The following is a 115343-nucleotide window of genomic DNA, read 5'->3' on the forward strand; positions in this document are numbered from 1 at the left end:
CCCATCCCGAACAGGACAGTGAAACGCCTTCGCGCCGATGATAGTGGACGGACGTCTGTGAAAGTAGGTCATCGTCAAGCTCTTACCCCTCAAAGCCCCGCCGGCATCCGGCGGGGCTTTGTCTTTGGGCGATGACTGACTGATATCACCCGTAAATTGGGCCTTGATCCGGCTCGTCATGGGGCCCGTAATCGGACCTTTGCATGGCAGTCAATCAGCCTGCAAGCCGCGCCAATGCTGAATGTGCCCAAATAACAACGCCCGTGGGCGGGGGGGCTTTGTGCGGTAAGATTGACCGAGTCAATTCGTTGGAGCGTTATCGTGAGTGATACCCAGACCCCCGTGCCCGGTACGAAATTAGATCTGCGCACGTTGACCCACGTGGCTTACGGCCTGTTCGCCTTGGGCTTTTTGACGAGTGGAATTCTGGGCATCGCGACCTTGGCTGCCGTGGTGCTGATGTATTTGAAGCGCTCGGAGGCTGCGGGCACGGTATACGCCGCCCACTTCGACTGGATGCTGCGCACGTTCTGGTGGGCGATGCTGTGGCTGGCCATCAGCGGTATTGCCGTGTACATCTTTATTGGCTGGATCGGCCTGATCGCCACGGTTGTGTGGGTGCTGTATCGTTTGATCAAAGGCTGGCTGGCATTGCTGGAAGGTGCCGCGCCCACTACCTACACCTGATGTGATACCCCCAGGGCAAGAACGAAAGGCCGGCGAGTTCGCCGGCCTTTTTCATGCGTCGTTGCCGGGAACGCTAGGACAGGACGACATAGGCGGCGACGATAAGCATCGATACGCCGAAGACCGCGGCCTGGATGCGCGCTGCCCTGGGCGAAGTGAACCGTCCCAGGATAACCTGGCCGCCGTAGATCCACGGGAAATGGCAGAACAGGCCCAGGAACACGAAGGCGGCGCTTAGTTGCGCGACCTGCGCCGAGAGGCTCGCGCCCGGTGCAAGGAACTGCGCGAACATGACGACGATCATCGAGTGGATTTTTGGGTTTAACGCCACGCAAATGAAACCGTCCCAGAACCCCATCTTCTGCTGCGACCACACCGGCTTGTCCGGCGCCCTGGAGGCGCGAAAGAACCCCCACGCCAGATAGAGCAGATAGACAGCGCCGGCCCATTTGAGGAAGTCGTGTAGCTGTGGATGCTCATGGAGCGTGCCGCCTAGTCCCAAACCATAGAGCGCGCAGAGCGCGAGATTGGCAGTCTCGAAACCCATCCAGAATGGCATCGTGCCCCTGATGCCGTACCGGCCGCCAGCCGCCGCCAAAAGGGTATTTCCTGGCCCCGGGCTGACGATCATGGGGACCGCATAGCCCAGGAATATCACCCAACTCTCCCAGCCGGTCATTACTGTTCCTTTGATTGTGGTTGCCGCTGGTCTCTACGGTGGTCCCGAATGCGGCCGAAGCCGTCAGTAGATAGCGCTTCCGGCACCCGACAAAGCGATCTATTCTCATCCCTTCGATAAGCAGCACTAATTGAGAAAATGCGACGGTTACCACCACTGGGCGCACTGCGGGCTTTTGAGGCCGCAGCGCGACATATGAGTTTCACGCAGGCCGCGGCGGAGCTCTGCGTCACGCAGGCGGCGATCAGCCATCAGGTGCGGGAACTGGAACGCTGGCTCGGCCAGCCCATGTTCACGCGCAGGGGCCATGCGTTGAGCCTGACCCAAAAAGGCGCCGCCTATCTGGCGGAACTGTCGCAGGTTTTCGATCGGATGGCGGCGGCGACGGAGCGCGTGCGAGAGAGACGCGAGCGGCCTTTACGGATCTCGGTGCTGCCGTCATTTGCATCACGTTGGCTGCTGGCGCGCTTGCCGACGTTTCGAGCCAGATATCCTGAGGTGGATTTGCGGGTGACGAGTTCGTTGCAACTCTGGAGCGGCGATGACACGTTCGACATCGGGATTCGATCGGGCTTGGGGCGCTGGCCAGGCGTCAAGGCAGACCTGATTGCGCGGGAGTTCCTAAGCCCGGTCTGCAGCCCTGCGTTGGCGTCGGGGCCTCCCGTATTGAAACGGCCTGAAGACCTTAAACAGGTACCGCTATTGCACGACCAACCGCGCCTGGGATGGCAGCAGTGGTGCCAGCATGTGGATGTGGCGCTGGACCTGTCGCAGGGCGTGGTTTTCAATGATGCGGCACTGGTGCTGCAGGCAGCAGTCGACGGGCAGGGGGTTGCGTTGGGGCGCTTGATGCTGGCGGCGAACGATTTGCAGACCGGACGTTTGGTGCGGCTTTTCGAGCACGCATTACCTAACGATTACAGCTATTGGGTCGTGTATCCGCGATCGTCCGCACAGCGTCCGGAGGTTGCTGCATTTCGAAGCTGGTTGCTCGGAGAGGCGCGCCAATCCTAGCGATCAGCCAGATGGAATCGAACGGGACTATCAAGGGGAAAGGCCATGCCCACGGGATATGGAGCAGGCTGCCGCGCGTGAGATGGAGCGTGCGCGAGAGGGAGAGTGTGCTAGCCCGGCGGTGAGCCAGGGCGTCGCGACAATCGAAGAGGCAGGGACGTACGGGGTACGCCCTTTGCCTGCTTACTTCAGATGTGCGTTGACCAGTTTGGTCAGTTCGAACATCGTGACCTGATCTTTGCCAAAGATCGGACGCAGCTTGGCATCGGCGTTGATGTTGCGCTTGTTGCTGGCATCTTGCAGGTTGTGCTTCTTGATGTATTCCCAGATCTTCTTGGTGACCTCGGTACGCGGCACGGCTTCCGAGCCGATGACAGCGGCCAATTCGGCGCTGGGGGTCAGGGGCTTCATGAATGCAGCGTTCGGCTTGCGCGCGGTCGCGGGTTTGGAGGTTGTGGCCATAATGCGGCGCTCCTTCTCTGGCTGTTGGAAAAATTGTCCTGCGGCCGGAGCATAACGTGTCTCTCTCGTAAAGACAAAGGCATTTATCCTCTGTAGCAACTAAAATGCATAGACTGTCCCCCCTACCCCGTCATTCTGTAACCTCCTATGTACGCACGATCTCCTTTGGAATCAATTCGCCTATTTCACGACGAATTGACGGCGCTGCGGCGCGATTTGCATGCACATCCCGAGTTAGGCTTCGAGGAAGTCCGCACCTCTGGGATCGTGGCCGGTGCGCTTGAGGCGCTGGGCATCGAGGTGCATCGCGGCATCGGCAAGACCGGCGTGGTGGGCGTGATCCGGGGCAAGCGCTGCGACAGCGGGCGCATGATCGGCCTGCGCGCGGACATGGACGCCCTGCCCATGACGGAGGACAACGAGTTCGGCCACAAGTCCACCAAACCGGGCCTGATGCACGGCTGCGGCCATGACGGTCACACCGCGGTGTTGATCGGTGCGGCCAAATACCTGGCGCAGACGCGGAATTTCGACGGCACGGCGGTGCTGATTTTCCAGCCGGCGGAAGAGGGGCGCGGTGGCGCCCGCGCCATGCTTGAAGATGGCTTGTTTGACACGTTCCCGTGCGACGCGATCTACGCCTTGCATAACTGGCCTGGCCTGCGGCCCGGCACGATCGGCATCAACCCGGGGCCGATGATGGCCGCGGCCGACCGCTTCGAGATCCAGATCACGGGCCGCGGCGGGCACGGCGCGCACCCCTATCAGACGATTGATCCCGTGACGATCGCGGGGCAGATCATCACGGCCTTGCAGACTATCGTGTCGCGCAATGTGAACCCCTTGGATTCGGCGGTGGTGTCGATCGGGTCCATGCAGGCCGGGCACCCGGGCGCAATGAGCGTGATCCCGCGCGAAGCCAAGTTGGTAGGGACCGTGCGGACGTTTCGCAAGTCGGTCCAGGAAATGGTCGAGACCCGCATGCGCGAGCTGGTTACGGCGATCGCCGGGGCGTTCGGGGGTTCCGCCGAGTTGATTTACGAGCGCATCTATCCCGCGACCTTGAACACGCCGCAGCACGCGAATCTGGTGGCCGACATCGCGACCGAGATGATCGGCAAGGAGAACGTGGTGCGTGATCTGGTACCGTCGATGGGTTCCGAAGATTTTTCGTTCATGTTGCAAAGCAAGCCCGGCGCGTATTTCCGGCTGGGCCAAGGCGGCGCCGAGTCGGGCTGCGTGCTGCATAACTCGCATTTTGATTTCAACGATGCCGTCATTCCCCTGGGCAGCGCGATGTTCTGCGCGCTGGCAGAACGGGGCATGCCGCTGGCAGATTAAGAAGCTTCCATGTCTACTCCCAACACGAATCAACTCACCATTACCCGCCCCGACGATTGGCACCTGCACTTGCGCGATGGCGCGGCGCTGGAAGCCGTGGTGGCGGATACCGCGCGCCAGTTCGCGCGCGCCATCATCATGCCGAACCTGCGGCCGCCGGTAACGACGACCGAGCAGGCACTGGCCTATCGCGGCCGGATCCTGGAAGCGCTGCGTAAAGCCGGCGGCAACCCGGCAGCCTTCACGCCGCTGATGACGCTTTATCTGACCGACAACACCTCGGCGGAAGAGATTTTCCGCGCGCACGAGTCGGGCCAGGTCTATGCGGTGAAGCTGTATCCGGCGGGCGCGACGACCAATTCCGACGCGGGTGTCACCGATTTGCTCGGCAAATGCGCAAAAGCGCTGGAAGCCCTGGAAAAGTGCGGCATGCCGCTGCTGGTGCATGGCGAAGTGACCGACCCCGCGATTGACGTGTTCGATCGCGAGGCGGTTTTCGTGGAGCGGGTCATGAAGCCGCTGCGCCGCGCGTTTCCGGCTTTGAAGGTGGTGTTCGAACACATCACGACGAAGGAAGGCGCGGAGTACGTGCGCGACGCCGAAGGGCCGATCGCCGCGACGATCACGCCGCAGCACATGCTGTACAACCGCAACGCGATCTTCCAGGGCGGCGTGCGTCCGCATTTTTATTGCCTGCCGATCTTGAAGCGCGAGACGCATCGCTTGGCGCTGGTCGAGGCGGCCACCAGTGGCAGCCCGCGTTTCTTCCTGGGCACCGACAGTGCGCCGCATGCGCGTGGTTTGAAGGAGCACGCGTGCGGTTGCGCCGGTTGCTACACGGCGCTGCACGCGATGGAGCTGTACGCGACGGCGTTTGAAGCGGTGGGCAAGCTGGACAAGCTGGAGGGTTTTGCCAGCTTCCACGGACCGGATTTCTACGGCCTGCCGCGAAATACCGGCACGTTGACCTTGCTGCGCGAAACGTACCAGGTGCCGGACGAGCTGGAATTCGGCAACACGACGCTGGTGCCGCTGGCGGCCGGCGAAGCACTGGCCTGGCGCGCCAAGGTCTGAGCGGCGGGAGTGCGCCCGAAACGGCGCGCCTTGGCGAATAAGAAGCGGGGGAGCGGCTGTGCGCCGGTCCCCCGTTTTTTTTACCGTGTGATGAATGCGCGATATCTATATATATAGAGCGTGAGGTCGGCGCATGGCGTTAGAGCGTGCCGTCGCGGCGCGCTTCCAGCAATTCCCAACGGGCGAATCGTTCTTCGAGTTCGCTTTCCAATTTGGCAAGCTCGGTGTTGATGCGATCGACTTCGGCAGGGGCATCGCGGTAAAGGCTGCCGTCTGCCAGCTTCCCGGCCAGTTCAGCCTGTTGCGCCTCGAGAGCGGCGATGGCGTCGGGCAAGCCTTCGAGTTCGCGCAGGTCCCATGCGTTCATCTTGGTCGCCTTGGCCGGTTTGGGCTTGGCGACCTTCGCGCGGGCGGCGCTTTCGTCGACGGGCTTGACGTCGCCGTCTGCATCGGCGGCAGCGGCGGGGCGGGCGGCGGGACGCTGGGCGACCCATTCGTCGTAGCCACCGACGTAGTCGCGCCACCGGCCGTCGCCCTCGTAGGCGATGGTCTGCGTGACGACGTTGTTCAGGAACGCGCGGTCATGGCTGACGAGCAGCACGGTGCCGGCGTACTCCTGGAGCAACTCTTCCAGCAGTTCCAGCGTTTCGATGTCCAGGTCGTTGGTGGGTTCGTCCAGCACCAGCACGTTGGCGGGGCGGGCGAACAGGCGCGCCAGCAACAGACGGGCACGTTCGCCGCCGGACAAGCTGCGCACTGGAGAGCCGGCGCGGGCGGGCGAAAACAGGAAGTCACCCAGGTAGGTCATGACGTGCTTGCGGGTGCCGCCGATTTCGACCCATTCGCTGCCCGGGCTGATGATGTCGACGAGCGAGGCGTTTTCATCCAGTTGCGCGCGCATCTGGTCGAAGTAGGCGACGGCCACGTTCGTGCCCAGCCGCGTGGTGCCGGTGTCGGGCTGCATTTCGCCCAGGATGAGCTTTAGCAGGGTGGTCTTGCCGGCGCCATTGGGGCCGATGATGCCGATGCGGTCACCGCGCAGGATCGTGGTGGAGTAGTCGTCCACCACGATCTTGTCGCCGAAGGTCTTGCCGACATGTTCGAGTTCGGCGACGAGCTTGCCCGAGCGCTGGCCTTCCGCCAGCGCCAGCGAGACGTCACCGATGCGCTCACGGCGCTCGGCGCGCTGGACGCGCAGGCTTTCCAGGCGACGTACCCGACCTTCATTGCGGGTGCGGCGGGCTTCGACGCCTTTGCGGATCCAGACTTCTTCTTGCGCCAGGAGCTTGTCGAAACGGGCCTGTTCCAGGCGTTCGGATTCCAGCCACTGGGCCTTGCGCTCTTGCCACTGGGAGAAGTTGCCCGGGAAGCTGAGCAGGCGGCCGCGGTCGAGTTCGACGATGCGGGTGGTGACAGCGTCAAGGAAGCGGCGATCGTGGGTAATGATGACCGCGGCGCCGCGCCAGCTGCGCAGCATCTCTTCCAGCCACGCGATGCCGTCGAAGTCGAGGTGGTTGGTGGGTTCGTCCAGCAGCAGAAGATCGGGCTCTTCGACGAGGGCGCGCGCCAACGCGACGCGCTTGCGGGTGCCTCCGGACAGGCCGGCGATCTGCGCGTCGGCGGGCAGGCCCAGTTTTTCCAGCATGGCGCGCACGCGCGAGGGGCGTTGCCAGTCTTCGTGGTCGCCTTCTACGTTGCAGACGACGTCGAACACCGTGGCGTTTTCGTCCAGCTCCGGTTCTTGTTCGACCGTGGCGACGCGTAGGCCCGAATTGCGGGCGATGTCGCCGTCGTCCGGCAGCGTCCTGCCGTCCAGCAACCTCAGCAGCGACGACTTGCCCGCGCCGTTGCGGCCAATGAGGCCGATGCGCTCGCCGGCCTGGATGGCGAAGTCGGCGTGGTCCAGCAGCGGGTGGTGGCCATAGGCCAACTGGATGTCGGTAAGAGTGATGAGAGTAGCGAGGGCCATGTATCGAGCCGTTTTTGCGGCGTCTAAGCGGATCAACGCGTATTGTCGCAGGAACCCCGTAAGCTCGTTTGCGGCAAGTTGGCGCGCCCCCCTTGGCGCTAGCGTGGGGGACGGAGCGGCAACCTGTAATAGAATACGGACCGCAGGGCGGGTCGGGCGATCGCGGTGGATGCGAATCCATCGAGGAAGGTCCGGACTCCATAGGGCAGGGTAACGGCTAACGGCCGTCCGGCCGCGTCTTCGGGCGCGGTTGAGGAATAGGGCCACAGAGACGAGACTGCGGAGCGGGCGTGCTTGCACGCACAGATACGGCCATCTCCGTATCGCGCCATTCGGCAACGAAAGGCGGCGTCGCAGGGTGAAACGCGGCAACCTCTACCCGGAGCAACATCAAATAGGCATGCGTGCGGCCCTCGGGCCGCGAAGGGCGGCTCCGTCCAAGCATGCGGGTAGGTGGCTAGAGCGGCTCAGCAATGATCCGCGCAGAGGAATGATCGTCCGCCAGGGAAACCTGGTGTACAGAATCCGGCCTATAGACCCGTCTTGCATCGAATCCCCACCCGAGAGTCGGCCAGGCTTGAAGCCTGGCCGCGCTGGCCTGCGCCCGGCAGTGGCGGCCGCGGCATTTTTTTGACGGCCACGGGCGGTGCGTCGGGCGGGAAGCCTCGCCAGAACGGGCGATCCGGCCCTTCGTAAAACAATGCAAAGTCATCCTTAGGCGCTACTTCTGAAGAAGGACTTGTAGTGTGCGTCGCAACCTCCTGATTTATTAGGAGGTTTTTCTTTTTGCGGTTTTACATATTGGTCTAAGTCCTTGTTGTGATTGAAAAAATTGCAACCACGCGCTTGACCGCCCCTGTGCCATACCGTAGAGTGGGAAATAGTAGGAAATTGTGCAATTAAGTGGGGTAAAAGTGGTGTTTCAGGGAAGCAGCGCACTCACGCTGGATGCCAAGGGACGGATCTCGATTCCGACCCGGCATCGTGACGCGCTGATGTCGCAGGCAGATGGCCGGCTGACCCTGACCCGCCACCCCGACGGCTGCTTGCTGGTGTACCCGCGGCCGGAGTGGGAAAAGAAGCGCGAACAGATCGCCGCCTTTCCCATGACGGCTCGTGCGTTGCAGCGGCTGTTGCTCGGCAACGCTCAGGACGTGGAACTGGACGGCTCCGGCCGGGTCCTGATCGCGCCTGAACTGCGCAACGCTTCCGGTATGACGCGCGATGTGATGCTGCTCGGTCTGGGCGCGCACTTCGAGCTGTGGGACGCCGCTACCCTGGCCAGCCGCGAGGCTGAAGACTTGGCCAAGGGTATGCCGGATGTGTTGAATCAGTTTTCGTTCTGAAAAATCTATGGAATTCGAACATCGGCCCGTTCTGCTGGAGCCGACGGTGGACGCACTACTGCTGCCCGACTTTGGCGGCAAGGGTGCGACACGGTCGCTCACGCAGACCGAGCCGGATACGGCTACGCGGGCGGAACGCGGCGTGTTTGTCGACGGCACTTTTGGCCGGGGCGGGCACAGCCGCGAGCTGCTCGGGCGCTTGGGCAAGGAAGCGCGGCTGGTGGTGTTCGACAAGGACCCCGAGGCGATCGCTGTAGCCCGCGCGTTGGCGGCGGCGGACCCCCGGGTCACGGTTATCCATGGCGGCTTTGCCACCATGGCTGAAGAATTGGAGCAGCTCGGCATCGGCAAGGTCGATGGCGTGATGCTGGATCTGGGCGTGTCGTCGCCTCAGATCGATGATGCCGAGCGTGGTTTCTCGTTCATGCGAGACGGCCCGCTCGATATGCGGATGGACACCACTCGTGGTCCCACGGTGGCGGATTGGCTGGCGCAAGCCAGTGTGGATGAGATGCGGGAGGTCATAGCGGATTATGGCGAAGAACGGTTTGCTTTTCAGGTTGCAAAGGCGATTGCTGCTCGCCGCGCAACAAGGCCGCTGCGCACCACGCTCGAGCTTGCCGAGTGCGTCGCCAGCGCCGTCCGCACGCGCGAAAAGGGGCAGCATCCGGCCACACGCACCTTTCAAGCTTTACGGATTTACATCAATCGGGAACTCGAAGAGCTCGCGCGCACCCTCGCGGCAGCTCTAGACCTGCTTGCTCCGGGGGGGAGGTTGGCGGTGATCAGCTTTCATTCGCTTGAAGACCGCATGGTCAAGCAGTGCATCGTGGCGGCCGCTCGGCCGGCCGCCGCGCATGCACGCCTGCCGCTGCGTGAAAGCGAAATGCCCCAGCCGATCCTGCGTTCCCTTGGCCGTGTCCAGGCCGAAGACGACGAGGTCTCGGGCAATGCCCGCGCCCGCTCCGCCGTCCTGCGCGTTGCCGAACGCACCGAAACGCCGCTGCCCCCCGAGGGCGGTTTCGCGTTCGTGAAGATCGGCTCGCTGCCCGGCAGCGACCTGGCTCCGCCGCCTCGCCGCGGCGGCAAGGGAGGGCGGCGCTAATGGGTCGTGTCAACCTGATCATTGCGGCTTTACTGATGCTGTCGGCCATTTCCCTGGTCACCAGCCGGTATCAGTCGCGTCAGCTCTTTGTGGAGCTGGGACGTGATCAGGCCCAGGAACGCGACCTGGAAACCCACTGGCGCCGGTTGCAGCTTGACCGCGCCGAACTCGCCCGCAACGCGCGGGTCGATGTGATTGCGCGCGACGGCCTGAAGATGATTCCCATCGTTCCGGACCGCACGCTGTATCTGAATCAAGCGCCCGTCTCCACCGCTGGGGGCGCGCAATGAAACGCGTCCCCTTCTTCGACAACCCCGTGCTGCGTGGGCAACTGCCCACCTGGCGCGCGCGCCTGGTGCTGATTCTGCTGTTTGGCGGATTCACGGTGCTGGCTGGCCGCGCGCTCTTCCTGCAGGGGCTGTCGACGGAGTTCCTGCAGCAGCAGGGCGAACGCCGCTATGAACGCACCCTGACGCTTGCCGCCACGCGCGGCAAGATCATGGACCGCAACGGCGCAGTGCTGGCTTCCAGCGTGCCGGCGCGCGCCATTTGGGCGATTCCGGAAGACGCCAAGCAGGGTACGCCTGCGCAGATGGATGCGCTGGCCAAGCTGCTGGATATGCCGGTGGCCGATTTGCGTCACCGTCTGGTCGATGAAGACAAGAACTTCGTCTACCTGAAGCGCCAGGTCCCGATGGACGTGGCCGACAAGATCAAACAGTTGGGCATGGCTGGCGTGCACCAGCAACCCGAGACCCGCCGCTACTACCCGGACGGCGACGTGATGGCCCACGTGGTGGGCTTCAACAGCGTCGAAGATCAGGGCCAGGAAGGCGTCGAACTGACGTTCAACCAGCAGTTGTCTGGCCGCCCCGGCAGCCGCCGCGTCATCAAGGACCGGCTGGGCCGGGTCATTGAAGACGTGCAGGCCGTGACGTTGCCGGTAGACGGCCGCGACTTGCGCCTTTCCATCGATACGCGTTTGCAGTACCTGGTGTTCAAGGAACTGAAGGACGCCATGGACAAGCACCAGGCCAAGGGTGCTACCGCCGTGGTTGTGGACGTGCATACGGGCGAAATCCTGGCGCTGGCCAACGTGCCGACTTTCGATCCGAACAAGCGCGAGTCGTTCCACGGGTCCAAGCTGCGCAACCAGGCCATTACCGATACTTTCGAGCCGGGCTCGATCATGAAGCCGTTCACTGCCGCGCTGGCGCTGGACCTGGGCCGGATCACGACCTCGACGTTGTTCGAAACCGGCAATGGCCGCTTCAGCTATCAGGGCAGCACGATCAGCGACGTGAGCCGCAACGGCACGTTGGACGTGGCCGGCGTGCTGCGCAAGTCCAGCAACATCGGCATGACCATGATCTCCGAGAAGTTGGAATCCCGCGAAATGTGGGACCGCTTCACGGAATTGGGCCTGGGCCAGGCGCCTCAAGTGGGATTTCCCGGTGCGGCGCCCGGCCGCTTGCGCCCCTGGGACCGCTGGCGCCTGATCGAAAAAGCGACGATGGCTTATGGCTACGGCCTGTCCGTGTCGCTGCTGCAGGTGGCGCGCGCCTACACCGTCTTCGCCCGCAACGGCGACATGGTGTCGCTGACGCTGGTCAAGCGCGACAGCGACCCCACCAGCGTCAAGATCTATACGCCCAAGACGACCGCCATGGTGCGCGCGATGCTTGAAGCGGCCGCCGGCCCCGAGGGCACGAAGGCCGCGCAAGTGCAGGGTTACCGCGTGGCGGGCAAGAGCGGCACCGCCCGCAAGATCGTCGACGGCAAGTACAGCATGCAGCGTTATCGGAGCTCGTATGTGGGCTTCGCTCCGGTGTCGGACCCGAAGATCGTGGTGGCCGTGTCCATCGACGAGCCGACGGTTGGCGGTTATTACGGCGGCGCGATCGCCGCGCCCGTGTTCTCCCATATCGTGGGGGGGAGCCTGAGGCTGATGGGGGTGCGGCCGGACGCGCCATTTGAATCCACGATTGTTGCTGGTCTCAAGGAGCCAGGCAGATGAGCGCCAAAGGCTTCCTCTCCCACCCTGTCGCCACGGTTGCCGAAACCGTGGCGTGGTTGCATGCGCGCGTCTCGTTGACGGCGCACCTCAAGCTGGACTCGCGCGATATCGAGCCGGGCGACGTGTTCGTCGCCTGCCCGGGCCTGTCCAGCGACGGACGTCTCTATATAGATAAGGCATTGGCGCTGGGCGCCAGTGCAGTGTTGTTCGAAGCCCCGGCCAGCGAGGCCATCCAGGCCGCCGGCGTCGACGTGCCGATGTTGCCGGTGACCGGCCTGCGCGCCTTGCTGGGCGAGTTGGCCGACACGTGGTACGGCCGTCCGTCCGCCGCGCTGGCAGTGGTGGCGGTGACGGGCACCAATGGCAAGACCTCGTCGGTCCAATGGATCGCGCATGCGCTGAGCCGTAACGACAAGCCTTGCGGCACCATCGGCACCCTGGGTGCCGTGCTGCCCGACGGCCGCACGCTGGGCGGCGACTTGACGACGCCCGACGTCCTGACCGTGCACCGCACGCTGGCCGCAATGCGCGACGCCGGCGCGAAGGCGGTGGCCATGGAAGCGTCGTCGATCGGTATCGAGCAGGGGCGTCTGGACGGCGTGCGCATTGCGCTGGCCGCCTTCACGAACCTGACGCGCGACCACCTTGATTACCACGGCACGATGGAACACTACGAGGCCGCCAAGGCCCGCCTGTTCCGTTGGCCGGGCCTGACGGCCGCCATTGTGAATGCCGATGACGCGGCCGGACGCCGGCTGATCGCAAGCCTGCCCGCCGGTACCGGCGCGATGGGCTACAGCCTGAGCGACGCGCCCGAAATCCCGGCCGCGATGCGTGCGCGAGACCTTCAAGCGACGTCCCAAGGTCAGATCTTCACGCTGGTGTCGCCTCATGGCGAAGCCCAGATCGTGACGCGCCTGCTGGGGGCGCACAACGTGTCGAACCTGCTGCTGGTGGCGGGCGTGCTGTACAAGCTGGGCCTGCCGTTTGCGCAGATCGCGCGGGAATTGGCCGCGACGGACCCGGTCGACGGTCGGCTGCAGACCGTGGAAACGTTGCCGGTCACGACTCAAGCCCATGCGGGCCGCGGCCCGCTGGTGGTGGTCGACTACGCGCACACGCCGGATGCGTTGTCGCGCGCCTTGACGGCATTGCGCGCGGTGGCAGTTGCCCGCTCTGGCCGCCTGATCTGCCTGTTCGGCTGCGGCGGCGAGCGCGATCCGGGCAAGCGTCCGGAAATGGGCCGCATCGCGGCGGAACTGGCCGATCACGTAGTGGTGTCCAGCGACAATCCGCGCACGGAATCGCCGGAAGCGATCGTTGAACAGATTCTGGCCGGCATCCCGAAAGCGGCGCGGGCCGATGTGCAAGTCGACCGCGCACGCGCCATCATGCAGACGATCTGGGCGGCATTGCCCGAAGATGTGGTGCTCTTGGCGGGCAAGGGGCACGAAACCTATCAGGACATCGGGGGCGAAAAGCTGCCTTTCGATGACCGCGAATGGGCGCGTCTGGCATTGCTTCTGCCGCAGGTCAAAGGCGTGTCCACGGATACCCGCCGCATCGGCACGGGCGAATTGTTCGTGGCGCTGGTCGGCGAGAATTTCGACGCGCACAACTATCTGGATCAGGCCGAAGGCCGAGGCGCCTGCGCGGCTGTCGTGGCGCATGCCGTCGGCGACGCGAAACTGCCCCAATTGGTGCTGGGCGACACCCGCCTGGCGCTGATGCGGATTGGCGCGGCATGGCGTTCGCAGTTCTCGCTGCCGGTGGTGGCGGTGACGGGCAGCAACGGCAAGACGACCACCAAGGAAATGATCTCTGCCATGCTGGCCGAATGGCGGGGCGAGACAGGCCGGTTGGCCACCGCCGGTAATCTGAACAACGATATCGGCGTGCCGCTGACGCTGCTGCGCTTGCGTCCGGAGCATCGGGCAGCCGTTTTCGAACTGGGCATGAACCATCCGGGTGAAATCGCGCAACTGGCTGCGATAGCGGCGCCGACGGTGACGCTGGTGACGAACGCCCAACGCGAACACCAAGAGTTCATGCACACCGTTGAAGCGGTGGCGCACGAGAACGGCGCCGCGATCACGGCGCTGCCGGACGACGGCATTGCCGTGTACCCGGGAGACGAACCGTATTGCGCAATCTGGGACGCGCTGGCTGAACCGCGCCGCGTGCTGCGCTTTGGCCTGCAACCGGGCCTGGATGTGTACGCGGAAAACATTCTTGCCGACGTAAGCGCCACCCGCTGCCGCGTCGTGACGCCTGTCGGCACGGCGGATCTGTCCCTGCCGGTGCCCGGCTTGCATAACCTGCGCAATGCACTGGCCGCGATCGCCAGCGCCATCGCGGCGGGTGTGCCGCTGGACAGCGCCGTGCGCGCGCTGGCGGGTTTTGTCCCCGTCGCTGGCCGCATGCAGCACAAGCAAATGAGTGACGGAACGTTGCTTATTGATGACACCTACAATGCCAACCCCGATTCGGTTCGTGTCGCCATCGACGTGCTGGGCCGCATGGCCGGCAAGCGCGTCCTGGTGTTGGGCGACATGGGTGAAATCGGAGACGACGGTCCCGCCTTGCATGCAGAGGCGGGCGTCTACGCGCGCGAGCATGGGCTTGACGCGCTGGTCACGCTGGGCGAAGCCAGCCGGGCGGCCGCGGCCGCATTCGGCGCTGGGGCGCACGCCTGCGCATCGGTAGACGAAGTGGTTGCCGCCTTGCGCGGTTTGCGCGCGTCCTGCGTATTGGTAAAGGGATCGCGCTTTATGCGCATGGAGCGGGTAGTGAAGGCTTTTTCTTTGAATGACGGACAGGCGGCCAAGGGGCAGGGAGAACACCATGCTGCTTGAGATCGCCCGTCTGCTTTCCGATGATGTGCGCGCGCTGGGCGTGTTCGAATACATCACATTGCGCGCCGTGCTGGCGTGCGCGACGGCGTTGCTGATCGGCCTTGTTGCCGGTCCGCGCGTGATCCGCAAGCTGACCGAGATGAAGATCGGCCAGGCCGTGCGTTCGTACGGCCCGGAGACGCATCTGGTCAAGACTGGCACCCCCACGATGGGCGGTGTGCTGATCCTGATTTCCATCGCCATCAGCACGTTGTTGTGGGCGGACTGGACCAACCGCTTCGTGTGGGTGGTGCTGCTGGTGACGTTCGGCTTTGGCTGGATCGGTTGGCGCGACGATTACCGCAAGGTCGTCTATCGCGATCCCGAGGGCATGCCCGCTCGTCAGAAATTCTTCTGGCAAGCCACCATTGGCATGGTTGCCGCGGTGTACCTGGCATTCGCCGTATCGGCTCCCGCCAATACCGAACTGTGGCCGCTGTTCAAGGCCTGGGTCGGAAGCGGCTTCACGATGGCCTTGCCGACGCGCGCCGACTTGATCGTGCCGTTCTTCAAGTCGGTGAGCTATCCACTGGGCGTACTGGGCTTCGTGGCGCTGACGTGGGCCGTGATCGTGGGCACCAGCAATGCCGTCAACCTGACCGACGGCCTGGATGGCCTGGCGATCATGCCGACCGTGATGGTGGGCAGCGCGCTGGGCATCTTCGCCTACGTGGTCGGCCGTGTGGATTATTCCAAGTACCTGTTGTTCCCGTATATTCCCGGCGCCTCTGAATTGATGGTGCTGTGCGCGGCGATCGGGGGCGCGGGGCTGGCATTTTTATGGTTCAACGCGTATCCGGCGCAGGTGTTCATGGGTGACGTCGGCGCGCTGGCGCTGGGCGGCGCGTTGGGCACCATTGCTGTCATTGTGCGCCAGGAAATCGTGCTGTTCATCATGGGCGGCGTGTTCGTGGTGGAGACGCTGTCGGTAATGATCCAGGTGACCTGGTTCAAGTACACGAAGCGACGTTATGGAACAGGTAGACGCATATTCCGCATGGCGCCGTTGCATCATCACTTTGAAGTGGGCGGCTGGAAAGAAACCCAGGTGGTCGTGCGTTTCTGGATCATCAGCATGATGCTGGTGCTGATTGGCCTCTCTACCCTGAAGTTGCGATGAATACGATGGAAACCTCTCGCGCTGACGCGCCGCTTGTCCTGATCCTCGGATTGGGCGAGACGGGTGTCGCCGCCGCACGCTGGTGCGCCCGCTTGGGCGCCCGCTTGCGTGTGGCCGACACGCGCGTCGAGCCGGGCGGACTGGCCGCGCTGCGCGACGCGCTGGCGCAGAGCGATGTCGAATACCGGTTGGGTTGCGACGCGTCTTTTGATACCGCGCTGCTGGACGGCGTGGATCAGGTCGTGCTTAGCCCCGGCCTGGCGCCGGCCCAGGCGCCCGCTGCCGACCTGCTGCGCGAAGCCGAGGCCCGCGGCATTGAAGTCGTCGGCGAAATCGAATTGTTCGCACGCGCGCTGGCCGACTTGGCCGAAACGCGCGAATACCGTCCTCGCTTGCTGGCCGTGACAGGCACCAACGGCAAGACCACCGTGACCGCGCTGACGCGCGACCTGATCGACGCCAGCGGCCTGTCGGTTGTGGCGGCCGGCAATATCAGCCCCGCGGCATTGACGGCGTTGATCGACGCGCTGGACAACGACGCGCTGCCGCAGGTGTGGGTGCTGGAGCTGTCCAGCTTCCAATTGGAAACGACTCGTTCACTGATGGCCGATGCGGCCGTCGTGCTGAATGTCACGCAGGACCATCTGGACTGGCACGGCGGCATGGACGCGTATGCGGCCGCCAAGGCGCGCCTGCTGCAGATGGCGCGCATTGCCATCGTCAACCGCGATGACGCGCTGACCGTGCGCATGGTGCGCACCGTGAACGCGCTGAACGTGCGCACGTTCGGCCGCGACATGCCGGAACTGGTGGGCGACATGGGCCTGGAACTCGGGCAGGGCGTGTCCTGGCTGGTTGCGGCCGAACCCAGCGATTTCGACGAACCCGCGCCGCCCGTGCGCAAGAAGAAGGACGCGCCCGAACCGGTGCGCGCCAACGGCCGCATGAGCCGGCTGATGCCGGTGGACGCCTTGCGCATCCGCGGCATCCACAACGCCCTGAATGCGCTGGCCGCGTTGCAACTGGCGCGCTGTCTGGACCTGGGCTGGGGCGCGATGTTGCGCACGCTGCGTGAATACGCCGGCGAGCCGCACCGCGCGGCCTTCGTGCGCCAGATCGGCGGCGTCGACTATATCAACGACAGCAAGGGCACCAACGTGGGCGCTACCGTCGCCGCGCTGGAAGGCCTGGGGCAACCCGTGGTGCTGATCGCAGGCGGTCAGGGCAAAGGGCAGGATTTTTCCCCGCTGATCCCGGTGGTGTCGCGCCATGCGCGCGCCGTGATGCTGATCGGCGTGGACGGGCCCGAGATTGGCCGCGTGCTGGCCCCGACCGGCGTCAACTGCGTCACCGTCGATTCGCTGCATGACGCCGTGCGCGGCGCGGCCGAACTGGCGCAGCCTGGCGACGCCGTGCTGTTGTCGCCGGCCTGCGCCAGCCTGGATATGTTCCGCAACTATCCGCATCGCGGGCAGGTGTTCGTGGAAGAGGTCGAAGACCTGGCCCGCGACCGTGGAGAGGTGGCATGAGCCTGATCGCCGACCTCACCGCCAGCGTCAATGCCGTACGGCCTGGCCGTACCAAAATGCGCAACTTCGATCTGCCGCTGGTCATCGCGGCGTCGACGTTGCTGCTGCTTGGCTTGCTGATGGTGTATTCGGCGTCGATCGCGCTGGCCGACGGCCCGCGCTACGCATCCTACGGACGCTATTACTTCGTGATCCGCCATGGCCTGTTCGTCACCGCTGGGCTGCTGGCCGGCGCCGTGGTGCTGGCCATCCCGATCCGCGTGTGGCAACGCATGGCGGTGCCGCTGTTCGTGGTGGCGATAATCCTGCTGGTCGCGGTGCTGATTCCCGGCATCGGCCGCGAGGTCAACGGCGCCCACCGCTGGATTCCGCTGGGTCCGCTGAACTTCCAGCCGTCCGAATTGATGAAGCTGGCCGCGTTGCTCTATGCGGCCGACTACACCGTGCGCAAGCAGGAACACATGCAGGCGTTCGCGCGGGGCTTCCTGCCAATGGCTTTCGCGTTGGCCGGCGTGGGCATGCTGCTGCTGCTTGAGCCTGACTTGGGCGCCTTCATGGTGATCGTGGCCATCGCCATCGGCATCCTGTTTCTGGGCGGCATCAACGGCAAGTACTTCAGCAGCCTGTTGGGCGTGCTGGTCAGTACCTTCTTGATGCTGATCTGGCTGTCGCCGTGGCGCCGCGCGCGCCTGTTCGCCTACCTGGACCCCTGGAACGAAGACAACGCTTACGGCAGCGCCTATCAGCTGTCGCATTCGCTGATCGCGCTGGGCCGTGGCGAATGGCTGGGCGTCGGGCTGGGCGCCAGCGTGGAAAAACTGCATTACCTGCCTGAAGCGCACACCGACTTCCTGATGGCGGTCGTGGGCGAAGAGCTGGGGTTTGCCGGTGTCATGCTGGTGATCACGCTGTTCGCCCTCATCATCTACCGTGGTTTCGACATCGGCCGTCAGGCCATCGCCATGGAACGCACATTTGCGGGCCTGGTCGCGCATGGCGTGGCCATGTGGTTCGGCGTGCAGTCCTTCATCAACATGGGCGTGTGCCTGGGGCTGCTGCCCACCAAGGGCCTGACGCTGCCGCTGATGAGCTACGGCGGTTCGGGCGTGGTGATGAATCTTTGCGCGTTGGCCATGCTTATCCGGGTGGACGTCGAAAACCGGATCATGATGCGTGGGGGGCGGGTATGACCGCGGCCCGCACGATCCTGATCATGGCTGGCGGCACCGGCGGGCACATCATGCCCGGTCTGGCCGTGGCCGATGTGCTGCGCGAACGCGGCTGGCGCGTGCTGTGGCTGGGCAACCCTGACAAGATGGAAGGCAAGCTTGTGCCGCCGCGCGGTATCGAACTGGTGCCGCTGCGCTTTCAAGGCGTGCGCGGCAAGGGCGCATCGGCGCTGTTGAAGTTGCCGTTCCTGCTGTTGCGTGCCTTTGCGCAGGCCTGGTCGCGTTTGTCCGAAGTGCGGCCGGACGTGGTGCTGGGCATGGGCGGCTATGTCGCCTTCCCGGGGGGCGTGATCGCGGCGCTGCGTGGCACGCCGCTAGTCGTGCACGAACAGAATGCCGTGGCCGGCACCGCGAACAAGTGCCTGGCCAAGATGTCGCGCCGCGTGCTGAGCGGATTCCCCGGCGTGCTGCCCAAGGGCGAAGCCATGGGCAACCCCGTGCGCGCGGACTTGTGCGCGCTGCCGGACCCGGCCGTGCGCTATGCCGGCCGCACGGGCCCGCTGCGCGTTCTGATCGTGGGCGGCAGCCTGGGCGCGCAGGCGCTCAATACGACGGTGCCGCAGGCGCTGGCGCGCTTGTCGCAAGACCGCCGGCCGCAGGTCATCCACCAGGCCGGTGAGCAACATTTGCCTGCGCTGCAGCAAGCCTACGCCCAGGCGGGCGTGCAGGCTGACTGCCGCGCCTTCATCGATGATATGGCCGGCGCCATGGGCGACGCGGACCTGCTGATTTGCCGCGCGGGCGCCATGACGGTGTCCGAGGTGGCGGCGGCGGGTGTCGCGGCACTGTTCGTGCCGTTCCCGCATGCCATCGATGACCATCAGACCGCCAATGCGCGCTTTTTAAGCGATGCGAAGGCCGCTTGGCTGCAGCCGCAGACCGCCTTGACGCCCGAGTGGCTGGCGGACTGGCTTGCCCAGCGTTCCCGACAAGAACTGGAAGCCGTTGCCGTCCGGGCCCGCGCGCATGCGCGCCCGGAAGCGGCGGCTCATATCGCCGACGTCTGTGAACAAGCAGCGGGGCGTTCATCATGAAACACAGAATTCAACATATTCATTTCGTAGGCATCGGCGGCTCGGGCATGAGCGGTATCGCCGAAGTGCTGCTCAATCTGGGCTACACGATCAGCGGCTCCGACCTGAACGAGTCGGCCGTGACGCGCCGCCTGGCGGGTCTGGGCGTGAAGATCGCCATTGGCCATGTGGCCAGCAATGTCACGGGCGCAGGCGCCATCGTGACCTCCACCGCGGTGGCAGGCGACAACCCCGAAGTGATCGCGGCCCGTGCGTCGCGCATCCCGGTGGTGCCGCGCGCCATCATGCTGGCCGAACTGATGCGCCTGAAGCGCGGCATCGCCGTGGCCGGCACGCACGGCAAGACCACGACGACCAGCCTGGTGGCCAGCGTGCTTGCCGCCGGCGACCTGGACCCCACCTTCGTGATCGGCGGACGCCTGAATTCGGCCGGCGCCAATGCGCGGCTGGGGCAGGGCGACTACATCGTGGTCGAGGCCGACGAATCCGACGCGTCGTTCCTGAATCTGTTGCCGGTGATGGCCATCGTGACCAACATCGACGCCGACCACATGGACACCTACGGGCACGATGTGGCGCGCTTGAAAAGCGCGTTCATCGAATTTACGCAACGCCTGCCGTTCTACGGCAGCGCCGTGCTGTGCTCGGACGACGCCAACGTGCGCGAGATCATGCCTTTCGTGTCGCGTCCCATCACGACTTACGGTTTGAACGAAGAGGCGCAGGTGCGCGCTTATGAAGTGCAGCCCGAAGGCACGCGCATGCGTTTCAACGTGCAGCGCACGCACCTTGGGACATTGTTGCCGCCGTTGCAGGTCGTACTGAACCTGCCCGGTCTGCACAACGTGCGCAACGCGCTGGCGGCCATCGCCGTGGCGACCGAGCTGGGCGTGGCCGACGAGGCGATCTGCGACGCGCTGGCCGCGTTCAAGGGCGTGGGCCGCCGCTTTACGCAGACGGGCGAATTCTCCGTGCCGGCCAGTCATGGCGGCGGCACGTTCACGGTGATCGACGACTACGGCCATCACCCTGTTGAAATGGCGGCGACGCTGGCGGCGGCGCGCGGCGCGTGGCCGGACCGCCGCATCGTGCTGGCGTTCCAGCCGCATCGCTACACGCGGACGCGGGATTGCTTTGAAGATTTCGTGCGAGTGCTGGGCACGGCGGACGCCGTGCTTTTGACCGAAGTCTACGCCGCTGGCGAACCGCCCTTGGTGGCGGCGGATGGACGCGCCCTGTCGCGTGCTTTGCGCGTGGCTGGCAAGGTGGAGCCCGTTTTTGTCGAAGACGTGGCGGAACTGCCCCAGGCCGTGGTGGACTTCGTGCGCGACGGCGATGTGGTGATTGTGATGGGTGCGGGGTCGATCAGCAAAGTCCCCGCCCAAGTGGGAGAACTGGCATGAGCACGCAATTCGGCAAAGTGGGAGTCTTGTACGGCGGCCGATCCGCCGAACGCGACGTGTCGCTAATGTCCGGCAAGGGCGTGCAGCAGGCGTTGGCAAGCGCCGGCGTGGACGCGCACCTGTTCGACACGGGCGAGCGCAGCTTGGCCGAGCTGGCCGCCGAAGGGTTCGACCGTGTGTTCATCGCCCTGCACGGCCGCTATGGCGAGGACGGCACGATCCAGGGCGCGCTGGAACTGCTGGGCATTCCCTATACCGGCAGCGGCCCGATGGCCTCGGCGCTGGCCATGGACAAGACCATGACCAAGCGCGTGTGGTTGCAGCATGGCCTGCCCACGCCCGAATTCGAAGTGCTGGATGCCAACACGGAACTGCGCCTGGTGCCTGACCGCCTGAGCCTGCCGTTGATCCTTAAACCGCCGCACGAAGGCTCCACTGTCGGGATCACCAAGGTGGTGGGCTATTCGGACATGAAAGAGGCCTATGCCGCGGCCGCCCGCTACGACAGTGAAGTGCTGGCCGAGCAGTTCATCACCGGCCGCGAGCTGACCGTGGCGGTGGTGGGTTCCGGTAAGACCGCACGCGCGTTGCCTGTGATCGAGATCGCGGCGCCGGGCGGCAACTACGACTACGAACACAAATATTTCTCGGACGATACGCAGTACTTTTGCCCGGCCACCTTGCCGCCCGAAGTGGCCGAGGAAGTCTCTGCTATCGCCGTCAAAGCCTATCGCGCGCTGGGCTGCGAAGGTTGGGGCCGCGCCGACTTCATGCTGGACCGCGACAACCGCCCGTGGCTGCTTGAAATGAATACCTCGCCTGGCATGACCAGCCATTCTCTGGTGCCCATGGCCGCGAAGGCCGTTGGAATCAGCTACGCCGAATTGTGCGTGGCGATTTTGTCCGAGGCCTCGTGCAAAGTGCACAGCGCCTCCCGTAACGCTTGACCTGGATAATCCGTGTGGAACGACGCTCGCACTACCAACCTGATCGCCAACACGCTAGCCGTGCTGGCGGTTTGCGCCATGCTCCTGGCGGGCGTGGTGTGGGTAGCGCAGCGCCCGTTCTTCACGCTGTCGGCCATCGAACTGGAGTCCATGCCGGACACCGAGCTGCACTATGTGTCGCCGGGAGCCGTTCGGGCAGCGATCGCCGGTCGCTTCAAGGGCAACTTCTTCACGGTGGACCTGGACGACGCGCGCGAGATTTTCGAATCGGTGCCGTGGGTGCGCCATGCCACCGTGCGCCGGATCTGGCCCAATGTGCTGCGCGTCCGGATCGAAGAACAGCAGCCTTTGGCGCTGTGGAACGAGAACCAGATGATCAACACCTGGGGCGAAGCGTTCACGGCGAACACGGGCGAGGTGGACGACGAAACCGTGCTGCCGCAGTTCTCCGGGCCCGAGGGCACCGAGCCGCTGGTCGTGCAGCGCTACGCCGAATTGGCGCGCTGGTTCGCGCCGCTGGACATGCATGTGAAGCAGCTGGAACTGAGCCCGCGCTACGCGTGGCGAGTCGTGCTGTCCAACGGCATGTTGCTGGACCTGGGCCGCGATCCGGGCGCCGATGCGCCGGATCCGCACGGCTTGCCCGGGGCACTGCCGTTCGCGGCCCGTATTCAACGCTTTGTGCAGGCGTGGCCCGCCGTGTCGGGACGCCTGGAAGGGCGCACCATCACGCAAGCCGACCTGCGCTATCCGAATGGTTTCGCCCTGGCGCTGGCTCCGTTGCCCGCGTCGGAAACCAAATCCAAATCCACACCGAAACCTCCCAAGAAACGCTAACGCCATGACCCGTGACATCAAGGACCTTATCGTCGCCCTCGATATCGGCACCAGCAAGGTGGTGGCTGTGGTGGCTGAAATTTTGCCCGAAGGGCGATTCGAAGTGCTTGGCCTGGGCCAGCACGAATCGCGCGGCATGCGCAAGGGCGTGGTCGTCAATATCGAGACCACTGTGAATTCGATTCAGCGCGCGCTTGAAGAAGCCGAGCTGATGGCAGATTGCAAGATTCGCGACGTCTACACCGGCATTGCCGGCAGCCATATCCGCAGCTTCAACTCCAGCGGCATGGTCGCTGTGAAGGACAAGGAAGTCACCGCCACCGACGTTGCCCGCGTCATCGAGACCGCCAAGGCGGTGAACATCCCGACGGACCAGCAGGTGCTGCATGTGCTGACCCAGGAGTTCATCGTCGACGGCCAGGAAGACATTCGCGAGCCCATCGGCATGAGCGGCCTGCGGCTGGAAGTGCGCGTGCATATCGTGACGGGTGCGGTCAGCGCCGCGCAGAACATCGTCAAGTGCGTGCGCCGCTGCGGCCTGGAAGTGCAGGATCTGATCCTGCAACCGCTGGCCTCCAGCCTGGCCGTGCTGACCGCCGACGAAAAAGAGCTGGGTGTCGTTCTGGTCGACATCGGCGGCGGCACGACCGATGTCGCCATTTTCACCGGCGGCGCCATTCGCCACACCGCAGTCTTGCCGATCGCCGGCGACCAGATCACCAACGACATCGCGGCCATGTTGCGCACGCCGACACCGGACGCCGAAGAAATCAAGCTGCGCTACGGCGTGGCCAAACAGGTACTGGCCAGCCCGGACGAGTCCGTGGAAGTGCCGGGCCTGGGCGACCGCGGCCCGCGGCAGGTCAAGCGCCAGGCGCTGGGCGCCGTGATCGAGCCGCGCGTGGAAGAACTGTTCACGCTGGTGCAGCAGGTGGTGCGCGATTCCGGCTACGAAGATCTGCTGGCGTCGGGCGTGGTTCTGACCGGCGGGTCGGCGCAGTTGCCCGGCATGATCGAACTGGCCGAAGACGTGTTCCTGAAGCCGGTGCGCGTGGCGGTCCCCGAGTACGAAGGCAGCCTGGCCGACGTGATGCGCAATCCGCGCTTCTCGACGGTGATGGGCTTGCTGCAGGAAGCCCGCATGCAACGCGTGCGAGGCCGCAAGGTCGCGGCGCAGACCGGCAATTTCAAGAGCCTGCTGGCGCGCATGAAGGAATGGTTTATGAATTAAAGGGTGCAGGTTGGGGCCTGCTCCTTGGTGCGATCCGCGGCGGTATTGCGGGGAACACCAGAAAGAGGAGGCGTCTCAAACCCGTGGCGGACCTATGTAGTCGGCATCGGCTTTGAGGCGATTCACAAAAGATAGGCTGTTGGGGAATTTTTGTGATTTGCAAAATCGGACTTGTGAGGGAGTCATCATGATGAACTTTGAGATGCTTGAGAACAACACCAAAGGGACCGTAATCAAGGTCGTTGGTGTGGGCGGTGCGGGCGGCAATGCCGTCGCGCACATGATTCGCAACGGCGTGCACGGCGTGGATTTCATCTGCGCCAACACCGATGCGCAAGCGCTGGCGGCAACCAATGCCCCGGTGCAGATTCGTCTGGGCCGTACCGGCTTGGGCGCGGGCGCCAAGCCCGAGCAGGGACGTGCGTCGGCTGAAACCGCGCGCGAGGAGATCCGTGCCGCGCTGAACGGCGCGCACATGGTCTTCATCACCGCCGGCATGGGCGGTGGCACCGGCACCGGCGCAGGTCCGGTCGTGGCCGAAGTGGCAAAGGAACTGGGCATCCTGACCGTTGGTGTGGTCACCAAGCCTTTCACGTTTGAAGGCAACAAGCGCCTGAAGATGGCCGAGGACGGCATTGCCGAACTGGCCAAGCACGTGCATTCGCTCATCGTGGTGCTCAACGAGAACCTCTATGAACTGATGGACGAGGACGCGACGCAGGAAGACTGCTTCCGTTCGGCCGACGATATCCTGCACAACGCGTGCGCGGGCATCGCCGAAATCATCAACGTCGAAGGTAACGTCAACGTCGACTTCGAAGACGTCAAGACGATCATGGGCGAGCAAGGCCAAGCCATGATGGGCACGGCATCGGCTTCGGGCGCTGATCGCGCACGCGTCGCCGCCGAGCACGCCATTGCGTGCCCGCTGCTGGAAGGCGTGGACCTGAACGGCGCTCGCGGCGTGCTGGTCAACATCACCGCCAGCCGTTCGCTGAAGATGCGCGAAACGCGCGAAATCATGGAAACGATCCGCAGCTATGCTTCGGACGACGCGACCGTGATCTTCGGTACGGCCTACGACGAGACGATGGGTGAAAACCTGCGTGTGACCGTGGTGGCAACGGGCCTGGGCCGTGCGCAAGCGCGTCCGCAACTGGTTCAAAACACCGCTGAAGTGCTCCGCACCGGTACCGACAACATGCCCATGGGCACGATGCCGGCCGGCCAAGGTGGCGATTACCGCAATCTGGACATGCCGTCGGTCATGCGCAATCCGCGCAGCCAGGCATCCGCCCAGGTGCGCGCGTTGGAAAGCTCGGGCATGGATCATTTCGACATCCCGGCGTTCTTGCGTAAGCAGGCGGATTGAACCAAAGAGCCGACCACAGGCTCTAAACGCACTCCCTCATCTCCGGCTTGCCTGTCCCCGCGGGCAAGCCGGAGGCGGAGCGGTCCGTGTTTCCCTTGCACGGTTCTAATAAGGGACGGAGGTATCGGTCGATCCCGCGCGCCTGATGGCGTCAAGGGTCGGACAGCGTTACAATACGTCAGTTACGCCGGCAATCTGTTCTCTTCGTGCCGGCTTCCTGGCTCTAACATCCAAGTCTCATGTTCCGACAGCGCAGCATTCAGAATCTAGTCCGCACGACAGGCGTCGGCGTCCACTCCGGACGGCGGGTAGAACTCACCCTGCGCCCGGCGCAACCCAATACTGGCATCGTTTTCCACCGCGTTGACCTGCCGCAGGTCGTTGACCTGCCCGCGCAAGCCACCGGCGTGGGCGACACGCGCATGGCGTCCGTGCTGCAACAGGGCAATGTCCGCGTCTCGACGGTGGAACATCTCATGTCGGCGCTGGCCGGCCTGGGTATCGACAACCTGCATATCGACCTCACTGCCGAAGAAGTTCCCATCATGGACGGCAGTGCGGCAACGTTCGTTTATCTATTGCGCTCGGCCGGTATCGTCGAACAGAATGCGCCCAAGCAATTCATCCGCGTCAAAAAGACGGTGGAAGTGCGCGAAGGCGAAGGCCGCAGCGAAAAGTGGGCTCGCCTGGAACCCCACGAGGGCTACTCGCTGGCGTTCTCGATCGACTTCCGCCACCCCGCCATCGACTCCACGGCCAATTTCGCCGAGATCGATTTTGCGACGCACTCGTATGTGCGCGAGATCGCCCGCGCGCGCACCTTCGGGTTCGTGAACGAAGTGGAAGCCTTGCGTTCGATGGGCCTGGCCCGCGGCGGCAGCCTGGATAACGCCATCGTCATGGACGAGTACCGCGTGCTGAACAGCGACGGGCTGCGTTACGACGACGAATTCGTGAAGCACAAGATCCTGGACGCCATCGGCGATCTGTACCTGTTGGGCAAGCCTTTGGTGGCGCGCTATGTGGCGTGCAAATCGGGCCACGGCCTGAACAACCAATTGGCCCGCGCGCTGCTTGCTCAGCAAGACGCCTGGGAACTGGTCACCTATGAATCGCAGGCAGAGGCGCCCCAGGCGTTTCGCCACGAGTGGCAGCTGGCCTGACGCCAGGCCTCAATCGAACCTGAACACCGCGGCTTGCCCGCGATCCCGTTCAGATGCCTGCCAAAGGATGGTGGAGGTTGCCATCCTACGGAGCAAAAGTCGCCATCCGGTCACCAAGCTATCGGACTATCCATCCAAAAACTTGGTTTCGCTTCGTTTCCGGGTATCCCTGGCGCGGGACACATCAGATTGCTTCAGCTACTCTTGTGATGCCTCAAGAGCTTGGCGACCGCGTCGGCCAACGGGCCGGGGCTAAGGTTGTCGCGCAGTGTCTCGAAGGCGCCCAGGGCTTTGTCCCCCAACGGTTGCGCTTCTTTGGGAGGGCGTGGCTGGCGGGCGCCGGGCTTCGGTAACCCCGCTTGTACCTTGACGGCAATTTCGTTAAGGTTCCAGCCTTGGTCTGCCAAGGTACGCGCGATGCGCGGCGCCAATTGACGCATCTTGGCGGCATGGGCGGCACTGGGCACCACCAGATGCAGGCACTGGTTTTCCAGTTTGCCCACTTGGCAGACAGCACCCAGCGGGGCGGGCAGAACCGCCGCCACCGCATACTGAATTTGCAAGTGCTTGCGGGCAGTCGCCAATACCCCGGCGCCCCGCATGTCATGACCCAGCCATCCGAGCGCGGTATTTTCTTTCCGCCGGCTGGAACCGGAACGTTGACGGGTTGAAGCAGGTCTATTCATCCCGGCTCTAAAGAATTAGGAAGCAACCTTGAAAATCGTGATTATGCACGCCCGCGACGGGCGGGACGGGCATTTCACCCTGGGAGGCGCGCGACTGGCGTTGTTTCTCGGGGCCGCGCTCATGACGGCAGCCATCTTTGGCGCCGCGCTACAACGATACCTTACTCCGATACTGCCCACCGTACAGACCGTGGGTTGGCCCCTGGCGGGGCAACCGGGCCGAGACACCGACTTCCTGCGTGGAAACATGAACCTGCTGGCTGCCAAGGTGGGCGCGCTGCAGGCCAAGCTGGTCAGCATCGACGGGTTAGGGCAACGCGTGGCCAAGGTCGCCGGCGTGGCCTACACCGATCCGGAACTGGCCAAGCAGCTGGCTTCGGCGCAGCCCGAAGCGCTGACCCAGCCCGAAGCCACCCAGGTCATGGACGATCTGTTCACCGACCACCCGCCGCCCAGCGCGGCCTCGGCCGAAGCGCTGGGCCGCCAACTGGACGAAATCCAGGCGCGGCTGGCGCAGCAGTCCGACAACCTGAAACTGCTGGACGCGGCACTGACCAAGCGATCGGCGGATCAGGCGCGCATGCCCACTGCCATGCCGATCACCGACTATCCCTATCTGACTTCGTCTTATGGCTGGCGTCGCAACCCGGTGACGGGGCGCACGGCCATGCACGAAGGGCTGGATTTCGCGGCCCCGTCCGGCACGCCGATCCTGGCCGCCTCGGGCGGCGTCGTGCTGGAAGCCAAGTTCCAGCCGGGTTTCGGCAATATGGTCGAAATCGACCATGGCGACGGGCTGATCACCCGCTATGCGCATGCCTCGTCGCTGATGGTCAAGCAGGGGCAATTGGTTGACCGCGGCCAGCAAGTGGCGCGCGTGGGCAGTTCGGGCCGCTCTACCGGCCCGCACCTGCACTTTGAAGTCCGGCTCGCTGGCCAGCCGCTGGACCCGCGCCTGTTCCTGGGGGCGCAGCAGCATGCACCGCCCGCAGTGGCCCAGGCCGCCGCCACTGAACCCACGGCGCGCTGACCGGTCCAACAGGACAACAACAGCACCCTGGTCATAGATCCAGGCTATTACGCTCCAGGTGCGTTAAACTGGTTCGTTTCCCAGCGGACCCCCGCTCAACCAATAACATCAAAGTCACGGGTGACGCTGCCCTGGCCCTTTGCAGGCGCGGCGTGGCACGTGCGGCCGACATACGCATGGTTTCTCTGCTCAAAAAACTCATAGGTAGCCGCAACGACCGGCTGCTTAAGCAGTATCGCAAGCTGGTAACCCAGATCAATGGGCAGGAGCCCAAGATTTCCGCGCTTTCCGATGCGGAGCTGGCGGCCAAGACTGACGAATTCCGATCCCGATACGCCCAGGGCACTAGCCTGGACGACCTGCTGCCCGAAGCATTCGCCGTTGTGCGCGAAGCCGGCAAGCGGGTGTTCGGCATGCGCCACTTCGACTCCCAGTTGCTGGGCGGCATCGCGCTGCACAGCGGCAAGATCGCCGAAATGCGCACGGGGGAAGGCAAGACGCTGATGGCGACGTTGCCCGTCTACCTGAACGCGATCGCCGGCAAGGGCGTGCATGTCGTGACGGTGAACGACTACCTGGCCCGCCGCGATGCCGAATGGATGGGGCGTCTGTACCACTTCCTGGGCATGACCACCGGCGTGGTGGTGCCTCAGCAGCCCAACGATGAAAAGAAGGCCGCTTATGCTGCCGACATCACGTATGGCACCAACAACGAATTCGGCTTCGATTACCTGCGCGACAACATGGAATACCGTGTTGAGGACCGCCGCCAACGCGTGCTGTTCTACGCCATCGTCGACGAAGTGGACTCGATCCTGATCGATGAAGCCCGCACGCCGCTGATCATCTCCGGCCAGGCTGAAGACCACACCGAGCTCTACATCCGCATGAACGCGGTGCCGCCGTTGCTCAAGCGCATGGCCAGCGAGCCCAAGCCGCAGGAGCCGGAACCCGAAGGCGACTACTGGGTCGACGAGAAGAGCCAGCAGGTCTACCTGTCCGAAGCCGGGCACGAAAACGCCGAAGCCATCCTGGCCCGCCTGGGCATCCTGCCGGAAGGCGAGTCGCTATACGATCCCCGCCATATCGCGCTGATGCACCACCTGATGGTGGCCCTGCGCGCCAACAACCTGTTCTTCCGCGACCAGCAGTACGTCGTGCAGGACGGTGAAGTGGTGATCGTCGATGAATTCACCGGGCGCCTGATGGTGGGCCGCCGTTGGTCCGATGGCCTGCACCAGGCCGTCGAAGCCAAGGAAGGCGTGAAGATCCAGCACGAAAACCAGACGCTGGCTTCCATCACGTTCCAGAACTACTTCCGCATGTACGAAAAGCTGTCCGGCATGACCGGCACGGCCGATACGGAAGCATACGAATTCCAGGAAATCTACGGGCTTGAAACGGTCATCATCCCGACCAACAAGCCCATGATCCGCAAGGACCAGAACGATCAGGTCTTCAAGACCGATCCGGAAAAGTACAACGCGATCCTCGAAGACATCCGTGACTGCCACGAGCGTGGCCAGCCCGTGCTGGTGGGCACGACCAGCATCGAAAACTCCGAGCTGCTGTCGGGCCTCTTGAAAAAGGCCAAGCTGCCGCACGAAGTGCTGAACGCCAAGCAGCACGCCCGCGAGGCCGAAATCGTGGCCGAAGCCGGCAAGCCGGGTCACATCACCATCGCCACCAACATGGCGGGCCGCGGCACTGACATCGTGCTGGGTGGCAGCGTCGACAAGCAGGTCGACCTGATCCGCGCCGACGAATCGCTGTCGGAAGCTGAAAAGACCGCGCGCATCGAGAAGATCCGCGCCGAATGGAAGCCGCTGAACGAGCAGGTGAAGGCCGCCGGCGGCTTGCGCATCATTGGCACCGAGCGCCACGAATCGCGCCGTATCGACAACCAGCTGCGTGGCCGCGCCGGCCGCCAGGGTGATCCGGGCTCTTCCCGCTTCTACCTGTCGCTGGAAGATTCGCTGATGCGCATCTTCGCGGGCGACCGCGTGCGCGCCATCATGGAACGCCTGAAGCTGCCGGAAGGCGAGCCCATCGAGGCGGGCATGGTGACGCGTTCGATCGAAACCGCGCAACGCAAGGTGGAAGGCCGCAACTTCGACATCCGCAAGCAATTGCTGGAATACGATGACGTGGCCAACGACCAGCGCAAGGTGCTGTATTCGCAGCGTAACGACGTGCTGGAAGCCGCCAGCGTCAGCGCCACGGTGAACAACCTGCGCGACGCGGCCGTGGTTGAAATGTTCAACACGTATGTGCCGCCGGAATCGGTCGAAGACCAGTGGGATGTGCCGGGCCTGCAAAAAGCGCTGGAAGCCGATTGGCACCTGCACTTGCCGCTGACCGAAATGCTGGAGAAAGAACCCAACCTGAACGACGACGACCTGCGCGAACGGGTGGTGGCCGCGGCGCGCGATGCGTACCAGGCCAAGGTCGACCAGGTGGGCGTTGAGTCGTGGTCGCAGTTCGAGCGTTCGATCATGCTGCAATCCATCGACACGCACTGGCGCGAACACCTGTCGTCGCTGGATTACCTGCGTCAGGGCATCCATTTGCGCGGTTACGCGCAAAAGAACCCCAAGCAGGAATACAAGCGCGAAGCCTTCGAACTGTTCTCGGGCATGCTGGATCGCATTCGCGACGACGTCGTGCGCGTATTGATGACGGTGCGCGTGCAATCGTCCGAGCAGGTCGAACAGGCCGAAGCGGAAGCGGCGCAATCGCATGTGCAAAACGTGCAATACCACCACTCCGACTACGACGAAGCGCTTGCCCAGACGGAATCGGAAGACGGCGCGCAGCCCGTGCGCAACGCGCTGCCGAAGGTCGGCCGTAACGATCCGTGCCCGTGCGGCAGCGGCAAGAAGTACAAGCAATGCCACGGCAAGCTCGTCTGACCCGGGAATAACGCCATGCTGCATTCCGTCGGCCGTACCGAATTCGACCATGCCGTCGTCATGGTGCGTGACCGGCTGGATGCGCTGGCGCCGCATTTCGAACGCCAGGGTTTTCACCTGAGCGACAAGGCGGTGCATAACTTGGGGTCGTGCAATCGGCTGATCGTGCTGGAAGGCACGTATGTCGAGCTGCTGGGTTGGCCGCCGGGGGCGCCGCCCGCCCGCAAGGAAATCGCCGATTCGCCGTTTGGCCTGGAAGCGCTGGTGTTCCGCACCTATGACGCGGAAGCGACCTATGAACGGCTGAAGGCGGCGGGGTTTGCCGTGAACCCCGTGCAGGAACTGACGCGTCCGGCCATGCTGGACGGCCAGGAAGTGCAGGCCCGTTTCCATACCGTGCGTTTTGCCGAGCAGCCCTTGCCCGGCATCCGCATGTATTTTTGCCGCCATTTGACGCCCGAGTGCGTGTGGTCGCCCGATTTGATGGCGCACCCGAATGGCGCGCGCAGCCTGTTGCGTATCGGCGCCCGTTCGGCGGATGCGCGGGCGGTGGCTGAGCGCCTGGCGCTGGTGGCCGACGTCTCGGCCGAGGCCACGACCGGCGGCTGGGACGTGCCGTTGGCCAATCTGCGCATCCAGGTGCAGCAAGATGCCGTGGCCACGACGCCCACGCTGACCACGCTGACGCTGGAAAACCGTGACGGCGCGCACTACACGCTGGATACCGGTCTGTAGGATGGGTGGAGCGCGGAAGGCCGCGAAGCAGAACCAGGACCTTCAGCGCGCGTAACCCATCAAGCAGCGACGGATTCCCGGCGGCACCAGCCTCCAGGCAAATGCAGCGATCAATTCCCGGCGGCACCAGCCTCGACGCAAATGTAGCGATGGATTCTTGGCCATTGCAATCACAGTGCAACCGTTGCTTGATGGGTTGCGCGCGCTACGTAGCCGTGTCCTTACGCTAAATTCTCTCGCGCTTCACCCATCCTACGTGCTGTTGCGCTCAGGCTGATGCGCGCGCGATTGCCTGCGTGCGTCCGGGCAAACCCGGGTTGTCGGGTAAAGTGTATGCACTTTAGTATGCACTTTATCTTCCCTGGAAAACGCTCCGCGGCATGACGCAAACCTCTTCCGCTACCCGACCCGCCGCCCGCACCTCCGCTGGCCAGGCCGAGCTGTACGGCGCGGTCAAGGCGATGGCCGTGCGCTTTGAGTTCAAGCCGGGCGAACGCATCAATGAGGTCGAGCTGGCGCGGCGTCTGAATGTCAGCCGCACGCCGCTGCGAGAGGTGCTTAACCAGTTGATGGTGGAGGGATTCCTGACCCGGTCGGTCAACCGGGGTTTCATCGCCCGCCTGCTGGACGCCAAGCAGATCCATAGCCTGTACGAATACCGCGCCGTGCTGGAAACGGGCATTGTGCGCGCCGCTTGCGAGCGTGCAAGCGATGAGGAATTGGCCAGTCTGCGCCAATTTGTCGAACGGTCCCGCGATGTGCCCGAAGACAGCGACGCGACGCGTCTGCTGGAACTGGACGAAGCCTTCCACCTGCAGTTGGCCCGCTTGTCGCGCAACGAGGAGTTCGTGCGCGCGCTGGAAAGCGTCAACGCCCGCATCCATTTCGTGCGCTGGATCGACATGCAGCAGGGCCGGCGAAGCCACACCCAGGGCGAGCACCTGCGCCTGGTGCAGGCGCTGGAGCAGCGCGACATCGACGCTTTGCCCGGATTGATGGGCGCGCATATTGGCCGCCGGCTGGACCAGATCACCGACGTGATACGGACGGGTTTTTCAACGATTTACATGCGGGACCAGGCCGAACCCGCCACGGCAGCGCCGGCCAACACCATGACAACAGGGGAAAAACAATGACTCACACGATGAAGCGGGTACTGGCGGCGCTATGCGCGGCGGCGGCTGCGGGGGGCGCCATGAGCGCGGCGCCCGCTGCTGCCGAGGAACGGCCGTTGATCCTGGTGGTGCCGTATCCGCCCGGCGGCAGCACCGACATCCTGGCGCGCATTCTGCAGCCGCGCTTGTCCCAGCAATTGGGCGGCCGCGCGGTGGTGGTGGAAAACCGTCCCGGCGCGGCCAGCCAGATCGCGACGGCCTTCGTGGCCCGCGCCGAACCCGACGGCAATACGCTGCTGGTCAGCTTCGACAACCACGGCATCAATCCCGCCGTGAAACCCAAGCTGCCATACGACACGTTCAAGGACTTCGTGGCGATTTCGCAGACGGTGCGGTTTCCGTTGGTAATCGGCGCGAACCCCAGCGTGCCTGGGGATAACCTGAAGGCGTTCCTGGCGGCTGCCGCCAAAGAATCGCCGAACAAATTCAACTATGCGTCCACGGGCGTCGGTTCGCTGAATCACCTGGCGCCGGAAGAACTCAAGCGTCTGTCGAAAGTGGAGCTGCTGCACGTCCCGTATGGCGGCGGCGGGCCGGCCATCCAGGCCGTGGTGGGCGGGCAGGCCAACATGACGTGGCTAAGCTTCGCGGCGCTGCGCGGCCAGATCCAGGCCGGCAAGATCAAGCCGCTGGCGGTGGCGGGTGAAAAGCGCCTGCCGGAACTGCCCAATGTGCCGACGGTGGCCGAGTCCGGGTTTCCGGGTTTCGTCGCCTATTCCTGGAGCGGCATGTTCGCGCCGAAGGGCACGCCCGATGCAACGGTCAAGAAGCTGACCGCGGACTTCAAGGCCGTGCTGGCCGACCCCGAAATCAAGAAGAAGGTGACCGAGGCGGGCTTCGAAATCGTGGCGTCCGACGGCCCCGCACTGGATGCGTACGTGAAGTCGGAGTACGACCGCTGGAGCGCCTTCATCAAGAGCAGCAACATCAATCTGGATAACTGAGTGGCGGACGGCCGGGCGGTTCGCCACCCGGTCCCGTCCACGATACACGTGGAGATGATATGGAAAACTTGACCGGCGCCGAAGCCATGGTGCGGATGCTGCAGCACAACGGCGTCAAACATATTTTTGGCCTGTGCGGCGACACCAGCTTGCCGTTTTACGACGCGCTATACCGCCTGGACCACGGCATGCAGCACATTCTGACGCGCGACGAGCGCAGCGCGGGCTACATGGCTGATGCCTACGCCCGCGTGACCGGCAAGGTCGGCGTTTGCGAAGGCCCCAGTGGCGGCGGCGCCACCTATCTGCTGCCCGGCCTGGTCGAAGCCAACGAATCGTCGATTCCCGTGCTGGGCATCACGTCCGATGTGGCGGTGGGTTCGCGCGGCAAGTACCCCCTGACGGAGTTGGACCAGGAAGCGATGTACCGGCCCCTGACCAAGTGGAACCGCACGATCGACCGGGCCGATCAGATTCCGGGCATGGTGCGCGCGGCGTTCCGTGCCATGACCACCGGCAAGCCCGGCTCGGCGCACCTGTGCTTTCCGTATGACGTGATGAAACAGCAAGTGGACGCGTCGGATGTCTGGGCGCAGCCGGAGCACGGCCAGTTTCCGTCAATGCGATTCGCGCCCGACCCGGCGGATGTGGCCCGTGCCGCGCAGCGCCTGGTCGGCGCACGCGCGCCGGTCATCATCTGCGGCGGCGGCGTGGTCATTGCCGGTGCCAGCGGCGCCTTGCAGACCTTGGCGGAAACGCTGAAAGCGGCCGTTTGCGTGACGGTCAGCGGGCAGGGCAGCCTGGCGGACACGCACCCGCTGAATGCCGGCGTAGTGGGCTCCAACGGCGGCGTGATGGCCACGCGCGATGTGGTGGCCGCGGCCGACGTGGTGCTGTTCGTGGGTTGCCGCGCCGGCTCGACGTCAACCGAGCACTGGCGCTTCCCGAACCGCGACGTGCCCATTCTGCACATCGACATTGACCCGATGGTGATCGGCGCCAATTACCTGACCGAAGTGGGCCTGGTGGGCGACGCCAAGCTGGCGCTGGAAGCGCTGGGCGCCGAAGTGCAGGCCCGCCTTGCGCACCGGAACGCCGACGCGGTTGATGGCGCGGTGCTGGCCGGCCGCGCCAAAGCCGCGCGCCTGGCGCAGCTGGAGCCGCTGGCCAATAGCCTGGACGCGCCGATCCGTCCGGAACGTGTCGTGCAATCGCTTAACCGGCTGTTGCCTGACGACGCCATCGTGTGCGCGGATCCCGGCACGCCTTGCCCGTATTTCTCGGCCTATTACGACGTGTCGCGCCCTGGCCGCCATTTCATCACCAACCGCGCCCATGGCGCATTGGGTTTTTCGATGTCGGCCGCGCTTGGTGCGTGGGTCGGCCGGCCGCAATCCAAGTGCGTGTCGGTGATGGGCGATGGCAGCTTCGGCTTCACGGTGGGCGAACTGGAAACCATCGTCCGGCACAAGGCGCCGCTGTTGATGATCGTGTTTTCGAACTCGGTCTACGGCTGGATCAAAGCCAGCCAGAAGGCGGGCTACGACGAGCGCTACTACAGCGTGGACTTCAACCGCACCGACCATGCCCGCATCGCCGAAGCCTATGGCGTGAAGGCCTGGCGCGTGGAAGACCCGTCCAAGCTGGACGCCGCCATCAAGGCCGCCATGGAGCATGACGGCCCGGCGCTGATCGACGTGGTCGCGCAGCCCCTCCAGGATGCGGCGGCGCCGGTCAGCCAGTGGATGGGTTGATCGAAGACGCATGGCAAGGGGCCCTTCGGGGCCCTTTTTCATGGGGGTGGCGTGTTTCCGCCAGGACGACGTCTGCGCCATGGCGCCAGACGGGCGTGGCGGCGCCGAAGAATTCGATTCCGAAGGGCGGCTAGCGCTCCTATACTGGTGCGCTTCGGCGCAGCGGCGCATGCCGGCGGCGCGACACGCAACGGGAGCGATAGCATGGACCTGGGGATCAGCGGCAAAACGGCATTGGTCTTTGGCGGCAGCCGCGGCATGGGCCGGGCGTGCGCGTTGCAACTGGCGCGTGAAGGGGTGGCGGTCACGATCGCGGCCCGCAACCCGCAAACGCTGGAGCAGGCCGCCGCCGAAATCTCGCGGGAAACCGGAATCGGCGTGGGCTGGGTGTCCGCCGACCTGACCCTGGCGCAAGGCCGGGACGCGGCCATCGCCGCATGCCCCCACCCGGACATCTTGATCAACAACGCCGACGGCCCCTTGCCTGGGGACTTCCGGGATTGGACGCGAGAGGACTGGATCGCGTCGCTGGATGCCATGATGCTAGGGCCGATCGACATGATCCGGCGCGTGGTCGATGGCATGATCGAGCGCCGCTTCGGCCGCATCGTGAACATCGTGTCGCGCAGCGTGAAGGCGCCGCATGCCGAACTGGGCTTGTCCAACGGCGCGCGATCAGGCCTGATCGGCTTCGTGGGCGGATTGGCGCGTCAGACCGTGCGGCACAACGTCACCATCAACAACCTGCTGCCCGGCGCCTTTGCCACCGACGCGCAAGTCAGGCATATCCAGGGCATGGTGGAGCAGTCCGGCGGCAAGACGTTCGACCAACTGTGGGACGAGCGCGGGCGCGCGAATCCGGCGGGGCGCTACGGACAGCCCGAAGAGATCGGGGCCCTGTGCGCGTATCTCTGTTCCGCGCATTCCGGCTACATGACGGCGCAGAGCATCCTTATCGATGGCGGCGGTTACCCGGGCACGTACTAGACGGGGCTTGGCCGGCGACGGGGCGGCCCTCGGCTGGACGCCGGCAGGCGCAACAGGCAAGATTGCACCACTGCGTTGAGGACACCATGGACCAGACCGACATCAAGATATTGGCGCTGCTGCAGAAGGACGCCACCTGTTCGGTCGCTGAAATCGCCGAGCAGGTGAACCTGTCCGTGACGCCATGCTGGCGCCGCATCCAGAAGCTGAAGGATGACGGCGTCATCGCCCGCAACGCCATCCTGCTGGACCCCCGTGCGCTAGGTCTGAACCTGACGGTGTTCGTGTCCATCAAGACCAGCCAGCACAACGAGAAATGGACGCAGAGCCTGATCAACGCCGTCATGGCGCTGCCCAACGTCGTGGAATTCCACCGCATGGCAGGCGATATCGATTACCTGCTGAAAGTCGTGGTCGAGGATATGGCGGCTTATGACCGCTTCTATCGCCGGCTGATCGGCGCGGTGGACTTGCTGGACGTCAGTGCCAGCTTCTCGATGGAAGTCATCAAAAGCACCACGGAATTGCCGCTGGACGCGGTCTAGGCGCCAGCGCGCAAATTTTTTCCGCGCACGCGGGGTGTGGCGGATGCAAATTTCTTTCGGCGTGTTTCGAAGGCCCAATCGCGCAATTCTTTTGCGTGGCAGGCGGCGTAGGATATCGATCATTCCCGCTGGGGAATGAATCGGGATATCAGAGGACCCTATGTCGTTGGTTGTACCCGCCCGCTGTGCCGGTCTGGCAAAAACGCGGCAAGCGCTATCGGTGGACGACCTGCTGGCCGGATGGAACGGCGTGGACGATTTGTGGGTGTTCGCCTACGGATCCCTGATCTGGCATCCCGGGTTTTCTTGGCGCGAGCGCCGTCTGGCGACCGTGCGCGGTTATCACCGGTCGCTGTGCCTGTGGTCGCATGATCATCGCGGGTCGCCGGACAACCCGGGTTTGGTGTTCGGCCTGAACCGCGGCGGCTGCTGCCGTGGCGTGGCGTTCCTGATCGCGGCGTGCGACGTTCCGACGGTGTTCCAGGCGCTGTGGCGCCGCGAAATGGTGACCGGCGCCTATACCCCCCGTTGGCTGACCTGCCACACCGAGGCCGCGCCCGTGCAGGGACTGGTCTTCTTGCTGAACCGCACCTGCCAGGAGTACGCGGCCGACCTTAGCGACGACCGCCTGCTGGCGTCGGTGCGCAATGCCGTCGGCCAATCCGGCCCTTGCCTGGACTACGTGGTGGAAACCGAGCGCGCGTTGCGCGCGCATGGCATCGATGATTGGCGGCTGGGGGATCTGGTCCGCAAATTGGGCCAGGCGTTTTAGGCGCCGCCGCGCCCCTAGAACTGCCAGCGGCCGAAGACGAACAATACGTTGCCCGCGCCGGACGAGCCGGGGATGTAGGTCGCGTAGAGCATGGCATCCTTGTAGCCAGCGCCCACCAGGGGCAAGATCCCGGGGAACGGCACGTAGCTCATGATGTCGTGGCGCGCCGTCAGGAAGACGGTGTAGCCCGCGCCCAGGCGGAAATTCTGGCTGACCTGTCCGATCTTCAGGAAACCGTAGCCGGCGATGGGTTCGACCTTGCTGTGCGAATCCAGGAACGCCATGGCGTACAGGCCCTGCCAGTCCCCGTCTTCATCGTAGAGGCTGCGGCCGTAGCCGCCGCCCCAGGCAAGTTCGTTGAAGCTATCGATTTTCTCGCGGCTGTAGGTGGCGCGGTTATGCCACGCGTAGCCGGTCACGTAGAGGTCGTGGCCGCCTTCGCTCCAGATCTGGTCCAGGCGGTTGCAGGCCGAGTGGGCCCACGAGGGCAGGTCTTCACAAGCTTCGGCGGTGGCGGCGAAAGTCGAGAGCAGCACGAAAAAGAGTGCTGCCCGGAGTTTGGCGGTCATTGCGGGCACTAAGGAAAAGATGACAGTTCCATGACTTTACATGGAGTCAACGCATTTTCCCTGTCACTTGGCTGTCATGGGACAGTGTGAGCCCCGCCCGCCCACGAGACACGGCGGGCAGGCAAACAAGATAATGTGCGACTGTCGCGGCAAGGCTACAGCAGGAAGAACGTGGCCAGGCCCAGGAAGATGAAAAACCCCAGCGAGTCGGTGGCGAAGGTCAACAGCACCGATGAGCCCATCGCCGGATCCTTGCCGAAGCGGGCGCGCACCATCGGCACCAGCACGCCGACCGAAGCGCCGACCAGCATGTTGCAGACCATCGCCGCCATCATGACCAGCGCGATCGACATCGAATGGGAGATCACCCACGCGAACAGGGCAGCTACCAGGCTGCCGCACAACCCCACCAGCAAGGTCACGAAGAGTTCGCGCTTGACCAGTTGCCACAGGTTGCGCCCGGTGATCCGGCCCATGGCCAGCGCCCGGATAATGAGCGTCATGGTCTGGTTGCCCGAGTTGCCGCCGATGCCGGCGACGATGGACATCAGGAAGGCCAGGATCACGATCTGGCTGACGGTGCCTTCAAACTGGGATGCCACGAAAGAGGCCGTGGCGGCGGTACAGAGGTTAAGCAGCAGCCAGGGGGCGCGGTTGCGCAAGGCGGTGCTGACCGGCGCGAAGATGTCTTCTTCTTGCAGACCGGCGCGCGACAGCGCCTGTTCCTGCGAGTCTTCGCGCATCACGTCCACGACGTCCGCGATGGTGACGCGGCCGATCAGGCGGCCCTGGTCGTCCATCACGGGCGCGGACACCAGGTCGTAGCGTTCGAACGCGCCGGCGGCGTCGGCGTCGGAATCCAGCGGATTCAGCGCCAGGAAATCCGAATTCATGACGGCGCGCACTTCGGTTTCGGGTTCGCTGACCAGCAGGCGTGACAGCGGGAGGATGCCCTGCAGCTTGTCTTGGCGGTCTACGACGAAGATCTGGTCGGTGTGGTCGGGCAGTTCGTGCAGGCGACGCAAATAGCGCAGCACCACTTCCAGCGTGACGTCCTCGCGCACCCGGACCATTTCGAAGTCCATGATCGCGCCCACGCTGTCTTCCGGATAGCCCATGGCTTCCAGCAACTGCGCGCGTTCCTCTTCGGTCAGCCCTTTTTGAACTTCGGCCACCACGTCGGGCGGCAGGTCGGGCGCCAGGTCGGCCAGTTCGTCGGCGTCCATGTTGCCGGTGGCGGCGACCAGGTCCTGGCGGTCCATCGCTTCGATCAGCGATTCCCGCACCCAGTCTTCGACTTCCAGCAGCACGTCCGCGTCGTGTTCGGGGCTGACCAGCTTCCAGATGGCCTGGCGTTCGTCCTTGGGCAGCGATTCCAGGATGAAGGCGATGTCGGCCGGGTGCAGGCCGTCAAGCAGGGTCTTGAGTTCCGCCTCGTGCTGGCGGTGCACCAGGTCTTCGACCAGGGTGGCCTTGGCGTCGCCTTCTTCCTGGCGATGCACCAGATCGGCCACCAATTGCTGGCGGCGCAGGCGTTCCTGCACTTCGGCCAAGGCGGTCTGGGCGTCTTCCGGGTCCAGGCGGCGGGGCGTCGCGGGCGGTTTCTGCGCGGCGGCGGACTGCGTCATGCGTTACGGCTCAAAGAGTGGGAAGGGGGCGGCTGCGCCGCGCTTCGTCGGTGGCGACGTAGGTCAGCGTGGCCTCGGTGACCTTGACGACTTCGGCGTCCAGGCGCTGACGTTCGGCGTAGACCTCGACCGACACCGTGACCGACGTCGTGCCGGTCTTGGTGATGGATGCGTAGAAGCTGAGGAGGTCGCCCACGAACACGGGCTCTTTGAACTGGAAGGCATTGACCGCGACGGTGGCCACGCGGCCCGCGGCGCGGCGGGCGGCGGGTATCGACCCGGCGATGTCGACCTGGGCCATGATCCAGCCGCCAAAGACGTCCCCGTGGATGTTCGCATCCGCCGGCATCGGCATGACGCGCAATACCGGGTCGCGATGGGCGGGCAACGTCGTAAACGGGGTTTTGGTGCTGGAGGTCATGCGGCCGACTCCAAAGCAAGGGAACCAGCCGATTATGCAGGAAAAACGAGACAGCGGCGTGCGCGGCGGAGCCCGTCGCGGCGCATTGCCGCGACGGGCCGGCGATCAGGTCGCCAACTTCACGATACCGTAGCCGCCAACCAACAGCCAGGCGTACAGGATAAGGCCCAGGGCCATCACGCGGGGGCCGGCTTTCTTGATCTGGGCGAAGCGCGTTTCGATGCCCAGCGCCGTCATGGCCATGGTCAGGGCAAAGACGTCCAGGCGGCGGACGGCGGCGATGGCGTCGGGCGGGATGATGTTCAGCGAGTTGATGATGGCCAGCACCAGGAAGCCGACCGCGAACCACGGAATCGGCAGCTTGGCGCCCTTGGCCTGGCCGCCGGCCTGGCTGGCGGCGCTGCGCAGATACATGCCCAGAACCAGCAGGACCGGCACCAGCAACGCCACCCGGGTCATCTTGACGATGGTGGCCACTTCCGTGGTGGCCGGGTCGATGTTGCTGGCGGCGCCGACGACCTGCGCCACTTCATGGATCGTGCCGCCGATGTAGATGCCAAGCGCCTGGGTATCCAGATTGAGCCAGCCGGCATGGTAAAGAATGGGGTACAGGAACATGGACAGGGTGCCGAACAGCACCACGGTGGCGACCGCGACGGCGCTTTTGTGCGGGGCTGCCCGCAGCGTGGGTTCGAATGCCAGCACGGCGGCCGCGCCGCAGATCGCGCTACCCGCGGCGGTCAACATGGCGGTGTCGCGGTCCAGGCCCAGCATGCGCTGCCCCACGACGGTGCCAATCAGCAAGGTGCCCAGCACGACGGCCACCGACACGGCCAGCCCGGGCAGCCCGACGGCGGCGATCTGCTGGATGCTGATGTTCAATCCGTAGAACGCCACGGCGATGCGCAGCAGGCGGCGCGCGGTGAAATTCACGCCCGCGCCCCAATCGGCCGGCATCGTGCCGCGCAGGAAGTTGCCGTACAGCATCCCGCAGACGATGCCCACGACCAGCGGCGAAAATCCCAATTGGCGAATGGCGGGCAGGTCGGCCAGCTGCATCACCGCACCCGCCATCAGGCCGACGAATAGCACCCCGTTGAGTTTGTCACGCCAAGGCGTGGCCGAGGCTGATGGTGCGGCAGCCGGTGCTGCGGCAGCCCGTGCTGCGGCAGCTGGCCCTGTAGGGGCTACGGTGCTGACGGGGAGGGGGGCGGTGGTGCTGGAAGAGGTGCTCATGGCGGCCCTTTGGGCATATCTAAATAACTTCACGAAATATTAGATCTCGGCCTATTATTTGAAAAATCTTTATTTTCAATATGTACTATCAGAAAAACTGATACCTCCGTCATCATGACCCCAGACCAGCTACTAACCTTCGCCTGCGTGGCCGATACCGGCAACATCAGCCGTGCCGCGCAGGTGCTGCATTTGTCCCAACCCGCCGTATCGGGCCAGTTGCGCATGCTGCAGGAATGGTTCGGCGAACCGCTATACCGCCGCAGCGGCCACGGCATCGCGTTGACCGAGGCGGGAGAGCGCCTGGCGGAACAGGCGCGGCAACTGCGCCAGGTGTATCGCCAGGCGCAGGCGGTACGCGAAACCTGGCGCGGGCTGGAGACGGGTGCATTGCGCCTGGGCGCCAGCACCACGCCCGCTAGCTACCTGCTGCCACGCCTGGTGGCGGATTTCCGCCAGGGTTTCCCGTCCGTCAGCCTGCATCTGTCCGATGGCAATACTCGGGAAATCGTCGAACGGCTGCCTGCGCTGGACCTGGCTTTCATTGAAGGGGACGTACCCGCCGGGCTGCCCGCGGATACCGCCGTGCATGCCTGGCGGCAAGATGAAGTCGTGGCGATTGTGCGGGCGGACCACGCGCTGGCGGGCAAAGGGGCGGTGACTTTGCGGGATCTGGCCGCGTCCCCGCTGGTCATGCGCGAACCGGGATCAGGCGTGCGCAGGTTGGTCGAACGCGCCTTCGCGGATGCGGGGCTGGCGCCATCGGTGGGGCTGGAACTGGCGGGTGTCGAAGGCGTAAAGCAGGCGGTGCGCGCCGGCTTGGGGGTGGGGTTCGTGTCCGTCATGTCGATGCGGCACGAAGACGGGGCATTGGCGGCGTTGCGCCTATTGCCCAAACCGCTGACGCGCACGCTAAGCATCCTGGTGCCGCATGCGGACGCCGCCGCCCGCGCCACCGGCCGCTTTTTGGCGATGTGCCTGGCGGTCGGGGCGGGGGACGGCGGGTAGGGTCAGGCCTTGGCCAGGCGCTTGAGCGCCAACTGGACCCAGTAGGTGCCGCCCAGCGGCAGCAATTCGTCATTGAAGTCGTAGCTGCCGTTGTGCAGCATGCAAGGGCCCAGGCCGTGGCCGCTGTCGCGGTGGTCGCCCGTGCCGTTGCCGATCCAGACGTAGCAGCCGGGCAGCTCCTGCAGCATGAATGCAAAGTCTTCCGCGCCCATCGTGGGTTGCACGTGGTCGTTGACGTTGGCCTCGCCCACGATGTCGCGCAGCACGTCGGCACAGAACGCGGCTTCTTCGGCGTGGTTGATGGTGGGCGGATAGTTGCGCTGGAAGGTGAATTCCACTTCGCAATCCATGGCCGCGCAAGTGTGGCGCGTGATCTCTTCCATACGGCGTTCGATCAGGTCCAGCACGTCCAGCGTGAACGTGCGCACGGTGCCGCGCAATTCGGCATGGTTGGGCACGACGTTGTCCGCGCTACCGGCGTGGATTTGCGTGATGCTCAGCACGGCCGCGTCCAGCGGATTGCGGTTGCGCGTGATGATGGTCTGCAGCGACTGCGCCAGCTGCACGGCCGCCATCACCGGGTCGATGCCCAGGTTGGGCATGCCGGCGTGCGTGCCCTTGCCCTTGACCACGATGGAGAATTCGTTGCTGGACGCCATGATGGGGCCTGGCGTCAGGCCAAACTGGCCGGGCTTCATGCCGGGCCAGTTGTGCATGCCGAACACGGCTTCCATCGGAAAACGCTTGAACAGGCCGTCGTCGATCATGCGCTTGGCGCCGCCGCCGCCTTCTTCGGCGGGCTGGAAAATTACATAGACAATGCCGGCGTAATCGCGGTGCTGCGCCAGGTATTGCGCCGCGGCCAGCAGCATGGCGGTGTGGCCGTCATGGCCGCACGCGTGCATCTTGCCTTCGTTCTTGCTGGCGTGCGCAAAGGTGTTGACCTCTTGCATGGGCAGCGCGTCCATGTCGGCGCGCAGGCCCACGGCGCGGTCCCCGGGCTGGTTGCCGCGGATGATGCCGACGACGCCGGTGCCGCCCAGTCCGCGGTCGACTTCGATACCCCATTCTTCAAGCTTGGCCGCCACGACGTCAGCCGTGCGGAATTCCTGGAAGGCCAATTCGGGATGCGCGTGGATGTCGCGTCGGATCTTGGAGATATCGTGATGCCAGGCGACGATAGGTTCGAGCAGTTTCATGGGGGAAGTCAGGCGGAAAAAGGGAACGCAACAAGGTTATCATCAATCAAAAATCTATTTAATGGAGACAACTACCATGACACGTCCGTGGCTAGCCCATTACCCGCAGGGGGTGCCGGCAGAAATCTCCACTGAGGGTTATTCCTCACTGGCCGACTTGCTGGACCGGGCCTGCAAGCAATACGCCTCGCGCATCGCCTGCACCGCGATGGGCAGCGATATCACGTATGCCCAACTGGACCGGCATGCGCGCGCGTTTTCCGGCTGGCTGCAAAGCCTGGGGCTGCCCAAGGGCGCCCGGGTGGCGCTGATGATGCCGAACGTGCCCGCGTATCTGGTCGGCATGCTGGGCACGCTGCGTGCCGGGCTTGTCGTAGTGAACGTGAATCCGCTGTACACGGCCGACGAGCTTGGGCGCCAATTGCAAGACAGCGGCGCGTCCGTCATCCTGATCCTGGAAAACTTCGCGCACACGCTGCAGGCGGTGAAAAATCGCGGGCAGCTCAAGCATATCGTCGTGACCGGGCCGGGCGACCTGCTGGGCGGCCTGAAAGCCCCCATCGTCAACTTCGCCGCGCGGCACATCAAGAAGATCGTGCCGGCCTGGCGAATCGACGGCGCGCGCATGCTGCCTCGGGTGCTGGGCGAGGGCGCGGGCCTGCCATTCACGCCACCCGTGCTGACAATGGACGACGTGGCGGTGTTGCAATACACCGGCGGCACCACCGGCGTGCCCAAGGGCGCCATGCTGTCGCACCGCAACCTGACGGCCAACGTGCTGCAGACGGAAGCGGTGGCGCAGCCCGTCGTGCACGACCTTGCGGACAGCCAATTGACCATCATCAGCGCGCTGCCGCTCTACCACGTGTTCGCGATGACGGTGTGCGGCCTGTATGGTCTGCACGCAGGCATGCGCAACGTGCTCATCATCAATCCGCGCGACCAGCCTTCGCTGATCAATGCGTGGCGCAAGGTGCCGATCAATCTGTTCCCTGGTGTCAATACGCTGTTCAACGCGCTGGCGCACAACCCGGACTTCGCGAAGCTGGATTTCTCGGCCTTGCGGCTGACGCTGGGCGGCGGCATGGCCGTGCAGCAACCCGTGGCCGAACGATGGCTGAAGATCACCGGCCGGCCGCTGATCGAAGGCTACGGCTTGTCCGAGACCTCGCCCGTCGCCACGGTGAATCCCACCAACGCCACGGCGTATTCGGGTTCCATCGGCTTGCCGCTGCCGTCCACCGACGTGGCCATCCTGGACGACGCCGGCCGCGAAGTGCCGCTGGGCGAACGCGGCGAAGTGGGCATCCGCGGGCCGCAGGTCATGCTGGGGTATTGGCAGAAGCCCGAGGAAACGCAGCAGTCCATGACGGCCGACGGGTTCTTTCGCACGGGAGACATCGGCATCATGGATGAACAGGGCTACACGCGCATCGTCGATCGCAAAAAAGACATGATCGCGGTCTCCGGCTTCAAGGTCTATCCGAACGAGGTCGAAGCCGTGGTGGCGCAATTGCCGGGCGTGCTGGAATGCGCGGCCATCGGCGTGCCCGACGAGCACTCGGGCGAAGCCGTCAAAGTCTTCGTGGTGAAGAGCGATCCGTCGTTGACCGAGGCCCAGGTGCAAGACTGGTGCCGCGAAAAGCTGACGGGCTATAAGCGGCCGCGCTTCGTGGAGTTCCGCGAAGAACTGCCCAAGAGCAACGTGGGCAAGATCCTGCGCCGCGAACTCCGGCCCGATGCGCCGGCCGCCACCCCTGCGGGCAAAGCTGCCGCGTAAGCCGGGCTAAGCCGCACGTAAGCCCCGGCTTAGCCGGGATTGTCCAGATGCGGCGCGATCATCTCGTGCAGGGCGCGTTCGATGGTGGGATTGCCCGCCACGACGCGCCCGCCGATCGGCCACGGGTCCAGCTTGTGCATGTCCGAACACGCACCGCCCGCTTCGCGCAGGATCAGCGTGCCGGCCGCCACGTCCCAGGGCGCCAGGCCCATTTCCCAATAGCCGTCGTAACGTCCGCAGGCCGTCCACGCCAGATCCAGCGCGGCCGCGCCCATGCGGCGCACGCCGCGCGCGCGCTTGATGGCGTCGTTCAGCATGGGCATGTATTGGCCGGCGAAAGAAAAATCGCGGAACGGAAAGCCCGTTGCCAGCACGGCGTCTTCGATCGTCTGCGTGCGCGAGCATTTGATGCGGCGGCCGTTCAGCCAGGCGCCGATGCCATACACCGCGGTGAACAGCTCTTCGCGGTTGGGGTCGTACACCACGCCGATCACCGGCGTGTCTTCCGTCAGCGTTTCGGTAGCCGACACCGCGGTGCCCGCGTGAGCGATCAACGCGATAGACACGGCGTAGTGCGGAATGTCGTGCAGGAAATTAGTGGTGCCGTCCAACGGGTCGATATACCAGGTGGCGACGCCCTTGGGCTTACCCCCGGTCTCTTCGGCCACGATGCCGAACTTGGGCGTGCGGGCCTGCAGCTCCTGGATAATGACGGCCTCGGCTTCACGGTCCGCTTGGGACACGAGGTCGTTGCGCGCCTTGCGGTCGATCACGAGATCGGCGCGGTGATGCGCGTAGGATTGCAGAATGGCTGCACCGCCATGGGCCGCAGTGACGGCCGCATCGATTGCGGCGCACAGGTCTATGGGCGAAGCCTGCGAACGGGGCTGATCATAGGTATCCATGCAAACCAGTGTAAGCCCATGTATGCGTCAAATTTGAGGCAAAGGCCTGAAACCCGGGCGCCGCGTGGTGTCCATCCAACGTCTGCCGGGCAGACGCTCAATAATTCGCTTCTGTCTCAACCTTCAGGATTCCATGTCCGCGCCCTATGTTCCCTTGACGCCCGCAGAGGTCGGTTTCGACGCCGACGGCAAGCTGTACAGCCCCTTGTATGGCGACGTCTATCACTCGCCTGGGGGCGCGGCGGGGCAGGCGGAACATGTGTTCCTGCATGGCAACGGTCTGCCCGGCCGCTGGCGGGGCCGCAAGCGGTTCACCGTCTGCGAAACGGGCTTTGGCCTGGGCCTGAACTTCCTGGCCTTGTGGAAGGCGTGGCGCGACGACCCGCAACGGCCCGCCGCGCTGCACGTGGTGTCGATGGAAGCGCATCCCTTCACGCAAGGGGATCTGTCCGCTTTGCTGGCGCGCCACGCAGGGGCGACGCCGTTGGCGGAATTGGGACAGCGTCTTGCCGCGCAATGGCCCGCGCTATTGCCGGGGGTGCATCGCCTGGAATTTGAAAACGGCGCCGTGACGTTGACGCTGGGTTTCGGCGACGCGCAGGTGCTGGCCCCGCGTTTAAGCGCACAAGTCGACGCCTTTTTCCTGGATGGTTTCGCCCCTGATCGCAATCCCCGCATGTGGGCGCCGCAATTGTTGCGGGATCTGGCCGCGCTGGCTGCGCCCGGTGCGACGGTGGCCACCTGGGCCTGCACCGGCGAGTTGCGGCAGGCGTTGCAGGAAGCAGGTTTCGATGTGCGGCGCGAAGCCGGTTATGGCGGCAAATGGCATATGACGGTGGGCACGGCGGTAGGCACGGCGGTAGGCCCAGTCCGGGCCGAAGCGGGCGTGCCCGGCGTTTCCGGCATGGATGCCGCGCATGCCGTGGTGGTGGGCGCGGGGCTGGCGGGCGCCGGCATTGCGCAGGCGCTGGCGGGCCGAGGCTGGCGCGTCACGGTGCTGGACGCGGGCCGGGCGTTGGGCGCGCCTGCGCATGCGGGCCATCTGGCGGCGGCGCTGACGCCAGTAGTGGCGCGCGACGACAATGCCCGGGCACGCCTGTCGCGCGCGGGCAGCCAGCGCGCGCTGGCTCGCTGGCAAGGCTTGGCAGGCGACGCGGCGCCTCGGGTGTGCGGCACGGTCCAGGTCGAACGCGATGCGGGCAAGTCCGCTGCGCTGGCCAGCACCCTGGAAACCCTGGCGTTCCCCTCCAGTTGGGTGCGCCAGGTGGATCGCGACGAGGCCAGCGCCTTGGCCGGCCTGCCGCTGGCGCGCGGCGGCGTGTTTTTTTCCCAAGGCATGCTGGTGCAGCCCAACCGCCTGATCGATGCGCTGCTGGCGACCGCCGGCGTGACTTTGCTGCCGGGCAAGGCCGCGCGCGTCGAGCCGGCCGCGCAGGGGTGGCGTGTCGTGGATGGGCAGGGCATCGAACTGACGCAGGCCCAGGTAGTGATCCTGGCCAATGCGGCCGGCGCGCGCGCCGTGCTTGCCGACAGCGGCCTGCTGGATCCTCTGCCTCGGGTCGCGCAGATGCATGCGCTGACGGGCGAGGTGACGCTGGTGCCCGCGATGGCGCTGTCGGGCGGCCCCCGGTGCATCGTCGGCGGGGAAGGATATCTGCTGCCCGACGTGGGGGCGGGCTGCGTGGTGGGCAGCACCTACGTCCACGATGCCGCCGAGGCGCGTGTCAGCGCCGATGGGCAGCGCGTCACGCTGGCCAAGGCGGCGGGACTACTAAGCGGTCACTTCCCGGACTTCGATGCGCTGGTGCCGGGCAGCCTGCCGGGTTGGGCCGGTTGGCGCGCCGTCCTGCCGGGGCGCTTGCCGGCAGTGGGGGAATTGCCGCATGCTCGAGGTCTGTGGTTGGCCGTCGGTTACGCCTCGCGGGGGCTGTCCTGGTCGGCGCTGATGGGCGACCTGATCGCCGCCCGCCTGGCCGGCGAGCCTTCGCCGCTGGAAACCGATCTGGCCCAACTTATTTCACCAAGGTGAAAAAAAGTCAGGCCGGTGAGGGGGCTTGGGGTCAGGTGGCGTAGAATTGCAGTAATTGCCAGGATTTGGCGCCAAATAGGCCGCGTTGGGCCCGAAATTGGCGTTTCGGCGGCTCGTGGGCATCAAGACCAATGGGCGCTGGCCGAGGGCTTTATGCCCCTTTTTTGGATGAGATCGCCTTCCAAAAGAGGGACCGAGTTTATTTCAAAGCTCAAATCCGTCAAAATAGCGTCTTTTGATGGTTTTTGGCTTAAGCCGGGGGATGCTCTGTGCCGCCCAAGTTCGACTTTGCCCATACTACCCAGCTCGATAATATTGAGCTGCTGACGTCCCGCCCCAGTCGTTTCGATTTCGATGCGGGCGATGGGTTGCACCTGGTAGTCGAGGCGCATGCGCCTGGTGTTTTTCGCCTGCGCTGCGGCGAGGCGAACCACCTGAATGAAGATAAGCCCAGCGCGCGTGCGCGCGCCGTGGCGGAGATGCTGCTCGCGCGCCAAGAGGCCGTGGGCGAAGCCGCCATTGCCCCTCGCGAAGGCGGGGATGGCTGGCGCATTACCCAGGGCGACGTTGCCCTGGAACTCCAATCCAACCCCGTCCGCGTGGCGCTCTACCGCAACGATGAACGGGTGTTCGAGTCCGAGGTTTCCGCGCATACGCCCGCATTCGGGCACAACGCGCTGGACCAGGACGATGACGCGGTCTGGTCGGCGGGATTCACCCTGCAGGCCGACGATCGCGTCTTCGGCCTGGGCGAAACCCCGGGAGACCTGAACCGCCGCGAAGAATCGGTCGTTTCCGATGACCCCGAGCATCGCGCCCTGCCGTTGGCCTGGAGTCCGCGCGGCTGGGGCGTCTACGTCAACACGATGCGCCGCGTCGAACACGCCGTAGGCGTCGCGCCTGCGGATTCCGCCTACGTGCTGACCGTGGACGACGCCGTGCTGGACTTGTTCCTGTTCGCCGGCGAGCCTGCGGAAATACTGAACCAGTACACCGCGCTGACCGGCCGCGCCGGACAGCCCGTGCTGTGGGCGATGGGCGCCTGGCTGCAGCAGGCTACGGGCGAAATGCCGACGCAGACGGTGGCATTGGTTGCCCGCATGCGTGAAAACCAGATCCCGGTCGACGCCGTGACCTTGGCGCAGCCGGCGGCTTGGGGCTTTCAGTCCGACAAGGCTGTCTTCGAATGGGACGGCCAGCGTTTCCCGGACGCCAAGCAGATGCTGGCGCTCTTCCACAAGCACAATGTGCACGTTTCCGCCTCCGGTTTCCCCGGCGTGCTGAAGTCCAGCCCGTTGTTCGAAGAATTGGAAGATCGGGGCTGGCTGCTGACCAAGGACGACGGATCGGCCCAGGTATTCGACGGCAACGCCGCCACGTCGGGGCAACCGTACGGCCTGCTGGACCTGACCTATCGCGACATCTACAACCAGTGGGTCGAGCGCCATCGCCTATTGATCGAAGACGGTTTGGACGCGCCCGCGTGCAATGCCCAGATCGCCATTCCCGACGGCGTGAATGCCCGCAACGGCGAAACTGGCCCGGCGCTGCGCAGCATGTATCCGCTGCTGGTGCGCCGCGCGCTCTTTGACGCCGTTGCCGGCCTGAAGGTGCCGCCGGAAGGCGTGGTGCCCAGCACCGATCTGTTCCCCGCCGCGCAGCGCCTGCCGTGGCAGGTGGGGCCCCAGGTGGAAAACACCTGGGATGGCCTGCGCCATACCCTGCGCACCGCTTTGTCCATCGGCGCCAGCGGCGTGCCCGTGCAGGTACACGGCATCGGCTCGGCCTCGCGCGACCGCTCGGGCATGACCTCCGAGCTATATCTGCGCTGGCTGACCATCGGGGTGTTCTCGGCGAACTTCTCGTTCCAGGGCGTTGAAGGCCTGATGCCTTGGGACTTCGGCGAAGAAACACTGGCCCAGGCCAAGACCTGGATGCAGTGGCGTTACCGCCTGGTGCCTTACGTGCTGGGCGCCATCGAAGACTCGGCCCGCACCGGTTTGCCGGTGCAGCGTTCCATGGCCCTGTCGTTCCCGAACGACCCGCACGCGCACCAATGGGACTTGCAATACCTGTTGGGCCCGGCCCTGCTGGTGGCCCCCGTGACGGAACCCGGCAAGCAGGTGCGCGTGTACCTGCCCAAGGGCGAGGCGTGGTGGGACCTGAACACGGGGCACCGCTACGAAGGCGGCACCACCTGGACGATGGACTGCGAACTGGGCCAGTTCCCGGTTTTTGGCCGCGAAGGGCACATGCTCTGTCTGGGACCTGCCGCGCAGCATACGGGCGAGTTCAACTCGGCCCGCATCCTGGACGAGGTGTGGATGTTCGGCATGCCGGTGCATAACCCGGTCGTCATGCGCAACAAGATCCGCGTGATGCAGATGCAGGGCTCCAGCTATATCAAGGGGCTGGAAGGGCTGCGCATTTCGCCGTCCGAAGGCCTTGAGGTCAAGCGCCGGGGCGCGGAAGTTCGCATTTCCCGCGCACGTTGACGGTAGCGTGGCCGGCTGACCGGTCACCGCGACAAAAGGGCAGTCAGGAAGGCTTTCCTTCCTGACTGCCCTTTACGCCTTTTTCCCCGGCACCGATTGCAGCATGTCGAGATAGGCCCTGCCGGCCCGCCTTGCGGTAGCCACAGTGTTCTATATTACTTTTAGTTATAGAAAATGGAAAAAACGGTCGTTCTCTTCAGAAGAGAAAAGATACAAAATCGCTTGCCATGATTCACATCGAGAACCTATCCAAGACCTATGCCACGCCGCATGGAGAATTCCAGGCGCTGCGAGGCATCAACCTGCATATCGCGCAGGGCGAGGTCTTCGGCATCATCGGCCCCAGCGGGGCCGGTAAAAGCACGCTGGTCCAGTGCATCAACCTGCTGGAACGCCCCAACGAGGGCACGATCACCATCGGGGGGCAACCGCTCACCGGACTGAACGAAGCGCAGCTGCGCGGCCAGCGCCGCCGCATCGGCATGGTGTTCCAGGGCTTCAACCTGCTGTCGCGCCGCACCGTCTACGGCAACGTGGCGCTGCCGCTGGAGATCGCAGGCGTGGCCAAGGCCGAGATCCCGGCCCGCGTCGAACGTCTGCTGGCGCTGGTGGGTCTGGAGCATCTGCGCGACCGCTATCCCAGCCAGATCAGCGGCGGCCAGAAGCAGCGCGTAGGCATTGCACGCGCGCTGGCCAACAACCCCGACGTGCTGCTCAGCGATGAAGCCACGTCCGCGCTGGACCCGGAAACCACGCACAACATCCTGGCGTTGCTGCGCGACATCAATCGCAAGACCGGCGTGACCGTCGTGATGATCACGCACCAGATGGAAGTCGTGCGCGAAGTCTGCGATCGCGTTGCCGTGCTGTCGCAAGGCGAAGTGGTGGAAGTGGGCAGCACGCGCGAAGTGTTCGCGCAGCCGCGCCACGACGTCACGCGCGGCATGGTGTCGGCCGCTACCGCGTCCGACCTGACCGATGCCACGCTGGCCGCCGTCAAGGAACGTATTGCCGCACTGGCCGCCGCCAAGCCGGGCCAGGCCGTGCGCCTGCTGCGCCTGTCCTTGACGGGCACGGACGCGTCGGGATCGTTCCTGTCCGACCTGTCCAAGCAGTATTCGCTGGACGTGGGGCTGGTGCAGGCCCGCGTCGAAGACATCCAGGGCGTGGCCGTGGGCACGATGTTCGTGCTGGCCCAAGGCGCGCCCGCCGCGGTCAAGGACGCGATCGCCGCGTTGACCGCCCGTGACATCACCGTTGAAGAAATAGCTCATGAGTCCGCAACTGATCGATCTGCTTATTACGTCGCTGCTTGACACCCTGTTGATGGTGGGCGTGGCCAGCGCCATCGCGGTGGTGATCGGCATTCCGCTGGGCGTGACGCTGACGGTGACCGCGCGCGGCAACATGCTGGAGAACCAGCCCGTCAACCACGTGCTGGGCGCCGTCATCAACGCTACCCGCTCGGTGCCGTTCGTGATCCTGATGGTTGCCATCATCCCGTTCACGCGTTTGGTCGCGCAGACCTCCATCGGCACCGCGGCCGCCATCGTGCCGCTGTCGGTGGCTGCGATTCCCTTCATGGCCCGCATCGCGGAAAACGCCATGCGTGAAGTCGACCCGGGTCTGATCACCGCGGCGCGCGCCATGGGCGCGTCCCCGATGCAGATCATCCGGAAGGTGCTGCTGCCCGAGGCCTTGCCGGGCCTGATCGCCGCCACCATCGTCACGGTGGTCAGCCTGATTGGCTATTCGGCGATGGCCGGCGCCATCGGCGGCGGCGGCCTGGGCGACCTGGCCATCCGCTACGGGTATCAACGTTTCCAATCGGACGTCATGGCCGCGGTCGTGATCGTGCTGATCGTCCTGGTCCAGGCCATCCAAAGCCTTGGCGACCGTTTCGTGCGCCGCTTGTCGCATCGCTGAACGCAACGGCGCCGAACCATTCTTTTCTCTACATCCGTTATTCGGGATATCGCAACATGAGCATCAAGGTTTTGAAGTCGCTGGCCGCGTTCGCCCTGGGCGCCGCCGTTTTTGCCCAGCCCGCGCTGGCTCAGGACAAGCCGCTGAAGGTGGGCGTCACCGCCGGCCCGCACGCCCAGATCTTTGATGTGGTGAAGGCCGAAGCCGCCAAGCAGGGCCTGAACATCCAGATCATCGAATTCACCGACTACGTGCAACCCAACGTGGCGTTGGCGTCGGGCGACCTGGACGTCAACAGCTATCAGCACCAGCCCTACCTGGACAACGCCAACGCCGACCGCGGCTACAAGCTGGCCAGCATCGCCAAGACCGTGATTTTCCCGATCGGCATCTACAGCAAGAAGATCAAGTCCCTGGCTGAACTGAAGGACGGTGCGCGTATCGCGCTGCCGAACGATCCGACCAACGGCGGTCGCGCCCTGCTGCTGCTGCAAGCCAATGGCTTGATCAAGCTGCGTCCGGAAGCTGGCCTGAAGGCAACCCCGATCGATGTGGTCGAGAACAAGAAGAAGCTGCGCTTCATCGAACTCGACGCTGCCCAGTTGCCGCGTTCGCTGGACGATACCGATGCGTCGGCGATCAACACCAACTTTGCGCTGGAAGCCGGCCTGAATCCGACCAAGGACGCGATTGCGCAGGAATCGCCGGATTCCCCATACGCGAACGTGCTGGTCGTGCGTGAAAAGGACAAGGATCGCGCCGATTTCGCCAAGCTGGTCAGCATCTACCACAGCCCGGCTGTGAAGCAGTTCATCGAGACCAAGTACAAGGGTGCCGTGGTGGCTGCCTGGTAATTCCAGGATCCTCCGCACCCGGTAACGGCCGCCACGCGCGGCCGTTTTTCATGGGCGGCCGGCAGCAATGCCGGAAGGGCGCCAGCCGGGAAGTTAAGGGGATTTGCGTCAAACTTTTTGACAAGCTTAAAAAAATCCGCCATAATTTCTGGCTTCGGTCGGGCTGATAGCTCAGTCGGTAGAGCAGCGGACTTTTAATCCGTTGGTCGCGAGTTCGAGTCTCGCTCAGCCCACCACCAAACACCCGCAGTATCAAGAACTTACGCCGCTATCACTAGCGGCGTTTTTTCTTTCTGGCGGCGTTTTTTCTTTCTGTTCCGACTTTGACCAAAATTCGACCGTGTTCGAATGGTGGGCCAAGTGCGACGGGGCCAAATGGGCATAGCGTTGAACCATGTCCAGTGTCTCCCAACCCCCAGATCCTTTAGGACCATGAGTGGTGTTCCGGCCTGTACATGCCAACTGGCCCATGTATGGCGAAGGTCGGCCGCCCAACGGGCGGCCTTTTTTCTGAACTTCAGACAAGAAAATGGGCATCAAGCGGGGCTAGGACGGGGAAACAAAAGATGCCCTGCTGCCGAAGCTGGAACACTACGGCTGTCGCAGCCGGTAGCTCTGACGAGGATCCTCCGGCGAGGAACATCGGTTTTTATTATCACTCTGTGACGTTGATTTCGATGCGGGGCGGCCATACCCACCGGCTGCGCCGGCGGGGCCGTCCTGCGGACTTCGTGAGCGTCCCCCGGACGCTAACAGGTGCCCTTAAGGCCCCCCGCATCGACCGATGGCGGCGCACAACGATCAGTTGTTGAGTACGCCGGCAGGAAACGTCGGTGTGTACGGTGTTGTACGCCCCGCTGGGCATGTGGCTTACGAAAGCCCGGAAGCTCGCATCGAATTCAACCGCATATTTTTCATGCAAAGGCCCGCCATTTCTTGGTGGCCAAGCCGTCAGGCGTGGTCTGGCGCATTCGGAAATTTCCACAGATTCTTGAGGAATGTTCCCTCCCTCCGCGAACTTCCGAAAATCGATAATTTGTTTGCAGGCTTAGGGCTTCAAACAGAGAACTTCAAAAACGCTCTGCTACGTAACGACCCTGGCATTGCACCTAGTCGTTAAACGAGTTATCGCCACATCGCGTGGGAATTTGAGGAGTTAATAATGAAAAACGTACTGAGCGTAGCCCTTGTTGCCGCGGCCCTTATTTCGTCGTCCGCCTATGCAAGCGACGGCCAGATCACGATTAATGGTCAAGTCATTGATAACACCTGCGTCATCAATGGCGGAGCTTACGACAAGGTCGTTACCCTGCCTACGGTATCCACCTTGTCGTTGGGGACGGTGGGTATGACGGCCGGCGATACGGCCTTCACCATTCCGCTGACCTCGTGCTCCGCGTCGTCCGCTGTCGCGCTGATGCACTTCGAGGCTGGCGCGACGGTTAGTCAGACGTCGGGCAACTTGGTGAATCAGGCGGGAGTGGGGGCGTCGAACGTCGAAGTCCAACTGTTGGATGGCAATACGTTCAATGCGTTGAACCTGGCTGGCGGCGTGGGCGCGCAAAACTTGCAGCCGGTTGCTATCGTCGCGGGGGGCGCTGATATTAATCTGGTTGCACGTTACAAGGCACAGACTGGTCCCGCTGTCGCAGGCCCGGTATCGACCTACGTCACGTTCTCGATTGGCTATAACTGACGCGTCGTGCATGTTGCTCTGTGGAACGCCGCATAGTGGGAACTTGTAGCGTTCCATGCGGGATACTGCTAGCCTGAAAGCCGGCAATCCGCGATGTTTTGCCGGCTGTAGATCTAGTGGTGGTGAAATTCCTTAAAAGAGGTGTAGCCATGACGGGGATCAAGTTTATTAAGCTGGGTGCCTTTTTGCTGGCTTTGGCAATGACTTGCTTATTGCCCACACTGGCCTCCGCCAATGTGGTGATTATCGGTACCAGGGTGATTTACCCAGCCCAGGACAAAGAAGTCACCATCCAGCTGCAGAATGAAAGCGGCGTGCCGTCATTGGTACAGGCCTGGATCAGTGAAAAGAGCCTTTCGGCAGGGCCCGACGGAGAAAACGTGCCGTTTGCTCTGACGCCGCCCATGGCGCGCATCAGTCCGTCACGCGGGCAGGCGCTGCGACTGTCGTTCACGGGTGCAAATCTGCCACAAGATAGGGAATCGCTTTTTTGGTTCAACTTGCTTGATGTGCCAGGCGTGGCTCCCAGTAAGGAAGCGAAGAACCAGCTTCAGCTTGCGTTTCGATCTCAGTTGAAGCTCTTCTACCGCCCCGCGGGTCTTGGCGGGTCTCTGGATGAGGCGGTTCAAGGCCTGAAACTGATCGTGGAAGGCGGCAGGCTTACGGTGCGAAACGATAGCCCCTACCATATCAGTGTGGCACAAGCCTCCTTGAAGGATGGCGCGCGCGCGGTCCCGCTAAAGACGATGGACGGCACAATGATCGTACCGTTCGGGTCGCGCAGCATCGATGTGAAACCTGCCGAGGTTCGACAAGCCAAGGCACTGGAAATTGTCTGGGTGAACGATTACGGCGCTGCTCACAATATTGCCTTGCCGCTTCCGTCAACGCCCAAATAAGGCGGACTTTTCACCGATCCATTGGCTCGCATGCCTTGCGGTCCATCCCACAGGCGGCCGTCCGAGTACGGCGCGCGCCCTACTGAAAAGTCTGAAACCTCTATGCGATATATCCCCGGTCAAACGGGCTTCGCCAGGTGGCGCTTTGCGTGCAATCTTGGTGTGGCCGTCGGCATGTGCGCCATCGCAACGGTACACGCAAGCCCCGGCCCGGTTGCGTCGGACGACGCAATTGCCGTGCAGGCGTCCTCTTCTTCTCGATTGCCGCTTCGTAACGACGAAGATGACGCACCTTCCGCCGATGTTGCGAATCCTGATAAGCCGGCGAAAGATGAGACCAATGACGCTCACATTGATGCCGATGAACCGCAGACCGTTCAATTCAATCCTGCCTTCTTTCAGCGCGGCCAGGATGGGAAACCCATAGACGTTACGCGGTTCCATAGTGGGAACCCGGTCGTGCCGGGGAAATACTCGGTGGAAGTGCGCTTGAATCAAACCATCATCAGCCGGCAGGCGCTGATGATCAGTGTCAATCCCGCCAAGCCGACGATGCCAATTGTCTGCGTCACGTCGGCGCAGCTTATGGGCTGGGGTATTGATATAGACAGTTTTGACGCTGCACAGCGCGTGCAGCAGCAGCTAAGCGCGCCCGAAGAGTGTGTAAGTTTGGCAACGATTCTGCCTGAAACGGCCAAGGCTCGTGTCGACATGGGCGGCCCCTGGCTGGACCTGGAAATACCGCAACAGTATCTAAAAAAACTACCCCGAGGGTATGTCGACCCGGCAAGCTGGGAGCGCGGGATCAATGCAGGTATTTGGCGATACGCGGCCAACTTCAACCGTCAGGACGGTACGTTGGGAAGCAGCAATCAGCTGTATCTCAATAATGGGATGAGCCTGAATGTGGCGGGTTGGCGTTTGCAGCACAACGGGATATATCAAAATTACTCGATTCAGGGCGAGTCGAACTCCCACTACGAAGCGATCAATACGTATGCCCAGAGAGGGCTTGCGTCGATGAGTTCCCAAGTGACCCTGGGGCAATACTTCACGTCCGGTGACGTGTTCGATAGCTTTAACTACACCGGGGTTCAACTCTCCACCGATGACAGGATGTGGCCGGACTCGTTGCGGGGGTACGCGCCTACGATACGCGGGGTTGCGGAAACCAACGCGCGTGTGTCGGTCGTTCAGAATGGCGTCACGGTTTATCAAACGACAGTGCCGCCAGGCGCGTTTGAAATCAATGATCTCTATGCTACCGGTTATGCAGGCGATCTTACTGTTGCGGTGACGGAGAGCGACGGCCGCGTGCGAAGCTTCGTGGTGCCGTATTCATCGGTGCAAAGGCAGCTACGAGCGGGAATGAACCGGTATAACGTAACCGCCGGGCGCTACAAGAGCCAACCGGGTTCGTCCACTGATGAGCCGTCGTTCGGCATGGTCGCCTATCAACGAGGGCTCTCGGACACTTGGACCCTTTATGGCGGCGCGCTGGGGGCAGAAGACTACGCGGCTCTGCAACTGGGCGCCGCCGTGCGCACGCCATTGGGCAGTGTTTCCTTGGATGTGACCAGATCGAAAGCAAACAACCTGCCTTCGGCCGTGGGGTTTACGTCCGATTCGATGCAAGGCACCCAATATCGCGTGTCGTACAACCGCACCATTGAGGCAACGGGCACGTCGGTGAACGCGACGGTATCGCATGCAACGCGGGCAGGGTATTTGCGCTTCGAGGATGCCATTCAGGCGCGAGCAGCCCAAACGAACCAGATCGGGGATTACTACTACGCCGGAAGCCCGATGCGTAATCAAATTCAAGTCAACTTGTCGCAGCCCGTTGGCGACCGGGATCAGATGTATCTGACCGGTGCATCCACGTCGTATTGGGAGAATGGCGTCAGTTCGCAGACCACGTATCAGGCGGGGTACTCACATGCATTCAATTGGGGAAGCGTAAGCGTTTCGCTGGGACGTTCCCGCAGCGGCACTGGGGATATGGAGACGACGGGAACGGTATGGTTGACGGTTCCGCTGGGTAGAGGTGTCAACAGCCCCCAGTTGCGGACGTCGTATGCCAGGTCTGGCGACCGTAGTACCGCGACGGCCAGTATTCTTGGGACGGCCGGCGACCGACGGCAGGCGACATATAACGCCTACGCAAGCATGGACGAGCAAGACGGCGCGCGTAGCAACATTATCGGCGTGAGCGGCCAATATTCCGCTAGCGTGGCCGATTACGGCGTTGCGTATTCCTCGGGTGCCGGCAGCCGGCAACTGAATCTGACGACATCCGGCGCCGTTGTGGCTCACTCGGGCGGCTTGGCCTTCGGCCCCAATCATGGCGAAACGCTTGCCTTGATTCACGCAGAGGGCGCGCAAGGCGCTGCCGTAACGACGAACATTGGCACAACAGTGGGCGCCAGTGGATATGCGTTGGTCTCCGGTCTTCGGCCTTTCAAGCAAAACCAGATAGTGCTCGACCCGAAAGGCACGCCGACCGATGTCGAACTGCTGGATTCCATGCAGCAAGTGGCACCCTATGCGGGGTCGGTTGTGTTGCTTACCTATGCGACCCGACGGGGCGAACCGCTGCTTATCGAGCTGCGTAAGCCAGACGGCAAACACGTACCCATGGGGGCCGATGTCGTCGACGTCAACGATGTGAGCATCGGGATGGTTGGGCAGGGTGGACGGGCTTTCATTCGTACTGAAATCCGCACCGCGCGCATCACCGTTCGATGGGGGCAAGGTAGCGCGGAAAAATGCGACGCGCACTATGACCTTTCCGCCGTAAGTTCCGACAAAAGCAGCAACGCCATCCAGAAAGTCGAAGCTGTATGTCAACCCGTTTCTCCGTAAATGGCGCCTTGCGCTGGGGTTAGAAATGAACCACAAGAATTGCTCCTGGACTAAATTCCTGCTGTGGATCTTTGTCGTCTCTGCATGGGGCGGACTGACCGGTTCGGTCTATGCCGCCTGCGTCGTTCAAGGCGCTGCGGCGAATGCGACTGTCAATTTCGGCAATTTCCCCAACCCAAACCAAAGCTCGGCGACCGGTGAAGACGTCGGGGCGCCTGTTACGCTCAATTTCGTGGTCGCATGCCATCGGACAAGCGCGGGCCAGGCGAAATCGTTGCTGCATTTTGCTTCTGGAGCGGCTGCGGGCCGGCGCGCGGGCAGCTTCGCCACGGGCATCGACGGCCTGGATATGGACGTGACCCTTAACGTCGGACCGGTGCAGACGACGACCCAGGTTCGCTCACTGGATTATGTCTTGGACTATTCCAACGGAGACGACGTCAGCGTCAATGTCAGCTATACCTTTCAATTAAAGAAGAGCTTGGCCAAAGTCGCCGTCGGTATTCCGCTTTTAGTCTCGAATTTCGCCGAGGCCACGTATCAGGATGAAGGCACCGGAGGCAGTGCCGTGACGCTACTGACCGTGAACGTAAGGGGTAATCCGGTTCAAGCCGTCGGCTGTTCGGTGGCACCGGGCAGCAATCAAGTAACGGTCCAACTGCCCTCGATCAGTACCTTGTCTTTGTCGGGCACGGGCGCGACAGCGGGGCGCACGTCGTTCTCTCTGTTGTTGCAATGCGGCGATGCGCGTACCGATGTTTACATTGCGCTGACTGATGCCAATCAGCCTGCAAACACGTCTTCGGTTTTGACGCTGGACGCCTCGTCGTCAGCATTAAACGTTGGCGTCAATCTGTTGCGCGCAGATGGAGGGCGGGTAAAGTTGGGGCCGGAAACCGCCGGGCTCGGCTCCGCCAGTCAGTGGTTTGCGGGGTCTATGACTGGCGCGGGGGCGATCGAGTTAAGCGCGGAATACGTGGCCACCGGTCAACCCGTGGTAGCGGGAACGGTACGAGCATCAGCATTGTTCAACCTTATGTATCAGTAGCGTGCGTGGACGCGCCTGCCGTGCTGCAATCGAAAGTTCGATGGTCAGCGGATGGCGTGATAGCGCATTGAGCACAGGCCGTAGGCTGAGAGTCTCAGCTTGCGTAGCGCGCCAACCCAAAAAAAGCCCCCCCGCAGTCCAACTGCGGAGGGGCTTTCCCTTTGCCTGCAAGCGTCCTGGCCTAGAACCGCACGGCCAACTTGAGCAGACCCGATTGCTGACGGTTGCCGCCACCGAACTGCGCGTCGTAGGCGATGCCTGCCGTCGTGTTGCGCGTGATGGCCACTTCGGCGCCCAGGCCCAGCACCGCGGCGTCGCGCGCGATCGGCACGCCCGTCACCGAGAACGTGCTGCCGCCGCTGAACGCCAGGTCCTGTCTGGGCTTCACATCCCCCATCGCGTGGCGCCAGCCTAGCGTAGCGGTCAAGCGTCCCGGCGCCTGGTCGGAACCGAATTGCCATGCGCCGCGCAAGCCCAGCGTGGTGCTGGTGACGTCGTCGGTATTCCCCGATCCGTGCAGGGCCGCCGAGCCGCCCGATTCCTGGAAGTCGCGCGTGCGCACTTGGTTCCAGGCCAGGCCCGCGTAGGGCTCGATGGTGTAGGCATCGCCCACCGGCAGGTTGTAGCCCAGTTCGGTGAACACTTGCGTCGAAGAGGCGTGATAGGACGACTCTAGCCGCTGGTTCAGGCTTCCGGCGGCCACATCACGTTTCGTGTCGATGTCATGCCAGGTGTAGGCCGCACCAGCCATGAAGCGGAGATGGCCGGGGCCGGCGGGGAAGTTCCGTCCGCCGAACAACGTCGCGGTATAGCTGTCGACATTGGTGCGCGAGGACGCATCGGCAATGGAATTGTGGCTGCCGATGTAGCCCAGCGCGCCGCCCAACCTCCAGCCGCCGCCGACGGCGCCGTCACCGCCAACGAACAGCCCGCCGGCGGATTGGCTGACGCTTGATGCGTTGCCGTCGCCGCCGAACGTGCTCCAGTTGCCGAACGCCTGCGCCCAGACCGGCGAGGCGCCGCTTTGCGGCAGCGCGTTGGATGACGCGGCACCCAGTTGCGCCGTCGGGCGTCCGGCCAGCAGCGGCGCGTCGAGGTTGCCGCGCAGGTGGGACAGTGGCATGGTGCGCACCGTATCGCCCTGGCTTTGCAGCACACTGGCGGTGCTTGCGTAGGCTTCGCCCGAGAGCACCTTCAAGGCCGAGCGCGCTTGGTCCGGCGTCATGGAAAGGACGGCCGTCGCCACCTGGCCCGCGCCCGTGTTCTTGGGCGCAGCGTTGCCGCTTTCGACCACCGGCGATTCAGTTCCGGCGGTCGGCGTACCGTTGGCGTTCGGGGACGTTGTCGCGCCTGTCGACGTTGCGTCGCCCGTCGTGGACGATCCGCTGCCGGTCGATGAGGAGCCATTGCCTGCCGTGGACGATTCGCTGCCCGTCGACGATGACCCGTTACCGGTCGCCGGCGATCCATTGCCTGTCGACGGCGATCCGTTGCCAGCTGCCGGAGGCTGCTCCTGATCCAGTGCGCCGCCCACGCTGCTTTCATTGTCGGTGCCGCCGACACTGCCAATCGGCACGTCGTTGCGCGTCAGCGTCATGAACGCATTTTTTGTGTCGTAACTGAGCGTGGGGGTCAAAAACGCATACGCGCTTGACGCGCCGGTGAACTTGCCTTGTATGCCGCCGTCGGCGGTCAGGATGTTGTAGGTCGTGCGCGGCGCATAGTTGCCATCGGGGCCCACATGCGCCACGGTGCCATCCAGGTAGGCGACGCCCGTGACGTGGATGCGGTCGCTTGCGCTGCTGGCCGGATTGGCGTGCACGCGATAGATGGTGTTTTCACCGAAGGTGAGGTTGCCGTTGATGGTCAACGTGCCGATGGGCGAACCGTCATTGCCCGGAGACACGACAGCGGTCGGGTACAGGGTGGTGCTGCCCAACTGGCCTACGCCCGCCAGCACGACTTCGCGGCCGATATCGACCGGGCCGTTCAACTTGCCGTCGATCTCCAAGGCGCCGTCGGCGATCAGGATGGGGCCGGTCAGGCCGCTGCTGTCGGCGGTCAGGATCACGGATCCCGGGCCAGTTTTGACGAAGCCTTGGGTGCCCTGCAGAGGATTGTCGATGGTGTCGACGAATTGGCCGGAAGCATACGTCCCGTCGCCGACGACAATAGCCGGCGGGTTGCCACCGCTGCCGACCAGGGTGATGGGGGCGCCTTGCAGGCGATACCGATCGGTGGCGAACTGGATGCCCGACACGCGCACCGGACCGGCGCTGCCGTCCACGGTCACCGTGCCGGCCGCGCCGGTGAAAATGGCATAGCCGCCATCGGGCAGTGCCCCCGTGGCGTTGCTTGGGCTGTTCCAGTTAGTGCTGGCGGCGGTCCAGGTGCCGTTGCCGCCGCCCGAACGGGTTGCGGACGCCGCGCCGTTGCCGTTCCATAGATTGGTCGTGCTAGGACCCAGGATCAGGTTGATCTGCTTGTCGCCCGTCAGCGACTGGATGGTCGCCGCAGGCTGGGAGTCGCCGGTGACCGAACCCAACGACAGGCCGTTGCCGCTCAACGTGCCGCCGTAGGACAGGATCCGGTAGTAACCGGCGTTGGTTCCCAAGGTATTTACCGAGACGTTCAGCGTGGTGTTATTCAGTGCGGCGTTGCCGCCGACGGTGATGTTATCGCCGGTGCCCGGTTGGGTGATGGGCGAACCCGCATAGCCGGTCTCGAAGGTGAATTCGGCATTGTTCATCGACAAGTTGCCGTTGACGACAAGGTTGCCGTTGGACACGCCGGTCGGCGTCCCGACGGAATACCCCGGCGCGACGCGGGCATTGCCCGTCACGTTGAGATCGCCGTTGATCGATCCAAAGCCTGCGACAGTGCCGGCCGACGTCGCGTTGACGTTTCCGTCGATGGCAACGCCGGCTCCGCCACCGTTGCCGCCGATCACCAGCGTGCCGCCGTTAACGTCAATCCCGCCTGGGAAGCTGCCCGAGCCGTCGAACACTTGCGTATCGCCCGGCGCAACGGTCAAGTCCGCGGCCGTGACGCTACCGCAGTAGGTCGTACTGAGCGCTAGCGTCGCCGTCAGCCACTTATTCGTGCCATATCTCAAAACGTGGTTCCTTTATCTTTCGATTAATAGTTCGATGTCGAAACGTTGCTGACTTGCTGCAAAAGTAGCGCGGAGTAACAAGCTAATATGCGCGGGTGGAAATCAGCCGTCGAAAAAAAGGACGCAATGTAAACCAGTTTTTTTGCAATACCAAGTATTAATGCGGGGATACCATCCAAACTAATGACCCCCTTAAATTGGATACCATCCAGTAAGTTGTAGCCGCGCTGTTGGATACCATCCGTATTATTAAAATGGCGCGAATTGATACATTCGCTAATTATCGGAATGCGCAGGCAATAAAAAACGCCGCTAGGGTAAGCGGCGTCTTCTGTGAGCGGGCGATGGGTTGGGCATCGCCGGGTTAGGGGGGGGAAATCGTCAATACGGTAGATCCGGCAAAATCACCTGGCTTAACGATGCCTTTTGTGACCAGCGTCGATTTCAATGAGACGTTGGTAGGTAAGCCATCTTCAATCTTCACCAGTAAACCGTTCGCGGTCTTTTTGCCATCGATGGTCAGCTTCGAATACAAGCCTTCACGTTCTCTAAGCTTGACGCCTAGCGTGTCATCGGCCGTTGTTTTCACGGTGACGCTGGTGGCTCCGGTGCATACCAATTGCAGTTGCGTTTCTGCTTCGTTGCCGTCAATGGCATCACTGGAAATATCGTGATGGTTGATGGTGGTATCGCCTTTTATATCGCATTGCAGTGACGGTTCAATCGCCTTGCTACATGTGCCAATAGGGGTGATTGCGCCACCTTGGCCGCCATACCGATATCCGCTTACAAAGGAAATGCAGAAGTTCTTGGATGTTGGCCTGCCCTTTCGAACGAGTATGAACCCATGCCATGGAATCGAAAACCCGACTTTCTGCATTTCTTTCAACACGCCTTCCATCGTATCTTTTGGCGGTATTTCCCATGAACCGCTGGCGGCATTCATGTAGCTAGTGTTTCCCGGAGACTGCAGTCCGTTAATTTGAAGCGTACATGTCGTTGCGTTCATGTCGTCACAGAACTTGCCGTCGCCATTCAGCCAGTCAGCGACGGTGAAGTAGTATTTGATGCCTTCAGGAACATATTCGCTTTTTGTCGAGGTGATAATGACAGCATGTAAAGCGCTTGAAACCGAAAATAGAAAAATAAAAAAGGCGATCCTGCCTATATTTAAACGCTTGAACATCAATAGCTCCGCCCAAAAACGACAGAATATGCGGATCTTTGCCGTCGGGATGCAGGGCGTTACCGCAACGTTTGTAGGGAATTTCCGACAGAACGCTCACGGCTGCGCATCGCGGGGCGTCCTCTACCCCAGGCTCCCGTTCGGCGGCACCATTTTTTCAAGTTGCAGCGGCCCCGAGGCTAGGCGTCGAAGGCCGCAGATATCGGTAAGTAGACGTTCATGGGTGGGGCGGCTCGCCGCCAGGGTGGGTAAGGCGCCGAGCACGCGGACGACCCTGCTACGCCGCCCCGTTTGTATCCTGATACACCACGTGGGACGGAATGTGCGCTAGAGGAAGGTTCATCGGATTCAAGAGCTTGCCACCGCTCAAAAAAACGGGGTTCGGCATTTTAGGAAATCGCATCAGCTGATCCATGTCCAGCGCGAAATCTGAAGGAAAATGCAAGGATAGATGCTGAAGCTTCTGGTGGGCCTTGAGGTTGACCGTTAGTGCTTTGAAACAGTCGATCGCCTCTTGGCCTCTTAGTCGTGCAAAATGCGGCGCGTAGATGGACAGTTCAGGAAATAGTTGCTCAATGGCGTCGGTTGCCTGCCAGGTGACGTTGTTATCAATCAGTCTCAGAATGCTGAGCGAATACGGGGCTTGAGGTTTGTTATTTTTCAAGTTCACTAAATGCGAGTCCGTTATTCCGCACTCTTGCAGAGTCAATTCTGTCATGCCGGGGCGCGTTGCCAGTGACTGGAATGCCATAGTGCTGAACTGGGTGCGTAGCGCGGAAACGATCGTCAAAGCGGAGGATTCGAGTTCATCCGCGTCTACGCTTTGCAGATTGCCTTCTTTCAGCTTTAATGTTTGCACTGATGGCGGCAATTGGGGCAGATTGTCCATTTGCGACGCTTCAAAATTTATTTCCAGCGAAGCAAGTCCGGCATAATTTTCCGCATGACGCTGAACGTCATCGAAAAACTTGCGTACTTCCTGTCCTGCCAGCATTGCCAGCCCATTGGCAAAAATGGAGAGGCGTGGCATGACCCCGGCCAGGTCCTTCAGCGTCTCAAGCCTCATTTTGCCGTGCCCGATGATGTCAAGCCTTTGAAGACGAGATTGCTGCAGAGTTTCTGGCGTCAGATGGTGTACCTCGCGCAGGTGCCCATCCATCAAATTGCAATCCTTCAGCGAGATTTGCAAAAGCGAACTGCTCGTCAATAGCTTGACTACGCAACCCTCCGATACGTTCATGGACGTTGCGGTGAACTGTTGGAGGCCGTTCATCTGTGTCAGTGAAGCGAGTTGGACAGGATGTAGAGAGCCGCCGAAGAAGCCAAGCGAGCGAATATGAGTATTGCGTGCCAGCCAGTGGGTTACGAACGTCGTCTCGCAGTGGCCCAGCGTGAGGGAAGGGATCGTACTCTCGCTTAAAGCCCTTCCTAGAGTGGCCGAATCCAATCCAGCGACCGAAAAATGCAGATGACGAAGATTCCGCTTTTGGAAAAGATCGGATAGCTGGTCTCCGATCTCCAAGCCCTTACGTCCGGGGGCGGATGGAAGCGTGCTGACCAGCGTTAACTCTTCGATATTATCGAGTCGAAGGATATTCTGAAAATTATTCAATGCGCCCCGGCAATTAAGCAATTCCAGTTTGCGATGAGACGAGTTGATTGCTGCTATAAAATCAGTGTTCGCTTTGACGTTATTCAGTCCGAGCGTCAGCTGGGAAAACTGGCGCAGGTTTTCGGGGCTCACGTCGCGCAGTGCGCCGCCGATGATCGTTATATGTGTCAGTGTCTTGGGCAGTCGCGCCAACTGCTCTCCGGTTAGCTCACCGCCAATGTTCTCCAGAACAAGCGAATCCAGAGCAAGGAAGACACGAGTCCTGTTGTCTAGCGCTTCAAAGAAATCCAGAATTTCATCTGCGCGCACTATCAATGGCCCGCGCTCCATGGTTTCGCGCAGCCCGCTGAACGCCTTGCATGTAGATCCAAAATTCCTTGCCAGTTCGGAGCTTTTGCCCTCTTTTAGTATGTGAAACATGACTTCTAACGGAAGAGAACTGATGTGGGTGGTGTCCACGGGCTCAAAAGCCTGGGTCGTTCGATCGAGTCGGTTATGGTCAGTAATCACCCTTGGCGAAGACGCCTGCACGGCGGTCATGTTCGCGGTGTGGGCATCGTCGCCTGCTGCGTCGGTCTGACCCAGTGCAGTAGCGAGAGGTAGCGTGATATTGGACGACATAGGGGGGGCTCCTGGATTGATCTACCCGCTATGTGGCTCCGCCCGCTCATCTTGTTCCCGGCTGTCGCGCTTGGAACGGGCTTAGGATAGCGTGCGGTTTGGCGTGCCCGCCAGTTCATCCAGACTGAGGCCGCAAGTGCGGGCGCGCTCGGCCAGCGATTCGCTTTGCACCAGCGCGCGTTGGCTTGCTTCCAGCAGCACGTCCAACCTTTCCTGCAACGTGGCCGCCATGGCCCAGGCCCGTTCAGCGAACAGATCGGCGAACAGGTCCACGCATTTTTTGCAGATGGCTCCGCCGTTTTTCTCAAGTAGCGACGCGCCTTGCGCCAGCGTTGAGTGGCAGAAATTACAGGCGAGGGCGCGGTTCATGCGTTTGGCGGCTCAGTGTCTGGTTGCGGCGGATGGCGCCACATATGGCGACCCCTGCCATAGACAACGGCTTGGCGCGCCAAAGCTTAAGCTGATGGAAAGCCCTGCATCACGGGCCGTCCGCCACACGGACGAGCTTGGCCCTGCGATTTAATCCACGACGAAGCCTCCGGGGCCGCTATGGCCCAGCAGTTCGCGCGCGCATTGCATGGCTTCGTTCGGGGTGGCCACCGCCAGGAACGGCATGCCGAAGGCGCGAGCCATTTTTTCGCCTTGCTTGCGGATTTTGTCCAGCGCATCGGTGTCGCGTTCGACGGCGATGAACGCCCGGCAGCGCGCCTTCAGCCGAGGCATGTTGACGGTCTGCCATTCGATCATGGCCTTGCGATCGTCATGGCCGGCTTCGTGACGCATGTCGGGCACGACCATGACGAAGGTCTGGGGGTTATTCACCAGTAGTTCCATTTCGCGGATCCAGCTTGCCGAATAGCCCTTGGGCGCGCCGCCGTGCTTGGCGGTGACGATGGGGAAGTGGGATAGGTCGTGGAAGAAAAATTGATCGCGGTTCATTCGAATTCTCCGTGGGGATGAGCATGCGCGCCGGGCTTGCAGCCGCAGCCGCCGTAGAGCACCAGGCTGTAGGAATCCAGTGTGAAGCCGCTACGCTTGGCGATTTTCCTGACCAATTGGGCCATGGCGGGATCGCTGGATTCCAGGATCTGCCCGCAATGCGTGCAGACCAGGTGGTCGTGGTGCCCTTTGTCGTTGAGCTCGAACACGGTACTGTGCGCGTCGAGTTGAGTACGTTTGAGCAGTCCAGCGTCTTCAAGTTGCGTAATCACGCGATAAACCGTGGCCAGGCCGATACTGCTCCGGTCCGAGATGAGGCTACGGTAGACGTCTGCCGCGCTCATGTGCTGGTTGGCGTGCTGATAGAAAATGTCCAGGATCTTCAGACGGGGGAAAGTGGCTTTGATGCCGGCGTCGCGCAGCCGCGTGGTGTCCATGTGGTTTCTCCGTTCGGGGGGCTGATGCCCGACTGATGAGAATGATGTACATTTTCAACTGAACCCGCTAACGGGAACCCGTCAACCTGTAGCTCAAACCTGCCAACCATGCTTCATGTGGCTATCGCCGACCCGCTTCCCGACGTGCTGCTGACCCCGTTCCGCGTGCAAGGCCGCCGCGAAACGAAAGGCATTGCGGTACCTTCGCACGTCCATGACGAGGGCATGCTGGTGCTGGTGCACGAAGGGCTGGTGGTGGTGCAGGCCGCGGCCGAGGTCTGGACGGTGATGCCGGGCAGCCTGGGGTGGATCCCGCCGGACACACAGCACGGCGCCCGTTGGTTCGGCGAGGCGCGCGGATCATTCCTGTATGTGCGGCGCGACGTCTGCGACCGGTTGCCGCCGCACTGCCGTTCCTGGCCGTCGTCCAAGCTGATCGAAGCCCTGATCGACAGGTTCACCAACACGCAGGACGGCGCCGTTTCGGGCGCGTACCAACAGCAGTTGTTCGACGTGCTGTTGCAAGAGCTGGAGCACCGCGAACATGCGCCCCAGTTGTTGCCCATGCCCGCCGATCCGCGTTTGCAGGATCTGGCCAATACCCTGCTGGACACGCCGGACGATACCGCGGGCATCGACGAATGGGCGCAGCGCCTGAACATGTCGTCGCGGACCTTGATGCGCCGGTTCCGGCAAGAAACCGGGGTGACGCTGGGGCAGTGGCGACAGCAGGCGCGATTGCTGCGCGCCCTGGAGATGCTGAGCCGCGGCTGCTCGGTCACCGAGGCCGCGCTGTCGGTGGGCTATGAAAGCACCAGTGCGTTCATCGGCAGCTTCCGCAGCGCCTTCGGCATGACGCCGACCCGCTATCTGGCGGACCGCTAGCCGCGCGCGGTCGCGGCGGTAGCCATTGGCGCCGCAGTCGGCGTTGCGGCCATTACGGTCGCGGGCGCCGTGCGCGCCGTGCCTATGCCGCCTTTACGCATCTTCACGTTTCTCCGACATTTTTGCGGATCTTCATTTGCGCCCTGTCCCTAGTATGGCGGCACGGGGCGGGCAAGGATTTATTCGTCCGCCCGAGCTGTTCTTGGGGTGAGAAATGAATGACCTTTTGAGGCCGCGGCGCACCGGTGCGTTGCTTATCCATGGGTTGGGCGGCACGGAATTCGATATGGGTGCGTTGCACAAGGTGCTGGCGCGCGCAGGCGTTCAGACGCACGGCGTGACGTTGCCCGGCCACGCCGGCCAGCCTGAAGACCTGCTGGACGTGCGGGTGGAGGACTGGATGGAGGTGGTGACTCGGCGCTATCGCGAACTGTGTGGACAGTACGACGTGGTGCATGTGATCGGCATGTGCCTGGGCGCGTTGCTGGCCGTGGAGCTGTGCAAGCGCGAATCGCATACGCGCGGCGCGCTGGTGGCGCTGTCGGCGCCCGTGTTTCTGGATGGCTGGAGCACCCCGTGGTATCGGGGCCTGCGATATCTGCTGTATCACGTGCCGGGTGTACCGCGGCGGATCCGGGTTCGGGAAGAGGACCCTTACGGCGTGAAAAGCGAGCTGGTGCGCGCTTTCATCAAAGCGGGCTTCGCGCGCGGCGACGGCTTTCACTACCAGTGGGTGCCGTTGGCGTGCTTGCGGCAAGTGGACCGCTTGCGCGGCATGGTCCAGCAAGGGCTTGGGCGGTTGGATTGCCCGACGCTGATCATGCACGCCGAAGAGGATGAACTGACCAGTCCGAGGTCTGCCCGCTTTCTTGGGGCGCGCATTCCCGGCGCGACGGTGGTGATGCTGCAAGACAGCTATCACATGATCTGCGTCGACCATGAGCGTGACCGCGTCATGCGCGACGTGCTGGCCTTTCTAGGCAAGGACCCCGAGTTGGTGCGGGCGCGCAAGCGGCCAGCGGTGACTGGCGCGCCGGCTCAGGCTGCGGCCGGCTGGTCCGGAAGCAGCGGGCCTTGCGGATCGTTTTCCGCATCGGGGCGCGGCGGCACGGGCGGCAAGCCCAGTCCAATCCGCAGGCGCTGGCAATCAGGGTTGGGCGAGCCGTCCGGCATCCAGATGTCGAATTCCCGGCAGGGCGTGGGGCGGTTTTCGTAGATAGCGCAGTGGATGCCGGGCTGTCCGAGTTCGCCGCGCAGCGATATGCAGCGGCCGCCCCCTATCTCGGTGCCCTTCATACAGGCGCGCAAGGGGCTCATCTGGGTGACCAGTTCCACGGGGACGTGGCCGCCATTTTCGCCAGCGAGTTCCCCGCAATAGAACGACACCCTGAAGTGCGAGCAGCAAGCGCCGCAATCCAGGCAGGGGTTTGCGTCTGGGTGGTCGCCAGCCAGCACGGCGGGCGACACGAACGTCAGGACAGCGGTCTCGAGCAGGGACATGGGGGGAGAATTCGAAAGCCTGTCCAGGCCGCGGCCGGCGCGGGATCAGGGCGCAAATAGTAGCGGGATTCGGACTGCGGCCGCTACGACTTTTTTCGGGGACGTTGCTGGGGTAGCATCGGTGGCCTGACTGCCGCCTGGAGCAACGCCTTGAACGCAAAAACCGATTTTCCCGACGGCCTGGCCCGTTGCGGCTGGGTCGATACGTCCGCCGAATACATGGCTTATCACGACAAGGAATGGGGCCGTCCGCAAGGCGACGACCGCGCCTTGTTCGAACAGCTTTGCCTGGAAGGGTTCCAGTCGGGCCTTAGCTGGCGCACCATCCTGAACAAGCGTCAGGCTTTCCGGCGCGGTTTTGCCGACTTCGACCCGGCCAAGGTGGCGGCGTTCGGCGAACAACAAGTGCTGGCTTTGCTGGCCGACGCCGGCATCGTCCGGCATCGCGGCAAGATCGAAGCCGTCATCAACAACGCGGCGCGCGCCCTGGAGATGATTGAAAAAGAGGGCTCGCTGGCGGCGTTCTTCTGGCGCTTCGAAGCCCCGGCAGGCGCATCCTCTACGTTGGGCGCGTCAACATCCGAGCAGTCCGTCGCCTTGTCCAAGGCGCTGAAGAAACTGGGCTGGAAGTTCGTGGGACCCACCACCGTCTACGCGTTCATGCAGTCGGTGGGCATGGTGAACGATCACAACCCGGGGTGCCATTGCCACGCGCTTAGCGAAAACGCGCGGCGGGACTTCAAGCGGCCGGCGGACCGGCGGCCGGCGTAACAGTAGGCGCGCTGGCCTGCTCGGGCACAATGCCTGGCAAGCTGTAGCGGCCTTCGCGGTAGGCCCAGCTGGGCCACAGCGCGTGGGCCAGCGCTTCGGTTGCCAGCGCCGGGTCCAACGCCACGGGCGCGTAGTCTTCCGGAGCGGTGTAGCGGTACTGCAAGGGCGTCTTGTTGGGCGCCAGCACCAGCAGATCGTTTTCCTTCAGATAGCCGTAAGTGCTGTCGTACTGCATGATGGCGCGGCCGGGCGTGCTGCGCGTCAGGTCGTGGCCGATCATCGGGTGTTCGGTGTCCACGCCAATCAACGACAGCAGGGTCGGGGGCAGGTCGATTTGGCTGATCAGGCGGTCGTCGCGGCGCGCTTCGATGCCCGCGCCCAGGATCACGGCGGGAATGTGAAAGTGGCGCACGGGCACCAGGCTGGCGCCAAACACGCGGGAATCGTGGTCGGCGGCCACCAGGAAGACCGTATTTTCCCAATAGGGCGATGCTTTGGCGCGTTCGAAGAAGCGACCCAGGGCCCAGTCCGCGTAGCGCACGGTGTTTTCCACCGTGGCCGGGTTGCCTTCCGTCTGGATGCGGCCGGCGGGGTATTCCCAAGGCGAATGGTTCGATACGCTGAACGCCAGCGTGAAGGTGGGCTGGTCAGCGTCTTCGCGCAGCAACCGGTCCAGTTGGTTGAACATGTCTTCGTCCGACGCGCCCCAGGTGCCCACGAAGGCGGGGGCCACGAAGTCGGCGCGGTCAACGATCTGCTTGAAACCGTTGCCCAGGAAAAAGCCCTTCATGTTGTCGAAGTGCGATTCGCCGCCGTAGATGAAGCGCGAGTGGTAGCCGTGACGGCCCAGCAGGTCGGCCAGCGAGAAAAAACCGCGTTGCGAACGGGGCAGCTTCAGCACGGCTTGCGCCGGGGTGGGCAAGAACCCGGTGACCACTGCCTCTAGCCCGCGCACCGAGCGGGTGCCGGTGGCGTAGGCGCGCGTGAACGTCCAGGATTGCCGCGCCAATGCGTCCAGCTCCGGCGTCAGGTTGGCGCCGCCCAGGTCGGCGCTGTACTGCGCGCCCAGGCTTTCTTCCAGGATGATCACCAGGTTAAGCGGGCGCGGCGTCTTGCGCGTGGCGGGTTGGCGGTGCAGGCTGGGGTAGTCGGGATTAGCGGGCGGGTTGGGCAGCCCGGATTGCGCCAGCACCAGATCGTGCATCTTGGCGTCGTCCATGCCGCCGTACACGTCCGATGCCGACTTCTCGTTCTTCATGCTGTAGATGGCATAGAACACGTTGTAGAGCGAGTTCAGGGCCAGCGTGTTGAGCATGCCGTCCGAGCTGTAGGCGACCGAGGACGGATTGATGGGGCGGTGGCCCAGGGTGCCGCGGATGGCAAGGATAACGATGGCCAGGATGATCACGCTGGCAAGCGGCATTTGCCACCAGGTAAGTTGCACGTCGGGCTGGGCATGGCCGAACAGGCCATACGCGCCCCAGCCGATCAGCGCCACGCCGCCCAGGCCGCCCAGCAGCGCAAGCTTGTAGCCGCGCCAGAGCATGCCGGAGACTTCGCGCGGATGCTTCAGATATTCCACGAACAGCCGGTTGGGCCGCGTGTCGTATTCCACGATGAATGGGGGCGACGCTACCTCCAGGAAGGCCAGCAGAACGAAGGCTGCCAGATACCAATAGCCCGTGATCGTCGCGGCGATCGCGAAGTGCCCAAGCAAGGGCGATAGCACGGCGGGCAGGGCGGCCAACACGGCGATCTGATGCGCGTCGATGCGCAATCCGCCCAGCAGCAGCGGGAACAGGCCGCCGGCATTGCGCACGCGCGGCCATTGCCAGGCGGCCAGCGCCAGGCGGCTCAGCGTCAGCAGCGCAAACGCCGCGACCACGAAAATCAAAGTTGAATGCCGCATCAGGCCTCCAGGTTGTTCTGCTATCCGACCCGGTGGGGCGGAATCAATCGTCCGCGCATTGGAGCAGGGGGCGCGTTGAAAATTCAGTGAGTTACCGCATTCCGGTCACTTTCCGGGGGGCATAGCCATTTCTTTTTGTAACTGTCGCGCGTCGAGGCCGGGAACACGACGTGCTGCGCAAACCCGCAGGCGGCGACGGGGCGCCGCGCGGCCTGGGCCGCCCAGGCGTTTCGTGCGCGGAAAGATCCGCACACATTATGGGGCCGGTTGGCTTAACCCTTGCAGTAGGCCGCGATACCCTTGCAGGTAACAGAGGGCCGGCGGCCGTAGGCTGGCCACAACGCCAAGGATAATAACCATGACGCGCACAAGAAAAATAGCGATCGGGATTGTAGGGGGTCTGGCCCTCGTCGTGCTGGTGCTGGGAGTGGTGATCGCCACTTTCGACTGGAACCGGGCCAAACCCATGATCAACGAGCGCGCCAGCGCTGCCATTGGACGTCCCTTCGCCATCAATGGCGACCTGAGCGTCAACTGGGAGCGCCAGCCCGATGAAGATGGATGGCGGCGCTGGGTGCCATGGCCGCGCGTCATCGCCAACGACATCTCGGTAGGCAACGCGCCCTGGGCCAAAGCCCCGCATTTCGCCACGCTCAAGCGCGGCGAGTTCAGCTTGGCGCCGCTGCCGCTTTTGAGCCAGCGGGTGGTCATCCGCCGCATCCAGCTGACCGAACCCGCCGCCGACCTGGAACGGTTGGCCGACGGCCGCGCCAATTGGGTGTTCACCATGCCGGATACCGGCGAGCCCTCGCCCTGGGTGCTGGACATCAACGAAATCGGATTCGACAAGGGGCGGGTCGGGCTGGTCGACGAAATCCTCAAGGCCGACCTGACCGTGCTGGTGGACCCGCTGGGCAAACCGGTGCCGTTCGCGGATGTGGCGGGCGCCGCGTTCGTGCCGGAAGACGGCGCGGCGCCCGTGCCCCGTGATTACGTGTTTGGCTGGAAAGTAGACGGCAAGTTCAAGGGGCTGGCCACCAAGGGTGAAGGCAAGGTGGGCGGAATGCTTGCGTTGCAGGATGCCAAGCAGCCATTCCCGGTGCAGGCGGATGTCGCGATCGGAGGCACCAAGGCGGCAGTGACGGGGACGTTGACGGATCCGGCCAATCTGGGCGCGCTGGATTTGCGGCTGAAGCTGTCGGGCGCGTCGATGGCGCAGCTGTATCCGTTGACGGGCGTGACCTTGCCGGACACGCCGCCTTATTCCACCGACGGGCATCTGGTCGCCAAGCTGCAGAACCCGGGCGGCGCGGTGTTTGACTACAAGAATTTCAACGGCAAGGTCGGCAACAGCGACCTGCATGGCGACATCACCTTTGCACTAGGCGAGCCGCGCCCGAAGCTGACCGGCAAGCTGTCGTCCAAGCAACTGCGTATGGTCGACCTGGGACCGCTGATCGGCGTACCCGCAGGCGGCACGGCGGCGGCGCCCGCCGACCGCGCCAAGGACGCACCCGCCAAGCCCAAGGGCGGCAAGGTGCTGCCCACGCAAGCTTTTCGTACCGACCGCTGGCGCGACATGGACGCCGACGTCTCCCTGGATGCGGGGCGCATCGTGCATGACAGCAAGCTGCCGTTGTCGGACCTGTCCGCGCACGTGGTGCTGCAAGACGGAAAGCTGACGCTGGACCCGTTCCGGTTCGGCATCGCCGGCGGCAACATCAACGGCACCATCAAGCTGGATGGCGCCAGCGAAGCGCTGACGGGGCGCGTTGACCTGCACGCTCGCCGCATGCGCCTGAAGCAATTGTTCCCGGCGACGCAGGCCATGCAGAAGACACTGGGCGAACTGAACGGCGACTTGGCGATCAGCGGCACCGGCAATTCAGTGGCCGCATTGTTGGGCTCGGCGACGGGCGACGTGAAGATGCTGGTCAATGATGGCGTCATCAGCCGCAGCCTGATGGAGATCGCAGGGCTGAATGTGGGCAACTACGTGGTGTCCAAGCTGTTCGGCGATGATGAAGTGAAGATCAATTGCGGGGCGGCCGATCTGGCTATGAAGAACGGCGTGATGACGCCGCGCGTGTTCGTGTTCGATACCGAAAACGCGTTGATCAGCATCACCGGCACCGCCGACTTCAAAAACGAAACGATGGATATGGACATTACGCCGGATAGCAAGGGATTCCGCATCTTTTCGCTGCGTTCGCCGTTGTATGTGCGCGGCACCTTCGGTTCGCCGGACGTGGGCGTGCATGTGCTGCCGCTGGCGGCGCGCGGGGCGGGCATGGTGGCATTGGGCGTGTTGCTGACGCCGGCGGCCGGATTGCTGGCGTTGATCGCGCCCAGCACGACCGACGAAAACGCCTGCGCCCCATTGCTGGAGCAGATGCGCAAGCCGCCCAAGGCGCCAGCGCCTGCCGCGCCCAAGGGCAAGTAAGGCAAGCCGGCGCCAGCGAGGACGCCGGCGAAGCGTTCCTGAAGCGTTGGCGGCTCAGCCCGGCGACACGTGGCGCGCGCCGTCACGCACGTCGTCGTCGGCCACGCATACGGCGTTGCGGCCATGGTGTTTCGCGTGGTAGAGCGCCTGGTCGGCGCGTTGGACGACGGCATTCAGCGTGGCGCCGTGGTCGGGGTAGCGCGCCACGCCCACCGATACCGTGATGGTCGAACCGACGGCGCCGGGGGCCGGCTGCGCAGCCAGCCGCTGGCGCAGCCGCTCCGCAGCGGAGATGGCCGCGGTGAGCGATACGCCGGGCATCAGGATGACGAATTCTTCTCCGCCGGACCGCGCCAGTGTGTCGCCGCTGCGCGAGCCTTCACTCATCAGCGTGGCCAGCGCCTGTAGCGCCTGGTCGCCGGCGGTGTGGCCGTAGCGGTCATTGATGCGCTTGAAGTGGTCGATGTCGATGACCATCAGCGCCACGGGCGACTCGTCGGCCTGCAGCATCGCCAAGGCTTCGTCCAGGCCGCGACGGTTGAGCAGACCCGTCAAGGTATCCGTCGTGGTTTCGCGGCGCAGATCGCGGATCTTGTGATGGATCGACGCCAACCCCGTCAGCAGCGCGCGTTTGAGTTGCGCGGCTTCGAAGTACCAGGAGCGAACGCTGCGGATGCGCGCGGCTGAATCCGGGTCCTGCATGTGGCGCGCGATGCTGGCCAATTCGCCCAGCGGCCGCGCGATCCAGCGCGACAGCAGCCAGATCAACACCACCGACAGCAACAGTAGCGGCAGCGCGTTTTCAGCGGTGGTCATGACCAGGTCGCTCAAGGGTTGCAGCGTACTGGCCACCGGACGTTCCGCGATCAGGCTCCAGCCGGTGCTGGGCACCGGCGCATAGCCCGCCAGCATGTCGCGGCCTTGGCTGTCCGTGAACCGCTGTTCTCCGGTTTCGCCTCGGCGGGCGGCCGCGAAGACCTCGTCGTCCGGCGCTTTGTGTCCCAGCTGGCTGCGGTCGGGGTGATAGATCAGCGTGCCGTTGCGGTCCATCACGTACAGGAAGGAGTCATCGCGATAGAAATGGTGGCCCAGCAGGCGGTCCAGCGCATTGTCCTCATGCAGGTACAGCGTGCCGGCGATGTAGCCAAGATAACGATAGTCGCGCGAGAAGATGGGGTACGAATACAGGATCAGCCAACGGCCGGTGGCGGTCCGGTAGGGCTCGCTGATAAGCGGTTGCTTGGTGCGGATAGCGCTTTCGGATGCGTCGCTGGTCAACTGCTGGCCAAGCAATTCCGGATAGGCGGACGACACCGCGATCACTTTGCCCGCCGGCGACACGACGACGCTGGAATTGAAGTGGCCCAGTTGCCCTTGCTGGCGCCGGGTCTCTTCAGCCATCAGCTCGGGGCGGGATTCCATGTCGGCAAGCACATCGGCGCTGTACGCAAGATACCGCCGCACATCGCTAAGAAACGTATCGGTGGTGGACGCCAGTTTGGAGGCATAGGCCCGGTTGACCTCTAGCGCGTTGCGCAGGAGCAGGTCACGCTGGACCAGATAGCTGGCGTGCAGGCCCCCGGCCAAGACCAGGACGACCGACAGCAGGCTGATCCACAGGATGAGGCGCCGAAGGTCAAGGCGGAACATGGCAGTCGCCGTCAGCTGCGGGTGCTGCCCGGCGGAAGGCCGGAAAGCGGCTGGCCGCCGGTCAGGGCGTCCCATGCGCACATGGCTTGGCGAGCCACGCCCTGGAGCGTCTTGCGGCTGGCGCCATCGCGGGCCTGGATGGACATGCCGTGCAGGACAGTCGTGTAGAACGCCGCAAGGCTTTTCGTATCGGTCCCGGCGGGCAATTCGCCTTGGCTGACGCCCGCGTTCAGGCGGGCCAGGATGCGGCCTTGCATGTCGCGCCGGTTATCGCACAGGAAGCCGCCGACGCTGGCGTGGTTGACGCTGCCCGACGGCGCGCCCAGCACGATCATGCAGCCGGGAGGCTGGCCGGGGGCGGTGAAGCGTTCGGCGGCGGCCATCAACATGGACTGGATGCCGCCGCGCGCGGTGGGCGCGTCTTGCAGCGCGCGCCGGGACGAGCCGCCTTCGGTTTCGCGGTAGAGCTCGACGGCTTCGCGAAATAGTCCTTCTTTTGAGCCGAACGCGCCGTAAAGGCTGGGCGAGTTGATGCCCATCGCCTCCGTCAGATCGGTTAGCGATGCTCCTTCATATCCCTTCGACCAGAAAACTTCCATGGCCTTTTGCAAGGCCTGGGCCCGGTCGAAGCTCCGGGGGCGCCCACGTTCTGCCATCCGGCGATTTTACCTGCCACATTATTTTTGTGTTGATCGATAAAAAAATGATTGACGCGCGGTTCCTGGTGCAGCGATGATATTTGTATTGATCACTACAAATTAAGGATGGGCCATGAGCAATTTGACTGGAAAAGTGGCATTCGTGACGGGCGGCAGCCGGGGCATCGGCGCGGCTATCGTGCGGCGGCTGGCGGCCGATGGCGCCGATGTGGCGTTCACCTATGTCAGCGCGTCGTCCGCCGACGCCGCGCAGACGCTCGCCAAGGAACTGGCCGCGGCGGGGCGCCGCGCGCTTGCGATTCAGGCCGATTCCGAAGATGCGCTGGCGGTACGACAGGCGGTGGAAGCAGCGATCAAGGAATTGGGCCCGGTGGATGTGCTGGTCAACAACGCCGGGATTTTCGTCGCGGGCCTGATTGGCGACACCAGCGTCGACGACTACGAGCGCACGATGGACATTAACGTCCGCGCCCCTTTCGTCGCGATCCGCACGGCGCAGGCGTCGATGCCGGACGGCGGCCGCATCATCAATATCGGCAGCTGCCTGGCCGGCCGCGCGGGCCGCGCCGGCGTGGCGCTGTATGCCGCCAGCAAGTCTGCGCTGGTCGGGTTGACCCAAGGCCTGGCGCGTGACCTGGGTACGCGCGGCATTACCGTCAACGTGGTGCATCCTGGCCCGATCAACACGGACATGAATCCGGCCGACGGTGAACGCGCTGGCGACTTGGTGGCTGTGCTGTCCTTGCCGCACTATGGCGAAACCCGCGATATCGCCGGGATGGTGGCCTTCCTGGCGGGACCCGAAGGGCGCTACATCACGGGCGCGAGCCTGGCGGTGGACGGCGGCTACGCGGCGTAACGCGGCGGGTGTGAATAGTTTTTTTGGCGCATGACTTGCACAAACCAAAAAACCTACATATAATCTTGCTTCTTCGCACTACACACATAACGAAACGCAGCCAACAGCACGGCGCCGGCAACGGTAAAGCGCGGTTGAAAACGAATCGGAAATGAGTGGATTGCAGGGCTGTTAGCTCAGTTGGTAGAGCAGCGGACTCTTAATCCGTAGGTCGAGTGTTCGAGCCACTCACAGCCCACCAGAATTCGTATTGAAATGAACGCCCTAGTCGCTAAGCGACTAGGGCGTTTTTTCATTGCGCATCTGAGTTTGCCCAAAACTTGACGTCGCGGCGTGGACAGCGATATGGCTGGGTGAGCTTGTCTTGCAGGCGACATTCGCGGCCTTCCCAGCAGGTAGCAAGCCACTGACCACACACCGCCTGAACGGCTCTACGGAAGTGGCTTGCGAGTCCGTTCAGACGAGGGGAGCTTGTTCAATTCCTCTTATGTTCAGTAGCGCCAACGTATATTGACCGAGCCCGCGTTCTCACGGTTGCCCCCGCCATATTGGCCACTGTAATTTAGGCCCACTGTCGCATTGCGCGAGATCGCCAGGTCTGCACCCAACTCCGTCAATACCGCGTTGCGTGCAATCGGCGCGCCAGCCACCGTGAATACCTGGCCACCATTAAAGGCCATCGTGGATTCTGGCGTGATCGCTCCAAACGCGTGCCGCCAGCCGACACTAGTCCGCAGCATGCCAGTAGTTCGCCCCAACGCATATGGTGTCGCGCCACGCAGTCCCAAGGTTGCGCTGGTTTGATTGTTGCTCTGGCTTTGGCTACTCAACGCTGCCGATCCACCCGACTCCGAGAACCCGCGAGTCCGCGTATCGCTCCATGCAATACCCGAAAACGGTTCAATGGTGGCCGCGCCTAGCGGTATGGCATAGCCGAATTCCGTAAAGAGCTGGCTGGTGCTCGCGCCATAGTCAGCCTTGAGGGTCTGATTCAGCCCGGCCGTATTCACGTTGCGCGTGGTGCTCAGGTCATGCCAGGTGTAGGCCCCGCCCATCAATAGATTGATCTTGCCTGGCCCTGCGTCAAATGCTCTTCCACCATAGATCGTCGCGCTATAGCTGCTCGCATCGGCCTTGGAGGCGCGTGCATCGGTACGGATCGTGCTGTCGGTGTAGCCCAATGCGGCGCCCAGCCTCCAGCCGTTGCCAACGCTATGATCGGTGCCAACGAACAAGCCGCCCATTTGCTGCGTTGTCTTCGCAGCATTGCCGTTGCCGTTAAGCGTCTGCCAATGACCCACCACTTCAGCCCAGGCCGGCTGCGCGGCAGAACTCGGCAGCACGCGAGTCGCGATGGGCGCGTCGCTCACCCCGGCATCCGCCGTGGGTGCGCCCGCAACCCGCCCTGCGGACAGGCTGTTTCGCAAATGCTTGAACGGCGCAGCGCGTACGCCTTCGGCACTACTTTGGAGCGCTGAGGTGACGCTGGCGTGAACCTCGCCAGACAGATTGTTGAACGTGGCAGGCGGGGCACCTTCAGCCAGGGTCAGAATGCGTTGATATAGCTCATTCGATTCGGGTAGGCTTTGCAGGCCATTGGCCACGGCGCGTTGATTGCCCGTATCGGCCAAGTCCGCAAACCGGATATCTCGCATCGGCGGGGAGGGCGTTGGCGTGACAGGGTCTGTTGGCGTAATAGGATCTGTAGGCGTGACAGGATCTGTAGGCGTGACAGGATCTGTAGGAGCCACCGGCACCTGGCGCTTGTCCAACGCAAGCGTCACCGCCGTGGCGGTGTAATCCAGTTTCGGGATCAAGTATGCATAGTTGGAGGTTGCCTGGGCGAAGACCCCATTTATCCCGGCGCCCGCGGTCAGGATGGTGTAGCTCAAGCCTGGCGTGTATGTGCCATCCGCCCCCACATGAACCACGGAACCGCCAAGCAAGTTTGCCACCCCTGTCACGGCCACCCGGGTGCTGTCAGTGCTCGTCGGGTTGGCCTCGACTTGATAGATCGAACCCGCGCTCATGGTCAAGTCGCCGTTGACCGTCAAGGTGCCAATAGAGTTGCCGGGCGCCAGCGTGCCACCTGCAGCAACGCTTGTGCTGCCCACCGCGCCGTGACCCGCCAGCGTGGCGCCATTGGCGACCGACACACGACCCACGATCGCGGCGGCTGATCCCGAGACGCTGCCCACGATCAACTTGCCGCCCTGCACCTGGGTATCGCCGGTGTAGGTGTTGGCGCCGGACAGGGTCAGCGTGCCGCTGCCTGCTTTGTTCAATCCGAGCGTGCCCGCGCTACTGCCATTGGCGATGAGCCCTGAAAAAACGGAATCTCCCAACAGGGTCCCGTCGACCGTCAGGACGGCGTCGGCGGCACCATTGTTGACAATGGTGCCGCTGCCAACAGACACGCTCATTACTCGGCCAGCGACTGTGCTGTAACCGTTAAGGGCAAGAATGCCGCCCGTGCCGCCGCCAATATTGTCGAACGACAGGTCTGTCTTTTGGGTCAAGGCGTTGGTGGCCCCGACATTCAGGGTGCTGCCCTTATAGAAAGTTTGTGTCCCACCGTTGACGGCATTGGCGACCGAAGCGGCCAGCGTGCTGGTACCGTTGAAAGTCTGCGTCCCGCCGTTCACGGCATTGGTGGCAGAGGCGGCCAGCGTGCTGGTGTTATTGAAAGTCTGCGTCCCGTCGCTCACGGCATTGGCGACCGAGGCAGCCAGCATGCTGCGGCCGGTGAAAGTCTGTATCCCCCCGCTGACGGCATTGGCGGCCGAGGCGGCCAGCGTGCTAGTTGCGGTGAAAAGTTGACTTCCGCCGCTCACGGCATGGGTGACCGAGGCAGCCAGCGTGCTGGTACCGTTGAAAATCTGCCTCCCGCCGCTCACGGCATTGGCGGCCGAGGCGGCCAGCGTGCTGGTGTCATAGAAATATTGCCTCCCGTCGCTCACGGCATTGGCGGCTGAGGCGGCCAGCGTGCTGCTGACGTTGAAACTCTGCTCCCCGCCGCTGACGGCATTGGCGGCCGAGGCGGCCAGCGTGCTGGTGTTATAGAAAATCTGCCTCCCGCCACTGACGGCATTGGCGGCCGAGGCAGCCAGCGTGCTGGTGTTATTGAAAATCTGCGTCCCGCCGCTGACGGCATTGGCGGCCGAGGCGGCCAGCGTGCTGGTACCGGAGAAATCCCGCATCCCACCGCTGACGGCATTGGCGGCCGAGGCAGCCAGCGTGCTGGAGTCAAAGAAAAACTGCGTTCCGCCGCTCACGGCATTGGCGACTGAGGCGGCCAGCTTGCTGGTACCGTAAAAAGTCTGCGTCCCGCCGTTTACGGCATTGGCGGCCGAGGCGGCCAGCGTGCTGGTGTCATAGAAAAACTGCGGTCCGCCGCTCACGGCATTGGCGACTGAGGCGGCCAGCTTGCTGCTGTCGTAGAAAGTCCAGTCCGAGGTCATTGCCCCGGGGATATCCGCCTCGAAGACCTGAATGCCAACGCATGGTGATGCGGCACATGTCTGGGCCCGACTTGGAGACATTATTCCGAATGCAAGTGGGCCAAAAATCAATGTCAGGCCTAACCCTCGGGGGATACCTGCCGAAAATCGGACACCACCTGTTAACAGGTCGCTCACACGCATTTCTCGGCCCCGTTTCGTTGTTCGCGCGGAGCGTCCAGACGTTTTCCCCTGGCCTTTTGCATTCTCACTGGCGACCGTCCAAACCCCGCGTTGACGATCAAAGATAATTCGGAAAATGTGATTCATGATTCTATTGTTCTTTGAAGATCCGTACGCCGCCGTTGTGGGCCGATCGCGAATACGGGCGAATAAGCTGAGCAAGCACGTCCTGGCGCGCGCCAAGGACAAAGTGCCCACTAAAACAGGCTTCGCGTGCCGCTTTCAACTGCCATAGCCAAAGGTGAGCGGAACATGACTCCAGATGCTGGGGGAGACTGCTTTCGTCAACGAGATTTGGCGACTAATGCGCGATCACGTCTTATTTCGGAGCCGTCGAATATCCCTGAAGTTGGATGGGGCGGAGTTCTTTGGCCGACTATTCATCATTGATTGCTGGCGCATTGCTATGCAGCAGTGCGTCAGCAATCAATGATGAATAGTGGATGTTTGGGCGAAAAGCCCAATAGACCTGACAGGCGATTGGAACAGACATCCGAACATACAACATCAGACTAAAGTCGTAGACGTCTTCGTATTGAAATGAACGCCTTTCAGCGTTTCCTGCATGGCGGGGTGATCAGGCGGCATGTGTCCGTTGCAGGAATGCCCTTATCAGCGCGACCACCTCATCCAGATGCGTTTCCAACAGCCAATGGCCGCCGCTCAGCAGGTGGAGTTCCGCATTCGGCAGGTCGCGCAGATAAGCCCGGGCGGAAGCTTCAGGCATGTAGTGGTCCTGCGGCCCCCAGACAATCAACGTGGGCGGTTGGTGGTCGGCCAAGTATTGCCGATGCCGTGGGAACCACAATCGGTTTTGTTTCAGGCCGGCAATCAAGTCGATGGCGACCTCTTTGCGGCGGGGCGTCATCAGCGACCAATGCAGTTTCCATAAGTCCGGGGCAATCCGGCCGGCGATGTCCGGCCCGACATGGTTCAGGAATTCTTCCTGAAAACTCGCTTCAGTGATGTTGTTTCCGATGGCGCGGCGCATGTCGGCTGGCGGCAATGCCCAGGTCGCTTCGATGTCTGCGTATTTGGGGCCCAACGCGTCTTCATAGGGCACGTCGCCATTCTGAATGATCAGCGCGGTTACCCGATGGGGCGCCCGGATGGCAAGCCGCGCCCCGATGGGCGAGCCGAAGTCGTGCAGGTAAAGCGCAAAGCGGTGCAGGCCAAGCACTTGGACGAAACGATCCAGGAAGGCGGCATAGCCATCGAAGCTGTAATCGAAATCATCGGGCGTGGCACTGTAGCCCGCTCCGGGGTAATCCGGCGCGATCAGGCGCCAGCGGTCCGCCAGGCAAGGTATGAAGTTGCGGAATTCATAGGAAGAACAGGGGTATCCGTGCGGCAGCAGGATCGCCGGCGCGTCCGGCGGGCCCGCTGTGCGATAGAAGGTGTCGATGTTGTCGACGCGGATGCGGCGATGTTGGACAGGCACTGTCATATGAGCCTCTGGGTTTCCGGGAAGCCGGGCGCTACCAGGGCACGACGGATAGCGCGACGGACAGAATGACCACAAGCACGATAAGCATCAGGATGTGATGAGTTCGCATATTTCCTTTTGGAGTATCGTGAATCGTTTCCAGCCCGCGGGGTAGTGCCCTGCGGGAACCTGAACGCCTCGTCAGCAAGCGCTGTGCCCGGAGAGCCCCATGCGCGATGTCGTGCAATTGCGTCCCGAAGGCCTGTACTGTCCGGCAGGCCAGTTCTACATCGACCCATGGCGGCCGGTGGCGACCGCCGTGCTGACGCATGGCCATGGCGATCACGCCCGGGTAGGGATGGGCTCCTACCACACCAGCGCCGAAGGTCTGCCGATTCTGCAATGGCGTTTGGGCGATCAAGACTATCGCGTGCATGAGTACGGCCAGCCGTTCACCCTGGGCGATGCCCGCGTATCGCTGCATCCGGCTGGCCATGTGCTGGGTTCCGCCCAGGTGCGCATCGAAGCCGATGGCCAGATCTGGGTCGTGTCCGGCGACTATAAGCGGCAGCCGGACCCCACGTGCAGCCCGTTTGAAGTCGTTCCTTGCGACACGTTCATCACCGAAGCCACTTTCGGCTTGCCCATCTATCGTTGGCCCGACACGGCGGACGTCGCGCGGGACATCGTGCAATGGCGCGATCACTGCGCGGCGCGCGGCGAGGCCGCTATTCTTTATTGCTACGCGTTGGGCAAGGCGCAGCGCGTGTTGGCTGAGCTTAAGCCGTGCATCGGCCGGCCAGTCTATGTGCATGGCGCTATCGCGGCCGGCGTGGATGTGTACCGGCGGGTGGGCATCGACATGGCCGACACGCTGGGGGTGATCGACGCCGACGGCGAGTCGTCGGCCCCAAGGGCCGGCTTTGCAGGAGAACTGATCATTGCGCCGCCATCGGCCGCTGGCAGTGCGTGGCTGCGGCGTTTCCGCAAAGCCCAGCAGGGTTTCGCCTCGGGTTGGATGCGGCTGCGCGGCAACCGGCGCCGCCGCAACATGGACCGCGGCTTTGTCGTGTCAGACCATGCGGACTGGCCGGATTTGCTGCGCACCATTCACGACACCGGCGCGCGCCGCGTCATCGCCACGCATGGCGACACCGACGCGCTGGTGCGCACCCTGAACGAAGCCGGCGTGGCGGCCGAAACGCTGGCTACCCAGTATGGTGAAGACGACTAGACCTAGGAGGCGCGCCCTGGCATGAAGCGATTCGCAGCGCTGTATCAAGAGCTGGACCGCAGCACCGCCACGCTGGACAAGCGTGGCGCGCTGGCCGCCTATTTCCGGGACGCGCCGCCACGCGATGCCGCCTGGGCGCTTTATTTGCTTGCTGGCGGGAAAATCACCAGCGCGCGGCGCAAGGTCGCAGGCGTGGCCGAATTGCGCGCCTGGGCAGCCGCCGCGTCGGGCACCGCGCCCTGGCTCGTTGACGCCAGTTATGACCAGGTCGGCGACCTGGCCGAAACGCTGGCCCTGCTGATGCCCGACCCCACTCACCCCGCGCCGGAGCGCGGCTTGGCGGACTGGATCGAAGAGCGGTTGCTGCCTGTCGCCAATCGTGACGAGACCGAGCGGCGCGACGTCGTCGTATCGGCGTGGCTGGGGCTGCCGTTCGATGAGCGCCTGGTATTCAACAAGCTGCTGACGGGCGCGCTGCGTGTCGGCGTATCGCAACGCATGGTGCAGCAGGCGTTAGCCGAGATGTCGGGTGTGCCGATCGCGCGGATCGCGCAGCGGATGCTGGGCGCCTGGGAACCCAGCCCGGCTTTTTTGCGCGACTTGCTCAGTGCCGAGGACTTGCCCGGCGACCGCCAGCAGCCATACCCGTTCTTTCTGGCGTCGCCGCTGGAAAGTCCGCCGTCGGCGCTCGGCCCCATTGATGACTGGCTGCTGGAATGGAAGTGGGATGGCATTCGTGCCCAACTGATCCGGCGCCATGGCGAGGTGGCGTTGTGGTCGCGCGGTGAAGAACGCCTGGACGGCCGCTTTCCCGAAGTGGAAGCCGCCGCGGCGGCGCTGGACGTGGATTGCGTGCTGGATGGCGAGCTGCTTGCATGGCAAGAGGACGCGGCGCAGCCCATGCCGTTTTCGGCGTTGCAAACGCGGATTCAACGGTTGAAACCCGGCCCCAAGTGGTTGGCCGACGCGCCCGTTCGCATGCTGGCCTACGACCTGCTGGAACGGGACGGCGCCGATTTGCGCGAACTGCCCCAGGCCGAACGCCGCCAGCAGCTGGAAGCGTTGCTGCGCCGCCAGCCCGATGCGCGTCTTGGCCTTTCGCCGATCGTGGCGCCAGACAGCTGGGACGCGGCCGCTGCGCTGCGCGAGGAAGCGCGCGAACGCGGCGTCGAAGGGTTCATGTTGAAGCGCCGCGGCGCAGGCTATCAGAGCGGACGGCGGCGCGGCGATTGGTGGAAGTGGAAGATCGATCCGTTGACGATCGATGCCGTGCTGCTGTACGCGCAGGCCGGCCATGGCCGCCGCAGCACGCTCTACACCGACTACACCTTTGGTTTGTGGCAGGGAGACACGCTGGTGCCTATCGCCAAGGCCTATTCGGGCCTGGACGATAAAGAAATTCTGGCCCTGGACCGCTGGCTGCGGGCCCACACGCGGGAACGGTTCGGTCCTGTCCGGTCGGTCGAACCGGTGCAGGTCTTCGAACTGGGTTTCGAAGGCGTCAACCTGTCCAAGCGGCACAAGTCCGGTGTGGCCGTGCGCTTTCCCCGCATCCTGCGCTGGCGGCACGACAAGCCCGCCGCTGAAGCCGATCAGCTGGACACCCTGAAGGCGCTGGCGCGATGACGGTATTGCCGCGTGGTTGGGATGCGCCGCTGTCGGCCTGGTTCCAGGCGCGTGGCTGGAAGCCGGCGGTGTTCCAGCGCGAGACCTGGCGCCGCTATCTGGCGGGTCAGTCCGGCCTGCTGCATACGCCGACCGGCAGCGGCAAGACGCTGGCTGCGTTTGGCGGACCGCTGCTTGAAGCTTTGGCCGATCCTTCCCTGGCCCGTCCCGTGACGGGGGCGGGGCCGCGCGTGCTGTGGGTAACGCCACTGCGTGCGCTGGCGGCCGATACCACACGGGCGCTGGCGCAAACGGCCGATGAACTGGGGGTTGATTGGACGGTTGCGCTGCGGACGGGCGACGCCAGTGCGCGCGACAAGCGCCTGGCTCGCCAAGGCAAGGCGGACGTGCTGGTGATCACGCCGGAGTCGCTGGCGCTGCTGCTGTCTTACGCCGATGCGTCGCTGCGTTTTCGCGCCCTGCGTTGCGTCGTGGTCGACGAATGGCATGAACTGCTGGGCAACAAGCGCGGCGTGCTGCTGCAACTGTGCCTGGCGCGATTGCGCCGCTTGTCGCCGGCGTTGCGCACATGGGGGCTGTCGGCCACGCTGGGCAACCTGGAGGAGGCCCGCGCGGTGCTGTTGCCGCATGCGCCGGATAGCCCCCTGGTCGCGGGCGTCGCGCCCCGCAAGGTCGTCATATCGACCTTGCTGCCCGAGCGCAGCGGCGCGTTGCCGTGGGCGGGGCACCTGGGGCTGTCCCAGTTGCCGCGCGTGTTCAAGCGCCTGTTCGATGTCCGGACCAGTCTGTTGTTCACCAACACCCGCGCGCAGGCCGAGCTATGGCATCGCGCACTGGAATCCATCTGGCCCGAAGCGGCGTCCACGCTGGCGCTGCATCACGGCTCACTGGATCCCAAACTGCGCGCGCAGGCCGAACAGGGGCTGCGGGAAGGCGCCATGCGCTGCGTGGTGGCGACGTCTAGCCTGGATTTGGGCGTCGACTTTCCCGCCGTGGACCAGGTGCTGCAGATCGGCAGCCCCAAAGGCGTCGCCCGATTGTTGCAGCGGGCCGGCCGAGCCAGACATCGCCCCGGGGAGTCCGGCCATGTGATCTGCGTGCCGGCACAGGCGCTGGAGCTGATCGAGTACGCCGCCGCCCGTCAGGCGATCGCGCGCGGCGCCATCGAGTCGCGGCCGCCGCCGCGCGGCAGCCTGGATGTGCTGGCGCAACACGCCGTCACCCTGGCGTTGGGCGGCGGCTTCGATGCCGCCGAGCTGTATGACGAAGTCCGGGGCACGCACGCCTACGCCGCCCTGGACGCCGCTACCTGGCAGGCCGTGCTGGACTTCATCGTCCAAGGCGGCCGCGCACTGGAAAACTATCCCGAGTTCCGGCGGGTGCAACGGGACGATGATGGCTGCTACCGCGTGCATGACCGCCGCGTCGCATTGCGCCATCGGCTGTCGATCGGCACCATCACCGCCGACGGCGCCGTCTCGGTGAAGTACCTGCGGGGCGGGGGGCTGGGATCGGTGGAAGAGGGGTTCCTGGCGCGCCTGCGTCCGGGTGATCACTTCCAGTTCGCCGGCCGGACGCTGGAACTGGTGCGGCTGGAAGGCATGACCGCCTATGTGCGCCGCGCCAAGGGCGGCAATGGACCCGTGGCGACCTGGCAAGGCGGCCGCATGCCGTTGTCCACGCAGCTGGCGAACGAGGTCGAAAGCCTGTTTGGCCATCCGGGCAGCCACGCCGAGATGCGCGCCGTGGCCCCGTTGCTGCGAATCCAGCGCTCGGCCAGTGGGCTGCCGGGCCCGGGCTGTCTCCTGGCCGAGCGCATCATCACGCGCCGCGGCATGCATCTGTTTTTGTTCCCTTTCGCGGGGCGTGCCGTCCATGAAGGCATGGCGGCCGTGATCGCGCTGCGGTGGGGCCGCCGGCAAGCCAACACGTTTTCCTATACGGTCAACGACTACGGTCTGATGCTGACGTTGGCCGAGCCCGCGGAGCTGGACGATGCGCGGCTGCGTGAGTGGCTTAGCCCCGAACAGGCTGACGCCGACCTGCGCGACGGCGTCAACCTGGGAGAGCTGGCGCGCCGCCAGTTCCGCGAAATCGCGCGCGTGGCCGGCCTGTTGACCCCTTCGCTGCCGGGGCGCGCGGCACGCTCGCTGCGTCAGGTGCAGGCGTCCAGCGGACTGTTGTTCGACGTGCTGCGCCGCTACGATCCCGACCATCTGCTGTTGGCTCAAGCGGAAAGGGAAGTCCTTGAAATCCAGCTGGAAGCCCCGCGCTTGCTGGCGGCCTTGCATGATTGCGCGAGTCGGTCGTTGGATCTGCGCACGCCGCGCGCGTTGACGCCGCTGTCCTTTCCGCTATGGACGGAAAGCCTGCGTGGCCAGCTCAGCACGGAAACCTGGCAGGCTCGCGTGAGGCGAGCCGCCGCGCAACTGGAGAAGCGCTATGCCCGAATCGCGGGATGACGGGCTGTCCATCAACTTGGCGAACGAGCCGATGGTGCTGCTGGGCGATCGCGCCATGTACTGGCCGGCGCGGTCGCGCCTGATCATCGCGGACCTGCATCTGGGCAAGAGCCATGTGTTTCGCCAGGCCGGCATTGCCGTTCCGCAAGGCGCGACCCGGGCCGACCTGATGCGCCTTGACCGGCTGCTTGAATCCACCACCGCGAAGGCGCTATGGATCGTGGGCGATGTGCTGCATGGGCCGATGGCCCAGGCGGGCTGGCGCGACGCCTGGACGCAGTGGCGCAAGCGGCACGCCGCGCTGGACGTGGCGGCGCTGACGGGCAACCATGACCGCTTGCTGGATGGCGCTGCGCTGAGCATCAGGCAATTGGGCGAATCGACGGCCGACGGGCCGTTTCTGTTCCGGCATCTGCCGCACGCCGATCCGCACGGCCGGCACGTCATTGCCGGGCACGTGCATCCCAAGACCCGCGTGCCTGGGGTGCCCCGCACTTGGCCCGCATTCTGGCTACGCGATAGCATGACCGTGTTGCCCGCGTTTTCCGACTTCACGGGCGGCCAGACCGTCGGCGCGGGCGACGGCGGCGGGCTCGTCGCATGCGTGGAAGGCAGCGCCTTGGCGATCGGCCGCCCGTCGTAAACGGGATGGCGCCCGTCAATAACAACCTAAGCGAATGGAGAAAAAAATGCGCACAAAAGGGATCGCCGCGTCAAAGGGCCACGACGGCATCCAGGCGGCGGTCTATACCCGCTGGCATCAGCTTTCGGTGCCGCTGGCGTTTGCGTTGGCGGCCGGCGGCTTCATGCTTGTGGTGTTCAATCGCGGGCCCGTTCTGTGGGCGGTTATCGTCGCGCTGGCCGGGCTATTGACGCCTCCGCTCGTCGCCTTCAAGGGGTTTCCCACCCGGAACCGGATCACGGTGACGCCCGATGGGCTGGTGTTCTCGCGGCGCGCGCCGGTTGCTTTTGCCGACTTGACCCGCTGGGGGACCGACGATTTCCTGAAACTGGTGCGGCCGGGGTATCCCACGCTGCTCGTAAGCCCTGTCGACGCACCGAACCGCGAACGTTTGCTGCGCGAATTCCAGGCTGCGCTTCAGGCGTGGCAGAAGCGGCAGCCGGCCGGCACCGAGGCGGCGCGTCGGACGAATTTCTACGGTTCGACGGGCGCCCGCTTGGTGGGCGCCGTGATCACGGCCTTGGGCGCGGGCGCGGCCTTGATGGCGCTGAACCTGCGCGAACCGTCGGTGCCGCTGGCGATCGTCGGCGGGTTGGGGGCGTTGTTCGGGTTGGCGATGCTGATGGGCAGGCGAGTCTGAGTTAAGCGCTGGCTTAACGATGGGTAAAGATGCGATGAACCACAGCGGGCCTGCGGCTCTTTATAGTGGCCGCATTGCCATCCCAGGAGCGCCCGCATGTCACCAACCCAAGGTTCCGCTGATTTCCCGGATACCGACGTCCCGTCCGGCCACCCGCGCGCGGTGCTGTTCGACCTGCTGACCGCCTTGCTGGATTCGTGGACGATCTGGAATCGGGCGGCGGGCACCGAGGCGCTGGGCCGCGCCTGGCGCGCCGACTATTTGCGCCGTACCTATGGTTGCGGCGCTTATCAGCCCTATGAACAGCTGGTGCAGGACGCCGCTGCCGCGGTCGGCCTGCCAGCCAGCGCCCCGGAGGCGTTGGAAGCGCATTGGGCCGAATTGCCCGCATGGGACGGCGCACGGGAATTGTTGCAGGCGTTGCGCCCGCATTGCCGCCTGGGCGTGGTTACCAACTGTTCCGACCGCCTGGGCCGCCAGGCCGCGAGCCTGCTGGAGGTCGATTGGGACGTGGTGGTGACGTCCGAAGAGGCCGGTTTCTACAAGCCCGACCCCCGGCCGTATGCCCTGGCGTTGGCGCGTTTGCAGGTGCGTCCGGAGGATGCCGCGTTCGTCGCCGGCTCGGGCTATGACCTGTTTGGCACCAGCAAGGTCGGGCTGCGCACGTATTGGCACAACCGGGTGGGGTTGCCGTTGCCGCAAGGCGCGCCGGCGCCGGAACGGGAGTCGCCCCGGCTGGACGCGGCGTTGCCGTGGCTGGCCCGGTTCCGCCACGGTTGAGCGGCTTCGGGGCGCGGCGGCCCCTGGGTGCCGGCCATTTGCGTAGTACAAAATGTTGCCGGTGCCCCGGTCCGCGCTTGCTAGCATGGCTTACGCCGGAATAATCCGGCGCACCACGGGATAGTGGAGGTTGCCATGAACTCAAGAACAACGTTCAACCGGATCGCGGTGGTTGCGGCGGCGGGGGCGCTACTGGCGGGCTGTGCCACGCAACAGCAGACGAACACCGCCGTGGGCACGGGGGCGGGGGCGGCGGTCGGTGCCGGTATTGGCGCCCTGATCGGGCACGGCAAGGGGGCGGCGATCGGCGCCGGCATCGGCGCGGTGGCCGGCGGCCTGGTGGGCTACAACTGGAAGGTCGTCAAAGAAGATGTGCAGCAATCCGGCGCGTCGTCCCTGGGGATCGATGTCGTGGAAATGCCCGATGGCAGCCTGAAGGTCAATATTCCCAGCGGCGTGTCGTTCGACACGGACAAGACGCAGTTGAAGCCCGCCTTGCTACCGGTGCTGGACAGCGTGGCGCGTTCGCTTAACCAGCATCCGGAGCTGCGCACCAAGGTGGTTGGCCATACGGACAGCACGGGGGCGTTGGCACATAACCAGACCTTGTCGGTCAACCGCGCCAAGAGCGTGACGGACTACCTGGCCAAGCAAGGCGTGGCGGCCGGCCGCATGGCGGCGGAAGGCCGTGGTCCGAACGATCCCATCGGTGATAATGCGACCGCCGAAGGGCGCGCGCTGAATCGGCGCGTGGAAATCTACCTGTACGCCGTCAAGCAATAAGGTCTGTCATGAGCATGTTCCCTCCCGCCCGTATTGGCTCCGATATCGCCGTGGCCGCGTTGTCCGGCTGGCAGGCCGCGGCCACGCGCGACGCCATCGAAAAGCGCTTCCGCTTTCCGAACTTCAATGCGGCGTTCGGATTCATGGCGCGGGTGGCCATGTTCGCGGAAAAGCTGAACCACCACCCGGAGTGGACGAACGTCTACAACCGGGTGGACGTGACGCTGACCACCCATGACGCCGGCGGCGTGACCGAATTGGACGTGCGCATGGCGCAATTCATGGACGAGGCCGCCGCGCAGATGGGGGCCACCGCGCCCGCGTCCGGCGCTTAGCCGTCTTCGCCGTCCGTGCCGTCTTCACGCGCTTGCAGATGGTCGATCAGGCGATCCAGCATGTCGCCCAGGGCGCGCTGTTCGCCCGCATCCAGGCAAGCGAAAATCTCATCGTTGCGCTGCGCGATCAGCGCGATGATGCGCTGGTACTGCGCCTGGCCGGCGGCGGTGGGCGTCAGCACCACGCCGCGCCCGTCGGACGCGGACAGCGTCTTTTCGACTAACCCGCGTTCGACCAGCGCCTGCGCCGAACGGCTGGCCTGGCCCTTGTTCAGGTTGGCGGACCGGGCCAGGTCGTTGACGGACAGCGGCGCATAGCGGCCAATCGCCGCCAGGCAGCGCGCTTCGCCCAAGGGAATACCGCAGTCCGACAAATAAGCGCGATTCGTGTCCCGGTCCGTAATCTTGTTGAGCACGTGCAGGCGATAGGTCAGGAATCGTTCCAGGGCGGGCGGTTTCACGTGGGGCGGGCAGGAGTGGGGGCGGGATAGTTTGCCACAGCGTCTTCACCCAGGCAGGCGCTTTCTGCCTGCGCCAGCAGCGCCAGCGCTGAGGCGGCGTCGGGCTGCCGGCTCAGCAACGATAAGCCAAGTATCGACAGAAATAGCGGCGCGCGCGGTTCGCCCACGCGCGTCAGCGCTTGCGCCATGCCGGTGTACACCTGGTCCAGTTCTTCGGGGTTCATGCTTGGCCTTCCTTGTGCGCGGACACGGTGATCGAGGGGTAGTAGGGGGCGAGGGCGGCGCGCAGGCTGGCGACGTCCGGCGTGTTCCAGCGGCCCAGCACATAACCGTCCGGACGCAACAGGTAGACGAGGCCGTCCGCGGCGCCGTAGCGTTGCTGCAACTGGCCATGCGCATCGTCCCAGCCGCCGGCGCCCACGCGCACGATGCGTAGCGGATGCGGCGCATCGTGCGTGCTTGCCGCCAGCGCATCCAGATCGGCCGCCAGCGCGCCGGACGGAGAAACCGCCAACGCCACGAAGCCGTTGCCGAAGCACTCGCTCAGATAGCGCGGCGCGTCGCCGTCCTGCAGCCGTGCGTCCGGCGCGGGCTGGCCGGGCGCGGCGGCCGGGCCGGCCTGCGGGGCGCCGTCGGACAGATTCAGCGGCGAGGTGTCGTAGGAAATAGGCGCGGATTGGCGCGGGTTGATTAATGACCGCACGGTGTCGTCCGCAAGCGCCAGGCGCAGCGCGGCCTCGCGCATCAAGCGGAAGCCGAAATCCGGCGGCGCCATGAATTCGGTGCTCTTGGCGCCGTAGGCCAGATTCTGCCGGGTGGCATGTACGCGTTCGCTACTGTAGCTGTCCAGCAGGCTGGCGGGCGCCTGGCCCTTCAGCACCCAGGCCAGCTTCCAGGCCAGGTTACCGGCGTCGTCCAGCCCGGAATTCAGGCCGCGCACGCCGAAAATCGGCACCAGGTGGCCGGCGTCCCCGGCGAACAGCACGCGGCCATGGCGGTACTGGTCCAGCGTCAGGCACTTGGCGTTGTAGATGGAAATCCACAGCGGCTTCCAGGGTGCGGTCTCGCCGATCATGTCCAGATGGCTTTGCACGCGCGGCAGCACGTTCTCAGGCTTGACGGCCTCGTCGGCGTCTTCGTCGTCGCGGATCTGGTAGTCCACACGCCATACGTTGCCCGGCTGCCGATGCATCAGCAGCGTCGAACCGGGGTTGGACGGCGGGTCGAACCAGGCCAGGCGTTCGACGGGGCGGCTGGACGCCTGCTCGATATCGACAATGACGTAGCGGCCTTCATATTGCATGCCTTCCAGCTTCAGCCCCATCGCTTCGCGCACGGTGCTGCGTCCGCCGTCGCAGGCGATCAGCCAGTCGGCGCGCACCGTCTGGCGTTGCCCGTCCGCATCCACCTCGACCGTCACGCCGTCGGCGTCCGCGCGTAGCCCGGCCACGCGGGCCGACCATTGCAGCGCAGCCCGTTCGGGATGGCGCTGCATGGCCTGATGGGCGTATTCCTCGATTGAGTACTGCTGGATGTTGACCATCGGCGCATAGCGTTGCAGCGGGTCGTGCGGCATTTCAAAGTGCAGGACTTCGCGGTCGCGGTAGTAACTGCGCCCGCCGGTCCAGGGCAGGCCGGTCGCCGCCAGGGGCTGGTCGGCGCCGGCCCAGCCCAGGATTTCCTGGGACCGGCGCGAGATGCAGATCGCGCGGCTGCCGGTGCAGTAATCATCGTCGGCCTCCACCGTCAGCGAGGCGATGCCGTATTCGGCCAGCAGGGCGGCAAGCGTCAGGCCGACGGGGCCTCCGCCGGCAATCAAGACGGGAACGTGCGAGGGGAGCGGCATCTTGTCTCCGGGATGTAGTTGTGTACGCAACTATATTCTTCAAAGGTTGCGCGCGCAACCAAATTTTCCAGCCAAAAAAAACCCGCCTGATCAGGGCGGGGTTTCGCAGCGATGCCGAAGGCGTCAGTTGCGGACGTAATAGATGCGCATTGCCTGTTGCTTCTGGGCGCCGTCCATCACGCGCAGCACCACCACCTTGGGGGTGAAGCCGTCTGGCAGCTTCAACTGGCCCAACGCGTAGTCGTAGCGGTCGACGGTCAGTGCCGGACCTTCCGGCGTGACGGTGGCCGCGCGGCCGTTGGGGTAGCTGCCGTCGATGGAGAACGTGAGCGTGCCCTTGAACGGCGCGCCGGTGCGCTCTTCGCGCATGACCAGCACTTGGTAGTCCAGCTGGCCGGGAGCGCGCTTGAACGTGGCCGAGCGGATGCCCAGGTTGCCGCCGCGCGGATCGGGCGGCATGGCGTCCTGGAACAGGACCAGTTCCTTGTTCATCGTCTCGATCTTGCTGCGCGCTTCAGCCAGGTCGGCGGTCAGCTTTTCATGGCCGGACTTGTTGGCGTCGCGCTGCTGGGTGGCTTCGTCCAGTTGGGTCTGCAGGCGTTGGCGTTCCAGGTTGGAAGCGCTGAGCTCGCTATGCAGGGACTCGGACTGCTCTACGGTCAGCCGTTGCGGACCGTAGTTGGTTTGCAGGAAGAGCACGCCGCCCGCACCCAGGGCAATCCCCACAAGAAGCAGGACGAGCCAGCGCGGCAGGCGCCGCGTGCGTTGACCGGGTTGGTATACGGAGGGCTTGAATACGGCCCGTTGCGATCTTCCAAACATCCCCATTCCTAGAAAACTTCCTGTGTGTTGCCCGTTCGCGCGAAGCCCGCGCGAGCCAAAGCGTCAGAGAATACCCCGTTACCCGGGGGCGTTGGGTGCGCGGAAAATCCTGGTTGCGCACCTTGATATTGTGAAATATGTGGGCATCAACGCGCCGCCGCGTGGAGCTCGGCGTCCAGGTCGGCAAGCCGTTGAGGAGTGCCGACGTCGGTCCATCGGCCGGTATGGTGCGCGCCGCGAGCCAGTCCTTTGGCCATCGCCTGCCGAAAAAGGGGCAGCATGGGCATCGCCGCGCCGCGCGGGATATCCGCAAACAACGAGGGATGGTAGACGGCGATGCCCGCATAGGTCAAACGAGGCTCCCCCTCGGCGTGCAGGCTGCCGTCGGGGGCCAGCCGGAAATCGCCATTGGGATGCTGGACCGGGTTGTCCACCATCAGCAGCCACGCTCCGCCGCCGGGCAACCCGGCAGCCAGCCCGGGGGCGGCCGCGGGATCCCAATCGCACCAGACGTCCCCGTTCATCACCAGAAAGGGGGCGTCTCCCAGCAGCGGCAGCGCTTGGGCGATGCCACCGGCCGTTTCCAGCGCGGTGCCTTCCGCCGAATAGCGGATCCGCATGCCGAAGGCCGCGCCGTCGCCCAGCGCGCGCTCGATTTCGTGGCCCAGCCAGGCGTGGTTGATGACGACGTCGTGGATGCCGGCCGCGGCCAGGCGCTCAAGGTGCCAGACGATCAGCGGTTTGCCGCCGACGGCCAGCAGGGGCTTGGGGCACCGGTCGGTCAAGGGGCGCATGCGTTCGCCGCGTCCCGCGGCAAGAATCATGGCCTGCATCAGAAGGTGTACCCGACGCGGACCTGGCGGTCGTCCAGCTTGTCCAGCAGACGCAGCAGAGGGGTGAAGACGCCGTAGCGCTGCGCCACCTGGCGCACGTAGCCGTTCATGCGCGGTATGTGGGCCAGGTAGTGCGCCTTGCCGTCGCGGTGGTTCAGGCGGGCGAACACGCCCAGAATCCGCAGGTTGCGCTGCAGCCCCATCCACTCGTAGGCGCGGTGGAACTCGGCGAAATCGGACGCGACCGGTAGCCCGGCGGCGCGTGCCATTTCCCAGTAGCGGATGGCCCAGTCCAGTTGCTGCGGTTCTTCCCAGGTGGTGCGGGCATCGGTCACCAGCGACGCCAGGTCATAGGTGATGGGGCCGGCCAGCGCGTCTTGAAAGTCGATGATGCCGGGATTGGGGCCGTACTGCGGCTGGTCGCAGACCATGAGATTGGGCGAATGGAAATCGCGGTGCACCAGGACTTGCGCCTGCCCGCCATTGCTGGCCGACAGCAGCGCGAAGATCTTTTCCAGCGCGTTGGCCGTCTTGTCGTCCAGTGTCTCGCCGTGGTGCTTTTGCACGTACCACTCGGGGAACAGCTTCAGCTCGTCGGCCAGCCGGGTGCTGTCGTAAGTCGCCAGCCCGGCGGTGGAGGCCTTTTGCAGTTGCACCAGCGCGGCCAGCGCCTCGCGATACAACGTCTGGAGTTCGCTGTCGGGCATCCCGGCCTGGATGCGTTGGTAGTAGGTCTGTTCCCCCAGGTCGGACAGGAGCAGCAGGCCCAGCCCGAGGTCCTGCGCCAGCACCTTGGGTACGTTCAAGCCGGCGTCGGCCAGCAGTTGCCCCACATGCAGGAAGGGGCGGCAGTCTTCATGGGCAGGGGGCGCGTCCATGACAATCAGGGTGCGCTCGCCGGCGTCCAGCCTGAAATACCGGCGGAAACTGGCGTCGGCGGAGGCGGGGCGCAGCGTGTCCACGGCCAGATCCAGGTCGGCGGGCAGGCTATCCAGCCAGTTGCGGATCTGCGCCAGGCGGGGGTCGTGATCGTTTTTCAAGGAAGATCCGTGTCAGAAAGGCAATATTGCTGAAATTTGCGTTCGGCGCACATAAGGCTGGGCGTATGGCGCGGCTTCTCTATAATACCGGCTCGTTTCCGTTCGCATTGGCCCTTCCGCGGTGCCGGTGCCAGGTTTTCCCATCGTCAAAAAAGGGCTGTTTTCACTCGTGCGCAAGGTTCGGTGGTTGATCCTCTCTGCTGTCAGCGTCGCCGCCGGGGCCGTTCAGGCCCAAGGCAGCCAGGATCCGGCTCCCGCCGCATCATCCGCTAGCGTGTCGCCCGCGGCCCCGGTGCTGCGCACCTCCCCGGGTTTGCGGATACATCGCCTGCCCGACGACAGCATCCCCGCCTATATGGAAGCGGACAGCATCGAGGGCGATCCCGAGTCCGACCTGACCCTGACCGGCAGCGCGCAAGTGCGCCGCATCGACGGCATCATCAAGGGCGACCGGATCAACTACCGCAAGGACACCGGCGAAGTCGACGTGCAGGGCAACGCGCGCATGATGCGCGACGGCACGCTGGTGACCGGCCCCAACGCCAAGTTCAACGTAGACAAGTACTCCGGCGAAGTCGAAAAGCCCAATTTCTGGATGGGGGCGGCCGGCGGGTTCGCCGTCGCCGAACACGCTGACATTTTCAGCAAGTCGCAGATGCGGCTGCACACCGTCACGTACAGCGGCTGCGCGTGCGAGACGCCGTCCTGGTACATCAAGGCCAACACCGTCGACATCGACTTCGACGAAAACGAAGGCGTGGCGCGCAATGGCGTGCTGTATTTCAAGGATGTGCCGATCCTGGCGTCGCCCTACATGACCTTCCCGGTCAAGAAGGAGCGCAAGTCAGGCTTCCTGATGCCGACCTACGGAACGACCAGCCAGGGCGGCTTCGATCTTTCGCTGCCGTACTACCTGAACCTGGCGCCGAACTACGACGCGACGATCCAGCCACGCTATTTCTCCAAGCGCGGCATGCAGTTGGGCGGCGAATTCCGCTACCTGGGTTCCAGCTATGTTGGTACCGTCGATGGCGCCTATCTGCCCAACGATAACGTCACCAGCGAAGACCGCTGGATGTACTGGTGGCGTCACCAGCAGACGTTCTCGCACGGCTTTTACGCAGACTGGGATATCGCGAAAGTCTCGGATGACAATTACTACCGCGATATTTCCCAATTGGGCCTGAACCAGGCGTCGACCACCTATCTGCCGCAGCGCGGCCGTGTGGGCTGGGCTTCCAACTACTGGAGCGCCTACGCGCAGGTCTACAAGTACCAGACCCTGCAGGATCCGGACGCGCCCCTGGTGCCCCCTTACGACAAGGAGCCCGAGCTGTATCTGCGCGGTGCGCGCTATGACTGGGGCGGCTTCGATGTGGACTGGACCTCGACTGCGGTGCGTTTCCGCCGACCGGATTTCGGTTCGACCGTGCGCTATCCGGAAGGCGACCGCCTGCAGACATACCCGACGGTGTCCTATCCGATCGTGCGTCCGGGCTGGTTCATCATTCCGAAGGCCGGCGTCAATTACACCCAATACCAGACCAAGTGGTATGGCGTGGATGCGCTGGGCTTGAACGGTGGAACGGCGGATGGGTTGCCGCGCTCGCAGTCGCGCACGGTACCGATCATGTCGCTGGATGCGGGCCTTATCTTCGAACGCGATACCTCGCTGTTCGGCAAGGCGTCCACCCAGACCCTGGAGCCGCGCCTGTACTACCTGCGCGTGCCGTACCGTGACCAGTCCAAAATGCCCGTTTACGACACGTCGTTGGCGGACTTCAGCTTCTCGCAGGCCTTTGAAGAGAACATCTACACCGGCGGCTGGGACCGTATTTCCAACGCCAACCAGCTGACCGCGGCGTTGACGACGCGCTGGCTGGACGCCAATACCGGTTTCGAGCGCATGTCGCTGGCCGTGGCGCAGCGCCTGTATTTCGCGGACCAGCAAGTTACGTTGCCGGGCGAAACGCCGCGTGAAAACGTGCGCTCCGACTTCCTGGTGGGCGCCAGCGCCGCGCTGACCGACACGCTAAGCACCGACGTGGCCGCTCAGTACAACCCCTACGACAACAAGTGGTCGCGCGGGCTCGTCAGCGCCCGCTGGTCGCCGCAACGCCTGACGACGGTGGCGCTGTCGTATCGTTATCAACGCGATCCTCCCACCGGAGTCTCGTACCAGCCGCAAGGCCAGAACCAGGTTAGCCTGGCGTTGCAGTGGCCCTTCACCAAGCGCTGGTATGGCGTTGGCCGGGTGGATTATTCGTTGCGCTCCGGGCCGTCGAGCACCGTGGCCAACACGATGGAGTCCCCCCGCGTGACCCAGGCCATTGCCGGCCTGGAGTACAAAGGCGATTGCTGCTGGGTGGGCCGGGTGGTCTACCAGCGCTATGCCGTATCGGCTACGGACGCCAACTCCGCAGTGTTCTTCCAGCTTGAGCTGACCGGCCTGGGTTCCTTGGGAACCGATCCGATGAACCTGCTGAACAGAAGTATCCCCGGCTACACCAGCATTACACCGCCCGTGCCGGCTGGGACCACATTTGAAAGGTATGAATGATGCGTAGGTTGCACTCTTTGCGTCGCCTGTCCGGCAGCGCGCTGCTGCTGGCTCTTTGCGCCGGCTTGCCCGCCGCGCATGCGGCTGAGCAGACCGGCCGGGCCGCCAACAATGGCGCCAAGGCCGCGCCGCAGGCCGCGGCGCCCGCAGCGAAGGGCGAACAGTTCGTCGACGGCATCGCCGCCGTGGTCGACAAGGATGTGATCACGTTGCGCGAATTGCGCGATGCGTCGCTCCGCATTGCCGGCGAACTGAAGTCTCGCGGCATCCAGGTGCCCGACGACCAGACCTTGCAGCATCAGGTGTTGCAGCGCCTGATCATGGAGCGCGTGCAACGCCACGAAGCCGACCGCCTGGGCATCCGCGTGGATGACGCCCAGGTCGACCAGGCGATCCAGACCATCGCCGGGCGCAACAAGATCAGCGTGGCGCAGCTGCGCGCCGAAATCGAAAAATCGGGCACGACGTGGGACGCCTACCGCAAATCGCTGCGTGACGAGATCCGCACGGATCGCCTGCGCCAGCGCGCGGTGGACTCCACCATCATCATTTCCGATACCGAGGTCGACGCGTTCCTGAAGGACCAGCGTCGTAATCCGGCGTTCGGCGCATCGCCGCAAGCGGCGCCGCAGCCACAGGCCCGGCCGGAAGCCCCGCCCGAGCAGGCCGCCGTGCCCGCCGGCCCCATGCTCTACGCGCTGGCGCAGATTCTGGTGCGCGTGCCGGAAGGCTCGTCTTCCGAACAGCTTGCCCTGTTGCGCAAGAAGGCAGAAGGCATTCTGGCGCGAGCCAAGCGCGGCGACGATTTCGCCAGCCTGGCGGCGGCGTCCTCGGATGGCCCCGAAGCCCTGCAAGGTGGCGTCATGGGCGTGCGTCCGCTGGACGGCTGGCCCGATCTGTTCGTCAAGGCCATCAGCAATCTGCAGAAGGGCGAAGTGACGAACCTGATCCAGAGCGGCAACGGTTTCCACATCATCAAGGTGATGGACCGCGGCACCGCGCAACCGGCACCCGGGCGCACCGCACGGGCCTCGGCGCCTGCGCAGGCGCCGCAGCAACAGCAGCCGGCCGCTCGCCCGCAAGCCGCGGCCGCGCCGCAAGGCCCCACTGAGGTCATGCAGACCCGCGCGCGCCACATCCTGATCAAGACGTCCACCGTCATGAGCGACGAGACCGCGCGCCAACGCCTGGAACAGGTGCGCCAGCGCCTGGTGGCCGGCGATGCGAAGTTCGAAGACATGGCGCGGCAGTACTCGCAGGACTCGACCGCGCCGCAAGGCGGCGAGCTGGGGTGGCTGAATCCGGGTGAAACCGTGCCGCCGTTCGAAGCCGCCATGAATGCCTTGAAACCGGGCGAAATCAGCCCTCCGGTCCAGTCGCCTTTCGGTTGGCACTTGATCCAGGTTGAAGAACGCCGTCAGCATGACGTCACGGACGAATTGGCCCGCATGAAGGCGCGCCAGACCCTGTTCGAACGCCGTGCCCAGCCTGCTTTCGAAGATTGGCTCGACCAGTTGCGCGCACAAGCGTATGTCGATAACCGTCTTGAAAAGCAGCAGAAGATCCAGCAGAACAACCGCTAAACGCATTACGGGCTTTTCATGTCTCAACACCAGGCGCGCAAGCGCTTTGGCCAGAACTTCCTGACCGACGAAAGCGTCGTCGAGTCCATCGTCCGGGCGGTTGCCCCCGCTCGTGACGATGCCGTGGTCGAGATTGGCCCGGGTTTGTCTGCGCTTACGCGGCCGCTGCTTGAGCGGCTGGATCACCTGACCGCGGTCGAGATCGACCGGGATCTGGCCGCCCGGCTGCGCAAGCAGTTCGACGCAAGCCGCCTGACCGTTGTCGAAGCCGACGCGTTGACGGTGGATTTTTCGCAATTCGGCAGCGCGCTGCGTGTCGTGGGCAACTTGCCTTACAACATCTCCAGCCCGCTGCTGTTCCATCTGATGGCATGGGCCGACCACATCCGCGACCAGCATTTCATGCTGCAGCGCGAAGTGATCGACCGCATGGTGGCGCAACCCGGCTCGGGCGATTTCAGCCGCCTTTCCGTGATGTTGCAATCGCGCTACCGCATGCACAAGCTGTTCGATGTGCCGCCCGAGGCCTTCGACCCGCCGCCCAAGGTCGTGTCGGCCATCGTCCGCATGGTGCCGCTGCCGGCAGACCGCCTGCGTCCGGTCAGCACGCGGGCGTTCGAAACCGTGGTGGCGCGCGCGTTCTCGCAGCGCCGCAAGATGCTGCGCCGCGTGTTGGCCGACTGGGCGCCGCAGGTGCCGTGGGAAGCCCTGGACATCGCCCCGACGGCACGGGCCGAAGACATCTCGGTGGACCGCTACATCCGCTTGTCGGATGCGCTGGTGGAAGCGGGCATTCTGCAATCCACTTGAAGCGCGATTCCAAATGAGAAAGCCCGCTGATGCGGGCTTTTTCATTGATGCGCAATGTGGGCGCTATGGCCGTAGGATGGGTGAAGCGCGAAGATTTCATCCAAAGAACACTGACGCCGAACGCGCGCAACCCATCAAGCAGCATGTGCGGTATGGCCGATCCGGAAAAAAACTGGTGCGCCGTCCGATGGGTTGCGCGCGTTCGGCATTCGCGCAACTACGCAGGCCTGCTCGCGCTCCACCCATCCTACAGATCAAGGCATCGGCATCACCCAAGGATCAAGGCGTAGGCGCCGCCCAAGGATCAAGGCATCGGCGCCGCCCAAGGATCAAGGCATCGGCGCCGCCCAAGGATCAAGGCATCGGCGCCGCCCAACGATCAAAGCGCCGATTCAACGGCGGCGCTCAAAGGCCAAATGGCCCGTTTCAACAGCGTCGTCCAAAGACCAAAGCCTCCATTTCAACGACGTCGTACAAAGATCCATGCCCTTATTTCAACGGTGTGGTCCGCCGATTTCAACGGTGCGGTCCGCCGATCAAAGCATGCGCTTCTGCGCCGCCATCCACAGCTGCATGACGTCGCGGGCGCGATCCGTGAGCAGCTTCTCGGCGTCCGTCAGCGCTTGTTGCAGCGTGATCGGGCCGGGGGCCAGGCTGAACGCCGCACTGATGCCGCAGGCGTGCAGCGCTTCGTAGCCGTCGCCCAGCGATCCCGCCAACGCGACGACCGGCACGCCGGCCTGCTGCGCGATGCGGGCCACGCCGGCGGGCGTTTTGCCGCGCAGTGTCTGCGCGTCCATGCGGCCTTCGCCGGTGAACACCAGCGTGGCGCCTTCGATAGCCTTGGCCAGGCCGCCTAGTTCGGCCACGATGTCGACGCCGGGCCGGAAGTGGGCCTGCAGGAAGGCGTGGGCCGCGAAGCCCAGGCCGCCGGCGGCGCCCGCGCCGGGTTTGTCGCGATGGTCGGCGCCCAAGTGCCGCGCGCAGACGTCGGCGAAATTCGTCAGCATCTGGTCCAGCGCCAGCACCTGTTCCGGCGTGGCGCCTTTCTGCGGCCCGAAAACATGCGAGGCGCCGTGCGGGCCGCACAGCGGGTTGTCGACGTCCGAGGCGATGTCGATGCGGATGCCGGCCAGGCGCGGGTCCAGCCCGTGTGTGTCAAGGCTGGCCAGCTTGCCCAACGCGCCGCCGCCGGGGGGCAGGCTATGGCCCTCGGCGTCCAGCAGGCGCACGCCCAACGCCGTCAGCATGCCGGCGCCTGCGTCGTTGGTGGCCGAGCCGCCCAACCCCAGGATGATGCGCTTGGCGCCCGCGTTGATGGCGGCCAGCATCAGTTCGCCCACGCCGTGGCTGCTGGCGCGCATCGGGTCGCGCTTGGATGGGGCAATCAGTTCCAGGCCCGCCGCCGCGGCCATTTCGATGACGGCGGTGCCGTCTTCCAGCAAGCCCCAGACGGCATCGACTTTGTAGCCCAGCGCATCGTTCACGGTCAGCTGCCGTTCCTTGCCGCCGGTGGCGGCCAGCACGGCTTCCACCGTGCCTTCGCCGCCGTCCGCCATCGGCACGCATATCGTGTGGGCGCCGGGGCAGGCGGCCTTGACACCGCGCGCGATGGCCGCCGCCGCGTCGGGTGCGGAAACGCTTTCTTTGAAAGAGTCGGGAGCAATGACGATTTTCACGGGTTTGGCTGGGCTCGTTGTAGGTCGGGTGACGACCATGATACCCGTGCCGACGCAGGCGGCGTACCATAGCGCTTTCGTTGTTTTTGCGAGAGTGGACCGTCATGCCTGTATTGCGCCGCACAAAAATTGTCGCCACCTTGGGCCCTTCGACTTCGTCGCCCGAACGCATTGATGCGCTGATCCGCGCAGGCCTGGACGTGGCCCGTTTGAACTTCTCGCACGGCAGTGCGGACGACCACCGCGAGCGCGCCCGCCTGGTGCGCGAGATCGCCGCCAAGCAGGGCCGTTTCGTCGCCATCATGGGCGATCTGCAGGGGCCCAAGATCCGCATCGCGCGCTTCACGGACAAGCTGGTGCAATTGCAAGTCGGCCAGCCGTTCACACTGTCGCGCGTGCATCCCAAGGAAGCCGGCAACGCCAGCATCGTGGGGATCGATTACCCCGAACTGGTGACCGACTGCCGCGTGGGCGACGAGCTCCTGCTGGATGATGGCCGCGTGGTGCTGGTGGTGGACCGCGTCGAAGGCGACGAGGTCCACACGACCGTCACGGTGGGCGGGCCGCTGTCGAACAACAAGGGCATCAACCGCCGCGGCGGCGGCCTGTCCGCGCCCAGCCTGACCGACAAGGACCGCGTCGACATCAAGCTGGCCGCCGAAATGGAACTTGATTATGTGGCCGTGTCGTTCCCGCGCTATGGCAGCGATATCGACGAGGCCCGCACCCTGTTGGCCGCGGCCGGCAGCCAGGCATGGATCATCGCGAAGATCGAGCGCGCCGAAGCGGTGGCCGACGACGAAGCGCTGGACTCGCTGATCCGAGCCAGCGACGGCGTGATGGTGGCGCGCGGCGATTTGGGCGTGGAGGTGGGCGACGCCGAACTGGTGGGCATCCAGAAACGCATCATCCAACACGCGCGCACGCTGAACAAGGTCGTGATCACGGCGACGCAGATGATGGAGTCCATGATCTCCAGCCCCATGCCCACGCGCGCCGAAGTGTCGGACGTGGCCAATGCGGTGCTGGACTACACGGACGCGGTCATGCTGTCGGCGGAAAGCGCGTCGGGCCAGTATCCGGTGGAAGCGGTGCAGGCAATGGCGCGCGTGTGCCTGGGGGCGGAAAAGCACCCGACCACGACCAAATCGCATCACCGCGTGGGCGAGACCTTCACGCGTTGCGACGAGACCATCGCGCTGGCCGCCATGTATTCGGCCAACCACTTTCCCGGCGTCAAGGCCGTCATCGCGTTGACGGAAAGCGGGCACACGCCGTTGATCATGTCGCGCATCCGTTCCGGCGTGCCGATCTACTGCTACAGCCCGCACAGCCTGACGCAGAACCGCGTGGCGATGTTCCGTGGCGTTTATACGGTGCCCTTTGCTCCGTCGGACTACGAACCGGCGGATCTGAGCAACGCCGCCATCGACGAATTGCGCAAGCGAAACCTGGTGCAGTCGGGCGATTGGGTGATCTTGACCAAGGGCGATTTCTATCGCGACAGCGGCGGCACCAACGGCATGAAGATCCTGCTGGTGGATTAGGGCCAGCAAGGGCGGGGCGCAAGCCCCGCCGTGCCGTGCTTAACCGAAGAACCAGTAGCACACGCCGATCGCGGCCAGCACGCCGGCCAGGTCGGCGATCAGCGCGCAGCCCACCGCGTGGCGGGCGCGCAAAATCCCCACCGACCCGAAGTACACCGCCAGCACGTAGAAGGTGGTCTCCGTGCTGCCTTGCATGACCGCGGCCAGCAGGGCGGGGAAACTGTCCACGCCATGGTGCGTCATGGTCTCGAGCATCATGGCGCGTGCTGCGCTACCCGAAAACGGCTTGACCAGCGCAGTAGGCAAGGCGTCGACGAAACGCGTGTCCCAGCCGGCGTACTGCGCCAGCCAGCGGATGCCGTCAAGCAGGAAATCCAACGCGCCCGACGCCCGCAGCACGCCTACGGCGCACAGCATCGCCACCAGATAGGGCAGCAGGCTCTTGGCGATGTCGAAGCCTTCCTTGGCCCCCTCGATGAAGGCCTCGTAGACGGGGACCTTTTTCCAGGCGCCCACGACCAGGAATGCCAGGAGGATGCCGAACAGCGCCAGGTTGCCCAGCAGCGACGACAGCGACGCGATGGCGGCGGCCGACATGCTGGCCAGCAGCGCCATGAAGCCGCCCATGATCAGCGCCGCGCCGCCCAGCCATAACATCACGACGGGATCCGTCAGGCGCAGCCGCTGGCAGGCCGCCACCGCCAGGAAACCCGCCAAGGTTGAAGCGCTGGTGGCCAGCAGGATCGGCAGGAACACCAGCGTGGGGTCGGCTGCGCCTTGCTGCGCGCGGAACATGAATAGCGTGACGGGCAGCAACGTCAGCGACGATGCGTTCAGCACCAGGAAGAGAATCTGGGCGTTGCTGGCGGTTTCAGGCGTGGGGTTCAGCGATTGCAGCTCGCGCATGGCGCGCAGGCCGATCGGCGTGGCCGCGTTGTCCAGTCCCAGGCCGTTGGCGGCAAAGTTCAGCGTGATCAGGCCGATGGCGGGATGGTTGCGCGGCACGCCAGGCATCAGGCGCGCGAACAGCGGCCCCAGCAGGCGGGCCAGTTTTTCCACCAGGCCGGCGCCTTCCGCGATGCGCAGGAACCCCAGCCACAGCGTCAGCGTGCCAAACAGCAGCACCATGACTTCCACCGATACGCGCGCCATGTCGAACAGGCTGGCCACCATCAGCCGGAAGACGTCGGGGTCGCCGACGGCCAGCCAGCGGTATAGGGCGGCGGCTGCGGCGGTCAGGAAAAAGCCCAGCCAGAGTTTGTTCAGCATGCGAAATGTGCCCGGATAACGGTTGATTGCGCACCAGCGCGGCGACGCCCATTGTCGCAGAGTCAGCACGCTCGGGCTTGGCCGCGCCCCGCCAATTCTGGTACTTTGGCCTGATACGCCCTAGGGCCATTACAGTGGGGGACACGCATGGATTTCAATGCCTGGCGCCGGCGCCGCATCTCGGAACCCGCGTATCGCTGGGCGCGCAACGCGTTGCCGGCCATGTCGGCCACCGAGCGCGAGGCCATCGAGGCCGGAGACACCTGGTGGGATGCCGACCTGTTTACGGGCAACCCCGATTGGCGCAAGCTGCTGGACGTGCCCGCCGCCACGCTGACCCGCGACGAGCAGGCTTTCATCGATGGTCCGGTGGCGCAGTTGTGCGCCATGCTGGACGAGTGGGACATCACCTGGAACCGGCGCGACCTGCCGCCGCAAGTCTGGGCCTTCCTGAAGGCGCAACGCTTCTTCGGCATGATCATCCCGCGCCGTTACGGCGGCCTGGGATTTTCGCCTTATGCGCATTCCGAAGTCGTCAGGCGGATTTCGGCGTATTCCATTACGGCCGGCGTGACGGTCATGGTGCCGAATTCGCTGGGGCCGGGCGAATTGCTGATGCAGTTCGGTACGCCCGCGCAGCGCGACTACTGGCTGCCGCGCCTGGCCGATGGCCGAGAGGTGCCGTGCTTTGGCCTGACAAGCCCCGAGGCCGGCTCGGATGCCGCTTCCATGGTGGACACGGGCATTGTCTGCCGTCAGGTCGTCGACGGCCGTGAACTGATCGGCATCCGCCTGAACTGGCATAAGCGCTACATCACGCTGGGACCCGTCGCGACGGTGCTGGGGCTGGCATTCAAGATGTCCGATCCCGACGGCATCCTGGGCGGCCAAAAGGACATCGGCATTTCGGTGGCGCTGGTGCCCACTGAAGCGCCGGGCGTGGAGATCGGCCGGCGCCATCTGCCCGCGATGCAGGTGTTCCAGAACGGTCCCAACACGGGCCGCGACGTGTTCGTGCCGCTGGATGCCCTGATCGGCGGCGAGGCCCGCGCGGGGCAGGGCTGGAAGATGCTGATGAGCGCATTGGCCGCGGGGCGCGGCATTTCGCTGCCGTCGCTGTCGGCCGCCGCCGCCGTGATGTGCGCGCACACCACGGGCATGTATGCGCGGGTGCGCGAGCAGTTCGGCATCCCGGTCGGCAAGTTCGAAGGCGTGCAAGAGCAGCTGGCCAATCTGGCTGGCAATGCCTACATGGTGGAAGCAGCGCGGCGGCTGACCTGCGCCGCGCTGAACCAGGACGTCAAGCCGGCCGTCGTGTCGGGCATCATGAAATACCATGCAACCGAGCGGATGCGCGGCTCGGTGAACGCGGCGATGGACGTGCATGCCGGGCGGGCCGTCATGGACGGCCCCGGCAATTATCTGGGCGGGCTATACCGCGCCGTGCCGATTGCCATCACGGTCGAAGGCGCCAACATCCTGACGCGCAACCTCATCATCTTCGGTCAGGGCGCTATCCGGGCCCATCCGTACCTGATGCCGGAAATGCTGGCGCTGGCCAATCCGGACGAAGAGCGCGGCCTCGAGGTCTTCCACGACGTGTTCTGGCGGCACTTGCGCCATGCCGGAAAAAACACGCTGCGCGCGATCGGCCGCGCGTGGACGGGCGCTGTGCTGGCGCCTTCGCCCGTGTCGGGACCGACGGCCGGCCACTACCGGCGGTTGGGGCGCTATGCGTCCGGCTTCGCGTTGCTGGCGGATGCCACGTTGGCGCAATTGGGCGGTAGCTTGAAGCGGCGCGAAATGATCTCGGCGCGGCTGGGCGACATTCTGTCCGAGCTCTATCTGCTTTCGGCGGTGCTTAAGCGTTGGGAAGATGAAGGGCGCAAGCACGATGACCTGCCGCTAGTGCATTGGTGCATGGAGCAGGGCTATGCCACGATCGAAAAGAGCCTGGACCAGGTCTTGCGCAATTTGCCAGGGCGCATGCTGGCCTGGGGCTTGCGCGCGGCCATCCTGCCGCTGCGCCTGGCCAGGGGGCCGAATGACGCCTTGACGCGCGAGTGCGCCGAACTGCTGCTGAAGCCGTCACCCACGCATGTGCGGTTGGCGGCCGACCTGCATCGCGAGCCGGTCAGTGCCCCGTCCGCCGGCGTGCTGTTGGGGGCGGGCCGCGCGGGCCGTGACCCGTTGGCCGATCTGGCCCGTGCGTTCGCACTGGTGGATGCCGTGCAGCCGATTCGCGACCGTCTGCGCCAATCGGGCGTGCGCGATTGGCGCGAGGCGCATCAGCGCGGCGCGATCACCGACTCGCAGGCCGCGCAACTGGAAGCGGCGGAGGCCATGGTGTCGCAGGTCTTGCAGGTGGATGATTTCGCGCCAGCGGACTTGTCGCCGCAGGATCCAGGCCCAAATCCGAACTCAGGCGCCTAGTCGTCGGCGTTCGGGTCCATTCCCGGGAACAGGATTTCAGTGAAGCCGAACTTCGAGAAATCCTGGATGCGCGACGGATAGAGGCGGCCAATCAGGTGGTCGCACTCGTGCTGCACCACGCGGGCGTGGAAGCCTTCGGCTTCTCGCTCGATCAACTGGCCATAGGGGTCGCGCCCGCTGTAGCGGATGTGGCGGTAGCGCGGCACCTGGCCGCGCAGGCCCGGCACCGACAGGCAGCCTTCCCAGCCGTCTTCCATCTGGTCTGACAGCGGCGTGATGACGGGATTGCACAGGATGGTTTGCGGCACGGGCGGCGCGTCGGGGTAGCGCTCGTTGCGGTCGAAGCCGAAGATCACCAGTTGCAAGTCCACGCCGATCTGCGGCGCGGCCAAACCCACGCCTTGTGCAGCCGCCATGGTTTCGAACATGTCGTCGATCAGGGCGTGCAGCTCGGGCGTGTCGAAGCGGTCAACAGGCGCCGCCACCCGCAACAGGCGCGGGTCGCCCATTTTCAGAATGGGATGAATCATGATTTCAGTCTTGTCGGTCTTTCTTCTGGATGAACTCGATCTTGTAGCCGTCGGGATCTTCCACGAACGCGATGACCGTCTTGCCGTGCTTCATCGGGCCGGCTTCGCGGGTGACTTTGCCGCCGCGTTCCTTGACCTTGTCACAGGCTTCGTAGGCGTTGTCGACTTCCAGGGCGATGTGGCCGTAGCCGTTGCCCAGGTCGTACTTCTCGGTGTCCCAGTTGTGGGTCAGTTCGATGACCGCGCCTTCGGACTCGTCTTGATAACCCACGAACGCCAGCGTGAACTTGCCTTCCGGGTAGTCGTTGCGGCGCAGGACGCGCATGCCGAGCACATTGGTGTAGAAATCGATGGACTTATCAAGATTGCCGACTCGCAGCATGGTGTGGAGCATACGCATGGAGATCTTCCTTAGGCGATGAGGGGTTGGGGCATGAACCCGGGGTTACCGGCGTTTTGCCGCGTGATGCCGATGTCGCGCAGTGCGCCGCCCATGGCGTCGACCGCAAGCCGCATCTGTTCGGCGCCGAAAGCGCCGATGCAGCCGACCCGGAACGTGGGTTGTTCGGTGTTGCTGAAATTGCTGAGCACGTAGCCGCGTGCCTTGAGGGCATCCACGAACAGCTGCAGGTTCCAGGTCGGGGCGTCTGGCGCGCAGACGTTGACGACGATGGGGCCCTGCAGGTCGCGCGGCAGGTGGGGCGACAAGCCTAGCTCGATCACGCCATCATATAGCGTGCGCATGTTGGCTGTGTAGCGGGCCAGGCGGGCCTCTCGGCCTTCCTGTTCAAAGAGGTCCAGCGCCACGGCCAGCGCCGCCAGGGTGGGCGCGGGCGGCGTGAACCGGGGGCCGGCGTTGGGGGCCAGCGTGTGTTGATGGATGTCGGCCAGGTCCAGCGACCAGCTGCCCGCGTTGCCGCGGGCGGCTTCCAGACGGTCCACGGGGGCCACCACAAAGGCGGCGCCCGGCAGCCCTTCCAGGCACTTGTTGGCGGTCAGCACCACGGCGTCCACCGCCGGCAGGACGGAAAGGTCCAATGGCAGCGCGCCGAAGGCGGATACCGCGTCGATGATGACGCGGCGGCCCATCGCGTGGGCGACGCGAGCCAGCTCGGGCACGTCATGGCAGATGCCGCTGCCGGTTTCGCTGTAGACCAGGGCCAGATGCGTCAGCGTGGGGTCGCGTTCCAGGGCCGCCGCGACGGCGACCGGGTCCACGCGCGCTGTCGCACCGACGGGCAAGGGCACGGCAATCCGTCCCGCGTCTGCGGCCAGCTTTTGCAGGCGCGACGCGTAGGCGCCCGTGGATGGCGCCAGCAGACGGCCGCCGGGCGGCACAAAGGTCCGGATCGCGGCTTCCACCGCGAAATGGCCGCAGCCGGGCAGCGCCAGCGCGGCGTGCGTGTCGGACGACGCCTGCGCCACGCGCAGCACGCCCGCGCACACCTGCCGGTAGGTCTCGCGGAAATCGTTGTCCCACGGCGCGTAGTCCTGTGCCATGGCGGCCTTCACCCGCGCGTCGGTCGTGACCGGGCCGGGAATGAGCAGAAGCATCTTGTCTCTCCAGAGGGGCTTCTAGAACTGCGGAAGGGAAGCGGGGTCGTGGCGCCGCAGGATGTTCTTGGCGTCTTCGAAGTCAGGCAGGATCTGCCCCACTTCGCGCCAGAAATCCTGGCTGTGGTTCATCTCGCGCAAATGCGCGAGTTCGTGTGCGATGACGTAATCGATGATCGCAGGCGCGAAATGGATCAGCCGCCAGTTCAGCATGATGTTGCCGTCGCTGGTGCAGGAACCCCAGCGCGTGGCGGCGGACGACAGCCGCCAGCGGCGGATCTTCAGGCCGCTGATCTGCAGGAAGTACGCCAGCCGGGCGCCGAACCAGGCGCCGGCGCGTTGTTGCAGCCAGGCTTGCGCCGAATCGCGGATGCGGCTTTGCTCGGCCGTGGACGGAAGGGCCAGCCAGAGGGTGTCGCCGTCCTGCGGCGCGTCCGCGTCGCCGGACAGGCGGGCCTGGCGGCTATCGCCGCCCACGCCAATCAGGATGCGCTTGCCCAGATAGGGCAGTTCGCCACCCGGCTGCCACCGCGTATGCGCCATGGCCAATTGCTGTTTGCGGGCATGCCATTCACGCAGCTTGGCAAGAATCCAGCGCGCCTTTTCAAGCACCGCGTCGTCGATCTGCGCCAGCGTGACCCAGCTGGGCGCGGTGACGCGCAGGCCGTCATCGGTGATCACGAAACCGATGCTGCGACGGCGCGAACGCAGCAGCACGAAGCCGATGGGCTGATGTTCCGTGGGCACTTCGCGCCAGCGCGCGCCGGGGGGCAGCGGATCGGGGCAGGGCGTGGGGACGCGGGACGACGCATTGGGCGACAACGTCAGCAGCGGTTCGCCCGCGGGGGCGGGACCCGTCTGCGCATCAGGGAACAATGTCTTTGGGGCGTGCGGCTGAGGGGCCGCAGGCTGCGGAGAGGCAGCAGGCGGAGGCACGCTGCGCGGCGCGGCGGGCCGAGGTGCGTCTTGCGGCTTCGGCGTGGCGATCAGCGGCGACGCGCCCGGGGGCGCGTCGTCTTGTTGCACGTCGAACAGGAGTTCGAGCTGATCAGTGCTAGACATACCTTTCAGGATTGAGACGCCGCATTTCCCCTTCGATCCAGCCCTGTACCTTTTGGTTCAGTTCATCGGGGGAGAGTCCCTTGGATTCTATCGCGGGACCGATCGATAGGGTGATCAGGCCGGGATATTTGACGAAAGCGTTGCGCCGCCAGCACTCCCCGGCGTTATGCGCCACGGGAATGACAACCGCGCCGGTGCGCGAGGCAAGCAGCGCGCCGCCCATCTTGAAACGCGCCGTCTTGCCCGGCGCTACGCGCGTGCCTTCGGGAAACAGCAGGGGCCAGCGGCCTTCGTCCATGCGGGTCTGGCCTTGCTTGACCACTTGGTCGAACGCATCGCGGCCCTTTGCGCGGTCGATGGCGATCATGCGCAGCAGCGCCAGGCCCCAGCCGAAGAACGGCACCATGTGCAGTTCTTTCTTGTAGACGAAACAAACTTCGCGCGGCATGTGCGCCGGGAAGAACAGCGTTTCCCAGGCCGATTGGTGCTTGGAGAGAATCACGGCCGGGCCGTCGGGCAGGTTTTCCCAGCCCTTGACCTGCCAGCGGATGCCGCAGAAAACCTTGGCGCCCCAGATTGCCAGGCGCGGCCAGCCCACCGTCAGCTTGTAGCGCCAGTGCAGGGGCAGCGGCGCCCAGAGGATGCAGAGGAAGGCGTAGGGGATGACCGTGATGGCCAGGAACAGGAAATACAGTAGCGAACGTAGCCGGGCCATCGAATCAATTGTCCTGCAGCAGGGCGTCGGCCACGGCCGACAGGTCTTCGCACACACGCGTGTTGTCGGGCAGGCCGCCCTTGGCCAGCGTCTTTTTGCCATTGCCCGTCTGCACTAGCCAGGGCGAGCAGCCGACGGACGACGAGGCCTGTAAATCACGCAGCGAATCGCCCACGGCCGGTACGCCGGCCAGATCGATGTCATAGCGGTGGCCGATCTGCTCGAACATGCCGGGGCGCGGCTTGCGGCAGCTGCAATTGTCATCGGGACCATGCGGGCACAGGAACACGGCGTCGATGCTGCCGCCCACGGCGGCCAACTCGCGCCGCATCTTGGTGTGGATGGCGGTCAGCGTGTCCATGTCGAACAGGCCGCGCGCCAAGCCCGACTGGTTGGTGGCGACCACCACCTTCCAGCCGGCTTGCGTCAGCCGGGCGATGGCTTGCAGGCTGCCGGGCAGGGCGATCCATTCGTCGGGGTTCTTGACGAACGCATCGCTGTCCTGGTTGATGACGCCGTCGCGGTCAAGGATGATCAGTTTCACTGTGCCAGCCTGGAAATGTCTGCCACCTGGTTCATCAGGCCATGCAACTGGCCCAGCAGGGCCAGCCGGTTGGCGCGCACGGCCGGGTCTTCGGCCATGACCATGACGTCGGCAAAGAACGCGTCCACCGGTTCGCGCGCCTGCGCCAGCGTGGAGAGGCTGCCGGCGAAGTCGCCGGCGGCAAGCTGGGCCTCGGCCTGCGGGCGCAAGGCGGCGACCGCGGCGGCCAGGGCCTTCTCGGCAGGCTCCACCAGCGCGGCGGCGTTCACCGCGCCGATCTCGCCTTCGGCTTTCTTCAGCAGGTTGCCAATGCGCTTGTTGGCGGCGGCCAGGCTGGCGGCTTCAGGCAGTTGCGCGAAGGCGGCGGCGGCGCGCACGCGTTCGGCCACTTGATGCAGCGGCGGCGTCAACGCGATGACGGCTTCCACCGCATTGCGGTCGAAGTCGTTAATCAGCTGGTTGCGGTAGCGTTCATAGATGAAGGTGCGGACTTCGGTCAGCGTGTCGGACGGGACTTTGCCGGCCGGGAACGTGCCCGCGGCCAGCTCCAGCAGGCCGTCCAGGGACAGCGGGCCGTCTTCGCTGATCTTCAGCCAGCCGCCTGCGGCCAGTTGTTCGAAGGCGCTGATCAGGCCCAACGCGGCGCGGCGCAGACCGAAGGGGTCGCGTTCGCCCGTGGGCGCCAGGCCGATGGCCCAGATGCCGACCAGCGTTTCCACGCGTTCAGCGATGAAGAGCGTGGCCGCGGTCAGGGTGTCTTGCGTGACGGGCGAGTCGTAGCGGTTGCGGTACTGGCCGCGCAGCGCCTGAACGACACTGTCGGGCTCGCCGTCGCCAGCGGCGTAGTAGGCGCCCATGATGCCTTGCAGCTCGGGGAATTCGCCCACCATGTTCGAGCCCAGGTCGGCCTTGGCCAACATGGCGGCCCGGTCGGCGGCCGTGACGTCGCCGCCCAGTTGGCCCGCCACGCCGCGCGCGATGGCGCGCACGCGTTCCACGCGCTCAAGCTGGGTGCCCAGCTTGTTGTGATAAACGATGGAACCCAGTTGCTCGACGCGCGCGGCCAGCGGCGTCTTGCGGTCGGTTTCGAAGAAGAATTGCGCATCGGCCAGACGCGGGCGCACCACGCGCTGGTTGCCTTCGACGATGTTCACCGGGTTGTCCGTGTGCATGTTGCTCACGATCAGGAAACGGTGCGTCAGGCGGCCGGTGGCCGGGTCGAACAGCGGGAAATACTTCTGGTTCAACCGCATGGTCAGGATCAGGC

Annotated in this window: 94 protein-coding genes, 2 tRNA genes, 1 other RNA gene and 3 pseudogenes (1 of these 100 running past the window's edge); 60 read left to right on the plus strand and 40 right to left on the minus strand. The window is 64.2% G+C overall.

The window, feature by feature from the left end; genetic code table 11:
* Window positions 1–321 precede the first annotated feature (321 nt).
* Complete coding sequence (locus ACI0FO_RS00005; RefSeq protein WP_199196724.1) at window positions 322–687, plus strand: DUF4870 family protein; 366 nt, start codon at window positions 322–324, stop codon at window positions 685–687.
* A gap of 73 nt (window positions 688–760) precedes the next feature.
* On the opposite strand, the gene ACI0FO_RS00010 is transcribed toward ACI0FO_RS00005, so the two are convergent.
* On the minus strand, window positions 761–1366 hold the full coding sequence (locus ACI0FO_RS00010; protein ID WP_416023175.1) for a LysE family translocator: 606 nt from the start codon (window positions 1364–1366) through the stop codon (window positions 761–763).
* Window positions 1367–1504: 138 nt separating this feature from the next.
* Here ACI0FO_RS00010 and gcvA point away from each other — a divergent pair, with 138 nt between their 5' ends.
* Window positions 1505–2380: a transcriptional regulator GcvA gene (gcvA, locus tag ACI0FO_RS00015; RefSeq protein ID WP_416023177.1), complete on the plus strand. Its 876-nt coding sequence runs from the start codon at window positions 1505–1507 to the stop codon at window positions 2378–2380.
* Between the two features lie 183 nt (window positions 2381–2563).
* Here the strand turns inward: gcvA and ACI0FO_RS00020 are convergent, their stop codons facing one another.
* Window positions 2564–2842, minus strand: a complete 279-nt coding sequence (locus ACI0FO_RS00020; protein ID WP_006217453.1) for an SWIB/MDM2 domain-containing protein — start codon at window positions 2840–2842, stop codon at window positions 2564–2566.
* A gap of 147 nt (window positions 2843–2989) precedes the next feature.
* Here ACI0FO_RS00020 and ACI0FO_RS00025 point away from each other — a divergent pair, with 147 nt between their 5' ends.
* Entirely contained in the window at window positions 2990–4183 is a 1194-nt protein-coding gene (locus ACI0FO_RS00025) for a M20 aminoacylase family protein (RefSeq protein WP_416023179.1), read from the plus strand.
* Window positions 4184–4192: 9 nt separating this feature from the next.
* A complete protein-coding gene (gene pyrC / locus ACI0FO_RS00030) occupies window positions 4193–5257 on the plus strand; it encodes a dihydroorotase (protein WP_416023181.1) in 1065 nt (354 codons plus the stop codon).
* Between the two features lie 139 nt (window positions 5258–5396).
* On the opposite strand, the gene ACI0FO_RS00035 is transcribed toward pyrC, so the two are convergent.
* Entirely contained in the window at window positions 5397–7226 is a 1830-nt protein-coding gene (locus ACI0FO_RS00035) for an ATP-binding cassette domain-containing protein (RefSeq protein ID WP_416023183.1), read from the minus strand.
* A gap of 144 nt (window positions 7227–7370) precedes the next feature.
* On the opposite strand from ACI0FO_RS00035, the gene rnpB reads away from it, so the two are divergent.
* The 16 genes from rnpB to lpxC all read left to right on the plus strand — a co-directional run bounded on the left by rnpB (window position 7371) and on the right by lpxC (window position 26453).
* An RNA gene (rnpB, locus tag ACI0FO_RS00040) (RNase P RNA component class A) lies at window positions 7371–7775 on the plus strand.
* A gap of 368 nt (window positions 7776–8143) precedes the next feature.
* Window positions 8144–8572 (plus strand): division/cell wall cluster transcriptional repressor MraZ, encoded by a 429-nt coding sequence (gene mraZ, locus ACI0FO_RS00045; protein WP_006226256.1) that lies wholly within the window; start codon window positions 8144–8146, stop codon window positions 8570–8572.
* 7 nt (window positions 8573–8579) lie between these two features.
* Entirely contained in the window at window positions 8580–9677 is a 1098-nt protein-coding gene (rsmH, locus tag ACI0FO_RS00050; protein ID WP_416023185.1) for a 16S rRNA (cytosine(1402)-N(4))-methyltransferase RsmH, read from the plus strand.
* Entirely contained in the window at window positions 9677–9967 is a 291-nt protein-coding gene (gene ftsL, locus ACI0FO_RS00055; protein ID WP_416023187.1) for a cell division protein FtsL, read from the plus strand. Before rsmH ends, ftsL begins: the two co-directional genes overlap by 1 nt.
* A complete protein-coding gene (locus tag ACI0FO_RS00060) occupies window positions 9964–11694 on the plus strand; it encodes a peptidoglycan D,D-transpeptidase FtsI family protein (RefSeq protein WP_416023189.1) in 1731 nt (576 codons plus the stop codon). Before ftsL ends, ACI0FO_RS00060 begins: the two co-directional genes overlap by 4 nt.
* A complete protein-coding gene (gene murF, locus ACI0FO_RS00065; protein ID WP_416023191.1) occupies window positions 11691–14549 on the plus strand; it encodes a bifunctional UDP-N-acetylmuramoyl-L-alanyl-D-glutamate--2,6-diaminopimelate ligase MurE/UDP-N-acetylmuramoyl-tripeptide--D-alanyl-D-alanine ligase MurF in 2859 nt (952 codons plus the stop codon). The genes ACI0FO_RS00060 and murF overlap by 4 nt, the downstream gene beginning before the upstream one ends.
* Complete coding sequence (gene mraY / locus ACI0FO_RS00070) at window positions 14539–15708, plus strand: phospho-N-acetylmuramoyl-pentapeptide-transferase (protein WP_416023193.1); 1170 nt, start codon at window positions 14539–14541, stop codon at window positions 15706–15708. Before murF ends, mraY begins: the two co-directional genes overlap by 11 nt.
* Complete coding sequence (gene murD, locus ACI0FO_RS00075; protein ID WP_416023195.1) at window positions 15705–17237, plus strand: UDP-N-acetylmuramoyl-L-alanine--D-glutamate ligase; 1533 nt, start codon at window positions 15705–15707, stop codon at window positions 17235–17237. Before mraY ends, murD begins: the two co-directional genes overlap by 4 nt.
* Window positions 17234–18427 carry a putative lipid II flippase FtsW gene (gene ftsW / locus ACI0FO_RS00080; protein ID WP_416023197.1) on the plus strand — a complete coding sequence of 398 codons (1194 nt, stop codon included), beginning with the start codon at window positions 17234–17236 and terminating at the stop codon, window positions 18425–18427. Before murD ends, ftsW begins: the two co-directional genes overlap by 4 nt.
* Window positions 18424–19500, plus strand: a complete 1077-nt coding sequence (gene murG, locus ACI0FO_RS00085; protein WP_416023199.1) for an undecaprenyldiphospho-muramoylpentapeptide beta-N-acetylglucosaminyltransferase — start codon at window positions 18424–18426, stop codon at window positions 19498–19500. Before ftsW ends, murG begins: the two co-directional genes overlap by 4 nt.
* A complete protein-coding gene (murC, locus tag ACI0FO_RS00090) occupies window positions 19497–20903 on the plus strand; it encodes a UDP-N-acetylmuramate--L-alanine ligase (protein WP_416023201.1) in 1407 nt (468 codons plus the stop codon). Before murG ends, murC begins: the two co-directional genes overlap by 4 nt.
* Window positions 20900–21850: a D-alanine--D-alanine ligase gene (locus ACI0FO_RS00095; RefSeq protein WP_416023203.1), complete on the plus strand. Its 951-nt coding sequence runs from the start codon at window positions 20900–20902 to the stop codon at window positions 21848–21850. Before murC ends, ACI0FO_RS00095 begins: the two co-directional genes overlap by 4 nt.
* Window positions 21851–21862: 12 nt before the next feature.
* Entirely contained in the window at window positions 21863–22687 is an 825-nt protein-coding gene (locus ACI0FO_RS00100) for a cell division protein FtsQ/DivIB (protein ID WP_416023205.1), read from the plus strand.
* Between the two features lie 4 nt (window positions 22688–22691).
* Window positions 22692–23918, plus strand: coding sequence for a cell division protein FtsA (ftsA, locus tag ACI0FO_RS00105; RefSeq protein WP_006217473.1), 1227 nt, complete (start codon window positions 22692–22694; stop codon window positions 23916–23918).
* A 187-nt stretch (window positions 23919–24105) separates the two neighbouring features.
* Window positions 24106–25290, plus strand: coding sequence for a cell division protein FtsZ (gene ftsZ / locus ACI0FO_RS00110; protein ID WP_416023207.1), 1185 nt, complete (start codon window positions 24106–24108; stop codon window positions 25288–25290).
* A gap of 239 nt (window positions 25291–25529) precedes the next feature.
* On the plus strand, window positions 25530–26453 hold the full coding sequence (gene lpxC, locus ACI0FO_RS00115; RefSeq protein WP_416023209.1) for a UDP-3-O-acyl-N-acetylglucosamine deacetylase: 924 nt from the start codon (window positions 25530–25532) through the stop codon (window positions 26451–26453).
* 194 nt (window positions 26454–26647) lie between these two features.
* Here the strand turns inward: lpxC and ACI0FO_RS00120 are convergent, their stop codons facing one another.
* Window positions 26648–27055: a DciA family protein gene (locus ACI0FO_RS00120; protein ID WP_416023211.1), complete on the minus strand. Its 408-nt coding sequence runs from the start codon at window positions 27053–27055 to the stop codon at window positions 26648–26650.
* 127 nt (window positions 27056–27182) lie between these two features.
* On the opposite strand from ACI0FO_RS00120, the gene ACI0FO_RS00125 reads away from it, so the two are divergent.
* From ACI0FO_RS00125 to ACI0FO_RS00165, 9 genes are all read left to right on the plus strand, one after another.
* Window positions 27183–28169, plus strand: a complete 987-nt coding sequence (locus ACI0FO_RS00125) for a M23 family metallopeptidase (protein ID WP_416024516.1) — start codon at window positions 27183–27185, stop codon at window positions 28167–28169.
* A gap of 176 nt (window positions 28170–28345) precedes the next feature.
* Window positions 28346–31081: a preprotein translocase subunit SecA gene (secA, locus tag ACI0FO_RS00130; RefSeq protein WP_416023213.1), complete on the plus strand. Its 2736-nt coding sequence runs from the start codon at window positions 28346–28348 to the stop codon at window positions 31079–31081.
* A gap of 15 nt (window positions 31082–31096) precedes the next feature.
* A complete protein-coding gene (locus ACI0FO_RS00135) occupies window positions 31097–31816 on the plus strand; it encodes a VOC family protein (protein WP_416023215.1) in 720 nt (239 codons plus the stop codon).
* Window positions 31817–32196: 380 nt separating this feature from the next.
* Window positions 32197–32952: a GntR family transcriptional regulator gene (locus ACI0FO_RS00140; RefSeq protein WP_416023217.1), complete on the plus strand. Its 756-nt coding sequence runs from the start codon at window positions 32197–32199 to the stop codon at window positions 32950–32952.
* The gene (locus tag ACI0FO_RS00145) at window positions 32949–33935 is read left to right on the plus strand and encodes a tripartite tricarboxylate transporter substrate binding protein (RefSeq protein ID WP_105555512.1); all 987 of its coding nucleotides are present in this window, start codon (window positions 32949–32951) and stop codon (window positions 33933–33935) included. Before ACI0FO_RS00140 ends, ACI0FO_RS00145 begins: the two co-directional genes overlap by 4 nt.
* A gap of 59 nt (window positions 33936–33994) precedes the next feature.
* The gene (locus ACI0FO_RS00150) at window positions 33995–35689 is read left to right on the plus strand and encodes a thiamine pyrophosphate-binding protein (protein WP_416023218.1); all 1695 of its coding nucleotides are present in this window, start codon (window positions 33995–33997) and stop codon (window positions 35687–35689) included.
* A gap of 204 nt (window positions 35690–35893) precedes the next feature.
* Entirely contained in the window at window positions 35894–36676 is a 783-nt protein-coding gene (locus ACI0FO_RS00155) for an SDR family oxidoreductase (RefSeq protein WP_416023220.1), read from the plus strand.
* A gap of 86 nt (window positions 36677–36762) precedes the next feature.
* On the plus strand, window positions 36763–37221 hold the full coding sequence (locus ACI0FO_RS00160) for an Lrp/AsnC family transcriptional regulator (RefSeq protein ID WP_105555509.1): 459 nt from the start codon (window positions 36763–36765) through the stop codon (window positions 37219–37221).
* A gap of 160 nt (window positions 37222–37381) precedes the next feature.
* Window positions 37382–37993 (plus strand): gamma-glutamylcyclotransferase, encoded by a 612-nt coding sequence (locus ACI0FO_RS00165; RefSeq protein ID WP_416023222.1) that lies wholly within the window; start codon window positions 37382–37384, stop codon window positions 37991–37993.
* Window positions 37994–38007: 14 nt separating this feature from the next.
* Here ACI0FO_RS00165 and pagP read toward each other — a convergent pair whose 3' ends face one another.
* The 4 genes from pagP to ACI0FO_RS00185 all read right to left on the minus strand — a co-directional run bounded on the left by pagP (window position 38008) and on the right by ACI0FO_RS00185 (window position 41847).
* A complete protein-coding gene (pagP, locus tag ACI0FO_RS00170) occupies window positions 38008–38562 on the minus strand; it encodes a lipid IV(A) palmitoyltransferase PagP (protein ID WP_416023224.1) in 555 nt (184 codons plus the stop codon).
* A gap of 155 nt (window positions 38563–38717) precedes the next feature.
* Window positions 38718–40190 carry a magnesium transporter gene (gene mgtE / locus ACI0FO_RS00175; RefSeq protein ID WP_416023226.1) on the minus strand — a complete coding sequence of 491 codons (1473 nt, stop codon included), beginning with the start codon at window positions 40188–40190 and terminating at the stop codon, window positions 38718–38720.
* A 10-nt stretch (window positions 40191–40200) separates the two neighbouring features.
* On the minus strand, window positions 40201–40611 hold the full coding sequence (locus tag ACI0FO_RS00180) for an acyl-CoA thioesterase (RefSeq protein ID WP_416023228.1): 411 nt from the start codon (window positions 40609–40611) through the stop codon (window positions 40201–40203).
* 105 nt (window positions 40612–40716) lie between these two features.
* Window positions 40717–41847: a YeiH family protein gene (locus ACI0FO_RS00185; protein WP_416023230.1), complete on the minus strand. Its 1131-nt coding sequence runs from the start codon at window positions 41845–41847 to the stop codon at window positions 40717–40719.
* A gap of 114 nt (window positions 41848–41961) precedes the next feature.
* Here ACI0FO_RS00185 and ACI0FO_RS00190 point away from each other — a divergent pair, with 114 nt between their 5' ends.
* On the plus strand, window positions 41962–42855 hold the full coding sequence (locus tag ACI0FO_RS00190; protein WP_416023232.1) for a LysR family transcriptional regulator: 894 nt from the start codon (window positions 41962–41964) through the stop codon (window positions 42853–42855).
* 2 nt (window positions 42856–42857) lie between these two features.
* Here ACI0FO_RS00190 and ACI0FO_RS00195 read toward each other — a convergent pair whose 3' ends face one another.
* A complete protein-coding gene (locus ACI0FO_RS00195) occupies window positions 42858–44054 on the minus strand; it encodes a M20 aminoacylase family protein (RefSeq protein ID WP_169273326.1) in 1197 nt (398 codons plus the stop codon).
* A 76-nt stretch (window positions 44055–44130) separates the two neighbouring features.
* Between ACI0FO_RS00195 and ACI0FO_RS00200 the strand changes: the two genes are divergently transcribed.
* On the plus strand, window positions 44131–45834 hold the full coding sequence (locus tag ACI0FO_RS00200; protein WP_416023234.1) for an AMP-binding protein: 1704 nt from the start codon (window positions 44131–44133) through the stop codon (window positions 45832–45834).
* Between the two features lie 29 nt (window positions 45835–45863).
* Here ACI0FO_RS00200 and ACI0FO_RS00205 read toward each other — a convergent pair whose 3' ends face one another.
* Window positions 45864–46739, minus strand: coding sequence for an inositol monophosphatase family protein (locus tag ACI0FO_RS00205; protein ID WP_416023236.1), 876 nt, complete (start codon window positions 46737–46739; stop codon window positions 45864–45866).
* A gap of 133 nt (window positions 46740–46872) precedes the next feature.
* Between ACI0FO_RS00205 and mnmC the strand changes: the two genes are divergently transcribed.
* Window positions 46873–48768, plus strand: a complete 1896-nt coding sequence (mnmC, locus tag ACI0FO_RS00210) for an FAD-dependent 5-carboxymethylaminomethyl-2-thiouridine(34) oxidoreductase MnmC (protein ID WP_416023237.1) — start codon at window positions 46873–46875, stop codon at window positions 48766–48768.
* Between the two features lie 122 nt (window positions 48769–48890).
* On the opposite strand, the gene ACI0FO_RS00215 is transcribed toward mnmC, so the two are convergent.
* Entirely contained in the window at window positions 48891–49160 is a 270-nt protein-coding gene (locus ACI0FO_RS00215) for a hypothetical protein (RefSeq protein ID WP_416024574.1), read from the minus strand.
* Here ACI0FO_RS00215 and ACI0FO_RS00220 point away from each other — a divergent pair.
* From ACI0FO_RS00220 to ACI0FO_RS00240, 5 genes are all read left to right on the plus strand, one after another.
* Window positions 49083–51263 (plus strand): glycoside hydrolase family 31 protein, encoded by a 2181-nt coding sequence (locus tag ACI0FO_RS00220; protein WP_416024517.1) that lies wholly within the window; start codon window positions 49083–49085, stop codon window positions 51261–51263. The two genes, ACI0FO_RS00215 and ACI0FO_RS00220, sit on opposite strands and share 78 nt — an antisense overlap.
* A 227-nt stretch (window positions 51264–51490) precedes the next feature.
* A complete protein-coding gene (locus ACI0FO_RS00225) occupies window positions 51491–52579 on the plus strand; it encodes a methionine ABC transporter ATP-binding protein (protein ID WP_416023239.1) in 1089 nt (362 codons plus the stop codon).
* The gene (locus tag ACI0FO_RS00230) at window positions 52536–53189 is read left to right on the plus strand and encodes a methionine ABC transporter permease (RefSeq protein WP_416023240.1); all 654 of its coding nucleotides are present in this window, start codon (window positions 52536–52538) and stop codon (window positions 53187–53189) included. The genes ACI0FO_RS00225 and ACI0FO_RS00230 overlap by 44 nt, the downstream gene beginning before the upstream one ends.
* A 56-nt stretch (window positions 53190–53245) precedes the next feature.
* The gene (locus ACI0FO_RS00235; RefSeq protein WP_416023242.1) at window positions 53246–54043 is read left to right on the plus strand and encodes a MetQ/NlpA family ABC transporter substrate-binding protein; all 798 of its coding nucleotides are present in this window, start codon (window positions 53246–53248) and stop codon (window positions 54041–54043) included.
* A 160-nt stretch (window positions 54044–54203) separates the two neighbouring features.
* A tRNA-Lys gene (locus ACI0FO_RS00240) sits at window positions 54204–54279 on the plus strand.
* Between the two features lie 16 nt (window positions 54280–54295).
* Here the strand turns inward: ACI0FO_RS00240 and ACI0FO_RS00245 are convergent.
* A pseudogene (locus ACI0FO_RS00245) lies at window positions 54296–54531 on the minus strand (tyrosine-type recombinase/integrase); the annotation flags it as partial.
* 674 nt (window positions 54532–55205) lie between these two features.
* Here ACI0FO_RS00245 and ACI0FO_RS00250 point away from each other — a divergent pair.
* The 4 genes from ACI0FO_RS00250 to ACI0FO_RS00265 all read left to right on the plus strand — a co-directional run bounded on the left by ACI0FO_RS00250 (window position 55206) and on the right by ACI0FO_RS00265 (window position 60551).
* Window positions 55206–55739 carry a fimbrial protein gene (locus ACI0FO_RS00250; RefSeq protein ID WP_416023243.1) on the plus strand — a complete coding sequence of 178 codons (534 nt, stop codon included), beginning with the start codon at window positions 55206–55208 and terminating at the stop codon, window positions 55737–55739.
* Window positions 55740–55888: 149 nt separating this feature from the next.
* Entirely contained in the window at window positions 55889–56638 is a 750-nt protein-coding gene (locus ACI0FO_RS00255; RefSeq protein WP_416023244.1) for a fimbrial biogenesis chaperone, read from the plus strand.
* Window positions 56639–56740: 102 nt separating this feature from the next.
* The gene (locus ACI0FO_RS00260) at window positions 56741–59503 is read left to right on the plus strand and encodes a fimbria/pilus outer membrane usher protein (RefSeq protein WP_416023246.1); all 2763 of its coding nucleotides are present in this window, start codon (window positions 56741–56743) and stop codon (window positions 59501–59503) included.
* Between the two features lie 25 nt (window positions 59504–59528).
* Complete coding sequence (locus ACI0FO_RS00265) at window positions 59529–60551, plus strand: fimbrial protein (protein WP_416023248.1); 1023 nt, start codon at window positions 59529–59531, stop codon at window positions 60549–60551.
* A 181-nt stretch (window positions 60552–60732) separates the two neighbouring features.
* Here the strand turns inward: ACI0FO_RS00265 and ACI0FO_RS00270 are convergent, their stop codons facing one another.
* The 6 genes from ACI0FO_RS00270 to ACI0FO_RS00295 form a co-directional block, all read right to left on the minus strand.
* A complete protein-coding gene (locus ACI0FO_RS00270; protein WP_416023249.1) occupies window positions 60733–63666 on the minus strand; it encodes an autotransporter domain-containing protein in 2934 nt (977 codons plus the stop codon).
* 364 nt (window positions 63667–64030) lie between these two features.
* Window positions 64031–64852, minus strand: coding sequence for a hypothetical protein (locus ACI0FO_RS00275; RefSeq protein WP_416023250.1), 822 nt, complete (start codon window positions 64850–64852; stop codon window positions 64031–64033).
* 277 nt (window positions 64853–65129) lie between these two features.
* Window positions 65130–67085: a hypothetical protein gene (locus ACI0FO_RS00280; protein WP_416023252.1), complete on the minus strand. Its 1956-nt coding sequence runs from the start codon at window positions 67083–67085 to the stop codon at window positions 65130–65132.
* An 81-nt stretch (window positions 67086–67166) separates the two neighbouring features.
* Window positions 67167–67454, minus strand: a complete 288-nt coding sequence (locus ACI0FO_RS00285; protein WP_416023254.1) for an MSHA biogenesis protein MshH — start codon at window positions 67452–67454, stop codon at window positions 67167–67169.
* A gap of 150 nt (window positions 67455–67604) precedes the next feature.
* On the minus strand, window positions 67605–68024 hold the full coding sequence (locus ACI0FO_RS00290) for a hypothetical protein (protein WP_416023256.1): 420 nt from the start codon (window positions 68022–68024) through the stop codon (window positions 67605–67607).
* Complete coding sequence (locus ACI0FO_RS00295) at window positions 68021–68461, minus strand: transcriptional repressor (protein WP_416023258.1); 441 nt, start codon at window positions 68459–68461, stop codon at window positions 68021–68023. Before ACI0FO_RS00295 ends, ACI0FO_RS00290 begins: the two co-directional genes overlap by 4 nt.
* A gap of 108 nt (window positions 68462–68569) precedes the next feature.
* On the opposite strand from ACI0FO_RS00295, the gene ACI0FO_RS00300 reads away from it, so the two are divergent.
* Window positions 68570–69346 (plus strand): helix-turn-helix transcriptional regulator, encoded by a 777-nt coding sequence (locus tag ACI0FO_RS00300; RefSeq protein WP_416023260.1) that lies wholly within the window; start codon window positions 68570–68572, stop codon window positions 69344–69346.
* A gap of 214 nt (window positions 69347–69560) precedes the next feature.
* Window positions 69561–70289: pseudogene (locus ACI0FO_RS00305) on the plus strand (alpha/beta hydrolase); the annotation flags it as partial.
* Window positions 70290–70384: 95 nt separating this feature from the next.
* Here the strand turns inward: ACI0FO_RS00305 and ACI0FO_RS00310 are convergent.
* Window positions 70385–70846 (minus strand): YkgJ family cysteine cluster protein, encoded by a 462-nt coding sequence (locus tag ACI0FO_RS00310; protein ID WP_416023262.1) that lies wholly within the window; start codon window positions 70844–70846, stop codon window positions 70385–70387.
* Window positions 70847–70996: 150 nt separating this feature from the next.
* Here ACI0FO_RS00310 and ACI0FO_RS00315 point away from each other — a divergent pair, with 150 nt between their 5' ends.
* Window positions 70997–71617 carry a DNA-3-methyladenine glycosylase I gene (locus ACI0FO_RS00315; RefSeq protein ID WP_416023264.1) on the plus strand — a complete coding sequence of 207 codons (621 nt, stop codon included), beginning with the start codon at window positions 70997–70999 and terminating at the stop codon, window positions 71615–71617.
* Here the strand turns inward: ACI0FO_RS00315 and ACI0FO_RS00320 are convergent.
* A complete protein-coding gene (locus ACI0FO_RS00320; protein ID WP_416023266.1) occupies window positions 71586–73526 on the minus strand; it encodes an LTA synthase family protein in 1941 nt (646 codons plus the stop codon). The genes ACI0FO_RS00315 and ACI0FO_RS00320 overlap by 32 nt on opposite strands.
* Window positions 73527–73884: 358 nt before the next feature.
* Between ACI0FO_RS00320 and ACI0FO_RS00325 the strand changes: the two genes are divergently transcribed.
* Window positions 73885–75969: an AsmA family protein gene (locus tag ACI0FO_RS00325; RefSeq protein WP_416023268.1), complete on the plus strand. Its 2085-nt coding sequence runs from the start codon at window positions 73885–73887 to the stop codon at window positions 75967–75969.
* Between the two features lie 54 nt (window positions 75970–76023).
* Here the strand turns inward: ACI0FO_RS00325 and ACI0FO_RS00330 are convergent, their stop codons facing one another.
* Both ACI0FO_RS00330 and ACI0FO_RS00335 read right to left on the minus strand, forming a co-directional pair.
* Entirely contained in the window at window positions 76024–77619 is a 1596-nt protein-coding gene (locus ACI0FO_RS00330) for a GGDEF domain-containing protein (RefSeq protein ID WP_416023270.1), read from the minus strand.
* An 11-nt stretch (window positions 77620–77630) separates the two neighbouring features.
* A complete protein-coding gene (locus tag ACI0FO_RS00335; RefSeq protein WP_416023271.1) occupies window positions 77631–78275 on the minus strand; it encodes a TetR/AcrR family transcriptional regulator in 645 nt (214 codons plus the stop codon).
* Window positions 78276–78390: 115 nt separating this feature from the next.
* On the opposite strand from ACI0FO_RS00335, the gene ACI0FO_RS00340 reads away from it, so the two are divergent.
* Window positions 78391–79137 (plus strand): 3-oxoacyl-ACP reductase family protein, encoded by a 747-nt coding sequence (locus ACI0FO_RS00340; protein ID WP_416023272.1) that lies wholly within the window; start codon window positions 78391–78393, stop codon window positions 79135–79137.
* A gap of 165 nt (window positions 79138–79302) precedes the next feature.
* Window positions 79303–79378, plus strand: a tRNA-Lys gene (locus ACI0FO_RS00345).
* Window positions 79379–79628: 250 nt separating this feature from the next.
* Here ACI0FO_RS00345 and ACI0FO_RS00350 read toward each other — a convergent pair.
* From ACI0FO_RS00350 to ACI0FO_RS00360, 3 genes and pseudogenes are all read right to left on the minus strand, one after another.
* Window positions 79629–82598: an autotransporter outer membrane beta-barrel domain-containing protein gene (locus ACI0FO_RS00350; protein ID WP_416024518.1), complete on the minus strand. Its 2970-nt coding sequence runs from the start codon at window positions 82596–82598 to the stop codon at window positions 79629–79631.
* Window positions 82599–82799: 201 nt separating this feature from the next.
* Window positions 82800–82907: pseudogene (locus tag ACI0FO_RS00355) on the minus strand (ESPR domain-containing protein); the annotation flags it as partial.
* 490 nt (window positions 82908–83397) lie between these two features.
* Complete coding sequence (locus ACI0FO_RS00360; RefSeq protein WP_416023274.1) at window positions 83398–84267, minus strand: alpha/beta fold hydrolase; 870 nt, start codon at window positions 84265–84267, stop codon at window positions 83398–83400.
* 208 nt (window positions 84268–84475) lie between these two features.
* Between ACI0FO_RS00360 and ACI0FO_RS00365 the strand changes: the two genes are divergently transcribed.
* The 8 genes from ACI0FO_RS00365 to ACI0FO_RS00400 all read left to right on the plus strand — a co-directional run bounded on the left by ACI0FO_RS00365 (window position 84476) and on the right by ACI0FO_RS00400 (window position 92788).
* Window positions 84476–85480 carry a ligase-associated DNA damage response exonuclease gene (locus ACI0FO_RS00365; protein WP_416023276.1) on the plus strand — a complete coding sequence of 335 codons (1005 nt, stop codon included), beginning with the start codon at window positions 84476–84478 and terminating at the stop codon, window positions 85478–85480.
* Window positions 85481–85501: 21 nt separating this feature from the next.
* Window positions 85502–87106, plus strand: coding sequence for an ATP-dependent DNA ligase (locus ACI0FO_RS00370; protein ID WP_416023277.1), 1605 nt, complete (start codon window positions 85502–85504; stop codon window positions 87104–87106).
* The gene (locus tag ACI0FO_RS00375) at window positions 87103–89568 is read left to right on the plus strand and encodes a ligase-associated DNA damage response DEXH box helicase (RefSeq protein WP_416023279.1); all 2466 of its coding nucleotides are present in this window, start codon (window positions 87103–87105) and stop codon (window positions 89566–89568) included. The genes ACI0FO_RS00370 and ACI0FO_RS00375 overlap by 4 nt, the downstream gene beginning before the upstream one ends.
* A complete protein-coding gene (gene pdeM / locus ACI0FO_RS00380) occupies window positions 89549–90211 on the plus strand; it encodes a ligase-associated DNA damage response endonuclease PdeM (protein ID WP_416023280.1) in 663 nt (220 codons plus the stop codon). Before ACI0FO_RS00375 ends, pdeM begins: the two co-directional genes overlap by 20 nt.
* A 46-nt stretch (window positions 90212–90257) precedes the next feature.
* On the plus strand, window positions 90258–90890 hold the full coding sequence (locus ACI0FO_RS00385) for a hypothetical protein (protein WP_416023282.1): 633 nt from the start codon (window positions 90258–90260) through the stop codon (window positions 90888–90890).
* A gap of 96 nt (window positions 90891–90986) precedes the next feature.
* Entirely contained in the window at window positions 90987–91670 is a 684-nt protein-coding gene (locus tag ACI0FO_RS00390) for an HAD family hydrolase (protein WP_416023283.1), read from the plus strand.
* A gap of 135 nt (window positions 91671–91805) precedes the next feature.
* Window positions 91806–92453: an OmpA family protein gene (locus ACI0FO_RS00395; RefSeq protein ID WP_416023285.1), complete on the plus strand. Its 648-nt coding sequence runs from the start codon at window positions 91806–91808 to the stop codon at window positions 92451–92453.
* An 8-nt stretch (window positions 92454–92461) separates the two neighbouring features.
* Window positions 92462–92788, plus strand: a complete 327-nt coding sequence (locus tag ACI0FO_RS00400) for a 4a-hydroxytetrahydrobiopterin dehydratase (protein ID WP_416023286.1) — start codon at window positions 92462–92464, stop codon at window positions 92786–92788.
* On the opposite strand, the gene ACI0FO_RS00405 is transcribed toward ACI0FO_RS00400, so the two are convergent.
* The 6 genes from ACI0FO_RS00405 to ACI0FO_RS00430 form a co-directional block, all read right to left on the minus strand.
* Entirely contained in the window at window positions 92785–93249 is a 465-nt protein-coding gene (locus ACI0FO_RS00405; protein ID WP_416023287.1) for a MarR family winged helix-turn-helix transcriptional regulator, read from the minus strand. The two genes, ACI0FO_RS00400 and ACI0FO_RS00405, sit on opposite strands and share 4 nt — an antisense overlap.
* A complete protein-coding gene (locus tag ACI0FO_RS00410; RefSeq protein ID WP_416023289.1) occupies window positions 93246–93473 on the minus strand; it encodes a hypothetical protein in 228 nt (75 codons plus the stop codon). The genes ACI0FO_RS00405 and ACI0FO_RS00410 overlap by 4 nt, the downstream gene beginning before the upstream one ends.
* Window positions 93470–95095 carry an FAD-dependent monooxygenase gene (locus tag ACI0FO_RS00415; RefSeq protein WP_416023290.1) on the minus strand — a complete coding sequence of 542 codons (1626 nt, stop codon included), beginning with the start codon at window positions 95093–95095 and terminating at the stop codon, window positions 93470–93472. Before ACI0FO_RS00415 ends, ACI0FO_RS00410 begins: the two co-directional genes overlap by 4 nt.
* A gap of 123 nt (window positions 95096–95218) precedes the next feature.
* Window positions 95219–95917 (minus strand): DUF6776 family protein, encoded by a 699-nt coding sequence (locus ACI0FO_RS00420; RefSeq protein ID WP_416023292.1) that lies wholly within the window; start codon window positions 95915–95917, stop codon window positions 95219–95221.
* 146 nt (window positions 95918–96063) lie between these two features.
* The gene (gene murU / locus ACI0FO_RS00425) at window positions 96064–96750 is read right to left on the minus strand and encodes an N-acetylmuramate alpha-1-phosphate uridylyltransferase MurU (protein ID WP_416023294.1); all 687 of its coding nucleotides are present in this window, start codon (window positions 96748–96750) and stop codon (window positions 96064–96066) included.
* The gene (locus ACI0FO_RS00430) at window positions 96750–97790 is read right to left on the minus strand and encodes an aminoglycoside phosphotransferase family protein (protein WP_416023296.1); all 1041 of its coding nucleotides are present in this window, start codon (window positions 97788–97790) and stop codon (window positions 96750–96752) included. Before ACI0FO_RS00430 ends, murU begins: the two co-directional genes overlap by 1 nt.
* Window positions 97791–97959: 169 nt before the next feature.
* On the opposite strand from ACI0FO_RS00430, the gene ACI0FO_RS00435 reads away from it, so the two are divergent.
* Genes ACI0FO_RS00435 through rsmA form a run of 3 tightly spaced genes read left to right on the plus strand, consistent with a single transcriptional unit; the run spans window position 97960 to window position 102743 of the window.
* Complete coding sequence (locus tag ACI0FO_RS00435; protein WP_416023297.1) at window positions 97960–100350, plus strand: LPS-assembly protein LptD; 2391 nt, start codon at window positions 97960–97962, stop codon at window positions 100348–100350.
* A complete protein-coding gene (locus ACI0FO_RS00440; protein ID WP_416023298.1) occupies window positions 100347–101933 on the plus strand; it encodes a peptidylprolyl isomerase in 1587 nt (528 codons plus the stop codon). The genes ACI0FO_RS00435 and ACI0FO_RS00440 overlap by 4 nt, the downstream gene beginning before the upstream one ends.
* Before the next feature lie 18 nt (window positions 101934–101951).
* Complete coding sequence (rsmA, locus tag ACI0FO_RS00445; RefSeq protein WP_416023300.1) at window positions 101952–102743, plus strand: 16S rRNA (adenine(1518)-N(6)/adenine(1519)-N(6))-dimethyltransferase RsmA; 792 nt, start codon at window positions 101952–101954, stop codon at window positions 102741–102743.
* Between the two features lie 536 nt (window positions 102744–103279).
* Here the strand turns inward: rsmA and ACI0FO_RS00450 are convergent.
* A complete protein-coding gene (locus ACI0FO_RS00450) occupies window positions 103280–104422 on the minus strand; it encodes a glycerate kinase (protein WP_416023302.1) in 1143 nt (380 codons plus the stop codon).
* A 104-nt stretch (window positions 104423–104526) separates the two neighbouring features.
* Between ACI0FO_RS00450 and pyk the strand changes: the two genes are divergently transcribed.
* Window positions 104527–105969, plus strand: coding sequence for a pyruvate kinase (gene pyk / locus ACI0FO_RS00455; protein ID WP_416023303.1), 1443 nt, complete (start codon window positions 104527–104529; stop codon window positions 105967–105969).
* A gap of 39 nt (window positions 105970–106008) precedes the next feature.
* Here pyk and ACI0FO_RS00460 read toward each other — a convergent pair whose 3' ends face one another.
* On the minus strand, window positions 106009–107238 hold the full coding sequence (locus ACI0FO_RS00460; protein ID WP_416023305.1) for a nucleoside recognition domain-containing protein: 1230 nt from the start codon (window positions 107236–107238) through the stop codon (window positions 106009–106011).
* A gap of 147 nt (window positions 107239–107385) precedes the next feature.
* On the opposite strand from ACI0FO_RS00460, the gene ACI0FO_RS00465 reads away from it, so the two are divergent.
* A complete protein-coding gene (locus ACI0FO_RS00465) occupies window positions 107386–109671 on the plus strand; it encodes an acyl-CoA dehydrogenase (protein WP_416023307.1) in 2286 nt (761 codons plus the stop codon).
* On the opposite strand, the gene def is transcribed toward ACI0FO_RS00465, so the two are convergent.
* The 7 genes in view from def to glyS are tightly spaced (at most 21 nt apart) and all read right to left on the minus strand, a layout consistent with a single transcriptional unit that may run on beyond the window.
* Complete coding sequence (def, locus tag ACI0FO_RS00470) at window positions 109668–110201, minus strand: peptide deformylase (RefSeq protein ID WP_416023308.1); 534 nt, start codon at window positions 110199–110201, stop codon at window positions 109668–109670. The genes ACI0FO_RS00465 and def overlap by 4 nt on opposite strands.
* A gap of 4 nt (window positions 110202–110205) precedes the next feature.
* On the minus strand, window positions 110206–110601 hold the full coding sequence (gloA, locus tag ACI0FO_RS00475) for a lactoylglutathione lyase (protein WP_313465204.1): 396 nt from the start codon (window positions 110599–110601) through the stop codon (window positions 110206–110208).
* Between the two features lie 11 nt (window positions 110602–110612).
* On the minus strand, window positions 110613–111755 hold the full coding sequence (locus tag ACI0FO_RS00480; protein ID WP_416023311.1) for a 2-aminoethylphosphonate--pyruvate transaminase: 1143 nt from the start codon (window positions 111753–111755) through the stop codon (window positions 110613–110615).
* Between the two features lie 21 nt (window positions 111756–111776).
* Window positions 111777–112817 carry a M48 family metallopeptidase gene (locus ACI0FO_RS00485; protein WP_416023313.1) on the minus strand — a complete coding sequence of 347 codons (1041 nt, stop codon included), beginning with the start codon at window positions 112815–112817 and terminating at the stop codon, window positions 111777–111779.
* Window positions 112810–113532 (minus strand): lysophospholipid acyltransferase family protein, encoded by a 723-nt coding sequence (locus ACI0FO_RS00490; protein WP_416023314.1) that lies wholly within the window; start codon window positions 113530–113532, stop codon window positions 112810–112812. The genes ACI0FO_RS00485 and ACI0FO_RS00490 overlap by 8 nt, the downstream gene beginning before the upstream one ends.
* Window positions 113533–113536: 4 nt before the next feature.
* Window positions 113537–114076, minus strand: coding sequence for a D-glycero-beta-D-manno-heptose 1,7-bisphosphate 7-phosphatase (gmhB, locus tag ACI0FO_RS00495; RefSeq protein ID WP_416023316.1), 540 nt, complete (start codon window positions 114074–114076; stop codon window positions 113537–113539).
* On the minus strand, window positions 114073–115343 hold the 3' portion of the coding sequence (gene glyS / locus ACI0FO_RS00500; RefSeq protein WP_416023317.1) for a glycine--tRNA ligase subunit beta. It continues 868 nt past the right edge of the window; only the last 1271 of its 2139 coding nucleotides appear in the window; the start codon falls outside the window, past its right edge — the gene reads right to left on this strand; its stop codon occupies window positions 114073–114075. Before glyS ends, gmhB begins: the two co-directional genes overlap by 4 nt.

It is taken from the genome of Achromobacter marplatensis, assembly GCF_049060505.1.
GTDB classification, from domain to species: Bacteria; Pseudomonadota; Gammaproteobacteria; order Burkholderiales; family Burkholderiaceae_B; genus Achromobacter; species Achromobacter marplatensis_A.

What these genes read in the sequence shown, in the direction of transcription:
- ACI0FO_RS00010 (WP_416023175.1), bottom strand. Translation starts at nt 1,366, where the DNA reads ATGACCGGCTGGGAGAGTTGGGTGATATTCCTGGGCTATGCGGTCCCC.
- gcvA (WP_416023177.1), top strand. Translation starts at nt 1,505, where the DNA reads ATGCGACGGTTACCACCACTGGGCGCACTGCGGGCTTTTGAGGCCGCA.
- ACI0FO_RS00020 (WP_006217453.1), bottom strand. Translation starts at nt 2,842, where the DNA reads ATGGCCACAACCTCCAAACCCGCGACCGCGCGCAAGCCGAACGCTGCA.
- ACI0FO_RS00025 (WP_416023179.1), top strand. Translation starts at nt 2,990, where the DNA reads ATGTACGCACGATCTCCTTTGGAATCAATTCGCCTATTTCACGACGAA.
- pyrC (WP_416023181.1), top strand. Translation starts at nt 4,193, where the DNA reads ATGTCTACTCCCAACACGAATCAACTCACCATTACCCGCCCCGACGAT.
- ACI0FO_RS00035 (WP_416023183.1), bottom strand. Translation starts at nt 7,226, where the DNA reads ATGGCCCTCGCTACTCTCATCACTCTTACCGACATCCAGTTGGCCTAT.
- rsmH (WP_416023185.1), top strand. Translation starts at nt 8,580, where the DNA reads ATGGAATTCGAACATCGGCCCGTTCTGCTGGAGCCGACGGTGGACGCA.
- ftsL (WP_416023187.1), top strand. Translation starts at nt 9,677, where the DNA reads ATGGGTCGTGTCAACCTGATCATTGCGGCTTTACTGATGCTGTCGGCC.
- ACI0FO_RS00060 (WP_416023189.1), top strand. Translation starts at nt 9,964, where the DNA reads ATGAAACGCGTCCCCTTCTTCGACAACCCCGTGCTGCGTGGGCAACTG.
- murF (WP_416023191.1), top strand. Translation starts at nt 11,691, where the DNA reads ATGAGCGCCAAAGGCTTCCTCTCCCACCCTGTCGCCACGGTTGCCGAA.
- mraY (WP_416023193.1), top strand. Translation starts at nt 14,539, where the DNA reads ATGCTGCTTGAGATCGCCCGTCTGCTTTCCGATGATGTGCGCGCGCTG.
- murD (WP_416023195.1), top strand. Translation starts at nt 15,705, where the DNA reads ATGAATACGATGGAAACCTCTCGCGCTGACGCGCCGCTTGTCCTGATC.
- ftsW (WP_416023197.1), top strand. Translation starts at nt 17,234, where the DNA reads ATGAGCCTGATCGCCGACCTCACCGCCAGCGTCAATGCCGTACGGCCT.
- murG (WP_416023199.1), top strand. Translation starts at nt 18,424, where the DNA reads ATGACCGCGGCCCGCACGATCCTGATCATGGCTGGCGGCACCGGCGGG.
- murC (WP_416023201.1), top strand. Translation starts at nt 19,497, where the DNA reads ATGAAACACAGAATTCAACATATTCATTTCGTAGGCATCGGCGGCTCG.
- ACI0FO_RS00095 (WP_416023203.1), top strand. Translation starts at nt 20,900, where the DNA reads ATGAGCACGCAATTCGGCAAAGTGGGAGTCTTGTACGGCGGCCGATCC.
- ftsA (WP_006217473.1), top strand. Translation starts at nt 22,692, where the DNA reads ATGACCCGTGACATCAAGGACCTTATCGTCGCCCTCGATATCGGCACC.
- ftsZ (WP_416023207.1), top strand. Translation starts at nt 24,106, where the DNA reads ATGATGAACTTTGAGATGCTTGAGAACAACACCAAAGGGACCGTAATC.
- lpxC (WP_416023209.1), top strand. Translation starts at nt 25,530, where the DNA reads ATGTTCCGACAGCGCAGCATTCAGAATCTAGTCCGCACGACAGGCGTC.
- ACI0FO_RS00120 (WP_416023211.1), bottom strand. Translation starts at nt 27,055, where the DNA reads ATGCGGGGCGCCGGGGTATTGGCGACTGCCCGCAAGCACTTGCAAATT.
- ACI0FO_RS00125 (WP_416024516.1), top strand. Translation starts at nt 27,183, where the DNA reads ATGCACGCCCGCGACGGGCGGGACGGGCATTTCACCCTGGGAGGCGCG.
- secA (WP_416023213.1), top strand. Translation starts at nt 28,346, where the DNA reads ATGGTTTCTCTGCTCAAAAAACTCATAGGTAGCCGCAACGACCGGCTG.
- ACI0FO_RS00135 (WP_416023215.1), top strand. Translation starts at nt 31,097, where the DNA reads ATGCTGCATTCCGTCGGCCGTACCGAATTCGACCATGCCGTCGTCATG.
- ACI0FO_RS00140 (WP_416023217.1), top strand. Translation starts at nt 32,197, where the DNA reads ATGACGCAAACCTCTTCCGCTACCCGACCCGCCGCCCGCACCTCCGCT.
- ACI0FO_RS00145 (WP_105555512.1), top strand. Translation starts at nt 32,949, where the DNA reads ATGACTCACACGATGAAGCGGGTACTGGCGGCGCTATGCGCGGCGGCG.
- ACI0FO_RS00150 (WP_416023218.1), top strand. Translation starts at nt 33,995, where the DNA reads ATGGAAAACTTGACCGGCGCCGAAGCCATGGTGCGGATGCTGCAGCAC.
- ACI0FO_RS00155 (WP_416023220.1), top strand. Translation starts at nt 35,894, where the DNA reads ATGGACCTGGGGATCAGCGGCAAAACGGCATTGGTCTTTGGCGGCAGC.
- ACI0FO_RS00160 (WP_105555509.1), top strand. Translation starts at nt 36,763, where the DNA reads ATGGACCAGACCGACATCAAGATATTGGCGCTGCTGCAGAAGGACGCC.
- ACI0FO_RS00165 (WP_416023222.1), top strand. Translation starts at nt 37,382, where the DNA reads ATGTCGTTGGTTGTACCCGCCCGCTGTGCCGGTCTGGCAAAAACGCGG.
- pagP (WP_416023224.1), bottom strand. Translation starts at nt 38,562, where the DNA reads ATGACCGCCAAACTCCGGGCAGCACTCTTTTTCGTGCTGCTCTCGACT.
- mgtE (WP_416023226.1), bottom strand. Translation starts at nt 40,190, where the DNA reads ATGACGCAGTCCGCCGCCGCGCAGAAACCGCCCGCGACGCCCCGCCGC.
- ACI0FO_RS00180 (WP_416023228.1), bottom strand. Translation starts at nt 40,611, where the DNA reads ATGACCTCCAGCACCAAAACCCCGTTTACGACGTTGCCCGCCCATCGC.
- ACI0FO_RS00185 (WP_416023230.1), bottom strand. Translation starts at nt 41,847, where the DNA reads ATGAGCACCTCTTCCAGCACCACCGCCCCCCTCCCCGTCAGCACCGTA.
- ACI0FO_RS00190 (WP_416023232.1), top strand. Translation starts at nt 41,962, where the DNA reads ATGACCCCAGACCAGCTACTAACCTTCGCCTGCGTGGCCGATACCGGC.
- ACI0FO_RS00195 (WP_169273326.1), bottom strand. Translation starts at nt 44,054, where the DNA reads ATGAAACTGCTCGAACCTATCGTCGCCTGGCATCACGATATCTCCAAG.
- ACI0FO_RS00200 (WP_416023234.1), top strand. Translation starts at nt 44,131, where the DNA reads ATGACACGTCCGTGGCTAGCCCATTACCCGCAGGGGGTGCCGGCAGAA.
- ACI0FO_RS00205 (WP_416023236.1), bottom strand. Translation starts at nt 46,739, where the DNA reads ATGGATACCTATGATCAGCCCCGTTCGCAGGCTTCGCCCATAGACCTG.
- mnmC (WP_416023237.1), top strand. Translation starts at nt 46,873, where the DNA reads ATGTCCGCGCCCTATGTTCCCTTGACGCCCGCAGAGGTCGGTTTCGAC.
- ACI0FO_RS00215 (WP_416024574.1), bottom strand. Translation starts at nt 49,160, where the DNA reads ATGCGCCTCGACTACCAGGTGCAACCCATCGCCCGCATCGAAATCGAA.
- ACI0FO_RS00225 (WP_416023239.1), top strand. Translation starts at nt 51,491, where the DNA reads ATGATTCACATCGAGAACCTATCCAAGACCTATGCCACGCCGCATGGA.
- ACI0FO_RS00230 (WP_416023240.1), top strand. Translation starts at nt 52,536, where the DNA reads ATGAGTCCGCAACTGATCGATCTGCTTATTACGTCGCTGCTTGACACC.
- ACI0FO_RS00235 (WP_416023242.1), top strand. Translation starts at nt 53,246, where the DNA reads ATGAGCATCAAGGTTTTGAAGTCGCTGGCCGCGTTCGCCCTGGGCGCC.
- ACI0FO_RS00250 (WP_416023243.1), top strand. Translation starts at nt 55,206, where the DNA reads ATGAAAAACGTACTGAGCGTAGCCCTTGTTGCCGCGGCCCTTATTTCG.
- ACI0FO_RS00255 (WP_416023244.1), top strand. Translation starts at nt 55,889, where the DNA reads ATGACGGGGATCAAGTTTATTAAGCTGGGTGCCTTTTTGCTGGCTTTG.
- ACI0FO_RS00260 (WP_416023246.1), top strand. Translation starts at nt 56,741, where the DNA reads ATGCGATATATCCCCGGTCAAACGGGCTTCGCCAGGTGGCGCTTTGCG.
- ACI0FO_RS00265 (WP_416023248.1), top strand. Translation starts at nt 59,529, where the DNA reads ATGAACCACAAGAATTGCTCCTGGACTAAATTCCTGCTGTGGATCTTT.
- ACI0FO_RS00275 (WP_416023250.1), bottom strand. Translation starts at nt 64,852, where the DNA reads ATGTTCAAGCGTTTAAATATAGGCAGGATCGCCTTTTTTATTTTTCTA.
- ACI0FO_RS00280 (WP_416023252.1), bottom strand. Translation starts at nt 67,085, where the DNA reads ATGTCGTCCAATATCACGCTACCTCTCGCTACTGCACTGGGTCAGACC.
- ACI0FO_RS00285 (WP_416023254.1), bottom strand. Translation starts at nt 67,454, where the DNA reads ATGAACCGCGCCCTCGCCTGTAATTTCTGCCACTCAACGCTGGCGCAA.
- ACI0FO_RS00290 (WP_416023256.1), bottom strand. Translation starts at nt 68,024, where the DNA reads ATGAACCGCGATCAATTTTTCTTCCACGACCTATCCCACTTCCCCATC.
- ACI0FO_RS00295 (WP_416023258.1), bottom strand. Translation starts at nt 68,461, where the DNA reads ATGGACACCACGCGGCTGCGCGACGCCGGCATCAAAGCCACTTTCCCC.
- ACI0FO_RS00300 (WP_416023260.1), top strand. Translation starts at nt 68,570, where the DNA reads ATGCTTCATGTGGCTATCGCCGACCCGCTTCCCGACGTGCTGCTGACC.
- ACI0FO_RS00310 (WP_416023262.1), bottom strand. Translation starts at nt 70,846, where the DNA reads ATGTCCCTGCTCGAGACCGCTGTCCTGACGTTCGTGTCGCCCGCCGTG.
- ACI0FO_RS00320 (WP_416023266.1), bottom strand. Translation starts at nt 73,526, where the DNA reads ATGCGGCATTCAACTTTGATTTTCGTGGTCGCGGCGTTTGCGCTGCTG.
- ACI0FO_RS00325 (WP_416023268.1), top strand. Translation starts at nt 73,885, where the DNA reads ATGACGCGCACAAGAAAAATAGCGATCGGGATTGTAGGGGGTCTGGCC.
- ACI0FO_RS00330 (WP_416023270.1), bottom strand. Translation starts at nt 77,619, where the DNA reads ATGTTCCGCCTTGACCTTCGGCGCCTCATCCTGTGGATCAGCCTGCTG.
- ACI0FO_RS00335 (WP_416023271.1), bottom strand. Translation starts at nt 78,275, where the DNA reads ATGGCAGAACGTGGGCGCCCCCGGAGCTTCGACCGGGCCCAGGCCTTG.
- ACI0FO_RS00340 (WP_416023272.1), top strand. Translation starts at nt 78,391, where the DNA reads ATGAGCAATTTGACTGGAAAAGTGGCATTCGTGACGGGCGGCAGCCGG.
- ACI0FO_RS00350 (WP_416024518.1), bottom strand. Translation starts at nt 82,598, where the DNA reads ATGACCTCGGACTGGACTTTCTACGACAGCAGCAAGCTGGCCGCCTCA.
- ACI0FO_RS00360 (WP_416023274.1), bottom strand. Translation starts at nt 84,267, where the DNA reads ATGACAGTGCCTGTCCAACATCGCCGCATCCGCGTCGACAACATCGAC.
- ACI0FO_RS00365 (WP_416023276.1), top strand. Translation starts at nt 84,476, where the DNA reads ATGCGCGATGTCGTGCAATTGCGTCCCGAAGGCCTGTACTGTCCGGCA.
- ACI0FO_RS00370 (WP_416023277.1), top strand. Translation starts at nt 85,502, where the DNA reads ATGAAGCGATTCGCAGCGCTGTATCAAGAGCTGGACCGCAGCACCGCC.
- ACI0FO_RS00375 (WP_416023279.1), top strand. Translation starts at nt 87,103, where the DNA reads ATGACGGTATTGCCGCGTGGTTGGGATGCGCCGCTGTCGGCCTGGTTC.
- pdeM (WP_416023280.1), top strand. Translation starts at nt 89,549, where the DNA reads ATGCCCGAATCGCGGGATGACGGGCTGTCCATCAACTTGGCGAACGAG.
- ACI0FO_RS00385 (WP_416023282.1), top strand. Translation starts at nt 90,258, where the DNA reads ATGCGCACAAAAGGGATCGCCGCGTCAAAGGGCCACGACGGCATCCAG.
- ACI0FO_RS00390 (WP_416023283.1), top strand. Translation starts at nt 90,987, where the DNA reads ATGTCACCAACCCAAGGTTCCGCTGATTTCCCGGATACCGACGTCCCG.
- ACI0FO_RS00395 (WP_416023285.1), top strand. Translation starts at nt 91,806, where the DNA reads ATGAACTCAAGAACAACGTTCAACCGGATCGCGGTGGTTGCGGCGGCG.
- ACI0FO_RS00400 (WP_416023286.1), top strand. Translation starts at nt 92,462, where the DNA reads ATGAGCATGTTCCCTCCCGCCCGTATTGGCTCCGATATCGCCGTGGCC.
- ACI0FO_RS00410 (WP_416023289.1), bottom strand. Translation starts at nt 93,473, where the DNA reads ATGAACCCCGAAGAACTGGACCAGGTGTACACCGGCATGGCGCAAGCG.
- ACI0FO_RS00415 (WP_416023290.1), bottom strand. Translation starts at nt 95,095, where the DNA reads ATGCCGCTCCCCTCGCACGTTCCCGTCTTGATTGCCGGCGGAGGCCCC.
- ACI0FO_RS00420 (WP_416023292.1), bottom strand. Translation starts at nt 95,917, where the DNA reads ATGTTTGGAAGATCGCAACGGGCCGTATTCAAGCCCTCCGTATACCAA.
- murU (WP_416023294.1), bottom strand. Translation starts at nt 96,750, where the DNA reads ATGCAGGCCATGATTCTTGCCGCGGGACGCGGCGAACGCATGCGCCCC.
- ACI0FO_RS00440 (WP_416023298.1), top strand. Translation starts at nt 100,347, where the DNA reads ATGATGCGTAGGTTGCACTCTTTGCGTCGCCTGTCCGGCAGCGCGCTG.
- rsmA (WP_416023300.1), top strand. Translation starts at nt 101,952, where the DNA reads ATGTCTCAACACCAGGCGCGCAAGCGCTTTGGCCAGAACTTCCTGACC.
- pyk (WP_416023303.1), top strand. Translation starts at nt 104,527, where the DNA reads ATGCCTGTATTGCGCCGCACAAAAATTGTCGCCACCTTGGGCCCTTCG.
- ACI0FO_RS00460 (WP_416023305.1), bottom strand. Translation starts at nt 107,238, where the DNA reads ATGCTGAACAAACTCTGGCTGGGCTTTTTCCTGACCGCCGCAGCCGCC.
- ACI0FO_RS00465 (WP_416023307.1), top strand. Translation starts at nt 107,386, where the DNA reads ATGGATTTCAATGCCTGGCGCCGGCGCCGCATCTCGGAACCCGCGTAT.
- def (WP_416023308.1), bottom strand. Translation starts at nt 110,201, where the DNA reads ATGATTCATCCCATTCTGAAAATGGGCGACCCGCGCCTGTTGCGGGTG.
- gloA (WP_313465204.1), bottom strand. Translation starts at nt 110,601, where the DNA reads ATGCGTATGCTCCACACCATGCTGCGAGTCGGCAATCTTGATAAGTCC.
- ACI0FO_RS00480 (WP_416023311.1), bottom strand. Translation starts at nt 111,755, where the DNA reads ATGCTTCTGCTCATTCCCGGCCCGGTCACGACCGACGCGCGGGTGAAG.
- ACI0FO_RS00485 (WP_416023313.1), bottom strand. Translation starts at nt 112,817, where the DNA reads ATGTCTAGCACTGATCAGCTCGAACTCCTGTTCGACGTGCAACAAGAC.
- ACI0FO_RS00490 (WP_416023314.1), bottom strand. Translation starts at nt 113,532, where the DNA reads ATGGCCCGGCTACGTTCGCTACTGTATTTCCTGTTCCTGGCCATCACG.